Genomic DNA, 110,352 nt, shown 5'->3' on the forward strand with positions numbered 1-110,352 from the left:
AACAAGAGCAGCAAGGTCCCGGCGCTTATCAGCTTGCTCAAGGAACAGGCGTGGCCGCAGGTGCTGGTCTTTATCAGTGCGCGGGATGATGCCGACGGTGTGGCCAGAAAGCTGGCCAAGGCAGGCATCGCTGTGGCTGCCCTCCATGGCGAAAAAGAACAGGCGGTGCGCGAGCAGGCGCTCAGCGATTTCAAAGAGGGCAAAATTCGGGTGCTGGTGGCCACCGACCTGATGGCGCGTGGCATCCATGTGGAGGCGCTGCCGGTGGTGATCAATCTGGATCTGCCCGCCAGCGCCCCTGTCTATGTACACCGCATTGGTCGTACCGCCCGGGCTGGCCGCGAGGGGCAGGCCATCTCGCTGGTTTGTCATGGCGAGAGTGACATGCTGCAAGCTATCCGCACCCTGACCGGCCGCGAGCTGCCGTTGGGCGATCTGGCTGGATTCCCGGTTACCGACCAGCCTGCCAGCGGGGAGGGCAAGCGCCCCCCGCGTGACAAGCAGGCCAATCGCCGTACTCAGGCCAAGCGCAGCGTCAAGCAGTTCAAGGGCAAGCGCTGACCTCAGGGTTTGCCTTGCTCCCGCGCGAAGAAGTCACGACGCCACTGGCTCAATACCTCCTCTTTGTGCTGTTGCCACAGCGCAGGATCCATCTGTTGTTGGCTGGCCGCCAGTTGCTGCTCCAGCTCGGCCAGCTCTCGCTGGTAGCGGCTGCGTTGATCCAGCTGTTGCTGGCGCGCCCCGGCAAACGCCAGCGTGGCTTCAGCCTGCTCTGCGGGCAGGAAGTGGCGGGCCAGGGTGGCCAGCTCCTCATCTCCCCACAGCTGACGAGCTTGCTGCAGGCGGGCATCCGGGTTGAACAGATCCACCGCCAGATCCGGATGATCCGCCGCCCACCGATCCTGCAAACGGGTGAGGGCGGTCATTCGCTCGGCCAGCGGTAACTGCTCGCTCTCCTGCGCCAACTGATCCAGCGCCAGGGCATAGCGCCCCTGTAACCGGATCAGGCTCTCCCCCTCGCTCAGCCACCCGGCCTCTGTTGCTTCCAGATTGCTCACACGCTGCGCCAGCGGCAACTCGCTGTCGCTGATCTCGCTGGCAAGCTGGTTGATCAGTTCATCCGGCATCGCCTGCCAGCTGCTGGGCACTTCTTTGCTTTTGCCATTCATCCCCTCAGCGTTTGGCATGCGGGGAGGCGGGCTCCCCGGTTCTGCTGGCAACTGCACATCGGCCGGAGAAGGCGTCGTCGACCGTTCTGGCGATATCGGAGACGGCTCTTCCTGCCAGCCCAGATTCACCAGCAAAAGGGTCAGGATAGCCAGTGCCAGTATCCCGTAACGGCGAGTCATCGGCTGATCTCTCCCTTGACTGGGAAGTGGTCTGAGAGGTTGCTGGCGGGCCAGAGGCTGCCATCGCTGCTGCGCGGGATCCAGACCGTGTTGAGGTTGTGGCTGGCGCTGCCGTACTCCCGGCTCACTACCAGATAGTCCAGATACTCGACGTTGGCGCCACCGGAGAGTGGGCCACCGGCATAGGGGTTTATCCTGGGATCGAAGGTGGCTTCGGTATAGCCGCCATAGGCGGGTTCATGGGCGTTCAGATTGGCCAGCATGTTGGCGTAGTCATCGGCAAACTTGCGTTTGTTGACATTGAAGTCGCCGCCGTAGATGACGGTGTCCGTGGTCGGGATCTTGAGGCTGGCTGCCAGAGAGCGGATCTGACCGAACTGGATCTGGCGCAGCTTGCGCGCCTCGTCGGTGTCGAAGCTGGCGGTGTGGGTGGCGAACAGGTGCCACGCCTTGCCCCCCTTGATCACCTCGGCGTACATCACCCCCTTGTCGGCGAAGCAGTCGGTGCCGGTGCATTGGGGATAGACCAGCTGGGCCTCCCGCACTATGGGATAGCGGCTGACGATCACCACGCCGCCGTCGTGGACGTTGACCCCGGGCTTGTCGAGCACCTTGGTCTGGTAGGGATACTCTTTTGCCAGCGCCTGCAAAAAGCCCTCGCGGCGGCCATCGAACACCTCTTGCAGCAGCAGGGCGTCATAGCCCTTGAGGTAATCAGGCAGCAAGGTCAATCGCTCGCCGATGCTGGAGGCGATCACCGGCAGTGCCCAGACGTTGTAGCTGGCCACCTTGAGCCTGTGTTCTGCCGGTTCCGGTTGCTCCCGTTTTTGGGGGGGCGTGATCATATAGTGCAGATCGTCGTAGCGGCCGGTGAACTTGGCGGCAAAGGCCAGCTCTTGTGGCCCGGCAACGCGGTGGATCGCTCGATCGTTTTGCCAGCCGGATGCGCCGGTTGGCGTTTCGCCACCGTGCTGCAAGGTGGTGTTCCACCAGGTTCCCTCCATCAGCTGGTTGAGCCGATAGATGTCGCCTGCCGCTGTGGTCACGCGGGTTTCGAACAGATAGCTCTTGCCCGCCTTGACCCCCTCATAGCGATTGAAGCTGAGCACCATGGCGCTCTCCCACGGGCCCAGCTCGGTGCGGTGCTGGCTCCACTGACTGCCGGGTTGCAGCTGGCCGCTGCCGCTTTGGCGGATGTCGATCTGGAGCGGTTCAGGACTGTTGTTGGTGAGATAGACATCGGTATCGGCCAGTGCCAGTTGCGGGAACTGGCTGACCAGCAGCAGGGCGGCATAACTGAGGGTTTTCTGCATCACAGGATCCTTTTGGTTGCAGGGCAATGGAAAGTGACTGTTATGGCGAATGCAGAGGTCAGTTTGTTTACATTTTGGTTACAAGCAAATGAATTGGTTTTGTTTGGAGCTTTGTGGAGGTGTAAAGCGAGCGAGGCAGCACGCTTAAAGAGAGAGGGAAGAGCGAGGGAAGGCGCCCGTGTCAGGCGCCTTCAGGAGTTAGCGGTGGGCCAGCGGGTAGGTGAAGAGCGCCAGATGGGCGAAGTTGAAGGCGAAGTGGATCAGGATGGCCACGGAGAGTCGCCCGCTGAGCTGGAATGCCAGGCCATAGCAGCAGCCTGCCAGGGTCGCAAACAGCGCCAGCAGTGGGCCACCGGGCAGGTGGATGGCTCCGAACAGTAGCGCGGCCACGACTATGCCAATCCAGGAGCGATAACGTTCGGTCAGCGCCTGCTGGATCGCGCCGCGAAACAGCGCCTCTTCTGCCACGCAGGTGAACAGCAGGTTGTTGAGTGCAAACAGCCACCACCAGTGGGGCAGACCCACTTCCGGTTTCAGTGCCCCCAACTGCCAGGCGATGACAAGCAGGGCGCCCAGCGGCAGCGGCAACAGGGCCAGCGGGCGCCAGCGGATTGCGCCCCCCTTGCCCAGCAGCATCGGGCAGGCCAGCAGCAAGCCAAAGAGCAGCAGCGGCTTGTCGAGGTTCAGATACATGTTGAACGGTACGCTGGCAGGGCCTGCCAGCGCCTGATCCAGCACCTTGAGATTGTTGAAGCCGGGGATGAGGTGCAGGGTCAGCGCAATCGCCCAGAGGATCAGCACCACTCTGGCCGCCATCGCCCAGCGGACGGGGAGGGTTGGCGCACGCCACGCCAGCAGTAATCCTGCGACCGAGACCAGCAGGGCGGGTAGCGTCATTCGGTCAAGCCACAGGGCCAGCAGCAGGGAGAGTCCCAGCAGGGCAAAGGCGGGAAGACGTTGGCGGAAGAGGGCAAGCAGCACTGCCAGTGCCAGCGCGCCCCAGATAAATGAGTCGGGAAGGGGTAACATTGGATCTCCTTGAGCGAGGCAGGCGGCAACCTTAACAAGTGGGCGTCAGCAGGACAACCGCGCAGGAGGTGGTCGGATCCCTTCTCTATACTCATCAACAGGGTAAAGGGAGAGCAGCTGATGAAGCACTGTCTGTGGTTGTTGTGTTGTTGGTGTGTCTGGCTGCAGGCCGCGCCCTTGCTGCTGGTGACCGGTGAGTTCACCCCCTATACCGGCAAGGCCCTGCCTGAAGGCGGCGAGAGCACCCGGCTGGTGACGACCCTGCTGCAAGAGGCCGGGTATCGGGAGATCCGGGTCGACTACCTGCCCTGGCCCCGCGGCTATCAGTTGACCCGCAATGGGTTGGTCGCGGCTACCTTCCCCTACGCCTGGACTGCCGAGCGGGCCAAGCTCTTCCACTACAGCGCTCCCATTCATATAGATCGCCTCTCCTGGTTCACCTATCGGGGGAGCGAGGCCATTCAGGCTGGCCGCTGGCAAGGGCTGCGTGTCTGCATTCCGCTGGGGTGGAGCACCAGCCATGCCGACGGGGTGATCAAGCGTTTCGGGCTGGATCTGCAGCGCCCTAAGACACTGGCACAGTGTCTGCAACTGCTGGATCGCAAACGGATCGATCTGCTGCCGATGAACGAGACGGTGACCCGGGATGCCAGCCGTCAGCTGTTTGGCGACCCCTGCCATCTGCAGGCATTGCCCCACTTTCGTCAGAGCGACACTTTTTACCTGATCATTTCACGGCAGTATCCGGAGGCCGCCAACCTGCTTGAGCGCTTCAATCATGCCCTGGCTGCCGCCCGTGCCGATGGTCGCTATGACCAACTGGTCTCCCGAGCCGGAAAGGGGATCGATTGCCGTTGAGAGTGCCTGGGCGGAAAACAAAAAGCCGGAGCAGTGGCTCCGGCTTTCTATTTGCCTTCAGGGGCGATTAGCGGCCTGATTCGGCAATCACGCGGGCGATGATATCGGCGCGCTTGCCGGCTTCCAGTTCGCCCAGGGCGATCAGGCCAGCCTTGAAGATGACGTTCTTCGGCAGGCTGACGTCGTCCAGTGTGGCGATCGCTTCAACGTGCATGCCGTTCAGGCGGCTGGCATCGCGCGGGCTCAGGTTGACCTGGGTGTTCATCACCTGCTTGCCTTTCTTCTTGGCAGGTGCAGCCGCTTTCTTGGTGGATTCCTGTTCTTCGTCTTCCGGCAGTTCGTCATCAAAATCGTAAATAGACATAATCAATCCTGTTGAGTTAGGCAAAAGGGCACATTTGCCCGACATAGTAATCCGACATTGGGTCAATCAGCCCATATCCTCGTTACGGATAAAGGCGCGCCAGGAGGTAAGCACCTGGGCAAAATCTTCCAGCCCGCACATGGCCAGCTGTTCATCATCGTAGTAGGCGAGATCGTCAAGATCCTCACCCAGCTCGATATTGAGGGCGTTGGCTTTCACCTCCGCCTCTTCATGGGTCAGCAGCAGGGAGTAGTCACCGCCGTTGAGCCGGTATTCGACTCGGGTGCGGTTGGAGAGCTGATCAATGATGGAGAAGAGCTCGTCGAGCTTCTCTTCATCCTTGCCAACCTCGTCGATCAGCCACTGACCGATGGCTTCATGGCCCATGGAGAACCGGGCGCGATAGCCACCAAACGGGTCGCGGCGAAATTCATAATCCATAGCACAGTCCAGATCGGAGGGATGGGCCATCACGGGCAGGCGGGTGCAAGCACGCAATTCCTGCTCCATGGCGGGGCACACATCGGGTAAAGTGGCCTATTCTAGCGATCCCCCTCTCGCTTGTCTTGATGATGTGGCATCTTTGCGCCCATGTGCCCTGAATAGGCCCGTGGTGGCGTCGCCAGATCAGCCCCTTGTCCGGAGATGTTATGCAGCTAAACGATAACCTTGCCCGCCAGATCGTCGCACGGGCGATGAAGATCCTGTCGTTCTCGGTCAACGTGATGGACGAACATGGCCTCATCATTGCGTCCGGCAATCCGGAACGGATCCATCAGCGCCACGAAGGGGCCGTGCTGGCGCTCACCGAAAACCGGGTGGTGGAGATCAGCGAAGCGACAGCCTTGCAGCTCAAAGGGGTGCGACCCGGCATCAATTTACCCATCTCCTATCAGGGGGATCTGATCGGAGTGATCGGCATCTCTGGCGATCCGGAGGAAGTTCGTGCTTACGCCGAGCTGGTGCGAATGACGGCAGAGCTGATCCTAGAGCAGGCGGCGCTCACCGAGCAGTTGCAGTGGGACAAGCGCCACAAGGAGGAGCTGGTGTTGCAGCTCATTCGTGGTGAGGGGCGAGTCGATCAATTGCAGCAGGCGGCCCGCTTTCTCGGGCTGGAGTTGGCCCAGCCTAGGGTGGTGGCCGTGCTGGCTCTGGAGGAGGCGGATCCGGCGCGTCTGCGGGAGCTGGTTCATCAGCTGGAGAACCCGGAGCGGGACAATCTGGTCGCCATCAACGGGCTCGACGAGATAGTGGTGCTCAAACCGGCGCAGTTGAGTGAGGGCGTCTGGCAATCGGCGCAGGAGCGCAGCCGGATCAAGCAGTTGCTGGCCCGTATTCCCCACTTCAAGGTGCATATCGCGGTGGGCGATTACTTCGCCGGGATCGACGGGCTGGCGCGCTCTTACCAGACGGCGCGAGATACCCTGCGCCGTGGCATGCGGCAGGCGCCGCGCAAACAGGTCTACTTCTTTGAGGACTACCGTTTGCCAGTTCTGCTGGGCAGTCTGGCGGACTCCTGGCAGGCGGATCAGCTGCGCACACCGCTGCAGAAACTGGCCCGGGAAGATGGCAAGGGGGTGCTGCAGAAGACCCTGCGCCACTATTTCTTGCAGGATTGTGATCTGCATCGCTGTGCCGAAGCCCTGTTCATTCACCCCAATACCCTGCGCTATCGGCTGGGGCGGATAGAGCAGATAACCGGGTTGAATTTCAACAAGTTAGACGACAAATTTTTGCTCTATCTCGGCCTTAATCTCGACTTGTGATTGTAAATTTAGACAAGAAACCACTTTTACATGACGTGATTTTTGGCTATTCAGCCAAAGCATTCTGATTGCAGATCTCCATAATGGCGGCCATTCACTCCCATTGAAGGTGTCCGTCATGATCCCGGTTACAGCCCTTGGCGCCATCGCGGCGCTCTCCATCGCCATCATCCTCATTTTGAAGAAGGTGCCGCCCGCTTACGGCATGATCGTGGGTGCCCTGGCCGGTGGCCTGATTGGCGGTGCCGACCTGACCCAGACCGTCGCCCTGATGATCGGCGGCGCCCAGGGGATCACCACTGCGGTGATGCGGATCCTGGCGGCCGGTGTACTGGCGGGCGTGCTGATCGAATCGGGTGCGGCCACCACTATCGCCGAGACCATCGTCAAGAAGCTGGGTGAAACCCGCGCTTTGCTGGCACTGGCGCTGGCGACTCTGATCCTGACTGCGGTCGGCGTATTCGTGGATGTGGCCGTTATCACGGTCGCCCCCATCGCGCTGGCCATCGCCCGCCGTGCCGACCTCTCCAAGGCGGCCATCCTGCTGGCGATGATCGGCGGCGGCAAGGCGGGCAACGTCATGTCCCCCAATCCCAACGCCATTGCCGCGGCTGATGCCTTCCATCTGCCCCTCACCTCTGTGATGGCGGCGGGCATCATCCCGGGTCTGTTCGGTCTGGTGATGGCCTACTGGCTTGCCAAGCGGCTGAACAACAAGGGCAGCAAGGTTGCTGCTGATGAAGTGGTGAGCTTTGCCGGTGCCAAGTTGCCAGGCTTTGCCGCCGCCATCAGTGCACCGCTGGTCGCCATCCTGCTGCTGGCTCTGCGTCCTGTTGCCGGTATTGTGGTGGATCCGCTGATTGCGCTCCCCCTCGGTGGTCTGGTCGGCGCCCTGATGATGGGTAAATTCAGCAAGGTGAACCAGTTTGCGGTCTCCGGCCTCGCCCGTATGGCGCCGGTTGCCATCATGCTGCTGGGTACCGGTACCCTGGCGGGCATCATTGCCAACTCCGGCCTGAAAGATGTGCTGATCAGCGGCCTGACAGCCTCCGGTCTGCCTTCTTACCTGCTGGCGCCCATCTCAGGTGCTTTGATGTCGCTGGCGACTGCCTCGACCACCGCCGGTACCGTGGTGGCCTCCAACGTATTCAGCTCCACCCTGATTGAACTGGGGATCAGCAGTCTGGCCGGAGCAGCCATGATCCATGCCGGTGCCACCGTGTTTGACCACATGCCCCACGGCTCCTTCTTCCATGCCACCGGTGGCAGCGTCCACATGGGGGTGGGTGAGCGCCTGAAACTTATCCCTTACGAAACTGCAGTCGGTCTGACCATTGCCACTGTCTCCACCCTGATGTTTGGCGTGTTTGGCCTCGCCTAAGGAATTGATATGAAAATTGTTATTGCCCCCGATTCATTCAAGGAGAGTCTGAGCGCCATGGCGGTGGCTGATGCCATCGAGGCTGGTTTCAAACAGGTGTTGCCAAACGCCACCTACGTCAAATTGCCGATGGCCGATGGCGGTGAAGGCACGGTGCAATCGCTGGTGGATGCCACCGGTGGCCGCATCCTGCCGGTCGAAGTGACCGCGCCCCTAGGCAACAAGGTGCAGGGCTTCGTCGGCCTGCTGGGTGATGGCGAGCGCGCCGTCATCGAGATGGCCGCCGCCTCCGGCATCCATCTGGTGGCGCCCGAGCAGCGCAATCCGCTGCTCACCTCCAGCTTCGGCACCGGCGAGCTGATCCTGGCCGCGCTGGAGATGGGGGTGAAGCACCTGATCCTCGGTATCGGCGGCAGCGCCACCAATGACGGCGGTGCCGGTATGATCCAGGCGCTCGGTGGCAAGTTGCTCAAAGCGGATGGTGCGCCTATTGCTCTGGGTGGCGCAGGTCTCAGTGAGCTCGCGACCATCGATCTGAGCAGTCTGGATCCGCGTCTGAGCGATCTGGTTATCGAGGTAGCGTGCGATGTGAACAACCCGCTCTGTGGCCTGAAAGGCGCCTCTGCGGTGTTTGGTCCACAGAAGGGGGCGACTCCAGAGATGGTGGTGCAACTCGATGCCAACCTCGCCCGTTATGCCGACTGCATTGAGCAGGCCCTTGGCAAGCAGGTGAAGGATATTCCGGGGGCGGGCGCTGCCGGTGGCATGGGGGCCGCACTGGTCGGCCTGCTTGGTGCCGAGCTCAAGCCCGGCATCCAGATCGTCATCGAAGCGCTGAAACTGGCCGAGGAAGTGGCCGATGCGGATCTGGTCATCACCGGTGAAGGGCGCATCGACAGCCAGACCATCCATGGCAAGACGCCAATCGGTGTCGCACGTTGCGCCAAGCAGTTCGGCAAGTCGGTGATCGGTATCTCCGGTTGCCTGACCGACGATTGCGGCGTGGTACACGATCACGGGCTGGACGCGGTATTCGCCGTGGTCAACCGCGCCATGTCTCTGCCGGAGGCGCTGGAGAGCGCCAGCACCAATATTCAACTCACTGCGCGCAACGTAGCGGCGCTCTATCAGCTCAAGGGCTGATCCGGTTCGGCCGATGCGCCCCATCGGCTACTCAATATCCCCGTTTGGGGCATCTCCCATCCCGCGAGATGTCTGACTGCCCTGGCACTTATTTGCCGATCCATCGTGATCGGCTCTTTTCTTTCCGTTCCTTTGTCTTGCCACACTTTTGACTCCATGGGTCAGCGCGGTTTTGATAGGCGCACATCTCCCTTTACGGCATAGTGGTCGTACCAAGTACAAGGAGAGACTCATGTTCCTGCTGACCCTGGGGGTTGCGCTGTTTACCCTGATCCATCTCTACCCCTGTTTTGCGGTGGCCCATCGGGCGCGACTGAGAGAACGGCTGGGTGAGAATCGCTACAAGGGGCTCTTCTCCCTGCTGGTGTTTGTCGCCATCGCCTGCATCATCGCCGGTTGGCGCTCGGCCAGCTCGCTGCCGCTCTACTTCCTGCCGGAGTGGGGGCCGATGACCATGACGGTGATGATGCCTTTTGCGCTGATCCTCTTTTTCTCCGGCCAGGGGCCCAACCATCTGCGCCGCTGGCTGGTGCATCCCCAACTGCTCGGTACCCTGCTCTGGGCGGTGGCCCATCTGCTGGTCAACAGCGAGGCGCGATCTCTGGTGCTGTTTGGCGGCATCGGGCTGTGGGCGCTGGTGAGCATGGTCTGGATTTCGGTGCGGGACTGGCAGCGATATCCCCGCCCGGCGGCCAACTGGACGGGCACCGGCATCAGCGTCGGGGCAGGCCTGGCTGCCACCGCGCTGCTGGTGTTCTGGGGCCACGGCTGGCTGACCGGCATTCCCTTGCATTGAGAGTGAACTGCGGCTCTGGTAACCGCGTATGATGGACAAAACAAAAGGAGTCTTGGCGATGAAATGGTTCACTCTGTTGCTGTTATTGGGGGCTGGCGCGGCCTCTGCGGCGTGCCCCGATTATTTCAATGTGGAGATGCGGGAGCTAAACAACTCTCAGCGCCACAACCTCTGTCAGCTGACCGAGGGCAAGGTGGTACTGGTGGTTAATACCGCCTCCTATTGCGGCTACAGCGGCCAGTTCCGCGATCTGGAGCAGCTCTACCAGAGCTACAAGGATAAGGGATTGATTATTCTTGGTTTCCCCTCCAACGACTTCTGGCAGGAGGCGGGCAACGAGACCAAGACCGCCGAGGTGTGTCGCCGCGACTATGGCGTCACCTTCCCGATGTTCAATCGGGTAGCGGTGCGGGGCTCCGATGCTGTGCCACTGTTCAAGGGGTTGGCGGCGGCCGCTGATGGGGATGAGCCGAACTGGAACTTCCACAAGTATCTGGTGGGGCGCGATGGCAAGCTGATCGCCAGCTACGGCGCCAACCAGAATCCGGCTGACGACCCCCTCAAACTGCAGATCACCCGGGCGCTGGGGCTCTGACCCTACCCCTTGGCGGGCGGCTCTGGAATAATGGGCTCCCGCCACTCAATCCGGTTATCTTGTGCTGCAACGTCTTCCTCAAATGGTGATCTTCGATGCGCTGGTGCGCGAGCAGGGGATCTCTGCCGCCGCCCGTCGTCTCGGGGTCTCCAAATCCCATATCAGCAAGCAGCTGGCGCTGCTGGAGACCACCCTTGGCGCCCAGCTGGTACAACGCACCACCCGCCGCTTTGTCCTGACCGAGCTGGGTCAGGAGTATGCCCGTCACTGTCATGCGCTGGTGGCGGTGGCGCAGGAGGCGGACTCCATGATCGCCGAGCGGCGCGGCAAGGTGAGCGGGGTGCTCCATCTCGGGGTGGGCCAATCATTTGGTCGTCTGCACGTCATTCCCCATCTCAAGGCGTTTCAGGATCGCTATCCCGAGCTGGAGCTGGAAGTCTCGCTGTTCGACCACAGAACCAATCTGGTGGATGAAGGGCTGGATCTCTGGCTTACCACCTATGAGGACAAGCCGGAAGGGCTGGTGGGACAGCGGCTGGCCGACATCGGCTTCGTGGTGGCGGCTTCGCCGGATTACCTGCTGAGCCACGGCACGCCGCTTCATCCCAAGGATCTGGCCCAGCACAACTGCATCACTTACCAGAGTCGGGAGCGGCGCTATCACCAGTGGTCGTTTCGCCAGGGCAAGGAGCGCCAGACGGTGCAGGTGGCGGGCAACTATCGGGTGGATATGGCGGAGGCAGTGCGGGATGCGGCACTGGCCGGGCTCGGCATCGCCTATATCGCCAACTACTTGCTGGACAAGGAGTTACAGAGCGGCAAGCTGATCCCGGTGCTGCCAGGGTGGCGACCGAACCAGCAGATGGCGGTACACGCCGTTTATGCCCGGCGTGAACATCTGGATCCCAAGATCCGTCTCTTCATCGATTTCCTCAAGGCCCGCTTTGGCCCCGAACCCTATTGGGAGCAGCGACTGGCCCCCTGGCTCGGGGGTAAATTGTCCGGTGGTGAGGAATGATTGTTTCCATTTAAGAACTCTCGATTTCTCCTGATACTAAAATCGAACCAAATCAGCCAGTTGGCGCAACCGATATCGTGCAAACGTTTTTTCTAACAGGGTTGTAACCAAGCGGACTTGCAGTGACGGGGTGAGAGGCGCAGAATCCGCGCCCATCTTTTGCCCCACCTGATGGAGTCCCTATGATTGCCCTGCTCGGCATCCTGAGTATCCTGGCGCTTGCCGTCATCTGCTCTGATAATCGTCGTCGTATCCCGTTGCGAACAGTTGGCCTTGCCCTCTGCCTGCAAATCATGTTTGCCGGTCTGGTGCTCTGGTTGCCTGCTGGTCAGCACGTGCTGAACGGGGTCAGCGAGAGCGTAAGCAGCGTGATCGGTTATGGTCAGGAGGGGATCGCCTTCCTGTTCGGCGATCTGGCCAAGTTCAAGCTGGGCTTCATCTTTGCCTTCAACGTGTTGCCGGTCATCATCTTCTTCTCCGCGGTGATCGCCATCCTCTACCACATCGGCATCATGCCTCGGGTGATCGCCCTGCTGGGAGGCGGCCTGCAGAAGCTGCTGGGCACCGGCCGTGCCGAGAGTCTTTCCGCGACCGCCAACATCTTCGTTGGCATGGTGGAAGCGCCGCTGGTGGTCAAACCCTACCTCTCCAAGATGTCCGATTCCCAGTTCTTCGCTGTGATGAGCTGTGGTCTCGCCTCCGTCGCCGGTGGCACCCTGGTGGGCTATGCCAGCCTCGGGGTTGAGTTGAAATACCTGATTGCAGCGGCCTTCATGTCGGCCCCTGCCGGTCTGGCGATGGCCAAAATCCTGGTGCCGCCGGGAGCTGAAGAGGTCGATCACCATCAGGATGTCGAGATCCCCCGCGCTACCAACGTGATTGAAGCGGCGGCCGATGGCGCCATGTCTGGCCTCAATATTGCGGTGGCGGTCGGTGCCACCTTGCTGGCCTTCGTTGGGGTGATCGCCATGCTCAATGGCCTGCTCGGCTGGGCTGGTGGTCTGGTGGGGCTGGATCTGAGCTTCCAGATCATTCTGGGCTGGCTGTTTGCCCCCGTCTCCTGGCTGATCGGGGTACCTTGGGATCAGGCGCAAGCTGCTGGCGCTCTGATCGGTACCAAGATCGTGGTCAACGAGTTCGTCGCCTTTATCGGTCTGGTGCAGGATCAGACCCTGAGCGAGTCGAGCAAGGCCATCGTGACCTTCGCCCTGTGCGGCTTTGCCAACATCTCCTCCATGGCGATCCTGATCGGCGGTCTGGGCTCCATGGTGCCGGAGCGCAAATCCTTCATCGCCCGTTACGGCATGCGCGCAATTCTCTCCGGCGTGCTGGCAAACCTGATGAGCGCCTGTCTGGCCGGTCTGTTCCTCGCTCTGTAACCGCTGCGGTACGGGATAGATGCAACAAGGGCGCCCTGATGGCGCCCTTGTCATATGGATAAAATGAAGCCCCGACCTTGTTTGGGGCTTCTTGTTGCTGCTCAGTCGACGTAGAAGGTCTGCTGGAAGCTGAGGTTCTGTTGCTGCCCACCGCCCATGATCTTCAGGGTGAACTGATAGGTATCTTCGTTGCGGTAGGGGAGGGTCGCCAGATAGTAGATGGCATCCCCCTCTTTTACCTCCTGAAAGTTCAGGGTGCGGATGGTGCCGGTCAGGTTCTTGGCCTCACCGGTGATCCCCACGGCTTGCGCCACTTTCTGCTTGTCCTGTACCGCGATATTGATGATGGCGTTGTAGCGGCTGCGCTCCAGTCCATACGCCTTGGCGACCTCGGGGGTGAGGAAGCTGGAGTTGAAGGCGCTGTAGTGCACCAACCAGGGCCCCAGCTCCTTCATCTGTTCTGCCTTGAGCGGCAGGGTCATCAGTAGTGCCAGCAGGCCACTCATCCAGGCTGTTTTCATCTGTCATCCCTCTCATATCTACGGTTGGCGCAGGCCGATTCATTCAGCCTTGCATGTCATTCAGCAGTGTACTCACTTCTTGCGGCAACTGTTTGGGGCTGTCGATGGCGACGGTTTTGTGCCGCCCCAGTTCGCCCCGCACTATGGTGATCTGTCCCTTGGCCACCTTGAACTGCTTGGCCAGAAACTTGATCAGATGGCTGTTGGCCTGGCCATCGACCGGCGGCGCCGTGATGGCCACTTTCAGCTCTTCGCCATGCAATCCGATGATCTGATCCCGACTCGCCTTGGGCTGGATCACCAGATGCAGTACCAGTTCATCCCCTTGTTGCAGGACGGCTGGCATCAAATCATCCACCACAGCTGGCCAAACAGGTCACCCAGCAGGTAGTTGATGGCTTGCAGGCCGATAAAGGCGACCAGCACCGAGAGATCCAGCCCGCCCAGTGCCGGCAGTACGCGGCGGATAGGAGCGAGGAACGGCTCGGTCAGCTGATGCATCACGTATTCGATGGGGTTACGGCCCTGGCTGACCCAGCTCAGGATGGCGCGGATCAGCAGTACCCAGAAGATCATCGAGCCCGCTTTCTTCAGCACGGTCAGCGCGGCAAACAGGCTGATGCTGAGCCAGTCCGCCAGCAGTACGTTCATGCTCTTGAGCAGGGCCAGCTTGAGGAAGGCGACAGCCAGCGCCAGCACCACGGAGGCGAGATCGATGCCGCCAAAGCCAGGGATAACTCGGCGCAGCGGGATCACCAGCGGATTGGTCAGCTTGACCACCATCTGGCTCATCGGGTTGTAGAAGTCGGCGCGGGCCCACTGCAGCCAGACGCGCAGCAGGATCACCATCAGGTAGAGATCGAAAACGGTGTTAATCAGAAAGTAAGCTGTGTTCATCTGGGCTCCTGTTAGAAGAGGGTTTCCATTTCGGTGGCGCGAGCAACGGCCGCCTGCATGGCTTGCGCAGTCAGCGGCATCAGCCCCTGCTGCTGGAATGTCTTGATGGCTTCGGCTGTGGTGCCGCCCTTGCTGGTGACCTGCTCACGCAGGGTTTGCAGCGACAGCTCCGGGTTTTGCTCCACCATGGCGGCTGCGCCCAGCGCGGTTTGCTGCACCAGCAGGCGTGCCTGATCGGGCGAGAAGCCCAGTGCCTCCGCCTCTTCGGCGATCGCCTGCATAAAGAGGAAGAAGTAGGCCGGAGCACTGCCCGCAGCAGCGATGACGCCGTTGATGCCGGACTCCTGCTCCACCCAGAGGGTCTTGCCGACCGCCTGCATCATCAGCTCGGCAAAGTCGCGATCCGCGGCGGCAATATGGTCGGGTGCATAGAGACCGGTCATGCCCAGACCCAGCAGGGCAGGGGTATTGGGCATGGTGCGTATGATGCGGTCATGGCCACCGGCCATCTCGCCAAGGCGCGCCACCTTGATGCCAGCCGCGATGGAGATGAGCAGCTTGCCCTCAAGGGATCCCAGCTCTTCAACCAGTGCTGCCAGCATGCTGGCCATCAGCTGCGGTTTGACCGCCAGCACGATCACCTCGGCGTCGCGGGCCGCCTCGGCATTACTCTGGGTGATGCGAATGCCATGTTCCCTGGCCAGCGCCTCCAGCTTGGGCAGACTGGGGTTGGCAGCAGTGATCTGCCCGGCGGGATAACCCGCCTTGACCAGTCCGGCGATGATGCTTCGGCTCATGTTGCCCGCGCCGATAAAGGCCAGCGTTCTATGCTGCATCAGATGCTCCTGTTGCACATGGGGTCGCGGCGGGGTGGGTGCTGCCTGCACCAACTGACGCCAGAATTCGGTGTTCCATCAAACGCTCCTGTTGATGAAGTCGCGGCAAGAGGCGGATGTATGGGTTATCCGCTGGCCTTGCCTATGAGTAGTCACGGGCACCGAAGATGGCGGTGCCGACCCGCACCATGGTGCTACCGTGGGCGATCGCCAGTTCGAGATCTTCGGTCATCCCCATCGAGAGGGTATCCACCGTGGGGTATTGTCGCGCAAGCTCGGTGAACAGAGTCTGCATACGGGTCATTTGGGCGGCCAGTACGCCCTCGTCGCTGGTGTGTTCGGGAATGGCCATCAGCCCCCGCAGCACCAGTCGCTCACTTTGAGAGACCAGCTCGGCAAGGCGGAAAATCTCTTGTTCCGACGTTCCGGATTTGCTGCTCTCTCCGCTAATATTGATTTGCAGACAAACATTTAGCGGTGCCATTGTAGTTGGGCGCTGGTTGTTGAGGCGGTCGATCAGCTTGTCCCGATCCACGCTCTGCACCCAGTCGAACCGTTCGGCGACCAGTTTGGATTTGTTCGATTGCAAAGGGCCGATAAAGTGCCACTCTATGTCGCTATATTCCGGCTGCTGGCGCAAGGTATCGATCTTGGCCGCTGCTTCCTGGGCGTAGGATTCGCCAAAGCAGCGCTGACCTGCGGCATGGGCGGCCATGATGGCCTCGACAGGTTTGGTCTTGCTCACGGCCAGCAGGCGGATCTGCTGCAGGTTGCGGCTCGCCCGTTCGGCGGCCTGGGCAATACGTTCCTTTACCTGAAACAGGTGCTGGGCAATCTGGTTCATATTTCGTTAGTGATCTTGTGATGGGAGAATGACAAGTCTATGGATATCACAGAGTTATTGGCTTTCAGTGTAAAGCATAAAGCCTCGGATCTACACCTCTCGGCCGGGGTTCCCCCGATGATCAGGGTTGATGGTGAGGTTCGCAAGATCAATTTGCCCGCCCTGGAACACCGGGAAGTGCATGCCCTCATTTACGACATCATGAACGACCATCAGCGCAAGGAGCTGGAGGAGAACTTCGAGGTCGACTTCTCGTTCGAGGTACCCAATCTGGCCCGTTTTCGGGTCAACGCCTTCCAGCAGGCACGCGGCTCGGGCGCGGTATTTCGTACCATCCCCAGCACTGTGCTGAGCCTCGAGGATCTCGATGCGCCGGAGATCTTCCGCAAGATCGCCGAGTTCCCGCGGGGTCTGGTGTTGGTGACCGGCCCGACCGGTTCGGGTAAGTCGACCACCCTGGCGGCCATGGTCAATTACATCAACGAGAACTTCCATCACCATATCCTCACCATCGAGGACCCTATCGAATTCGTCCACGAGAACAAGCGCTGTCTGGTGAACCAGCGGGAAGTTCACCGGGATACCAAGAGCTTCAGCAACGCCCTGCGCTCGGCACTGCGGGAAGACCCGGACATCATTCTGGTGGGCGAGATGCGCGACCTTGAGACCATTCGTTTGGCCATGACGGCCGCCGAAACCGGCCATCTGGTGTTTGGCACTCTGCACACTTCGTCGGCGGCCAAGACCATCGACCGTATCATCGACGTCTTCCCGGGCGCGGAGAAGGACATGGTGCGCTCCATGCTCTCAGAATCCCTGCGGGCGGTCATCTCCCAGACCCTGCTCAAGCGTATTGGCGGTGGCCGGGTGGCGGCTCACGAGATCATGATGGGCATTCCGGCGGTGCGTAACCTGATCCGGGAGGACAAGATTGCCCAGCTCTACTCGGTGATCCAGACCGGGATGACCCACGGCATGCAGACCATGGATCAGAGCCTCAAGCAGCTGGTGAGTCGTGGCGTGGTGGCATCCCTCGATGCCAAGGCCAAGGCTGTTGATCCCAACAGCATTTAAGCGACTCGCACCCAGGGAGGGATAGATGATGAATCTGGATGATCTGCTGAGCGAGCTGGTCGAGCGAAAGGGATCAGATCTGTTTGTGACGGTGGGCTCGCCGCCCACCCTCAAGGTGAATGGCCATCTGGTGTCGCTGGGGGGGGAAGCGCTCGACAAGAAGGGGGCGCTGACGCTGGTCAGGGATACCCTCAGCAGCGATCACTTCGAGCGCTATATCCGCACCAAGGAGGCCAACTACGCGATCTATCGCGAAGCGCTTGGCCGTTTTCGGGTCAGCGCCTTCTGGCAGCAGGAGCTGCCCGGTATGGTGGTGCGGCGTATCGAGACCCGCATTCCCACCTTTGAAGATCTGCAGCTACCCAAAATCCTGCAAGAGGTGGCGATGGCCAAGCGGGGGCTGGTGCTGTTTGTTGGCGCCACCGGGGCGGGTAAATCGACCACCCAGGCGGCGATGATCGGCTATCGCAACCAGCATGCCGATGGTCATATTCTGACGGTGGAAGATCCGGTGGAGTTCGTCCATCAGCATGGTCGCAGTCTGGTGACCCAGCGAGAGGTGGGGATCGACACCGAGTCGTTCGATGTGGCGCTGAAAAGTTCGCTGCGTCAGGCGCCGGACGTGATCCTGATCGGCGAGATCCGGAGTCAGGAGACCATGGAGTTTGCCCTGCAGTTCGCCGAGACTGGACACCTTTGTCTCGCCACTTTGCATGCCAACAATGCCAACCAGGCGCTGGATCGCATCCTCCATCTGGTGCCGCAAGACAAACACCGCCAGTTCCTGTTCGATCTCTCTTTCAACCTCAAGGCCATCGTCGCCCAGCAGCTGGTGCCGAGTATGGATGGCAAGCGGCGCTGCGCTGCGTTCGAGATCCTGCTCAATACCCCGCTCATCACCGACATTATCCGCAAGGGAGAGATGCATCGCCTCAAGGAGGTGATGACCAAATCGACCGAGCTGGGTATGCAGACCTTCGATCAGGCGCTTTTCAGCCTGTTCTGCGCCGGCCAGATTGGCTACAGTGAGGCACTTGCCCACGCCGACTCGGCCAACGACCTGCGACTGCTGATCAAGCTCTCCGGTCGCGAGCGGCTCGGCACCGGCACGCTGGACAATGTGACGCTGGATGAATGAATCATGGGGCCGCTCTGCCGTTCGGCCCCTCGCCATAAAGGAACGTTATGCTGATTGTGGTTTCCCCGGCCAAGACGCTGGATTACGAGTCACCGCTGGTGACACCCCGTTTCACCCAACCCGAGCTGCTGGATCACTCCGCCGAACTGATTAGCCGGGCCCGCCAACTGAGCCCTGACCAGATCGCCACTCTGATGAAGATCAGCGACAAGCTGGCCGGTCTCAATGCCGCCCGTTTTGCCGAGTGGCAGCCAGATTTTACCCCCGCCAACGCCCGTCAGGCGCTGCTGGCTTTCAAGGGGGATGTCTACACCGGTTTGGCGGTAGAGGATTTCAGCGAGGCTGATTTTGACTTCGCTCAGGCACACCTGCGGATGCTCTCCGGCCTCTACGGCGTGCTTCGCCCCCTCGACCTGATGATGCCCTATCGGCTGGAGATGGGGACCAGGCTCGACAATAGCCGCGGCAAGGATCTTTACCAGTTCTGGGGGGAGGTGATCACTCACCATCTCAACGACGCGCTGGCAGCGCAGGGGGATGAAGTGCTGATCAATCTGGCCTCCGACGAGTATTTCAAGTCGGTACGACCCAAGAGCCTGAAAGGGCGGATTGTCACACCGGTGTTCAAGGATGAGAAGAACGGCCAGTTCAAGATCATCAGCTTCTACGCCAAGAAGGCGCGCGGCATGATGGCTCGCCACATCATCAAGCACCGTCTGACCGAGGTGGAGCAGCTGACCGGTTTCAACGCCGAGGGCTACTACTTCGTGCCGGAAGAGTCGGACGCCAATACCCTGATGTTTAAACGCGCCGAAAATTAATTACAAAAAGAGGGAACCAATCTTTCGACCCGCGGGTCTGAATATGTGAATCCTCTGTTGTAAGCACTTTTTATTCGCCGACGTTTGATACGTCGGCTTTTTTATTGCCGTTTTTATTGTCCATCGATTGCCTTCGCCGGGACTATGTGGTTCAGATAGACTCAAGACAGGGAGCGAGTCGTCGTGAGGTGAATATGGAACAGAAAAATGCCATTCGGCAGGTTGCCGTACCTTGGGCTCCGTCCCGCCAGCTACCGCCCGGTCTGGTTGTGGCCGAGCTGCATCAGGATCTCTGGAGCGACTCCCTGACCATCATGCTGGGGCGGGCGCGCAGCATCGATCTGCCCCCACAAATCCTCTGCCGGGTCTATTTTCGTCATATCTACGCCCTGCGGGTTATCGAAGATTGCGATCTGGCCGAGGGGAAGGATAGCCACGCTATCGAAGAGCAGATCCAGCTCATCACCCCATCCCGTTTTGCCAGCTGGTTCCATCAGGAGTCGGACGGCCTGCATCTGGATGAAGATCTGCAGCACTATCGCATCTCGACCTGGGATTATTGCGCCGATGTGCTGACCTCCTCGGCGCCGGAACTGCAGTTCCTGCCCCAGAACGAGTAGCCAGCTGTTACGTCAGAGGCGAAGGATGATCCTTCGCCTCTTGGTTTTTGGGCGGGCGCAGATTTTGTGGCGTTCAGGCCACTCAAGCCGGGTGGCGGCCTGTTGTGTCGGCACAAAAAAAGCGCCTCAGAGGAGGCGCGGGGAAAAAGACAGATTGGAAGCGTCACATGGGTGCTACTTGAATCAGCGAATGAGCCGTGCCATTCAAGTATGGAGCCATCATGCCAAGCTCAATCTGAAGTAGTTCTGAGGCGATTCTTCATTTTCTGTTCATCTTATCAGCAAAGCGTGGCCACTGATTGAAATCCTTTTCATTCTGGTCGCGATATTGCCCCGCCCTCTCCGGGGCGGTCATCGTCTCATGGGGCCAGCTCGAATGTTGTGCCTGCCTGTTCCAGTGCCAGCAACCAGCGCTTGATGGGAATGCCGCCTGCATAGCCGGTCAGCTCGCCGCTGCGTCCGATCACCCGATGGCAGGGCACTATGATGCTCAGCGGATTGCGCCCATTGGCAGCGCCCACAGCCCGCACCGCCTTGGGATTGCCGATAGCCTGGGCAATCTCGAGATAGCTCACGGTCTCGCCATAGGGGATATCGCACAAAGCGTTCCATACCCTTTGCTGGAACGGGGTGCCCTTCGCTGCCATGGGCAGATCGAACTGCTGCAACTTTCCGGCGAAATAGGCGGTGAACTGGGCAAGATAGGGGGCCAGCGCCTTGTCATCCAGTTGCCAGTCAGATTGCGGCATGACTGGTCGTTCCCCGTGCATGAACTCCACGTGGCGCAGTCCATCCTGATCGATGGCGACCAGCAGGGGGCCGCGGGCGCTGTCGCAAAAACTGTATCTCATCGGCTGACAGCCTTTGGGGGCTGGGGGTTGGCTCAGTCCAGAACCGGTTTGCCGCGGGCGGACTTGATATCCCCCTTGCGTTTCTTGGCATCGACCCGTTTGCGCTGGGAGCTGCGGGTCGGCTTGGTGGCATGACGAGCCTTGGGTCGCCAGGCTGCTTTCTTCAGCAACTCCACCAGACGGCTCATCGCCTCCTTGCGGTTCATGTCCTGGCTGCGATGGCTCTCGACCCGGATCAGGATAAAGCCATCGTGTACCCGGCTGTCGCTCAGCTTGTCGAGACCCTCCTTGTAGAGGGGCGTCAGGCTGGGAGAGTTGCGGTAATCGAAGCGCAGCCAGACGGCGGAGTCGGTCTTGTTGACGTGCTGTCCACCGTTGCCCTGTGCCCGCATGGTCTGAAATTGCAGCTCATGCCAGGGAATCGTGACGCTGTTGGAGATAACTAACATGCTGTTTTGCTCTTGTTTGGTGCATACCCGCTGACCGCTGCAGCATGGTGCCTCATTATGGGGCGTGCTGGCCGGTTATGGGGATGTGCCTGACGAATGGCGCCGAAATTAAACTCTATCTATATGAAATAAAACAATAAAAATACTTGGCATAAGAATTGAAACCCGATTCATGACACACCATGGATTGGGAGCAACCAGATGAAGCTGATTAGTGCGATTATCAAACCGTTCAAGTTGGACGATGTCCGCGAGGCTATTGCCAACCTGGGGGTGGAAGGGCTGACCGTGTCCGAGGTCAAGGGATTTGGCCGCCAGAAGGGACACACCGAATTATACCGGGGAGCCGAGTATCAGGTCGACTTCCTGCCCAAGGTGAAGCTGGAGATTGCTACCGCCGATGATAACGTGGAAGGGGTGATCGAGGCGATCTGCAAGGCGGCCTATACCGGCAAGATCGGCGACGGCAAGATTTTTGTCTATGACTTGCTGCAGGCGGTGCGCATCCGCACCGGCGAAAGTGACGACGAGGCGCTGTGATGAACCGCATCCGTGACGTACAGATTTGTTGACCTCCCGATGTCGGGAATTCCCGATGGCGTGAGCGCTTATTGAAGCCTGATCAATATAACGTTTTGCTCAGAAGAGGCCGAATGGGATTCCATCCGGCCCTTTTCATTTATGGGCGATTAAATATGTGATGTGGCGACGGCGAGCTTTCTTGATCCGCTTATAAGATGTATGCAGAATGCAAACGGAAATCGTTATCACTCTGTATAGCTAATCAAGGAATGGATGATGAAAATGAAGATGTTGGCACTGGCTTTCTCTGCGTTGGCTGCTCAGTCGGCATTGGCGGCCGGGGAAGTGAATGTCTACTCCAACCGCCAGGATGAGCTGATCAAGCCCATCATCCAGCAGTTCGAGAAGGAATCTGGCATCAAGGTGAACGTGGTGTTCGCCAAAGAGGGATTGAACGAGCGTCTGGAGCGGGAAGGCAAGCTCTCTCCGGCCGACCTGATGCTGACCGTCGATATCAGCCGTCTGACCGATCTGGTGGACAAGGGGCTGGTGCAGCCGGTGGACAGCAAGATCCTGCAGGAGAACATCCCCGCCATCTATCGTGATCCGGAGAATCGCTGGTTCGCCCTGACCACCCGGGTTCGCGCCATCTACTCCAGCAAGGATCGCCTCGGCAAGCTCGATACCATCAGCTACGAAGATCTGGCCAAACCGGAATTCAAAGGGAAAATCTGCACCCGCAGCGGCAAGCATGAGTACAATGTGGCGCTGGTCTCCTCCATGATTGCCCATCACGGCATGGCCGAGACCAAAACCTGGCTGGAAGGGGTCAAGGCCAACCTGGCGCGCAAGCCGCAGGGCAACGACCGGGATCAGGTCAAGGCGATCAAGGATGGTATCTGTGACGTGTCGCTCGGCAACAGCTACTATCTGGGCGCCATGTTGAAAGATCCGGCGCAGAAGTCCTGGGCGGATGCAGTCTATATCAACTTCCCGAACCAGGCTGACCGCGGTGCCCACGTCAACGTGAGCGGCGTGGCCATGACCAAGTATGCCAAGAACAAGGCCGAGGCCCAGAAGCTGATGGAGTTTCTGGCTGGTGATACCGCCCAGCACATGTATGCGGACGTGAACGCCGAATATCCGGTCAAGGCCGGAGTCGAGCCTTCCGCCATGGTCAAGTCCTGGGGCAGTTTCAAGTCTGACGCACTACCGGTCAGCGATTACGCCAAGCACCGCAAGGACGCCTTGCAGTTGCTGGATGAAGTGAAGTTCGACTTGTAATCAGATGGGGCCAACGGCCCCATCAACATCTGTGGTCTCATGAAAAATTTTGGATGGATGACCGGCAGCTGGGCCATCGCCCTGCTGCTGGGTTTACCGGTTATAGCCCTGCTTTTCTCTGCCTTCTCGGCTGAGGGAGAGCTGTTTCGCCACCTCGCCGACACCGTGCTGCTCGATTATCTGGGCAATACCCTGGGGCTGGTGGTCGGCGTGGTGCTGCTCAGCCTGCTGTTTGGCGTACCCACCGCCTGGCTGGTGGCCATGTGTCAGGTGCCGGGGCGCCGTGCCCTGCAATGGGCCTTGATGCTGCCGATGGCCATGCCCTCCTATATCGTCGCCTACGTCTATACCGACTTGCTCGACTACTCGGGCCCGCTACAGGCCGGGTTGCGAGCACTCTTTGGCTGGAACAGTCCTGCCGATTACTGGTTTCCGGCCATTCGCTCCCTTGGTGGCGCCGCCTGGGTGCTGGCGCTGGTGCTGTTCCCCTATGTCTATCTGCTGACCCGCGCCTCTTTTCTCGAGCAGTCAGTCAGCCTGATCCACTCCAGCCGCCTGCTCGGCTGTACCCCGTGGCAGAGCTTTCGTCGTCTCAGTCTGCCGCTGGCGCGCCCGGCTATCATGGTGGCGGTGTCGCTGGTGGCGATGGAGACGTTGGCCGATTTCGCCACCGTCCACTTCTTTGCCATCAACACCCTGACTACGGCGGTCTATGACACCTGGCTCGGCTATGGCAGTCTGGCCACCGCGGCGAAACTCTCCTGCCTGATGTTGCTAGCTGTGGTGCTGTTGATCGCACTGGAGCGCCGCTCGCGCAGTCGGCAGCAGGTGTTCCAGAAGTCCATGGGCCATGAGCAGCCGCTGCGCTATCCGCTCAAGGGGATTGGCCGTTGGTTGGCCGGTCTCTGGTGCTGGGGGCTGGTGCTGGCCGGTTTCGGCCTGCCGTTCGTCATCCTGCTCGATTACGGGGTGCGCTACTTCGAGTTGTCGTGGACGCCGGAGTTTGTCCGCTTTGCGGGTAACAGTCTGCTCATCTCGGCGCTGACCGCCCTGCTGGCGATGGGGATTGCCCTGCTGCTCGGCTTCTTCCGCCGCCTCGATGGCGGGGTAAAGAGCCTGTTGCCCCTGCGCATCGCCGCCATGGGCTACGCCATGCCGGGCACCGTGCTGGCCATCGGGGTGCTGGTGCCGCTTACCGCCCTCGATTTTGCCATCAACGATATGGCCGAGTGGCTGGGGCGTCAGGGGCCGGGGCTGTTGCTGACCGGTACCATCACCGCCATCGTGTTCGGTTATCTGGTGCGCTTCGTGGCCATCGCCATCGGCTCGGTGGAGAGCAGCATGGGCAAGATCTCCCCCAGTCTCGACATGGCTGCCCGCTCCCTGGGGCAGGGGGATGGCGGCATGCTGCGCCGGGTCCATCTGCCGCTGGTGCGCCGTGGTCTGTTTGCCGGTGCCATGCTGGTATTCATCGAATCCATGAAGGAGCTGCCCGCCGCTTTGCTGCTGCGGCCGTTCAACTTCGATACTCTGGCGACCCACGTCTATCAGTTTGTCTCGGACGAGATGCTGGAGCGCGGCGCGCTGGGGGCTATCGTCATTGTGCTGGTAGGACTGTTGCCGCTGATCTGGGTCAACCGCACTCTGGACAGTCCGGGCCACTGAGTCGCCGTGTCGGTCAATGAAATTGCATGCGGTGTGCTGAACCGAAAGGCAGCGCGCCGCCAGAAACGAGAGGAAGTCAGCCTTGTCCTGTTTGCAGGTTGAAAATGTCAGCTGCCGTTACAACGGCCGCAATGTGCTGGAACAGCTCTCCCTGACGGTGGCAGACAATGAGATCGTCTGCCTGCTGGGAGCCAGTGGCTGCGGCAAAACCACGTTGCTCAAGGCCATCGCAGGGCTGCTGCCGTTGGCAGAGGGCTCTATTCGCCTCGGCGATACCCTGCTCGACGGGCCGGGTGCCAGCGTGCCGCCCGAGGCGCGCAACATCGGCATGATCTTTCAGGATTACGCCCTCTTTCCCCACCTGACGGTGGCCGACAACGTCGGCTTCGGTCTGACCAAACTCGATCGCAGTGCCCGCCAGCAGCAGGTGGATGAGGCGCTGGCGCTGGTCAATCTGCAGGGGCTGGGGGATCGTTATCCGCACCAGCTCTCCGGTGGTCAGCAGCAGCGGGTAGCCATCGCCCGGGCGCTGGTGTGCAAGCCGCGGCTGATGCTGCTGGATGAGCCCTTCTCCAACATCGATACCCAGGTGCGGATGAAGTTGATCCTCGAGATCCGCACCCTGCTCAAGCAGCAGGGGATCGGCGCCATCTTCGTCAGCCACAGCAAGGAGGAGGCGTTCGCCTTCGCCGATCGGCTGGCGCTGTTTCGCGCCGGTCACATCGAGCAGGTGGGCCAGCCTGAGCAGCTCTATCGCCGCCCGCAAAACCGTTTCGTGGCGGAGTTTCTCGGCGGGGTCAACTATCTGGCTGCCGAGGTGGTGGACAGCCACTGCGTGCAGACGGCGCTCGGGGTCATTTGTGGCAGTGAGCCCCATGGCCGGGTGGTGGGCGAGCAGTTGCAGCTGATGCTCAGACCCCAGCAACTGCTGCTGGAGAGCGCCGCAGATGGGGAGCTCAAGGTGGTGGAGCAGCAGTTCCTCGGCCACCACTGCCGGGTGCTGTTCGAGTGTGGCGATCTGCAGCTGGAGGCGAGCATTGGCGAGCCCCTTGATGGGATACGGGCACGGATCAAGGTCGCTCCCCATGGATTGGTGTTGTTTGACCCTTTGCCCTGAACGCGTGATATCGTCGTGAAATCAAAGAACTGGATCCACTCTGGTTTATAATCGCGCAACGCAAATAGCCCGTAACGCTAACGCCTACTCAGGGGAGAGATATATGAAAGCCCAAGCTGGGATCTGCGCAGAGCCGAATCTGCACGCCCTCTATCTGATGTTCAATCGTACCGGCGATGCCGCCGAACTGGTCGGCCGTCTGGCCAAACTGCCCGCCCTGTGGCAGGCGGTTGCTGCCGATTTCCCCGATGCCGGTTTCAGCGGTCTGGTTGCCGTTGGCGCCGATGCCTGGGATGGTCTCTATCCTGCCGCCCGTCCGCCCCAGTTCCGCAGCTTTATGGCGCAATCCGCCAACGGTCAGGAAGCGCCCAACACCCCGTTTGATCTCTTTATTCAGCTGCGCGCCGATCGGGTGGATGTGCTGCACCACGCCGGTCACCGTGTGATGGCACTGCTGGCCGGACTGGTAGAGCTGGCCGAAGAGGTGCGCGGTTTCCGCAACCTGGATTTCCGTGACCTGACCGGTTTCGTTGACGGCACCGAGAACCCGCAGGATGAACACCGTGCCGAAGTGGCGTTGCTGGCCGATGGCGAGTTTGCCGGTGGCTCCTACATTCATGTCCAGCGCTGGGTCCACGCCATGAGCGACTGGGAGAAGCTGGCGCAGAAAGAGCAGGAAGACATTATCGGTCGCACCAAGCCCGACAACATCGAGTATGAGTCTGCTGCCAAGCCGCTGACCGCCCACATCAAGCGAGTCAACCTCAAGACGCCGAAAGGGGAGTCCATGGAGATCCTGCGCCAGAGCATGCCCTGGGGCACCATGACCGAGCAGGGACTCTACTTCATCTCCTGCTGCCGCACTCCGCAGCACTTCAACGCCATGCTGGCCAGCATGTACAAGGGGGAGGGCAGCCACTTCGACCACCTGCTGCGCTTCACCAAGGCGGTGACCGGCGCCGCTTTCTTCGCCCCATCGGAGGGTTTTCTGATGGCGCAGGGCAAATAAGCCCGCCTAACGAAGCTGCAGAAAACAAAAATCCCGGCCTTGGCCGGGATTTTTCGTTCTGGCGTGACCGCGATGACGCGGTAGCGGCCATTACGGCGTCTGTTCGAACAGCTCGAGGGCGGAGAGGTAGAGCTCTTCGATATCGGTATCGCTGGTCGGGGTGATGAAGATGGTGTCATCACCGGCGATGGTGCCGAGGATCCCCTCTGCCTTGCCGAGGGAGTCGAGCAGGCGGGCGATCAGCTGGGCTGCGCCCGGGCTGGTGTGGATCACCACCAGTGCGCCGTTGTGATCGACGTCCAGTACCAGATTCTTGAGCGGGCTGGAGGTGGTGGGCACGCCCAGTTCCACTGGCAGGCAGTAGACCATCTCCATCTTGGCATTACGAGTGCGAACGGCGCCGAAGCGGCTCAGCATGCGCGATACCTTGGACTGGTTGATGTTCTCGAAGCCCAGCTCTTGCAGGGCGGTGACGATTTCTGCCTGGGAGCCAAAGCGCTCTTCTTTCAGCAAGGCTTTAAAGGCCTTGGCCAGTTTTTCTTGCTTGTCGTTGTGTTTCATCTTGGTCTCACGAATGAGGAGGTGTGGCGGCCGGTGCGATACAGGCGGCAGATACGAACAGCGGGGCCATTTTGCATTCATATGCCGTTTTTTGCAAGGAAGCGGCGCTTGTTCTGCATATTGATTCAAAAATGGCTTGCATCAACCTTTATTAGAGATAGAATCGGGATGAAATTTTGAAAACTTATTCAATTGGGCTGTATGGGTATTGAATTAATAGGTATCGAGAAGTCCTGGCACAAGGTGCCGGTTCTGCAACAGGTCAGCTTTCGGGCATCTCCCGGTGAAACCTTGGTGTTGCTGGGCCCGAGCGGTGCTGGCAAGAGTTCCCTGCTACGGATGATGAATCTGCTGGATACCCCGGATGCGGGTGTTCTGCGGATTGGTGAAAGTGAATTTTCTTTCCCGAACTCCCTCTCTGCTGCCGAATTCAACCGCCAGTCCCAACTGCTGCGTCGCAAGGTGGGGATGGTGTTCCAGCAGTACAATCTCTGGCCACATCTCACTGTGATGGAGAATCTGATTGAAGCGCCGGTCAAGGTGCTCGGCATGAGCAAGGAGGCCGCCATCGAGAAGGGGGCCTATCTGCTGGCCCAGCTGCAATTGGCCGACAAGCGCGATGCCTGGCCTGCCCGTCTCTCCGGCGGTCAGCAGCAGCGGGTGGCCATTGCCCGTACCCTGATGATGGACCCGGAAGTGTTGCTGTTTGACGAGCCGACTGCTGCCCTCGATCCCGAGATCACCAAGGAGGTGGCCGAGATCATCCGCAACCTGAGCCAGACCGGCATTACCCAGGTGGTGGTGACCCACGAGGTCGACTTTGCCCGCAAGGTGGCCAGTCAGGTGATTTATCTGGAGAAGGGGCGGATCATCGAATCCGGCACCGCTGCCATTTTCCAATCCCCGCAAACCAGCCGGTTTGCCGAATTCTTGATGCATTGATATTGAATCGATAAGGAAGCTGTCATGAAAAAGAGTCTGTTGTTGGTTGCTGCCATGGGCCTGTTGAGTACCTCCGTCATGGCCAAAGAGATCAAGTTCGCCACCGAGGCCACCTACGCGCCGTTCGAATACCTGGATGACAAGAACGAGTTTCAGGGTTTTGACATCGATCTGGCGCGCGCCATCTGCGAGCAGGCCAAGCTGGAGTGCAGCTTCCACAACCAGGCCTTTGACAGCCTGATCCCCAGCCTCAAATTCCGTCGCTACGATGCCGCCATTGCCGCCATGGACGTAACCCCTGAGCGCTCCGCGCAGGTCGACTTCTCCGACATCTATTACGAGAACTCGGCCGTATTCGTCGCCAAGAAAGGGGCCTTCAAGGGGCCGGAAGAGATGGTCGACAAAACTGTCGGCGTGCAGAACGGTACCTCTCACCAGTCCTATCTGGTGGATAACTGGGTGAGCAAAGGTCTGCTGACCGTGCCTTATGCCAGCTACCAGAGCGCCTTCCTCGACATGATGAATGGCCGTACCGACGGTGTCTTTGCCGATACCGCCGTCGCTGCCGACTGGCTGAAGCAGCACAAGGAGTATGCGGTGGTGGGGGCGCCGGTGACCGATGCCAAGTACTTCGGTACCGGCTTTGGCATCGCGGTCGCCAAGGGCAATCAGGAGCTGCTGACCCAGCTGAACAAGGGGCTGGCCGAGATCAAGGCCAACGGCACCTATCAGAAAATCTTCGACAAATACTTCGCGCAGTAAGCCATGTTGAGCCTGTTGTTGGATGCAGCCTGGATGACCCTCGGGCTGGCCTTGGCATCACTGGTCGGTGGCATGGTATTGGCACTGGCGTTCAGTGCCGCCGAGCTCAGCAAGAAGCGTGCGCTGGTGTGGTCGGTGGCCACCCTGACCACGCTGATCCGTGGCCTGCCCGAGTTGCTGGTGGTGCTGTTCATCTACTTCGGTTCGACCCAGGTGCTGTTCCTCATCACTGGCGAGTATGTGGAGTTCAGTCCGTTCGCCTGTGGCGTGCTGGCGCTCTCCCTGCTGTTCGCCAGCTATGCGACCCAGACCCTGCGGGCGGCGCTCAATGCGGTGCCTTCAGGTCAACGGCTGGCGGCGCTGGCGCTGGGTTTGAGCAAGAGCCACATCTTCTTTCGCATCGTGTTGCCGCAGGCGTGGCGTCACGCCTTGCCGGGCCTTGGCAACCAGTGGCTGGTGTTGCTGAAAGATACCGCGCTGGTGTCGCTTATCGGGGTCAACGAGATGATGCGTCAGGCCCAGATGGCCTCGGCCAGTACCTATGAGCCGTTCACCTGGTATGCCGCCGCCGCCCTCATCTATCTGGCCATCAGTCTGGTGAGCGAGTACGGCCTCGGGCTGGCTGCCCGCTACACCCGCCGCTACGGAGGCTAACTGATGCAAGAGTATCTCGTTACGTTGCTGGGCGGTCTGGTCACCACGCTGGAGCTGACCCTGTTCAGCCTGCTGCTGGGGATTGTGCTGGCGGCCCTGATGACCTGGGTGCTGGAGCTGCGCCTGCCGGTGGCGACCCAGCTGGTGCAGCTGTGGGTGCTGCTCTTTACCGGTACGCCGCTGCTTATCCAGATCTTCCTGATTTACTACGGGCCGGGCCAGTTCGAGTGGCTGAAAGCCAGCCCGCTCTGGCCGCTGCTCAAGCAGCCCTGGTTCTGCGCCGTGCTGGCGCTGGGTCTCAACACGGCGGCCTACTCCACCCGATTGTTCAAGGGGGCGCTCGATGCCATCCCGGCCGGTGAAGTAGAGGCGTGTCGTGCGCTTGGCTTTAACGGCCGCCAGACCTTGTGGATGAAGGTGCGCCACGCCGCCCGTCATCTGGTGCCTGCCTACTCCAACGAGGTGATCCTGGTGCTCAAGGGGAGCTCCCTCGCCAGTACCATCACCATCATGGACATCATGGGGCTGGCGCAGGGGTTGAACGCCCAGACCTACGATACCCTGGCGGTGTTCGGGGTGGCTGGCGGGCTTTATCTGGCGATGAACGGATTGTTAACAATTGGTTTTCGCTGGTGTGAAAAACGGGCGCTGGCATTCCAATCCTGAGACCTTCAAATCTACCTCTTTATGGTAAGGGGAAGTGCAGAAAAACTGTGCTTCTCCTCCAACTTTTTGTATTTCCCTCCAATTTTTGCTCCCGCATGTTTCGTGGCTCACAGAACCCGTGACTGCAACTGTTATCAGATTGTTTTTTATGGGGGGATCCATTAAGGTTGGGCGCACAACAACAAACAACCTTAAACCTACGCTTAAACATGGAGTTGATCATGAAAGTTGCCGTTCTGGGTGCCGCTGGTGGCATCGGTCAAGCCCTCGCTCTGCTGTTGAAAAACCGTCTGCCGGCTGGCTCCGAGCTGAGCCTGTATGACATCGCCCCGGTTACTCCGGGTGTGGCCGTTGACCTCAGTCATATTCCTACCGACGTCGCCATCAAGGGCTTCTGCGGTGAAGATCCGACTCCTGCGCTGGTTGGGGCAGATGTGGTGCTGATCTCCGCCGGTGTGGCACGCAAGCCGGGGATGGATCGCTCCGACCTGTTCAATATCAACGCCGGTATCGTCAAGAATCTGGTCGAGAAGTGCGCGGCCACTTGCCCGAAAGCACTGATCGGCATCATCACCAACCCGGTCAATACCACTGTGGCTATCGCCGCCGAAGTGCTGAAGAAAGCCGGTGTCTATGACAAGCGTCGCCTGTTCGGTGTCACCACCCTGGACGTGATCCGCGCCGAGACCTTTGTGGCCGCCGCCAAAGGGTTGAACATCGACAAGGTACGCGTCAACGTGATCGGTGGTCACAGTGGCGTCACCATCCTGCCGCTGCTCTCCCAGATTGAAGGTGCCTCCTTCACTGCTGAAGAAGTGGCAGCCATGACCAAGCGCATCCAGAATGCCGGTACCGAAGTGGTGGAAGCCAAGGCTGGTGGCGGTTCCGCAACCCTCTCCATGGGTCAGGCGGCTTGCCGTTTTGGTCTCTCCCTCATCAAGGGTCTGCAGGGCGAAGCCAACGTTGTCGAGTGCGCCTACGTGGAAGGCAACGGCGAGCACGCCACCTTCTTCGCACAGCCGGTACTGCTGGGCAAGAATGGCGTCGAAACCGTACTGGATTACGGTAAGCTGAGCGCCTTCGAGCAGGAAGCGATGGAAGGCATGCTGGCTACTCTGAAAGCCGATATCCAGCTGGGTGTCGATTTCGTCAAGTAAGCGGGTCAACCGTGCCAACAAGGGAGCTTCGGCTCCCTTTTGTATTGATGAGATCCGCCCGGCAGGCTAAGGGGATGGGGCTTGGTGCCGATAACAGAGTGCAGCAGGAGATCCTTATGATGAAACCCCTTACCCTTCTCGTTCTTGTCGGTGCATTCACCGCGCCCCTCTATGGTGCCGAGGCGGTATCGGCTGCCGTATCGAGCGATGCGCCTGCAGCAAGTGCATCGGCACCGACCGCAAGCAGTGCTGCGGTGGCAACGGCGCCTGTCTCTGCTGCTACGCCAGCCCCCTCTGAGGCAGTCCCCGTCTTGCTCCCGGCCGAGCCGGTCACGCCCGTTGCCAGCAGTGGTGAGGGGGCCGCGCCGCTGCCAAAACCGGCTGAGCCTGCCGCTGTGGTTGCGCCTCCCGCACCTCTGGCCACAGGCGAGTTGCAGGCGGTGCCGCTCTATCGTCAGGACGAGCTGCTCAACTGGATTGAGCAGGGGCGCCACCTCACTCAGGTGAAGCAGGATCGCTGTCAGCTGACTCAGGATATCGAAGCGCGCGCCTCGGTGATGAAGATCCCGGCCTATCAATTCCTCTGGGGGGATATGCTGGCGTGGGGTGTCTGTACCAAACCCAATGCCGAGATCGGGGTGCAATATATGTGGGAGGCGGCCAATCAGGGGTTGGCGCCGGCGCTGGAGCAGTTGGGCCGCTACTACTGGAAAGGAACTTTGGTGCAGAAGGATCTGGTGCGAGCCGAGACCCTGATGCGCGAGGCGGCCAGCCTCGGTTTTCTGCGGGCCCGCATCGAGTGGGTCGAGATGCTGCTGCAGGGGATGGGCAGTCCGCTCGATTATGAGGACGCCTATCGCTGGCTCCATGGCTCCGTCATAGGTGACAAGGCGCTGCACCAGAAGGCGGCGAGTCTGCTCAACCGTCTTGGCAACCGGATGCCGGCCAACGTGGTGGCCCGCGCCAAGGCGATGCACTGATCCAAAAAAATGACCCACAGGTCTGCACCTGTGGGTCCGGTTCCAGCCGCCGTGCCATGACAGGCCGGAGCCTCCCTCTGTTATATGGCTGCCTGCGCCTTAGAGATCTTGGTGGGGGCCAAAAACTTCGTAATGGAGCTGCCCCGCTGGCACCCCAGCCGCCAGCAGCTGCCGCTTGATCTCTTGCATGAAGCCGACAGGGCCACAGAAGTAGTAGTGGGCCTCTGGCGTGATGCGCTCCTTCACGGCAGTCAGATCCATGGTGCCGGCCAGGTCGTAATCTTCACCCTGTACATCGCTGGCCTCCGGCTCCCGATACCAGACCCGGCTCAGCAAGTTGGGATGCTGGCGGTATTTTAGCTGAATATCCTCCCGGAAGGCGTGTACAGCGCCCTGTTCGCAGGCGTGCAGCCAGGTGATCTCGGCCTGATGAGCACTTTCCAGCAGCTGGTTGAGCATGCTCATCATCGGCGTCACGCCGACACCGGCTGAGAGCAGTACCACCGGGGTCTGGCTGTCGGCTTTCAGGTAGAAATCGCCGGTAGGGGGCATCACCTCGATCTTGTCACCCGCCTGCAGGTGATCGTGCAGCAGATTGGAGACCTGACCCTGCGGTTCACGCTTGACGCTGATGCGGTAGTCCTGCCCGTTGGGGGCATCGGAGAGGGAGTACTGGCGGATCTCCTGATATTCCAGCTCGGGGTGAACCAGCTTGATGCTGAGGTATTGGCCCGGTTTGAAGGCCAACACTGGCTTACCATCTTCCGGTGCCAGCAGGAAGGAGGTGATGAGGGTGCTCTCGGCTCGCTTCTCCTTGATGATGAAGGTGCGGGTTCCTTGCCAGCCACCATCCTGATTGGCCTTCTCCTGATAGATCTCCCGCTCGCGGCCGATGAAGATGTCGGCCAGCACGCCATACGCCTTGCCCCATGCCTCCAGCACCTCGTCGGTGACCGCACTTCCGCCCAATTCTTTGAGCGTGGCCAAGAGATGACTACCTACAATGTGATATTGTTCCGGCTGGATCAGGAATCCGGTATGTTTGTGCGCAATCCGCTCGACCGCACCGGCGAGCGCTCCCAGATTGTCGATATTCTTTGCATACGCGGCGACTGCATTGAACAGGGCCAGTGGCTGGCCGCCACTGCGTTGGTGGGCCAGGTTGAAGATGTCTTTCAGCTCCGGGTTATGGCTGAACATCCGCTGGTAGAAGTGCTGGGTGAGGGCAGGGCCTGCCGATTCGAGCAGCGGAATAGTGCTTTTGATGACGGCAACGGTGGTTTGATCTAGCATAGGGGCCTCGTTCTAATTGAACATATAAAATGTCATTTAATAAGTGGCATCCTAGATGTTTATTTGATTTGAATCAATACTCCACTTTTCGCATCGCGCTAATCAGGTTTTATGAGACTAACCAGTTATACAGATTTTGGATTGAGAGCCCTGCTCTATCTTGCCACCCTGCCGGAAGGGGAGTTGTCGAGCGTTGCCAAGGTATCGGCCCTGTATGGTGTTTCCCGCAACCACATGGTGAAGGTGGTCAATCAGCTGGTGAAGCTGGGCTATCTGCAATCCCAGCGGGGCAAGAATGGCGGTATTCGCATGGCTTGCGATCCCGCCACCATCAATATCGGGCAGGTGATCAGGGCGCTGGAAGGCAATCTGGACGGCATTGACTGCGGCTCGCCCGCTTGCCACATCGTCTCTGTCTGTCTGCTCAAGAGTGCGCTGAAAGAGGCGATGGATGCGTTTCTGGCAGTGATGGACAGCTATACGCTGCAAGACCTGCTGGCCAACCGCGACGAGTTGCAACGGGTGTTTGGCGAGTTGATCCCGACGCTGGTGCTGGAGCCGGATGATGACGATGAGCAATAGAAAAGGGCTGCCACTGGCAGCCCTTTTTCAATCTTGCGAATCCGACTCCGCCCGGTACGATGCCGGCATAATCCGCGCCATCTTGACCATGTTGTTCTCCACATCGAGGATCTCGATAGGATAACCGGCCAGCCGGATCCCAATGTTGGGCTGGGGGATCTCCTCCAGATATTCGAGGATCAGACCGTTGAGGGTACGCGGGCCGTCGATGGGCAGGTGCCAATTCATCTCCTTGTTCAGCTCACGAATATTGGCTGAGCCTTCGACCAGATAAGAACCATCTGACTGGGGGTGGATCTCGTCGCTCGGCGCTGGCGTCATGGAGGTGGTGAAGTCGCCCACTATCTCTTCCAGAATATCGTCCAGAGTGATTAGCCCCTGAATGTCGCCGTATTCGTCGACGATCAGGCCAATTCGCTCCTTGTTGCGCTGGAATTTGGCCAGCTGCACGTTGAGCGGCGTTCCTTCCGGAATGAAGTAGATCTCGTCCACTTCCCGCAACAGGCTCGATTTATTGAACTGGTCCCTGGCTACCAGCCGCAGGGCATCGCGCGCGTGTAAAAAGCCGACAACGTCGTCGATATTGTCGCGATAGAGCAGGATCTTGGTGTGAGCGCAGTGGGCCAGCTGGCGCTGGATGCTCTTCCAGTCATCGTTGATGTCGATGGCGTAGATATCGCTGCGCGGCACCATGATGTCCTCGACCAGCATCTTGTCGAGATCCAGAATGCTCAACAGCATCTCCTGATGACGCTGGGGGATCAGGTTACCCGCCTCATTGACTATGGTGCGCAGCTCCTCGGTGTTGAGGGAGTCATCCTTGTTGGGATTGATCTTCAGCATCTTGAGCAGGCCGCTGGTGATGCCATTGATCAGCCAGACCAGCGGCGAGAGCGGCACCATCAGCCCCTTGAGGATCCAGGAGGCGGGATAGGCGATCTTCTCCGGGAACATGGCAGCCAGGGTCTTGGGGGTCACTTCACCGAATACCAGTACCACCAGGGTCAGGCCGAAGGTGGCGATGGCGACCCCGAGATCACCAAACAGCCGGATACAGACGATGGTGGCGATGGCGGAGGCGAGGATATTGACCAGATTATTGCCGATCAGGATCAGCCCCAGCAGGCGATCGGGGCGGGCGAGCAGTTGTTCGACGCGACGTGCGGCTTTGTGTTTGGTCTGTGCCAGATGCCGCAGTTTGTAGCGGTTGATGGACATCAGGCCGGTTTCGGCACTGGAGAAGAAGGCGGAAAGAAGGATCAAGATAACGAGAACAATCAGTAATGTACTCGTTGAGATGCTGTCCAAAAAGGGCTCCTGTTGGATGGTATGGCTAAAAGAGTATAGGTGTCAGCTCAACAGCACTTCTTTGACGAAGCGACTGCCAAAGTAGGCAAGAGTCAGGATGAAGCTGCCGATCAGACTGAGCGTGATGACTTTGCGGCCGCGCCAGCCATAGGTGTGATGACCCCACAGCAGCAACACGTAGACACACCATGCCAGGATGGAGAGCACTGCCTTGTGAGACTTGCCCTGGGCGAACATATCTTCGAGGAAGAAGAGGCCGGAGGCGATGGAAAGTGTCAGCAGCAGCACCCCTGCAGAGATCAACTGAAACAGCCGTTTTTCCACTGTCATCAGTGGCGGCATGGCTGGCAGGTTGCTGATTTTTCGAGATTTAAGCTGCTTGTCCAGACAGGCGAGCTGCAGCGCAAACAGACAGGCGATCATCAATACCGAGTAGGCCATCAGGGCGAGGCCGATGTGCAGCAACAGCTGGGGATGGGCCTCCAGATGGGTTATGTAGCGACCCGGGATCAAGGCGCTGGCAGCCAGCAACAGGGCCGAGAAGCTGTAGACCACCGGCAGCAGGATCCAGCCGTTGAAGCGGCGGGTCACGCAGGTCATGAAGCAACTTATGATGAGGCTGACCAGCGAGGCAACGTTGAGCATGCTCAGGTTCTGGCCGTAACTCTGCAATACCTCTGAACCGAGGGCGCTGGCGTGGGCGATCAGGGCCAATCCGATACAGGCAAACAGGGAGCGCTGTCCCACCGGCTTGGCGCTCAGTAACAGATGCAGGGAGGCGATGATGGCCAGCAGATAAAACGCCAGGGCCAGAACAGAGATTACGATCATAACCAGGTCGTTGTTGCACAAGCTTTTGAGGGTAAGAGGGGCAGTATACCTTGCACGAGAAGTGCTCGCCAGTTGTGCAACGGCCGATCTGCCCATATATAGGGAGAAGGTCCCTGCTGCTGCGGTGCGGTGAATAATCGTCCTCGCGCCCGCTCTGGGTTATAATGCCCCCAATTTATTACGCCAAGAACCGGAATCCGTCATGTTTGAGAATTTGACTGAACGACTCTCGCGCACCTTGCGCAATGTCAGTGGCCGTGGTCGCCTGACCGAAGACAATATCAAGGAAACCCTGCGCGAAGTCCGCATGGCGCTGCTCGAGGCGGATGTCGCCCTGCCGGTAGTGCGTGATTTCGTGGCGCGTGTCAAAGAGCGCGCAGTCGGGCAGGAAGTAGCCAAATCCCTGAGCCCGGGCCAGGCATTCATCAAGATTGTGCATGGTGAACTGGTCACCGTGATGGGGGAGGCCAACGAACAGCTCAACCTGGCTGCACAGCCGCCTGCGATCATCCTGATGGCCGGTCTGCAGGGGGCCGGTAAGACCACCACAGTTGGCAAACTGGCCAAGCTGCTCAAAGAGCGCAGCAAGAAGAAGGTGCTGGTGGTCAGTGCTGACGTTTATCGCCCAGCAGCGATCAAGCAGCTGGAGACCCTGGCGAGCGACATCGGCGTCGACTTTTTCCCGAGCGATGCCAGCCAGAAGCCGGTCGACATCGCCACCGCAGCCATCGATCAGGCGCGCAAGAAATTCTATGACGTGGTGATCGTCGATACCGCCGGTCGTCTGCACGTCGACAGCGAGATGATGGCCGAGATTCAGGATCTGCATGCCACCATCAAGCCGGTCGAGACCCTGTTCGTGGTGGATGCCATGACAGGTCAGGATGCCGCCAACACCGCCAAGGCGTTCAATGAAGCGCTGCCGCTCACCGGCGTGATCCTCACCAAGGCGGACGGCGATGCCCGTGGTGGTGCTGCGCTGTCGGTGCGCCACATCACCGGCAAGCCGGTCAAGTTTATCGGTATGGGCGAAAAAACCGATGCGCTGGAGCCGTTCCACCCGGATCGTCTTGCCTCCCGCATCCTCGGTATGGGCGATGTGCTCTCTCTTATCGAAGAGGTGGAGCGCAACGTCGACAAGGAGAAAGCCGCCAAGCTGGCCAGCAAGGTCAAGAGTGGCAAGGGCTTCGATCTGGAAGATTTCCGCGAGCAGTTGGCCCAGATGCGCAATATGGGCGGCATGATGGGGATGCTCGACAAGCTGCCCGGCATGTCCGGTCTGCCGGATAACGTCAAAGATCAGATGGATGACAAGCTCACCGTGCGGATGGAGGCGATCATCAGCTCCATGACACCCAAGGAGCGTGCCCATCCCGATCTCATCAAGGGTTCCCGCAAACGCCGTATCGCCGCAGGTTCCGGCATGCAGGTGCAGGATGTGAACAAGCTGCTCAAGCAGTTCACCGAGATGCAGCGCATGATGAAGAAGATGTCCGGCAAGGGAGGCATGCGCAAGATGATGAGCCAGATGAAGAACATGCTGCCCCCCGGTTTCGGCGGCGGTCGCGGCCCGTTCTGATCCGGCCTGCGTGTTGATGGGGGTCTGCTGCGGCAGGCCCCTTTTCATTGCCGCTCTGCGCAAAAAATGGCTGGCTTGGTTGCAATTATTACGAATCCAAGTAGAATTACGCGGCTTATTTTAAGCTAGGGTCCGCGTGTTTGCGGGCCTTGTTCATTAGATGTTAATGAGGACGATATGGTAACCATTCGTTTACAACGTGGTGGCGCGAAAAAGCGTCCGTTCTACCAGGTAGTAGTTTCTGACAGCCGTTGCGCCCGTGACGGTCGCTTCATCGAGCGCGTTGGTTTCTTCAACCCGGTTGCTGCTGGTCAAGCTGAAAAGCTGAACCTGGACCTGGCTCGTATCGAGCATTGGGTTGCTACTGGTGCCGCTGTTTCTGACCGCGTTGCCAAGCTGATCAAAGACGCTAAAAAAGCTGCTTAATCAGCCCAACGGTAAGGAGTTAAGGTGGAAAAACCTGTAGTTCTGGGCACCCTGGGTACCGTTTATGGCATCAAGGGCTGGCTTAAAGTGAACTCCTTCACCGATGTTGCCGAAGCGATTTTCGATTACAACCCCTGGCTGATTAATCAGAACGGGGCGTGGCGTGAAATTCGGGTTTCATCCTGGAAACGTCACAACAAGGGTCTGATCTGCAAACTCGATGGTATCGATGTGCGCGAAGATGCCCTGGCATTGACCAATGTCGAGATTGGCGTACCCGCCGATCTGTTGCCTGCGTTGCCTGAAGGTGAGTTCTACTGGCGTGACCTGATTGGTTGCTCCGTGGTGACCACCAAGGGATACGACCTGGGCAAGGTGACCGAATTGATGGAAACCGGCTCCAACGATGTGTTGGTGGTTGAGGCCAATGTAAAAGATGCCTTTGGTGCAAAGGAGCGGTTGATTCCGTTCCTGGAAGAGCAGGTGATCAAGAATATTGATCTGACTGCTCGAACAATCGAAGTTGATTGGGATCCTGGTTTCTAGTTTCCCGCGCTAACACGGGTGCCGGAGGTTTCTTATGTGGATTGGGGTGATTAGCCTCTTCCCTGAAATGTTCCGAGCCATTACCGAGCACGGGGTAACGGGTCGGGCCGTCAAGAGTGGCCTGCTGCAGATTGAGTGCTGGAACCCCCGGGAGTTTACCCACGATAAACACCGTACGGTCGATGATCGTCCTTATGGTGGTGGGCCCGGCATGTTAATGATGGTTCAGCCGCTGCGTGACGCGATTCATGCAGCCAAGCAAGCAGCGGGAGACGGGGCGAAAGTCATCTATCTCTCTCCTCAGGGACGCAAGCTGACTCAAGCGGGCGTAACCGAGTTGGCGACGAATCAGAAACTGATTCTGGTAGCCGGTCGATACGAAGGTATCGATGAACGCGTGATACAAACCGAAGTCGACGAAGAGTGGTCTATCGGGGATTACGTGTTAAGTGGTGGCGAGTTGCCTGCCATGACCCTGATCGATGCGGTTTCGCGTCTGGTCCCCGGGGTTTTGGGCGATCAGGCCAGTGCCGAGCAAGACTCCTTTACGGATGGCTTGCTGGATCATCCCCACTATACTCGGCCGGAGGTGTTGGATGGATTGGCGGTGCCCGAGGCGCTGACAAGCGGCAATCACGAAGTGATTCGACGCTGGCGTCTTAAGCAGTCGCTCGGACGAACCTGGCAAAGAAGGCCGGAACTTATTAACAACCTAGCTCTGACTGACGAGCAAGAATCACTTCTTGCCGAGTATGTCCGCGAAGTGCGTGACAGCGTTAAGTAGAGTTTTCAGTTTATCCTAGGTAAGGAAAGACAATGAGCAAGATTATTCAGCAGCTTGAACAAGAGCAACTGCGTACCGACATCCCGGCTTTTGCCCAGGGCGACACTGTACGTGTTCAAGTTCGTGTTAAAGAAGGTGGTAAAGAGCGTCTGCAGGCTTTCGAAGGCATCGTTATTGCCAAGCGTAACCGCGGTCTGCACTCTGCTTTCACCGTTCGCAAGATCTCCAACGGCGAAGGTGTTGAGCGTGTATTCCAGACTCACTCTCCGCTGATCCACAGTGTAGAACTGAAGCGTCGTGGTGATGTTCGCCGCGCCAAACTGTACTACCTGCGCAACCTGTCCGGCAAAGCTGCTCGTATCAAAGAGAAGCTCAACTAATTCGATTCGAATTGGTGTCGGTATGTCGGCAAATAGCTCGACAGGTAGTGAAAAGGCTCGCCAATGGCGAGCCTTTTTTGTATCCGTCTATTGGCTATCTGGGAGCCGTTACTGGATGACCCGAACTACCGAGTTGTCTCGCCCGAAGGGGCCTGGCACATAGTCATCCGCTGCCCAGTCATTCTCGTAGAGGGTTTCCCCTGCCGGGGTGATGAGCTGGTAGCAATATTCGAAGTAACCCGGGCCGTCGGTCGGCAGATTGAGGGTGGCTTTGAACTCGCCGCTCTTCATGCGCTTCAGCTCGACCGGTTGCCACTGGGTGAACTCGCCGATCAGCATCACCTGTTCCGCCCCTGCTGCTGCCTCTTTCTCTACGGCAAAGGTCACCTTGACCTCGGGCTTGGACTTTAAAAACTGTTTGATCAGTGGCATGACGCCTCCTTGTCTGTGAGTTAAAAATGGCTCCTGTCTATTTTTATACCACCATATGACAAAGATGTTGATAAGGCAGATCAAGTCGGCAAGGCAAAATAGCGTTGCAGCAAACTGTGGGTAAAGTCGATCTTGAGATAGAAGCCGCGGGGCAGGGTCATGATGGGTTGACCATCGCGGCCGATGGCGCGAGTCAGCGCCTTGTTGTTGGCCGCCTTGGGCCGCAGTTGCATCACCTGGCCGTGGCGTGCGCTGATCTGCTCCACTTCTCCCAGCACTATCATGTCCATTAGCTCCTCCCAGTCCTGACGCAGTAGCCGATCTTCCTCTTCATTCGGGCTCCACATCAGCGGCATGCCGACTCGCCGCTCGCCAACCGGGATCTCGCGACTGCCTTCCACCGGGATCCAGAGCACCCGGGAGAGCTTGTTGCGTACGTTGGACTCCTCCCAGCGCTGGCCGCTGACGCCGATCAGCGGGGCGACGCAGACGAAGGTGGTCTCCAGCGGTTTGCCTTGAGGATCCACGGGGATCGTCTTGAGTTCGATCCCCAGCTCCGGGAAGTCCTGCTCCGGCTTGCTCCCTGCGCTGGCTCCCAGTTGCAGCTCGATCAACTGACCGACCCACCCCTTGTCACGGCGCAGGTCTTTGGGCACCGCAACACCAGCCTCGGCGGCCAGCTGCGCCAGCGTGAAGCCGGCCATGGCATAGGCGCGGCTCAATAACTCCTGCTCGGATTGGGGATTGCTTGGCATAGTTGGCTCCATCTTGCTCGCCATATTCTAACAGGGGAGGATCCCGAGAAGGATCGCTGTTTTTATAACCGATCCTGAGTGGATAAGATCAAATGCAGAGAATTTGGGGGCTATCAGTTCATCATTATGATTTTAAAGGATTTTGTCTGTTTTATCGAGCAGTAAGCCAGGTCTGCTTTGACCTCGAAATAGTTGTCCAAGGGTTTGTGCATGATGTTACACACAGTTATCCACAGAAATCTTGGATAAGTGGATGAAAGTGATTGGAGTCGCTGATATGTTACAAAAAATTGTGAATGCCACCCCATTTTTACAGGGTAAACGGGGTAGATATTGTGCCACTCCTGTGGATAATTTCGCCGCGGTGGATCTTTGAGCAGTTGAACTTGTTCACAATCCGGATCATGGATCTGACTCTTGGGGGAACATGGATCTAGATCCAGTTGTCTTATCTCAAGTTTATAAAAAATAATGATTTTTTATATTTCATGTCGCGTGGTGATACGGAGGGGCACTTTTCGCGTACAGTTAAAAAGTACTGTATATACCCGTTTGCTAACAGCTTTATGCACAGCCTGGGTGGGCAACTTGGGGGCGCGGATCCTTGGATTTGTTTATAAGTATGTTTGAAATCGAAAGTTATTCATGAAACAGGGGATTCACTCCTTGTTTGCTGCCACGGAGTGAATGTGGAACAATCTCCTTATAGATTCAGCCTTTATAAGGTGATCACGTGATTGATGGCGACGGATTTCGTCCCAATGTCGGTATCGTGATCTGTAACCGTGAAGGACAAGTGTTGTGGGCTAAACGCTATGGGCAGCACTCCTGGCAGTTTCCGCAGGGGGGGGTTGATGATGGTGAAACGCCAGAGCAGGCCATGTATCGAGAGCTGTATGAGGAGATTGGCCTCAAGCCCGAAGATGTGACCATCATGGCCACCAGTCGTAACTGGCTAAAGTACCGTTTACCCAAACGTCTTGTCCGCTGGGACAGTTCACCGGTCTGTATTGGCCAAAAACAAAAATGGTTCCTGTTACAGCTGAATTCGGGCAAGGAGTCGCGGATCCAGTTCGGTTGTCATGGCCATCCCGAATTTGACGACTGGCGCTGGGTCAGCTTCTGGTATCCGGTGCGTCAGGTCGTCTCGTTCAAGCGGGAGGTTTACCGCCGGGTCATGAAAGAGTTTGCCCCGCTGGCGATGCCAGTGCCGGTAGTGCAGGTCAACAAGAAGGATGGGCGGCGCAACCGCGCCCGTTAAGGAGCACAGATTAGTTGTTAACGGAACTGAGACGTATCGTCGAGAGCATGGCCGAGGCCAATACCCTCGAGCAGGCCTTGCAGGCATTGGTGAGCCAGACCCGGCACGCCATGGCAGTGGACTGCTGCTCCGTCTATGTCTCGGAACCCGAGGTGCGCCGCTATCGCCTGGCGGCTACCGACGGCTTGGCCCCGTCCGCGGTCGGCAAGGTGACCCTGCCCTACGAGCAGGGTATCGTTGGTCTGGTGGGTCAGCGGGAAGAACTGATCAACCTGGCTGATGCCCCCGCGCACCCCAGTTTCAAATTCCTGCCCGATGTTGCCGAAGAGGCGTTCCGCTCCTTCCTCGGCGCTCCCATCATGCATCAGCGTCAGGTAGTCGGCATTCTGGTGGTGCAGCAGAAGGAGAGCCGCCGCTTCGATGAGGGGGAAGAGTCCTTCATGGTCACCCTGGCGGCCCAGCTGGCGGCGCGGATCGCCCAGGCGCAAGCCAAGGGGTGGTTGCAGAAGACCGACTGGAGCAAGCCGCTGCGTGGTATTGCCGGTGCCAGCGGCATCGCCATGGCCAAGGCTTGGGTGTGGCGGCCCCGGAAGGCGCTCTCGTCCATTACCCCGCGCAAGGATGAAGACCATGCCAGCCAGCTGGCACGGCTGGAGCTGGCGGTTGAGGAGGTGCGGCACGACTTGGAGAGTCTGGCGCTGCGTTTTCGCGAGAGCTACAGCCAGGATTCGGTGGCGATTTTCGATATCTACCTCCATCTGCTGAACGATCCCGGCTACATCAAGCCGATTCGCAACAAGGTGAGCAAGGAGCACTGGACTGCGGTCTCTGCGGTCAAGCTCATCAGTGATCGCTTGATCGAGCAGTTCAAGGGGATGAAGGATCCCTACTTGCAGGAGCGCTCCACCGACGTGAAGGATATTGCCCAGCGGCTGATCAGCCGACTGGTGCAGAATGAACCGGAACATATCTCCATCGGCGAGCCGGTGGTGCTGGTCGCCGACGAGGTGACAGCCACCATTCTGGCGGAAGTGCCCCGCGAGTATCTGACCGGGGTGGTCTCGCTCAAGGGGGGAACTAACTCCCATGCGGCCATTCTGGCCCGCGCCATGGGGGTCGCCGCCATCATGGGGGTCGATCTGCCCCTCGGCGACATCGGCGGTCGCATGCTGGTTGTCGATGGTTACAGCGGCGATCTCTTCATCGAACCCAATCAGGTGATTCTGACTGAGTATCGTCAGCTGCTGAGCGAAGAGCGGGCGCTCGATACCTTGGTGCGCAGTGTCGACAACCTGCCATCCGAAACCGCCGACGGCACCAAGGTCTCCCTGTTGCTCAACGCCGGTCTCAGCGCCGATACCGAGATCTCCCTCAACCAGCTGGCGGACGGGGTCGGTCTCTATCGCACCGAGATCCCCTTTATGCTGCAGGAGAGCTTCCCCTCAGAGTGGGAGCAGACAGCCCGTTATCGCGGCATTCTGGAGACCTACCGCAACCGGCCGGTCTGCATGCGGACGCTGGATGTGGGCGGCGACAAGCCGTTACCCTATTTCCCCATCGTCGAGGAAAACCCCTTCCTTGGCTGGCGGGGGATCCGGATCACCCTGGATCACCCCGAACTGTTTCTGGTGCAGCTCAAGGCGATGCTGCGGGCCAGCGAAGGGCTGGACAATCTGGCCATCATGCTGCCGATGATCAGCAGCGTCAGCGAAATCAAGGCCTCCCGTCGCCTGCTGGATCAGGCGTGGCGGGAAGTGTCGGAAGAGGCAGCCAGCCGTGATGCGGTGATCCGCTACCCCAGCCTCGGGGTGATGATCGAGGTGCCCTCAGCCCTCTTTATCTTGCCGGAGATGGCGCCGCTCATCGATTTCTGGTCGGTGGGCAGTAACGACCTGACCCAGTACCTGCTGGCGGTAGATCGCAACAATTCCCGGGTTGCCAACATCTATGATGCCTTCCATCCTGCGGTGATCCGCGCCCTGCAACAGCTGGTTGATGCCTCCCATCGCTACCAGAAGCCGGTGTCGGTGTGTGGCGAGCTGGCCGGTGATCCGGTAGGTGTATTGCTGCTGCTGGCCATGGGCTATCGCCGCTTCAGTATGAACACCCACAACATCGCCCGGATCAAGTACGTGCTGCGTCAATCCACCCTGAGCGAGTTGACCGAACTGATGGCCGATGGCCTCAAACATGACAATCCCCACGTGCTGCGCGGCCTGTTTGCTCGCTATCTGGAGGAGCATGGTTTGGGCGGTTTGCTGCGAGCCGGTCATAAATCGAAATAGAGTGATTGATAATCATGCCTTGTCCCTGCTGACGAATGATCGGAAAATGCGGCTTTTATTTTGACTGGGGCCGCATATGCAGCACGATGGATATTGGGTTTTCTCGCAGATTGATCCCGTAGCATTCAGTTTGGGACCACTATCGGTACGCTGGTATGGTCTCATGTACCTGTTCGGTTTCGCATTTGCCATGTGGCTTGCCGGCCGTCGCGCCGATGCACCGAACAGCGGCTGGACCCGCAACGAGGTATCGGATCTGCTGTTCTACGGTTTCCTCGGGGTGATCCTCGGTGGCCGTGTCGGTTACGTGCTGTTCTACAACTTCGATCTCTTCCTCGCGGATCCCACCTATCTGTTCAAGATTTGGACCGGCGGTATGTCGTTCCACGGTGGGCTGATCGGGGTGATCACCGCGATGATCTGGTTTGCCCACAAGACCAAGCGCCACTTCTTCACCGTGGCCGATTTTGTGGCACCGCTCATTCCGTTTGGTCTCGGCGTCGGCCGGATCGGCAACTTCCTCAACGGCGAGCTGTGGGGCCGGGTCACCGATGTGCCCTGGGCCATCATCTTCCCGGAGGCCGGCCCCGAGCCGCGTCATCCCTCCCAGCTTTACCAGTTCGCCCTGGAAGGGGTGGTGCTGTTCATCATCCTCAACCTGTTCTGGCGCAAGAATCCGCCGCGCGGCGCCATCTCCGGCATGTTCCTGCTGTTCTACGGCCTGTTCCGCTTCCTGGTGGAGTTTGTGCGCCAGCCGGACAGCCAGCTCGGTCTCTACTTCCAGGAGATCAGCATGGGCCAGATCCTCTCCACCCCGATGATTATCGCCGGTGCCCTGATGATTTGGGCTGCCTACAAGCGTCCGCAGTTGTTCGGTAATGCCATGAAGGAGGCGAAATAATGCGAGCTTATCTCGACCTGATGCAGAAAATTCTCGATGAGGGCACCGTCAAGTCAGACCGTACCGGCACCGGTACTGTCTCCCTGTTCGGCCATCAGATGCGCTTCAATCTGGCGGAGGGGTTCCCGCTGGTGACCACCAAGAAGTGCCACCTGCGCTCCATCATTCACGAGCTGCTCTGGTTCCTCAATGGCGATACCAATACCGCCTATCTGAAGGAAAACGGCGTCAGCATCTGGGATGAGTGGGCCGACGAGAATGGCGATCTGGGGCCGGTTTACGGTGCTCAGTGGCGCTCCTGGCCTGCCGCTGACGGGTCTGTCATCGACCAGATCCAGAAGGCGGTGGATGACATCAAGCACAACCCGGATTCGCGCCGCATCATAGTCTCCGCCTGGAACGTGGGTGAACTTGACAAGATGGCGCTGGCTCCCTGCCACGCCTTCTTCCAGTTCTATGTGGCGGACGGCAAGCTCTCCTGCCAGCTCTACCAGCGCAGTTGCGATGTGTTCCTCGGCCTGCCGTTCAACATCGCCAGCTACGCCCTGCTGACCCACATGATGGCCCAGCAGTGCAATCTGGAAGTGGGTGACTTCGTCTGGACTGGCGGTGATGTGCACCTCTACTCCAACCACATGGAGCAGACAGCTCTGCAGCTCTCCCGCGAGCCGCGCCCGCTGCCGACCCTGGTGATCAAGCGCAAACCTGACTCCATCTTCGACTACAAGTTCGAGGATTTCGAGATCGAGGGTTATGACCCCCATCCCGGCATCAAGGCGCCCGTCGCCATCTGATAGCAAGGCGCCTCAGGGCGCCTTTTTTATGCAGTTAAATAATTGAAAATTCATTTTATTGATTAATAAGACGGTAGCCAGAGACGAGGAAAAACCTGCTTATAGCAGGTATGTTCTATTTTGCCTTCGGTTTTTTCGTTGTATTGAGCAGCAAGAAACGATTTTCCATTGGTTGTTGCAAGGGATAGACTCAAACCAAAGCAATACGGTGGAAAATTTAACCATGAGTGACGTAATCAAAAAGTTCCTGAAGCTGGAGGCCGCCTCCGGAATTATTCTGATCATGGCTGCCATGCTGGCAATGATTTTAGCCAATACCGCGCTGGCTGGCGGGTATCAGGCGTTTCTCGATACGCCGGTGCAGGTGCGCATCGCGGCCCTCGACATTAACAAGCCGCTGCTGCTCTGGATCAACGATGGCTTTATGGCGATCTTCTTCCTGCTGGTTGGTCTGGAAGTGAAGCGTGAAATGCTGGAAGGGGCGCTCTCGACCCGGGTTCAGGCGACTTTCCCGGCTATTGCGGCGGTGGGCGGCATGCTGGCTCCGGCCTTGATCTACGCCTTTTTCAACTATTCGGATGAAGTGGCGCGCGCTGGCTGGGCGATCCCGGCTGCGACCGATATCGCCTTTGCCCTCGGGGTGATGGCGCTGCTTGGCAAGCGGGTGCCGGTGAGCCTGAAAGTATTCCTGCTGGCGCTGGCCATCATGGATGACCTGGGTGTCATCATCATCATCGCGCTCTTCTATACCCAGCAGCTGTCGCTTGAGGCGCTGGCCATCGGTATTCTGGCAACCCTCACTCTGCTTTGGATGAATCGCCGTGGTGAAGACAGGATCAGCTTCTACATGTTGATTGGTCTGGTGCTCTGGGTTGCGGTGCTCAAGTCTGGCGTCCATGCGACCCTGGCGGGTGTAGTGGTGGGCTTTATGGTTCCGCTTAACGGCAAGCGTTACGCCTCGCCGCTCAAGTATCTGGAGCATCAACTGCACCCCTGGAGTGCCTATCTGATCCTGCCGCTGTTTGCCTTTGCCAACGCCGGGGTATCGCTGGAAGGGATTGGTCTCTCCTCCCTGCTGAGTCCGGTGCCTATGGGGATCATGCTGGGGCTGTTTATCGGCAAGCCGCTCGGGGTGTTCACCATCAGCTGGCTGTCGGTCAAGCTGGGCATCGCCCAGTTGCCGCCCGGGGTCAACTTCAAGCAGATTTTTGCGGTCAGCATCCTCTGTGGCATCGGATTCACCATGTCGATGTTTATCGCGTCTCTCGCCTTCGAGCACGGTGGGCTGGATTACGGCAGCTACTCTCGCCTCGGGATCCTGGTGGGTTCCACCATGGCGGCGGTAGTCGGCTATCTGGCCTTGCGCATGGCCCTTCCCAAGGGTGAAGGGGAACAGAGTACGGAGGGACTATGAAGCTGCATACAGGGTTGTTGATGCTGTTGTTGAGCCCCGCGGCATGGGCCGGCGGGCTGGAGGATTGCAAGCAGGACGCCACTTCGGCGAACTGCTCTGCCTATCTCAACGGGGTGGTAGACAGCGCCCTGCTGCTGGGGGACAAGCAGGCCAAGGCGCGCTTTGGCGAAACCTTCTCCGAGCGGGCGTTGAGCAGCCGGGCTGGCGAGATGGTCAAGCGTTCCAACAAGCGTTATTGCGCTGACCGGATGCCGGACAAGGCACGCCTCAAGGCCAGTCTGATGGAGCAGTTTGGCGCGAACAAGGTTGACTCGGTCAGCGACATGTATGACATTCTGGCGGTTGAACTCAGCTGCTACCGGAGTCCGCGTCAAGCGGGAACCCCATCGGATGTCACACCTTAACTACAACCATCTCTACTATTTCTGGATGACTCAGAAGAAGGGCTCCGTTACCCAGGCAGCGGAAGCCCTTTTTTTGACCCCGCAAACCGTCACCGGTCAGATCAAGCTGCTGGAGCAGCGCCTCGGGGGCAAGCTGCTCAAACGCAAGGGGCGCTCTCTTGAGGCGACCGAGCTGGGCCAGCTGGTGTTTCGCTATGCCGACAAGATGTTCAGCCTCTCCTACGAGATGCTTGATATCGTCAACTACCGCAAGGAGAGCCAGATCCTGTTCGACGTCGGCATCGCCGATGCCCTCTCCAAGCGCCTTGCCAGCCGCGTGCTGCTCTCTGTCATCCCCAATGATGGTTCCATCCATCTGCGCTGTTTCGAATCGACCCACGAACTGCTGCTGGAGCAGCTGAGCGAACATAAGCTCGATATGATCCTCTCCGACTGTCCGGTGGACTCCAGCCAGCATGCGGGGCTGCTCTCCAAGCGGTTGGGCGGCTGTGGCGTCAGCTTCTTCTGCAAGGCGCCATTGCCCGAAAAGCCCTTTCCCGCCTGTCTGGAGGAGCGCAAGCTGCTGATACCCGGTCGTCGTACCGCCATGGGGCGTCAGCTGACCCAGTGGTTCGAGCAGCAGGGGGTCTCCCCCAGCATTCTTGGCGAGTTTGATGATGCCGCCTTGATGAAGGCGTTTGGCTTCTTCAATCAGGGCATCTTCATGGCTCCTACTATCTATCGGGAGGAGATCCTTGAGGGGGAGGGGGTGATGCTGATCGGGGAAACCCAGGATCTGATGGAGGAGTATTACGTCATCTTCGCCGAGCGGATGATCCAGCATCCGGCGGTGAAGCGGGTCTGCGAGAGCGATTTTACCTTTCTCTTTTCCGGCCAGGAGAACTTCTCCGCTATCCAGCCGGCCACCCTGTCGTTTTAAAACGACCCGTCACCACGTATCATCGGCGATCAGTGGTAGAGGAGAGATGTGATGCAACTTGAAGAGATGGAAGCCAATGCGAGTAAAGCGGTGGCCTTGCTCAAGGCGCTGGCCAACGAGCGGCGGCTGTTTATTCTGTGCCAGTTGCTGGAGCGCGAACTGTCAGTGGGGGAGCTCAACGAGCGATTGGGATTGAGTCAGTCGGCCTTGTCACAGCATCTTGCGCTGCTGCGGCGGGATGAGCTGGTGACGACGCGTAAAGAGGCCCAGACGGTCTACTATTCACTGCGCAGCCATGAGGTGCGTGAAATGATCAGTTTGCTGCATCGACTTTATTGCAGCGCAGATAAATAAAAAACCGGCACTAAGGCCGGTTTTTTCAGCTTTGATCAGCAGAAGCTGATTAAGCCATAGCTTTGATCTGGGCAGACAGGCGGCTCTTGTGACGAGCAGCTTTGTTCTTGTGGATCAGGCCTTTGGTCGCCATACGATCCATGATCGGCTGAGCAACAGCGAAAGCGGCAGTCGCAGCAGCTTTGTCGCCAGAGGCGATAGCAGCAATGACTTTCTTCAGGTAGGTACGGGTCATGGAACGACGGCTGGCGTTGTGCTGACGGCGTTTTTCTGACTGAAGAGCGCGCTTCTTAGCAGATTTGATGTTAGCCAAGGTAAAACTCCTAAAACTGTCTTAGCGAGTGTATTGAAAAGGCCCGGAAATATGCCCTTCCAACCACATATTGTCAAATGATTTGTGCAAATAAACACCGCCTCCCGGTGGTGTGTCAGTAGGGAGACGGTTAAACTGTCGGCCGATTCTAGCAGCATTCTTTTCATTCTGACAGTTCCAGAGGCCTCGTCTTGAGTAAGAAATTGATCAAATCCGGCATGATAGTGTCCGGAATGACGCTGGCATCCCGCGTAATGGGCTTGGTTCGCGATGTGGTCATCGCAAATCTGCTCGGTGCCGGGGTGGCCGCCGACGTCTTCTTTTTTGCCAATCGCATTCCCAACTTTCTGCGTCGCCTGTTCGCCGAAGGTGCCTTCAACCAGGCCTTTGTTCCCGTGATGACGGAGTACAAGAAAAATGGCGACGAGGGGGAAGTGCGTGAATTGCTGGCGGCGGTTGCGGGCACGCTGGGGGGGATAGTAACTGTGGTCACCCTGCTCGGGGTGCTGGGGTCTGGTGTGCTGACCGCGCTGTTTGGCTGGGGCTGGTTCTGGGACTGGCTGCACGGCGGCCCTGCGGCCGAGAAGTTCGAGCTCGCCAGTCTGATGCTCAAGATCACCTTCCCTTACCTCTGGTTTATCACCTTTACCGCCATGGCGGGGGCCATCCTCAATACCTTCGGCCGCTTTGCGGTCTCGTCGTTTACGCCGGTGTTTCTCAACATCACCATGATTGCGGCGGCCTGGTGGATTGCGCCGCTGATGGACAAACCTGAGATCTCGCTGGCGATTGGTGTCTTTTTGGGCGGTTTGGTGCAGTTTCTGTTCCAGTACCCCTTTTTGCGCCAAATCAACATGCTGGTATGGCCCAAGTGGGGATGGAATCACCCTGGGGTGGTGAAGATCCGCACCCTGATGATCCCCGCCCTGTTCGGGGTATCGGTCAGCCAGATCAACCTGTTGGTCAATACCATGCTGGCTTCTTTCCTCGCGACCGGTGCCATCAGTTACCTCTACTACTCGGATCGCCTGCTGGAGTTCCCCCTCGGGCTGTTTGCGGTGGCCATCAGTACCGTGATCCTGCCTGCGCTGGCGAAAAAGCATGTGGATGCCGATCCGGCGGACTTCTCCCGCACCATGGATTGGGGCGTGCGGATGGTGATGCTGCTCGGCCTGCCCGCCATGATAGGCATTGCGGTGATGCGCGAGCCCATTTTGCGAGTGCTGTTCATGCGCGGCGAGTTCGGCCTGCATGAAGTGAGCATGTCGAGCGCCAGCCTGCTGGCCTCCACTACCGGTCTGCTCTCCCTGATGTTGATCAAGGTGCTGGCACCCGGTTATTACGCCCGTCAGGACACCAAAACGCCGGTGCGGATCGGGGTGATGTCGATGATTGCCAACATGGTTTGCAACCTCATTTTCATCTACCCGCTCGGTTACGTGGGGTTGGCGCTCTCGACCGCCTGCTCGGGCACTCTGAATGCGGCCTTGCTGTTCAAGGGGTTGTACCAGCAGAGCGTCTATCGTCCCTCCCGCCATACTGGCGTGTTCTGCCTCAAGTTGCTGGTTGCCAGCGTGCTGATGGGGGGCGTGCTCGCCTATCTGTCGCCAGATTTGGCCCAGTGGGGCGCATGGAGCATGGGCAAGGCCAGTTTGCAGCTGACCATGCTGCTGTCGCTGGGGGCTGCGGTCTATGCCGTGGTGTTGCTGCTGCTGGGCATTCGGCCGCGTCACCTTAAATCGGGGCAGCAGTAGCCGTGATCCTGCGGCGCCATGGGGATAGTGCCTCATGGCGCAGCAGGGGGCGTGATTGGGCCCGGATAGTTGAAATCAGGCTATGAGGGCTGACCCTGCCTGTTGCCTGATATATAATCCGCCGATTTCCATGGCAGCAACGCACAAGGCACTGATGGAGCTTATTCGCGGCATTCACAATCTCAAGCCCCGTCACCGGGGATGTGTATTAACCATTGGCAACTTTGATGGGGTTCATCAGGGTCACCATGCGGTATTGGCACGTCTCAAGGAGAAAGCGGCCCAGCTGGGATTGCCCGCCTGCGTCATGCTGTTTGAGCCGCAGCCGCTGGAGCTGTTTGCCGGTAGCGAGGCGCCGGCGCGCCTGAGCCGCTTGCGCGAGAAGTATGAAGCGCTCAAGGGTCTGCAGATCGACCGCATGCTCTGCGTGCGCTTCAGCCACCGCTTTGCCGAGCAGGCGGCCTCGACCTTCATCGAGCAGTTGCTGGTGGAGAAGCTCGGGGTGCGCTACCTGGTGGTCGGCGACGATTTTCGCTTCGGCAAGGGGCGGGAAGGGGACTTCCACCTGCTGGAGGAGGCGGGCCATCGCTTCGGCTTCGAGGTGATCAGTACCCAGAGCTTCCAGCTCGAACGGCAGCGGGTCAGCAGCACACTAGTACGTGAGGCCTTGAAAGCGGGCAGGATGGCGGAGGTGGAGCTGATGCTTGGCCGTCCCTACACCATCAGCGGCCGGGTGGCCCACGGCGACAAGCTGGGGCGCACCATAGGTTTTCCCACTGCCAATCTGGCCCTCAAGCGTCAGGTGATCCCGGTCGGTGGCGTGTTTGCGGTGGAAGTGATATGTTCCGGCAAGACCTTCCCCGGTGTAGCCAATGTGGGTGTACGGCCGACCTTGAGCGGTACACAAGCCAGATTGGAAGTACATCTATTTGATTTTTCTGGTGATCTATATGGTCAGCAGGTCAAGGTGCTGCTTCGCCACAAGCTGCGCGAAGAGCAGAAGTTTGCCTCTTTCACTGCCTTGAAAGAGCAGATCGAACGAGATGCCCTGGCGGCCCGAGCCTGGTTCGGGCTGCCACAATTCAATTTACCCAGCACTCTTTTAGAAAAGAAGGGAACCCAGGACTGATGAGCGACTATAAACACACCCTGAATCTTCCGGAAACCGAGTTTCCGATGCGTGGCGATCTGGCCAAGCGCGAACCCAACATGCTGAAACGTTGGTACGATCAGGATCTCTACGGCGCTATTCGCCGCGCCAAAGCGGGCAAGCCTTCTTTCATTCTGCATGATGGCCCCCCCTATGCGAACGGCAACATTCACATCGGTCACTCGGTCAACAAGATCCTCAAAGACATCATCATCAAGTTCAAGGGCCTCTCCGGTTTCGATTCCCCCTATGTGCCGGGTTGGGATTGCCACGGTCTGCCTATCGAACTGAAAGTGGAAGGCATGGTCGGCAAGCCGGGCGAGAAGGTTTCCGCTGCCGAATTCCGCGCCGAGTGCCGCAAATACGCCAAGACCCAGATCGAAGCGCAGAAGACCGACTTCATCCGTCTGGGTGTGCTGGGCGACTGGGAACACCCCTACCTGACCATGGATTTTGGCACCGAAGCCAACATCATCCGCTCCATGGCCAAGATCGTTGAAAACGGCCACCTGCACAAAGGCTCCAAGCCGGTGCACTGGTGTACCGATTGCGGCTCCGCCTTGGCTGAAGCCGAAGTGGAGTACTACGACAAAAACTCCCCCTCCATCGATGTGCGCTTCAAGGCCGTTGACGAGGCCGCCGTTGCCGCCAAGTTTGACTGCGCCGAAGGCCACACCGGCAAAGGCACACTCTCTGCCGTGATCTGGACCACTACCCCGTGGACCCTGCCGGCCAACCGCGCCATCGCCATGCACGCCGATCTGGATTACGCACTGGTGCAGGTTGAAGGTGAGCACCCCGAGCGTCTGATCCTGGCCGCAGAGCTGGTCAAGGATGTGATGGACCGCGCCGGTATCGAGAAATTCCACAATCTGGGCTATGCCAAGGGTGCCGCGCTCGAGCTGCTGCGCTTCAACCACCCCTTCTACAGCTTCGATGTGCCTGTAGTACTGGGTGATCACGTTACCCTGGATGCCGGTACCGGTGCCGTTCACACCGCACCTGGCCACGGTCAGGAAGACTTCGTGGTCGGTCAGAAGTACGGTCTGGAAGTGGCCAACCCGGTTGGCAGCAACGGTGTTTACCTGCCGGATACCGAACTGTTTGCCGGTCAGCATGTGTTCAAGGCCAACGCCTCCGTTATCGAAGTGCTGACCGAGCGCGGCGCCCTGCTGCATCACAAGGTGTTCAACCACTCCTATCCGCACTGCTGGCGTCACAAGACCCCGATCATCTTCCGTGCTACTCCACAGTGGTTCATCAGCATGGAGCAGAAGGGTCTGCGCAAGCGCGCGCTGGAAGAGATCGAGCGCATCGAGAAGGACGGCATTGCCCAGCAAGGCCAGAGCGGCTGGGTACCGGCCTGGGGTAAAAACCGTATTCAGGCGATGGTCGAGAACCGTCCTGACTGGTGTATCTCCCGTCAGCGTACTTGGGGTGTGCCCATCTCCCTGTTCGTCCACAAAGAGACCCAGGAACTGCACCCGGAATCCGTGCGCCTGATGGAAGAGGTGGCCAAGCGGGTCGAGCAGTCCGGCATTCAGGCATGGTGGGATCTGGACAAGGTCGAGCTGCTGGGTGCCGATGCCGACATGTACGACAAGGTGCCTGACACTCTGGATGTCTGGTTTGACTCCGGTTCTACCCACGCCTCCGTGGTCGATGCCCGTCCCGAGTTCAACGGCAAGCCAGCCGACATGTATCTGGAAGGTTCTGACCAGCACCGTGGCTGGTTTATGTCCTCCCTGATGATCGGCGTGGCCATGAAAGACAAGGCTCCCTACAACCAGGTGCTGACTCACGGCTTCACCGTGGATGGTCAGGGTCGCAAGATGTCCAAGTCCATCGGCAACGTGGTCAGCCCGCAAGACGTAATGAACAAGCTGGGTGCCGATATCCTGCGTCTGTGGGTAGCGAGCACTGACTACACCGGCGAGATGACTGTCTCCGACGAGATCCTCAAGCGTTCTGCCGATGCTTATCGTCGTATTCGCAATACTGCCCGCTTCCTGCTGGCCAACCTGAACGGCTTCAATCCGGCGACCGACATGGTGGCACCTGCCGACATGGTGGTGGTGGATCGCTGGGCTGTGGGTCGTGCCAAAGCGGTACAGGCCGAGATCATGGCAGCGTTCGATGAGTACAACTTCCACGGTGTGACACAGAAGCTGATGCAGTTCTGCTCCATCGAGATGGGCTCCTTCTATCTGGACGTCATCAAGGATCGTCAGTACACCGCCAAAGCTGACAGCTTGGCCCGTCGCTCCTGCCAGACCGCCCTCTATCACATCGCCGAGGCCATGGTGCGCTGGATGGCGCCGATCATGAGCTTCACCGCTGATGAAATCTGGGCCCTGCTGCCGGGTGAGCGCGGCGAGTTCGTCTTCACCGAAGAGTGGTACGACGGCCTGTTCGGGCTGGAAGCGGGTGAAACCCTCAACGACGAGTTCTGGGCCGAGATCCTCACCGTGCGCGGTGAAGTGAACAAGGCGCTGGAAGTGGCTCGTGGTGAGAAGCGCATCGGCGGCTCCCTGCAGGCCGAGCTGACCCTGTTCGCCAAGCCGGAGCTGGCTGCACGCCTGAATGCCCTGGCTGATGAGCTGCGCTTCGTGCTGCTCACCTCCAAAGCCAAGGTTGTGGCGGCTGACACTGCGCCGGAAGGCTCTGTGGCGACCGAGCGTGATGACCTGTGGCTGAGCGTGGCCCAGTCTGCTGCCGCCAAGTGCGACCGCTGCTGGCACCATGTAGAAGATGTGGGCACCATCGCGGGTCACGAAGAGATCTGTGGTCGCTGTGTGACCAACGTTGAGGGTGACGGCGAAACTCGTCAATTTGCCTGATGAACATGACTCAACATAAAAGCGGCCTGCGTTGGCTGTGGCTGGCAGTGCTGGCCTTTGTACTGGACCAGGCGAGCAAGCTCGCCGTGGTCAAGTTGCTGCCATTTGGTTACCCGGGGGTGGAGATCACCCCCTTCTTCAATCTGGTTCACGTCTACAACAAGGGTGCCGCATTCAGCTTCCTGGCTGATCAGGGGGGCTGGCAGCGCTGGTTCTTCGCGGTGCTGGCTTTTGCCATTTGTGGATTGCTGATCCACTGGCTACGCAAGCAGTCGGTGGCCCAGCGTTGGAGCGGTATCGCCTACTCACTCATCATCGGCGGCGCCCTCGGCAACGTCTTTGATCGACTGGTGTTGGGCCATGTGGTCGATTTTCTCGACTTCTACTGGCAGCGTGCGCATTGGCCGGCATTCAATCTGGCCGACAGCTTTATCTTTATCGGGGCCGCCATGATTGTGCTGGACGGTTTCCGTGGTGAGAAAAAGGAGCAGGCATGAGCCAGCAGATCACCGCTAACAGCAGCGTGCTGTTCCACTTCTCCATCAAGCTGGAAGATGGTTCGGTGGCCGACAGCACGGCGCTGCACGGCAAACCGGCCCGCCTGCGGATGGGCGATGGCAGCCTGACCCCCACCTTCGAGCAATGCCTGTTGGGGCTGAGCGAAGGGGAGAGCAAGAGTTTTACGCTGGCGCCGGAAGAGGCCTTTGGTCTCTCCAATCCCGACAACATCTACCATCTCGACCGGGCCAAATTTGGCGCCGATGTGGAGCCAAAAGTCGGCACCATCATCCTGTTCGATCAGCCTAACGGCAGCGAGCTGCCGGGCATCATCCGGGCGGTAGCCGGGATGTCGGTGACGGTCGATTTCAACCATCCGCTGGCCGGTCATACCGTCACCTTCGAGGTGGAGATCCTGGGCGTTGATGATGAGGAGAAGGTGCATTAATGGATATTCTGCTCGCTAACCCTCGCGGTTTTTGCGCCGGTGTCGATCGCGCCATCAGTATTGTCGAGAGCGCGCTGGAGAAGTTCGGTGCCCCCATCTATGTCCGCCATGAAGTGGTGCATAACCGGTATGTGGTGAACAAGTTGAAAGATGCGGGCGCTGTCTTCGTCGAGGAGCTGGACGAGGTGCCGGACGACAGCATCGTCATCTTCTCTGCTCACGGCGTGGCCAAGACAGTGCGCGAGATGGCAAAGTCCCGCGCCCTCAAGGTATTTGATGCCACCTGTCCGCTGGTGACCAAGGTTCATATGGAAGTCCATCGAGCCAGCCGCAAGGGCTCCGAGGCGGTGCTCATCGGCCACGCCGGTCACCCCGAGGTGATCGGGACCATGGGGCAGTACGAGAATCGCGAAGGCGGCATGTATCTGGTGGAGACGCCGGAAGATGTCGCCAAGCTCAAGGTGAAGAATCCGGATGACCTTTGCTTTGTCACCCAGACCACCCTGAGCGTGGATGAGACCTCTGACGTCATCGATGCGCTGCGCAAGCACTTCCCCAAGATCCAGGGGCCGCGCAAGGACGATATCTGCTACGCCACCCAGAACCGTCAGGATGCGGTGCGGGAGATAGCAGGGCTGGTGGACGCCATGTTGGTGGTGGGGTCTCGCAACTCCTCCAACTCCAACCGTCTGCGCGAGCTGGCCGAGAAGGTGGGCGCCAGAGCCTATCTTATCGACGATGCGTCGATGATTGAGGCGAGCTGGCTGGAAGGGGTGAAGGCGATCGGCGTCACCGCTGGCGCATCCGCCCCCGAGGTGCTGGTGCAAAACGTGATCGCCCGCCTGCGGGATCTGGGAGGCAAGGTGGTCGCCGAGCATCCTGGCCGTGAAGAGAACGTAGTCTTTGAGGTTCCTCCCGAACTTAGAATAATTTGAGTGCAGCCAGGAAGGCTTAAGAATAAAGTGTGTTGATAATGACGCCGGGTTTGTTCAAGAGACAGGCTCGGCGTTAAACTTATGAAGCAGTCTGTCACCAAGGATGGGATATGATTGGATACTTTCGTGGCTTTTCTCTTATTGAGTTGATGATTGTCATCGCCATCGTGGCGATTCTTGGCACCATCGCTTATCCCGCCTATCAGCAATATGTGCTGACCAGTCATCGTGTCGAAGCCAAGAGCATGCTGCTCAATGCGGCCAATCGGCAAGAAACCTATTTTATGGATTTCAATCAGTATGCATCCTCTGCTGCTGCTCTTGGTATCAGTAGTGCATCTGAGAATGGTCTGTATCAATTATCCATTGCCGTATCAGGCAACACCTACACCTTGTCAGCCAGTGCTGGCGCGACGACAGCCCAAGCCAAAGATACCGATTGCACAGTGTTTTCCATTAATCAGTTGGGCGTCAAAAGTGCTTCTGGTGCAGCTAGCAATAGCTGTTGGGAATAGTCATGGCCATTCATGTTTCATCACATGAGAGGGGATTCAGCCTGTTGGAGGTGATGATCACCGCAGTCATCCTGTCGCTGGGGCTGCTTGGTCTGGTTGCTTTGCAAACCCATTCAAAATTTGCCAGTTATGAAGCTCGCCAGCGCACTATTGCCAGCTGGCTGGCTAACGATATGGTCGAACGAGTACGGATAAATCGCGATAGCTGGACCGCATCCGGTGCAGTGACCGTTAATCTTGCTGCCAACTTGCCACGTCCGACATGCGCCGCCGCAGATGGCACAATCAGCGCGTGCAGTGCTGCAGATTTACGTAACGCCGACCTTCACTACTGGCAACAAGCCCTGCTTGGGGCCAGTGTGTCGGGGGCGGCATCTTCCTTGAATTCACCGATAGGCTGCGTGGTGCGGCGGGCCAATAATGTATTGGCTGTCGGAATATTCTGGGCTGGCAAGCAAGAGATATCTGATGGGGGGGCTGCTGCCGCCGCAGCAACGCTGATCAATGAGTGTCAACTCTCGACAGCAAATAATCTTTCGAGGCGCCAGTTTATTCTGACGACGACTTTATGAATTCTCGCGGTTTCACGCTGGTAGAGTGGCTGGTCGCTATGCTGCTCGGTCTATTTTTGTTGGCGGGGGTATTCACAGTTTTTGTGATGTCTCGCTCCAGCTCTGAAGATGCCTTTGATCAAAGTGAATTACAGGAAAATGGTCGATTGGCCATTCGACTGATTAGCCAGGATATCAAATGGGCTGGCTTTTTTGGAGCTTATACCGGTCAGTCAACGCAAGTTGGCCCCTCTCTGACCCTCAGTGCTGGTAGCATTGTTCCTGCCAGTAGCGATTGTCTGGATGAGCGTTCTGTCGGTAGTTTGCCATCAAATGCTGGTCCCATCAGGGGGCTATGGGTAAGCCGGGTATCAACCACCAAAGGATTGGCTGGATTCGCTTGTATTCTCGCTGCTGATCGGGTGGCAAACTCGGATGTTATCAGTATCAAGCGATTGGTAGGGCGTTCTATACCCGCATCAGAGGGATTGGATACAAACCGCTTTTATATGGCAACCAATAGTCAGGAGGCGAGAGTCATCAAGGGAAGCGAAACCAGACCACTCTTTGGTGCCAATAATGAGAGCCAGATCTGGGAATACCAGCACTACATTTATTACCTGTCACAAGAAGATGGTATTCCTGTTTTACGCAAGCGCTATTTGACCGTCAATGGTGGTTCTTCTCTGATTGGTGGCGCCATGGCGGAAGGGGTTGAACATATGATACTGATGTTCGGTATTGATGATTCAGTGATCCCCGATGGGCATATCGATAGATATCTTTCAGCTGATCAGATGGCTGCTCAGAGTTGGAATGAAGGTCGGGTATTGGGGGTGCGGTTATTTTTATTAATTAGAGCGGCGAAAGAGTCTGCACGTTACAAAAATAATAACACCTATCAACTTGGCAATCTGCCCCCGATAAAAGGCAATGGCGATGGCTATCGCCGCCTATTGCTGGAAAGCAGCATCGCATTGCGTAACCCGCAAATTGTTACTCGGAGTGGCACATGAGATCGTTTCAACAACAGCAAGGGATTGCACTGATAGTCGCACTGGTTATTCTGGTTCCTTTGACTTTGATTGCGGTAGTCGTCATGCAATCCAGTGGTATGAGTCTGAAGATGGCGGGTTCTAGTGCCAGTTTGCAACGGGCAGAGCACGAAGTTGAAGGTACTCTGGAGTCTGCATTGAGCGATACTTCTCTCTCAACACAAATTGCAACGCAGGCAATTGGTGCTTCGGCGGCAATAGGCACTACCACTCCTGCTACTACCCTGACAGTCAATACAGAAAGTGTATGCAAACGAAAATTTGAAGCCAGTAGCCAGAATGTAACACCAGCTTGTCGCTATGCTGACGCCACTACCTCGAGTGCGTATGGCAAAATCAATAGTCAGATGACCTTTACTGCCGGGGTCGAACAGCCCCTGTTAAGTGCCAATTAGGGAGCCAGTAATGAACATAAGGAACTGTTTATTAACAAGCTTGCTGGTATTGTGTAGCGGAATATCCGGCACATCTTTAGCGGTAGGGACTGGCTATTCTGATGATACCGAGTTGTTTATTTATGACTTTGCCAAAGCCGGGGATTTTCGGCCAAAGGTTCTATTTATATTCGATAACTCAGGCAGTATGGGCGAAACAACTTTGCTAGGAAAGGAAGAGTATGACCCTGAATTTCCTTATCCAAGGTTGGCATATGATGATGGGAGTAACAGTTTTCTCTATTACTCAACAAATGGAACTCCCCCTCAAACGTTAGATAGTAACAATACCAGACGGTTTTCAACGAGTAAAAATGCTTGTGCCACATCTCGGGAGCCTCTTAACCAAATTGGACTATTTTCATCTGTCTATTGGAATTATGAGGTATCTGGTTCGGGCAAAAACAGAAAAGGGGAGTGGAAACCATTAAAAAACTATGCATCCAACACAACCAATATAGTGGATTGTCAACAGGATATTTCAGCAAAAAATGTTGATAACAGCGGTTTTACAGGTTCGTATCAGTCTGTCTCTGGAGCAACCAAGGGTTATCCAGTAAATAGGTCTAACAATACTAACATTAGTATTCCATGGGTTGATAGTGCTACACCTGTCGCCCCGAATACGGGTGGGGCAGAAGTGCTGACCATATATACCGCCAACTATTTGCGTTGGTATCATGCACCTTCCACTATTACTACATCGAGACTAAATGTAGCCAAACAGGCGCTGAGGGAGTTGGTTCGCTCTACGCCAGCGGTAGACTTTGGCCTTGCGGTGTTTAACCAAAATGATGGTAACGGCAGTACCAATAAAAATGGTGGTCGTATCATTAGGCACATCATGGGTAATGACGCCATCTTGGCTGGCGGTAAAACCGGCGCTCAGGATCTTATTGATAAATCAAATAGTCTGGCGGCGGAGACATGGACGCCTTTGTGCGAAACCTTGTATGAGGCCTACCGTTATTTTGGCGGGCTTGATATCTACTTTGGTGATGATGATGCGAGTCGCAATCCTCAGCGAGACCCTAATGCCGAAATTCCTACAGCTAATAAGTATAAGTCTCCATATGATAAGTGCTCTAATAATGGCTATGTCATTTATATGACTGATGGTGCTCCAACGTATGATGCTGCTGCGGATAGTTTGGTAGCGGGATTGCTCAATAGCTCAAAAGATCCTAATAAGCCTAGTTATAGTGACACGGTCGGTTATGGGACGGGAAAAGATAAAAGTTACCTTGCTGCACTTGCTGGTTATATGAAAAACAATGATGTCAATACATCTGCTGCTGGTAAGCAGACGGTCACTACCTTTACCGTTGGGTTTGGTGATGATGCAATTAAGGGGGCAGGTGTACTATTGGCTGAAACTGCCCGTCGCGGTGGCGGAAAATATTATCCAGCAACTGATGCTACCCAACTTAACGAAGCGTTAAAGTCATCATTGCTGGCTATTTTGAAAATGAATACCTCGCTGGTCTCTCCCGCCATTGCCACCAATAACTTTGACCGAACTCGCAGCCTTAATAATATCTACTACGCCATGTTTGAACCGGGAGCTGGCCCGCGATGGAAGGGAAATTTGAAAAAGCTGGTGCTGGCACCTGAGAAAGGTTACGTGGTAGACAGTACTCTATATGAAGATGAGAATGGAGAACCTCAGATAGGATTACCTGCGATTTCCAGTGACGGAACAATTCTTGAGTCAGCAAAAACCTATTGGTCATCCACCACTGATGGTAACAAGGTTGCCGAGGGTGGGGTACAGGAGATGCTGGCAGCTAAAACCAATCGCAATCTTTATGTTATTCCTCCTTCCACTAATACATTAACTCCCTTTAGCAAGTCTGCTCTTGAGGGCATTGCTGGCGGGGCGACGCAGCTACGCACCGTCATGAAGCTGGATAGTGCTGATAGCATGGATGACCTGCTTAATTGGACCAAGGGGATTGATGCATTTGATGAGAATCAAGATGGTGATAGAACAGATAATCGGGAGTATATTCTTGGTGACCCGTTGCATTCACGGCCATTAGTGATCAACTACGGTTGTACAAAGTCGACAGGACAGACTACATGTACACCTGACTTGCGCATTGTGATGGGAAGTAATGCCGGCTTCTTGCATATGTTTAAAGACAGCGTCACCACCGTTGATGAAAGCTGGGCGGCCATGCCTTATCAATTTATCGCCAATCAAAAAGCGCTGCGAGAAAACCTGGATTCATCGGTTCATCTATATGGGGTAGATTCATCGCCCACTGTGCTGGTCAATGAGCAAGTCAAAGATGGTCATGTCAAGTCGTCACAAGGTGATAAGGTGTGGTTATTTACCGGGTTGCGTGGCGGTGGCAAGGCCTATTATGCCTTGAATATATCAGACCCCGACTCTCCCACGCTTATGTGGCGACTGGATAAAAACAGCGCCGGTTTCAGCAAACTGGGCGAGACCTGGTCGATCCCCGAGGTTGCGTTTATTCCCGGTTATTACACAGAAACCGCTGGTAAAAAAACCTATAAACCTGTCCTGATATTCTCTGGAGGTTATGATCAGGCCAAGAGCTATTTGGGCCAGGGGGCTGAAGACAGTGAAGGGGTGGGTATTTATATCGTGGATGCTGAGGCCGGCACGCTGTTGTTCAGCTTTACCCCGGATGCGGCCAGTGCAACCAACAAACAAGTTGCAGGCATGGTTTATAGCATGCCTGGCTCTGTCTCCGTGCTGGATAGTGATGGAGATGGTATTTCAGACCGAATCTATGCAGGAGATACCGGTGGCCAGATCTGGCGCATCGACATGAAGGAGACAGAAAAATCCAAATGGACGGCCATCAAATTTGCCAGTTTGGGTAATGCCCATTTAAGTGAGGGTGATAAGAAACTGGCAGACGACCGTCGCTTCTTTACTCAGCCCGTATTGGTGCGCACCATCAATAAAGGTTGGAAGTATGATGGGACAAATTATCTTTACAGCGAGCGTCCGTTTGATGCCGTATTGATAGGCAGTGGTGATAGAAACCGCCCCTCCTCGGAGGCGACAACCCAAAATGTGTATGTGATGCTACGTGACTACAATGTTAATCCAACCTTGTTTGGGGCAACGTCTGAACCAGCGGTGCCATCAAGTATCACACTGAACGATCTCTACGATGTGACCAGCGATCCCTTTACGGGTTTGAATGAAGAGCAGATTGTAAACACCACCAAGGCGTTGACCAGCAAGTTGGGATGGAAATTCTGGCTCAATGAAAGTGGTGAAAAATCAATGGGGGCTGGTTTAGTGTTGCAAGGCAAGCTCTATTTCACCTCCTTCTTGCCTCAGGTACAGGACTTCCAACAATGTACGATTCAATCGATCGGTGCCATGCGCCAATATATGATTGATATGCACTATGGCACTTCTTTCAAATATGTACTGGATAGCAACAATCAGGAAGTTATTCAGCGTTACGTAGAGGTGCAAAATAAGGTTGCTGATGATCTGGTTATTCATGGTGGGGATGATGGCCGGATCAGGATTATAGGTGGTGCTCCGGGCAAGGAGGTCATCCTCAAAGATGATGGGAAGGGAGAGCCTGAGCGCTGTACCGGTGAAGGAGAATGCTCACAAGGTGCGGAAGAGGCAAAAATGGATATGTCTCCCAAGAAAATCTATCTCTATGAAGGAGAACAGGGATGAAACGCATGCTGCTCTGGTGTGTGGGCTTACCCTTGTTGGTTAATGCTCAAACGGAAGACATAAAATGTTATGTCACTCTGGAAGGTGGCGTGCAGATGGTGTTGCAGCAACCGGTTGCTGATACGAGCAAGGCAAATCTGGTCAGGGTATTTAAACAGAAAGGTTATGAGATTGATGGGGTGGTGCATCTTGTCACAGAGGTAATCGAGTGTGTTCCTTTGGCGGCTAACTTTTCGCTGGCTGATGCAAAAAAACAAGATGAAATCCAACCCAGATAACGTTGGTTATTGAGTAGGGTAAAGGGGCTAAGAACAACTCAGCCCCTTTTTTTCGCTTCTGCTTCTGCCGGATGGGGAAACGATGATATCGACTCGGGGTACTTGGTCGATACAAAACCGGAGTGTCATGTTCGTGCCAATCGCAGTGCCATCTGGACTAAATCGCACAAATTGTCGATTGGCCGTCACGGTATGTTTTTCAAGAAAGGGTTCTGTTGCTGATAACAAGATATCGCCACTTGCAATATCGAATTGGCGATCCTGATTGGTGTCGATAAAGACAAGCATGCGCTGGGCGCCGGTTTGATTTGCGAGTACACAGCCTTCTTTTGTGGAGTTTCTGACAGGCATGGCAAGACATGCTGTGACGGGTTGCTGCTGTGTGATGGCTTGCCGTTGGCCGAAGATCAGGTGGTCCTGCAGGTTTCTTGTGTAGATGTCGCTGTCGGTAGATGTCAGCAGATTTGCCAATGACGGCAGTCCCAAGGTCAGCAGGATGGTTGTCAGGCTTGCAGATATTAAGAACTCAAGCAGGGTAAATCCATTTCGTGCCATAGCGTATGAGTCCTTGTTCAAAGGAGACTCTAAGTATAGCTATTGGATTGAAATGGATCCTTTTGTGCTCGTGTGTGCTTCGCGGTAGTTAATGCTGGTCATGGACATACAGCACCACTTGCCTGGCTATGGGCACGCCCGGCAGGCATAACTTCAATCTGAACGCCCTTTTCGCCGCTTACACAGAGTGAAAAGATGACCTCGCTGTCAGACGTAATGGTGCCATCTGGGGTGAAGCGCAGCGCCTGTGCATCTGCAGAAATGGCCAGTTCTGCAGGAAACTCGGGACTTGCCGTCAGAGTTGTTTCGCTGCCATTGAGCTTCTGATCGCTATTAGTATCGATAAAAGCGATCTGCCGGGTCGCTCCATTTTGATTGGCAGTAACGCACTCTTCTACAGAATTATTGATAGTGGTCAGGCAGAGAGTAACCGTTTGCTGGTTAGAGATAGCCTGTTGTCTGGCATAGTTTAAGTGGTTTAGCAGGCTCTTTTCCTGGGTCGCCAAATTATTGCTGCCAAGCAGGTTAGAGAGGGAAGGAATACCAATCCCCAACAGAATGACGCCCAGCGCAATGGCTATCATCAACTCCATCAGGGTAAATCCAGCGTTTTTCATATCTGCGAAGGCCTGTCGTTCCGTGACTATCTACAGCTTATCCTTCTCACTGGTTGCTGTCACACGGTTACGCCTGTCTTGAACTGGCAGATTGCCCCCCTTTTCTTTATCATTCCCCATCATTTTCGAATTCAAGATGCATCGCCATGGCAAAAGCCCTCTCTCTGATGCTTGCCCAGTTGAATCTGACGGTAGGCGCCATCGAAGATAACACTGACAAAGTGCTCGCTGCGGCGGCTCAGGCCGAGCAGCAAGGTGCCGATCTGCTGGTCTGCTCCGAGCTGGCCCTGACCGGTTATCCACCGGAAGATCTGCTGCTGCGCGCCGATCTGATGATGCGGGTCGATGCCGCGTTGGCTCGTGTTGCCAAATGGCAGGGCAACTGTGCCATTTTGGTGGGTCACCCTTGGCGTGAAGGTGAGGCTCTTTATAACGCAGCCTCCCTCTATGAGCGAGGCAAGTTGATTGCCCGTTACTTCAAGCAGGACCTGCCCAACTACGGGGTATTCGACGAGAAGCGCTACTTCACCGCCGCGGCCGAGACTTGTGTGGTTCCCTTCCGTGGTCACAATCTGGGCCTGCTCATCTGCGAAGACCTGTGGCAGCCTGGCCCGGCGCTGGCCGCCAAGGCTGCGGGGGCCGAGCTGCTGCTCACCATCAACGCCTCGCCCTATGATCAGGAAAAACCTTGGATCCGCCGCGAGCTGATGGCCGAGCGCTGCGATCAGACCGGTCTGCCGCTGGTCTACCTCAATCAGGTCTGCGGTCAGGACGAGCTGATTTTCGACGGCTGCTCCAAGGTGTTCAGCAGCCAGGGTGAGTTGACCCACAAGCTGGCTCCGTTTGCCGAAGAGCTGATGCTGGTACGTTTTGCTGATGGCCAGCCAGTGAAGGAGCGGGAGCCCGCTGCGCCGCTGGAGCCGTTGGCCGAGACCTATCAGGCGCTGGTGCTGGCAGTGCGCGACTACGTTACCAAGAACGGTTTCCACGGTGCTGTGCTGGGTCTATCCGGCGGCATCGACTCGGCACTGACGTTGGCCATTGCGGCCGATGCCATCGGTGCCGACAAGGTGCAGGCTGTGATGATGCCGTTCCGCTACACCGCCCAGATGAGCGTGGAGGATGCCAAGGAGCAGGCCGAGCGGATGGGGGTTGAGTTCAACATCATCTCCATCGAGCCGATGTTCGAAGGGTTTATGGCCCAGCTGGCGCCGCTGTTTGAAGGCACCGCTCGTGATACTACCGAAGAGAACCTGCAGGCGCGCTGCCGCGGCGTGCTGCTGATGGCACTCTCCAACAAGCGGCGTCGCATCGTGCTGACCACCGGCAACAAGAGCGAGATGGCGGTCGGTTATGCCACGCTGTACGGTGACATGGCGGGCGGTTTCGATGTGCTGAAAGATGTGCCCAAGACGCTGGTATTCAAGTTGTGCGAATATCGCAACTCGGTCGACTACGTGATCCCACAGCGGGTTATCGACCGTCCTCCTTCAGCGGAGCTGGCACCGGATCAGGTGGATCAGGACAGCCTGCCGCCATACGACATCTTGGATGCCATCCTCAAGCGTTACGTGGAAGAGGATGCCTCGGTCGCCGACATGGTGGCTGAAGGGTTCGAGGAAGCGGTGGTGCGCAAGGTGATCCGCTTGGTGGATCTCAACGAATACAAGCGCCGTCAGGCGGCGGTCGGGCCCCGCATTACGGCTCGCAACTTTGGTAAGGATCGCCGTTACCCCATTACATCCGGGTTCGGCAAACAGAACTGGTAAGGAGTCACCATGAAGAAGATTGAAGCCATCATCAAACCGTTCAAGCTGGACGATGTGCGCGAGGCCCTGGCCGAGATCGGCATCAACGGCATGACCGTATCCGAAGTCAAAGGCTTCGGCCGCCAGAAGGGCCATACCGAGCTCTATCGCGGCGCCGAATATATGGTCGACTTCCTGCCGAAAGTGAAGGTGGAGCTGGTGGTGCAGGATGAGGATCTCGATGCCTGTCTGGAAGCGATCCAGAACACCGCTCGTACTGGCAAGATTGGTGATGGCAAGATCTTCGTCTGCGAGGTGGAGCGTGTCATTCGTATCCGTACCGGCGAAGAGAACGAAGACGCGATCTGACCTTGGCTATCTCTTTACCTGACCAGAGGTGTGAAGCACGGCCTCATTTGATGGGGTGGATGCGTTTTGTGGTCGTGGCCAGCCTGTTGGCGGGCCTGACTGCTTGCAGTACCCGTCCACCGGCTCAGCCGGAGAATCTGTGCCAGATCTTTCGCGAGAAGCCTGACTGGCACAAGGCCGCGCTCAAGATGAACGAGAAGTGGGGGACGCCTATCCACGTGATCATGGCCATGATGTATCAGGAGTCCTCGTACGTACATGATGCCCAGCCGCCGATGCAGTATTTCCTCTTCATCCCGACCGGGCGGGCCAGTTCGGCTTATGGTTATGCTCAGGTCAAAGATGAAACCTGGGCTGATTACCAGCGGGAAACCGGCAACAGCTGGAGTGACCGTGATGACTTTGCCGACGCCATCGATTTTATGGGTTGGTACACTAACAAAGCTCAGCGGCTCAATGGCACCTCCAAGTGGGATGCCTATGGCCAGTACCTCAACTATCACGAAGGGTGGGGTGGCTACCGGCGTGGCAGCTATCGCAGCAAGGGGTGGTTGATGAAGACCTCTCGCAAGGTGGAAGCTCGCGCCCAGCGCTACGGCGCCCAGTACCGTCAATGCAAGGATCAGCTCTCCCGCGGGGGCTGGTTCTGGTAACCAAATCAGGAGTCAGAAATGCCGTTATTGGACAGTTTTACCGTTGACCACACCCGTATGGAAGCGCCAGCGGTGCGTGTGGCCAAGACCATGCAGACCCCGAACAAGGACACCATTACCGTGTTCGACCTGCGTTTCTGCGTACCGAATCAGGAGATCCTCTCCGAGCGCGGTATCCATACGCTGGAGCACCTGTTCGCCGGTTTTATGCGTGATCACCTGAACGGCAATGGTGTGGAGATCATCGATATCTCCCCCATGGGTTGCCGTACCGGTTTCTACATGAGCCTGATCGGTGCGCCTGACGAAGCCCGTGTTGGCGCAGCCTGGCAGGCAGCCATGAGCGATGTGCTGACCGTGCAGGATCAGGCCAAGATCCCCGAGCTGAACGAGTATCAGTGCGGCACCTACAGCATGCATTCGCTGGAAGAGGCGCACGCCATCGCCCGTCATGTGCTGGAGCGCGGTATCGGCGTCAACCACAACGATGAGTTGGCTCTGCCGGAAGAGAAACTGAAGAGTCTGTGAGGCTGATGAGCTATCGCTCATCTGATAACCTCTTCAGGGAATCTTAAAAGAGCCGGTCAGCCATGCTGACCGGCTCTTTTTTATCTCGCCCGACCGCCATAGTGGAGATGGCTTGCTCACCTTGCCGACTCTGATTAGGATGGTTTTTGAACCGAATCCGTTGGCGGAGGTGTGACGATGAAAGGGATATTGCTGCGTTGGCTGGCCCGTTACGACGCGTGGTGCGAGGAGTGGGGGCTCACCCAGGAGAACCGGCGCTGCTGCACGCCGGTTCGTTATGATGATGATTCAACCAAAAAGCGAGCTTGCGCAGAAGAGGCTGAGCTCAATCAAAATTGCGGGTCACGGCACCGGTAACACTGTTGTACTCGAAGCCGAGGCCGTTTAGATAATCCGAGCTGGTTTGGAAGCGGTTGATTGAGTCGCGCAGGATATAGCGGCAGTTAAGATGCTCTTCGCCATTCGCATCAATCGCTCCTGTGGAGACAACATCAGTTAAGTAATCCGCTTTACTATCAATCACCGGGCCAAAATGTACCGCTTCTACGCTGTAGTCGCTATCCATCATGTCTTCAAACAGAAAGCGGCAATCAGCTCCGCTGCTAACGGATATGTAATCGGACTGGCCTGTTATATACATTTCATCCAGTCCTTTTTGACCTTGGTCTTCATCAGAACCAACAGGCCAGCCATACATATTGATATCCATATTTTTCACGCCAAAGCTGCTCAGATTGTAGAGCGCGATCGCTTGTCCCTGAACTTTGACAGCCCAGCCTGCATGAGCCAGCTGAACTGCACTGGCAAAGCTGCCTGCGGTCGCCGAGACCGTGCTTTTCAGGGCATCATCCTTGATATTGATAAAGCGGGGCAGGGCGGTGACGGCCAGGATCCCCAGCACTATGATCACCAGCACCAGTTCAATCAGGGTAAAGCCGTTGTTTCTGTTGTTCATCATGTTCAATGACCCATTTAAATACCGCAAACAGGTGTAAGTGATATGCAGCTGATAGATACCCATTGCCATCTCGACTTTCCGGTGTTCGACCAGGACAGGGAGGCACTGCTGGCCCGTAGTCGGGCATTGGGGGTGACGGAGTATATCATTCCTGCCATCGCAGAAGATAACTGGACTCGTGTGATGGCACTGGCAGATCAGCATGACGGCCTCTTTTATGGTCTGGGCGTTCATCCTTGGTATGCCGGTGAACAGCGGGAGGGGGTGATGGAGCGGTTGCGAACGCTGGTAATGAACCAGCCTGCCGGGCTGGTGGCCATAGGCGAGTGTGGGCTGGACCTCCGTTCTCACGTGCCGCAGGAGGGGCAGCTTGCGCTGTTTGAGGCTCAGATCCGGCTGGCTGCAGATGCCGGGCTCCCCCTGATGATCCACTCGGTGCGCGCCAATGACACTGTGGCCAAGCTTTTGCGCCGCTTCAAGCCGCCTCGTGGCGGGGTGATCCATGCTTTCAGCGGTTCGTTGCAGCAGGCGGAGGCCTTCTGGCAACTGGGCTTTCGACTCGGGGTGGGCGGGGTAATCAGTTTTGAACGGGCGAACAAGACGCGAGAGGTATTTCGGGCCATGCCGCTCGAGGCCCTGGTGCTGGAAACCGATTCGCCCGATATGCCCTTACAAGGTGAGCAAGGCACCCGGAATACCCCGGAAGCGCTGCCGAAAATAGCGGAAATATTGATGACCTTGCGGGAGGAATCATCGGTGGATGTTACCAAGGTGTTATTTGAAACTGCCCGGCATATTTTCCATCACGACCAATAGCCATGAAACAAATTCGCAACACCTGATTTAGTTGTCAGGAAAAAAAATGAGCGTAAAAATCGTTTGCTGTCTAATTTTGTGACACTTGGACATTTTGATAACGATAAAATGTGACCAGCATTCTATTTTATCGGACTTTAATTAGTATAATGCGCTCCCCTTGATTAGTTGGGTTTGATAACAACTCGCTAACAAGCCAGGTGCTACTAGAGGAAGATAATAATGAATTTGTTCATGGGTCTGGTAGGGATGGCGACGCTCGTCCTTATCGCGGTGCTGTTCTCCAGCAATCGCAAGGCAATCAACGTGCGTACCGTTGTCGGTGCGTTCGCAATTCAAGCCGGTCTGGGGGCGTTTGTTCTCTATGTTCCGGTTGGTCGCGATATCCTGGTCGGCGTGTCCGACGCGGTATCCAGCGTGATCAGCTACGGCCAGAACGGGATCGACTTCCTGTTTGGCGGTCTGGTCAGCAACAAGATGTTTGAAGTGTTCGGTGGCGGCGGCTTTGTCTTTGCCTTCCGTGTTCTGCCGGTCATCATCTTCTTCTCTTCCCTGATTGCAGTGCTCTACTACCTGGGCATCATGCAGATGGTCATCAAGTTGCTGGGCGGCGGTCTGCAGAAAGTACTGGGTACTTCCCGCACCGAATCCCTGTCTGCAACTGCCAACATCTTCGTCGGTCAGACCGAAGCGCCGCTGGTGGTTCGTCCTTACATCGCCAAGATGACTGACTCCGAGCTGTTCGCCGTCATGTGTGGTGGTCTGGCTTCAGTTGCCGGTTCCGTACTGGCCGGTTACGCCTCCATGGGCGTGAAGATGGAGTACCTGATCGCTGCCTCCTTCATGGCTGCACCGGGTGGTCTGCTGTTCGCCAAGCTGCTGGTTCCCGAAACCGAGACCCCGAACTACGACGAAAGTTCTGCCGATGCCGAGCTGGATGACAAGCCTGCCAACGTCATTGACGCTGCAGCTGCTGGCGCCTCTGCCGGTATGCAACTGGCCCTGAACGTCGGCGCCATGCTGCTGGCCTTCATCGGTCTGATCGCCATGATCAACGGCATCTTCTCCGGTGTGGGTGGCTGGTTCGGTTATCCGCAACTCTCTCTGGAACTGCTGCTGGGCTGGATCTTCTCCCCGCTGGCCTTCCTGATCGGTGTGCCCTGGAATGAAGCAGTGGTTGCCGGTTCCTTCATCGGTCAGAAGCTGGTAGTGAACGAGTTCGTGGCTTACCTGAACTTCGCTCCGTACCTGAAAGACGAAGTGCTGATCAACGGTGTGGCCATGTCCGATCACACCAAGGCGATCATCTCCTTCGCGCTGTGTGGTTTTGCCAACCTCTCCTCTGTTGCCATCCTGCTGGGTGGTCTGGGGTCCATGGCGCCGAACCGCCGCGGCACCATTGCACGCTTTGGTCTGAAAGCCGTACTTGCAGGCTCTCTGTCCAACCTGATGTCTGCAACCATCGCAGGCTTCTTCCTGGCACTGTCCGGCATGTAATCGCCGCCTGACTGACAGGGTATAAACACGAACGCCACGGCATCTGCCGTGGCGTTCGCGTATGGAGCGGTGACAACCGTTTTCCTATCTAAACTAATAATAAAATGAGTCAAATCGGAGGTTATATGAATGAAGTGCTACTGGCGATGGTGGCCGGCTTTATAGTTGGTTTGTTGTTTTCTTTCCTCAAATTGCCGATCCCGGCGCCTCCCGTTTTGTCCGGGGTAATGGGGATCGTCGGGGTCTATCTGGGGGGATTGGCCTACTCCTGGATCCTGACCCGTTTCTTTTCGTAAGGCTTTTTTAGACCTGGATTTGCCAGATGTGAGGTACCTCTGAAATTGGCAAATCCGGCTTGCAAACAGGGGGTATCTCGGCTGAAATAGGCGTTGCCAGCAGGGTGCTGGCAATGACTAATACTCGATGAAATCGGGTGTTGGCGGTCAAATGGAATTGATTGGGAAGTCGGGTCAGATGTTGTCGGCCTTTCTCAAGTCTTCATGGAACCAAGTCCGCACTTTTGTAAGAAAGTGACAGGGCTCTTGCCTTATTTACAGTCGCAGTGCCTGCAGGGTGTTTTGAATAGCATCCCGATAGTGCCGGTGCCTTCGCACTGTAATTCCATTCCCGTATAGCTGGGGATTACTGCCTGTGCATCCATCGCTGGATGGTATGGTGGTGCCCGGTTATCTGGATTAAATCGAGACTTTGGAGAACAGAATGACTGATCTGAAAGTGGCCGCTCAGCGTGCCCTGAACCTGATGGACCTGACCACCCTGAACGATGACGACACCGATCAGAAGGTGATCGACCTGTGCCATAAGGCCAAGTCACCGGCTGGCCTGACTGCCGCCGTCTGCATCTACCCCCGTTTTATCCCTATCGCTCGCAAGACCCTGCGTGAGATCGGCGCTGCCGACGTACGCATTGCGACCGTGACCAACTTCCCGCACGGCAACGACGACATCGAGATCGCCGTGGCCGAGACCCGTGCCGCTGTCGCCTACGGTGCTGATGAAGTGGACGTGGTGTTCCCGTACCGCGCCTTCATGGCTGGCAATGAACAGATCGGTTTTGATCTGGTCAAAGCCTGTAAAGAGGCCTGCGGTGCCAACGTGCTGCTGAAAGTGATCATCGAAACCGGCGAGCTGAAAGAAGAGGCGCTGATCCGTCGCGCTTCCGAGATCTGTATCGATGCCGGTGCCGACTTCATCAAGACCTCCACCGGCAAGGTGCCGGTCAATGCGACCCCGGAAGCGGCACGTATCATGATGGAAGTGATCAAGGCCAAGAATCCGAAAGTCGGCTTCAAGCCTGCCGGTGGCGTGAAAGATGCCGCCGTTGCCGGTCAGTATCTGGCCATGGCCGAAGAGATCCTCGGCAACGACTGGGTATCTGCCCGTACCTTCCGCTTTGGTGCATCCAGCCTGCTGGCCAGTCTGCTGGCCACTCTGGGGCATGGCGACAAGCCGGCCAACACCAGCGGTTACTAATAGGTTGATGAGAGGGCGGACTGCTGTCCGCCCTGTTAGCCCCCACCATGCGGTGTGCGGGCAAGGATTCAGGCTTGTGTAACGCCAGCAATGGCGGAGGGAATGAAAGATGTTTTTGCCTCAAGAAATTATTCGCAAGAAGCGCAACGGTGAAGCGCTCAGTACCCAAGAAATTCAATTCTTCGTTCAGGGCATTACCAACAACACCATCGGTGAGGGGCAGATTGCCGCGCTGGCGATGGCGGTCTACTTCAAAGACATGACCATGGATGAGCGGGTTGCCCTGACCTGCGCCATGCGCGACTCCGGCATGGTGCTGACCTGGGATCACCTCAATCTGGGTGGCCCGATTGTCGACAAACACTCCACCGGTGGTGTGGGTGATGTTGTCTCCCTGATGCTTGGCCCGATGGTCGCCGCCTGCGGCGGTTTCGTGCCGATGATCTCCGGCCGTGGCCTGGGCCACACCGGCGGCACCCTCGACAAACTGGATGCCATTCCCGGCTACCAGACCTCGGTCGACAACGACCGTTTCCTGAAAGTGGTGAAAGAGGCGGGTGTCGCCATCATCGGCCAGACCGGCGATCTGGCCCCCGCTGACAAGCGTATCTATGCAGTACGGGACATCACCGCCACCGTTGAATCCATCGCGATGATCACCGGCTCCATCCTCTCCAAGAAGCTCGCCTCCGGGCTGGAAGCGCTGGTGATGGATGTGAAAGTGGGCTCCGGCGCCTTTATGCCGACTTTTGAAGCCTCCGAAGAGCTGGCCAAGAGCATTGTGGCCGTGGCCAACGGTGCCGGTTGCCGCACCTCTGCGCTTTTGACCGATATGAACCAGGTGCTGGCCTCCAGCGCCGGTAACGCGGTGGAAGTACGTGAAGCGGTGCGTTACCTGACCGGTGAATACCGCAACCCGCGGATCCACGAAGTGACCATGGCGCTGTGCGCCGAGATGCTGATCTCCGCCGGTCTTGCCAGCGACGAGCGCGATGCCCGCACCAAGCTGCAGGCGGTGCTGGATAACGGCAAGGCGGCCGAGATCTTCGGTCGCATGGTGACTGGTCTCGGTGGCCCGGCCGATTTCATGGAGCGTTACGACGCTTACCTGCCCAAAGCCGCCATCGTGCGCCCGGTCTTCGCGGCCAACAGCGGTTTCGTGACCGCCATGGATACCCGCGAGCTGGGGCTGGCCGTGGTAGCGATGGGCGGTGGTCGCCGCGCTGCCGGTGACAAACTTGATTATGCGGTCGGTCTGACCGACTTTATCCGCCTGGGTCAAAGTGTTGATGCTGACAAGCCGATCGCGATGATCCACGCTCAGACTGAAGAGCAATATGCTCAGGCTGCCAGCATGGTGCAGGCGGCTGTCCGGATTGGTGGCGAGCGGCCGGAGGCACTGCCTGAAGTGTACCGCCGTATCACCCTGGCCGATTTGTAACAAGGGGAAGACCCATGAAACGTACCTTTATTCTGATGATGGACTCTTTTGGTATTGGCGCAGCTGCCGACGCCGAGAAGTTCGGAGATGTGGGCGCCAACACCCTTGGCCATATCGCCAAGGCGTGTGCGGCAGGTGACATTGAAGGCCGTGGTGCCCTCAATCTGCCCAACCTCAACAAGCTGGGTCTGGGCCACGCTTGCGAGCAGGCCTCCGGCTACTTCCCGGAAGGGCTGAAGAAAGATATCGATGTGGTCGGTGCCTACGGCTTTGCTCAGGAGCTCTCCTCCGGCAAGGATACCCCGTCCGGTCACTGGGAGATCGCCGGTGTACCCGTGCTGTTCGAGTGGGGCTACTTCAAGGATCACCACAACAGCTTCCCGCAGGAGCTGCTGGACGCCATCGTCGAGAAGGCTGGTCTGCCTGGCTATCTGGGCAACTGCCACGCTTCCGGTACCCAGGTGCTGGACGATCTGGGCGAAGAGCACATGAAGACCGGCAAGCCGATCCTCTACACCTCTGCCGACTCCGTGTTCCAGATTGCCTGCCACGAAGAGACCTACGGCCTCGAGAAGCTCTATGAGCTGTGCCACATCGTGCGCGAGTTGCTGGAGCCCTACAACATCGGCCGCGTGATTGCGCGTCCGTTCGTAGGTACTGGCAAGGGCAACTTCAAGCGTACCGGCAACCGTCACGACTACTCAGTGCTGCCGCCGGCGCCGACCGTGCTGGATTACATGAAAGATGCGGGCGGTCAGGTGGTCTCCATCGGCAAGATTGCCGACATCTATGCCCAGCAGGGCATCACCAAGCAGGTGAAAGGGACCGGTCTGACCGAGCTGTGGGATCGCACGCTGGAAGAGGTGAAAGCGGCCGGTGACAACACCATCGTCTTCACCAACTTTGTGGACTTCGACTCCTCCTACGGCCACCGCCGTGATGTTGCCGGTTATGCCGGTGCGCTGGAGTATTTCGATTCCCGCCTGCCGGAGCTGTTTGATCTGCTGCAAGATGGCGACGTGGTGGTGCTGACTGCCGACCACGGCTGCGACCCGACCTGGGGGGGTACCGACCACACCCGCGAATACATTCCGGTGCTGTTCTTCGGCAAGCCGGTCAAGGCCGGCTCCGTCGGTCGTCGCGAGACCTTTGCCGATATCGGCCAGAGCATCGCGGCTTACCATGGCCTGCCGAAACTGGCGTACGGTACCAGCTTCCTGTAATTTACCCGCCCGCCACTTCGGCGGCGGGCAATTTATAAAACAATAAAACTCAACCTAGTGTGAAGGAATCAAGAGAATGGCAACTCCTCATATCAATGCGAAAGATGGCGCCTTTGCTGATACCGTGCTGATGCCGGGCGACCCCCTGCGCGCCAAGTACATCGCTGAAACTTTCCTGGAGAATGTCGAGCAGATCTGCGACGTGCGCAACATGTTCGGTTTCACCGGTACCTACAAGGGCCGTCGTATCTCCGTCATGGGTCACGGCATGGGTATTCCGTCCTGCTCCATCTACGCAAAAGAGCTGATCACCGATTACGGTGTGAAGACCCTGATCCGCGTGGGCTCCTGTGGTGCTGTGCGTGAAGACGTGAAACTGCGTGACGTGGTGATCGGTATGGGTGCCTGCACCGATTCCAAAGTAAACCGTCTGCGCTTCAAGGATCACGACTTCGCTGCCATCGCCGACTTCGACCTGGTTGCCAATGCGGTACAGGCCGCCAAGAACAAGGGCGTTGCCGTGCGCGTCGGTAACATCTTCTCCGCCGACCTGTTCTACACTCCGGACCCCTCCATGTTCGACGTCATGGAAAAATACGGCATCCTGGGTGTCGAGATGGAAGCCGCCGGTATCTACGGCGTGGCCGCAGAGTACGGTGCCAAGGCACTGACCATCTGCACCGTTTCCGACCATATCCGTACCGGTGAGCAGACCACCTCTGAAGAGCGTCAGCTGACCTTCAACGACATGATCGAAATCGCACTGGATTCCGTCCTGCTGGGCGACAAGTAATTCCTTTGCGAATAAGAAACGGCGGCCTTCTGGCCGCCGTTTTTGTATCTGCTCACTGGTCGTGTCATCAGTTTTCCGGAGGTGGCGCGGGGGGCGTACTCTTTTTCTTGTGCTTGCGCACCCGCATGTAGTTGCGGCGCACGCCGTAGGAGATGAGCACCCCGGCCAGCAGGGCGACCAGCAGCATCAGCCGCTGTTTCTCCTGCACCACCTTGAGCCGGGTGTCCTTGTCTGCCAGCATCTGCTGCTCTTCCAGGGTGATTCGCAGGAAGCCGATGGTCTGCTCGCCATCCCGGATCTCCTGCACGAACTGGATCCGCCCCTTGCCCTGCTCCGGCAGTGACTTGTTATCGCTGCCGATGGGCAGCAGGCTCTCCAGCGGCACCGCCTGCTCCGATTGGGCGAGGGGAATGCCGCGTCCATCGTAGAGGGTGGCATCGAGGATCTCCGGCTCCGCCGCCAGATCCCGCGCCAGCCGCTCCAGTTCGCTGCTCTTCTCCTCCTTGATCCAGCGTTTCATGTCGCGGGCAGCATAGGCGACCAGCGCCTGTGCCCGGTTGCGCGCTTCGCTGTGCAGCGAGGCCTGGCTTTCACCCTGCATATGAATGAGCACACCGAGCACCCAGCATCCGAGCAGGATACCGGCACCCAGGCTGAGAACACGTTTGATGGGAAGATGACGCTGCAAGCGTGAGACCTCTGGTAACAAGGAGTGGCGGGATCTTGGCGCTTGCCTGTACAAAAAGCAATACGCTACTCTGGGCCAGCACTGTTAACCCCCTGATCACCAAGGAAGGCGTATCCCTTATGTTGTTGTCCCGGCTCCCCCCTCTGTTATCCGATTGGCCCGCGTTGTTGTCCGGCTCACCCTGTTGGCAGCTCCACGCAGATGCGTTGCAACCGACAGAGACTCCGCAGGCTGGCGGCTGGTTGGTGCTGTTTGGCAAGGGGCTGGGCGCATCCCATCTGGCGTGTCTGTCACCTTTGTTGGCTGCACAGGGGTTGGCGGCCACCCTCTATCCTCCCTCCGAGGTGGCGGGCGTGCCGTTGCTGCTGCTTGGCTGCGATCGCTTCTCTGCCGAGCTGGTGGCCGAGCTCAAGAGCGGTGAGTGGGAGATCGATCTCTGCCATCTGCCCGCGCTACCGACCCTGAAGGAGCCCGGCCTGCTGGTGATGGACATGGACTCCACCGCGATCCGCATCGAGTGCATCGACGAGATTGCCCGGCTTGCCGGGGTTGGCGAGCAGGTGGCGGCAGTGACGGCCGCAGCCATGCAGGGCCAGCTGGAGTTTTCCGACAGCCTGCGCAATAGGGTGGCCCTGCTGGCAGGGGCGCCGGTCACCATTCTCGACGAGGTGGCGGCATGGATGCCCTGGATGCCGGGCTTGCAGCTGATGGTCGATACCCTCAAAGGGGCGGGTTGGAAGGTGGCCATTGCCTCCGGCGGTTTTACCCGTTTTGCTGGCCAGTTGCAGCGGGAGCTGGGGCTCGATGCCATCTTCGCCAACGAGCTGGCGGTGGAGGGGGGCCAGCTGACCGGCAAGGTGAGCGGGCGTATCGTCGATGCCAGCGTCAAGGCCGAGGTGTTGCAGCAGCTGGCGGCCGAATATGTCATTGCACCCGCCCAGACCGTGGCCATCGGCGATGGTGCCAACGATCTCAAGATGATGGGGGTCGCGGGTCTTGGCATCGCCATTCACGCCAAGCCGCTGGTGCGGGCGCAGGCGGCGGCTACCCTCAATCATCACGATCTGGAGGGGGTGATCTGCCTGCTGGCGGCGCGGGCCTGCAGCGAGCAACGTTGGGACCAGCGCTGACAGTGTTTCAAGGAGGAAACCAATAAAAATGGAATTGTTGCAGCAGTCTCAGTTTATCCCCTGTGGTGGCCATCAATTGCATGTTCGCCACATCAAACCCCGGGTCGCCGTGCATGGCGAGCCGATCCTGATGGTGCACGGCGCCATCGAGAACGGCCGGATTTTCTATACCGAATCGGGCAAGGGGCTGGCCTGCTTTCTGGCCCGCCACGGCTATCAGGTTTATGTGGCTGATTTGCGGGGGCGGGGGCTCAGTACTCCTGCCATCGCCGAGCAGGCAGAGCACGGCCAGCATGAGCTGATTACCGAGGATCTGCCCGCCCTGCACCGCTGGATTGCCGAGCGTCACCAAGGCTTCAAGGTGCACTGGGTGGCTCACTCCTGGGGCGGCGTCATCATGGCCTCGACTCTGGTGCGCTTTCCCGAACTGGCGGAGCAGGTGGCCAGCCTGCTCTTCTTCGGTACCAAACGCGGCGTGTCGGTGCACAATCCCGAGCGCTGGCTGAAGGTGGATCTGATCTGGAATCGGTTGGCCCCTTGGCTGGCCCGCCGCCGTGGTTTTCTGGCGGCTCGCACTCTGAAGATCGGTGCTGACGACGAGCCGCTGCGCTATCTGCAGGAGACCATCCCCTGGGTCAAGTGCGGCCCCTGGCAGGATCCTCACGACGGTTTTGCCTATGACGAGGCGGCGGCAAGGGTCAGCTGGCCACCGCTCTGGATGATCTCGGCCAAAGCGGACAAGGTGCTGGGTCACCCGACCGATGTGCGCCGTTTCAGCGACGAGATGGGTTCGGCCACGCGTCACACCCGATTGGGGCGGGACAACGGCAACCGCCTCGATTATGACCACATCAATATGCTGACTGCCCCGCAGGCGCAGGAGGATCACTTTCCCCAGATCCTCGACTGGCTGCTCAACCCGCAGGCGGCATGACAAAAAAACAGGGCGCCTCGAGCGCCCTGTTTCATTTCTGTCTATTTCTGGATCATCAGTTCAGCGGCGGCGTGATGCCAAAGCGGAACAGGGTTGCCTGGGTGGTATCGGTCAGTTCTCCTACCCCCACCACGCTCCAGAGCTCCTCTTCCAGCTTGCGCGCCTTGTGGATGGCGAACTTGGCGATGTAGTCCAGCTCGTTGGCGATGAAGTTGGTGTCGGGCCGTCCGGTACGGGAGATGCCGACCAGCACCGAGTAGAACTCCCCCTGTTGCTGCGCCAGCTCGATGAACTGACGCTTCTCTTTGACATTGGCAAAGCTGCTGGCTAGTCGGCTGCTGAAGATGGGTAGGCCGGCCTTGGTCTGGATGCTGGCGATATAGACCTCGTCTTCTCTCGGTTTGTCCTCCCGCTCGATGGCACGCAGCGGGTTCATCAGCAGCTCCTTGAGCAACTCCCCCTGAAACAGCGGGTAGAGGTTCTCCTGCTCCGGTAGCTCGGCACAGGCTTGCAGCAGCCGCTGCAGACTGCGCGGTTGCAGGGATTTGCCGATGGAGGCCGGTTTGGGCGCGCCTTTCAGCTTGTTGACGTAGACCGGTGAGTTGAACAGGTGGTGGGTATAGATGTTGCGAAGGGCCCGCGCCAGCCCGCGATAGCGGCGCTGCTCCTGCGCCGCCTTGAGCTTGTTCTGGTTGCTCTCGATCAGCAGGCTGAAGAACTGGCGGCCGGTATGGCGATCCGAATCCCCTTCGATGCAGAGGTGCAGCACGGTGCGGGTCATGTTGAGGCTGACCAGCCGGTAGGAGAGGCGCTGCAGGTCCATGCTCTTGGAGAGCTCCTGCAGGCGGGGCAGGGCGATGGTCACCACATCGTTTTTCTCGCCGATAAAGGCATCTTCCAGCTCGATTTGCAGGCCGTGAGTCGAGATGTCGCGGGTCCAGCCGATCCAGGATTTGCCGTTGTGATGGATGGCGACCGCCGTCTTGTGGATGTAGCGCGACTCCTTGCGCAGCTGAACATAGTGCAGGGTCTCGATCTCGAACGGGGCAACCCCCTGCTCGTGACCAAAGCGTTGCAGCTCGTTGGCGTTGTTGCTGACCCCTTCCTGATGGAACTCTTCCCGCTGGGATTCCAGGCCGATCTCCTGCAGCAGGCCGCAGTAGCCGATCTGCTTGAGCCGCTCGAGCAGCAGGATATCTTGCAACTGCGGGTTGTCCTGCCCTTGCAGTTGCCCCACATCCGCTTCGACCAGATCGCACGCCTCCAGCGTGAACTTGTAGACTCGCCAGCTGGGGCGGCGGGAGCCTACCTGGAAGAAGAGGGCGGTGAGGCCACTCTGGCGCAGCTCCTCGGCGGTGGCGGAGAAGAAGTAGATGTGGCTGCGCACCGTGTGGGTAAAGCAGTAGATGATGGTCTCGGTGGTGGTGCCGGGGGCCGGGCAGAGCCGTTTCATCCGCTCTGCGCTGAAAAGCCCCGCGAGGGCATCGCGGTTTTTTTCATCGCGCCAATACTCCAGCAGGTGCTGGTTGTTCTCGGTACGCAGGGCAATCTCGAGATTGGGGCTGTCGCCGGTGCCGAAGAAGAGCGGCATGCCGGTCATCCGCGGCAGGTAGAACTGCTCATACCCCTTGATGATGGCGGCGGAGAGCAGATAGTCGACACTGACCCGATAGCGGATCTTGTTGGCGTCGATAAAGTCGCTGAGGAAGGCATCAAAGGCGGGCTGTTCGCCGGAGCGCACCAGCCGCAGCCAGTATTTCCCCTCTTTGCTCTCTTCGCCAAGGATCTGATAGCCGACAGGCTGGTGCAGCACCGGATTAGGGGTGTCCCGCTCCAGTCCGGTAAAGAAGACCTCCACCTGGGCGCCGGTGTGATAGTTCGGCAGATAGGGAACCGAGACCCGCATGCCACCCAGCGAGAGATCGGAACTCTTGGCGAACAGCTTCTCACCATCCTGAAACTTGATCAGCACCGGCGAGCTGAAGTGCATCCGCTCCTGACGGCGGCCGTAGTAGCTGGCAAAGGCAATGGTGTTGACATCATATTGCCGGAAGGGGCTGGCCGGTGGAGACAGCTGACCATCCACGCGGGCGTTGTGGTGCTGTTTTTGCCACTGTTGCAGCGCCTCGTAGACACCGAGGGTATAGATATCGCGGTAGAGATAGCACTGGGACTGGAACAGGGCAATCGCATCGGCGGGCATGAAGTGAGTGATGCCGTCGAACTCATGCACCAGGCACTCATCCTCCAGCTCATCGCGCATGTCGATGACCCTGCGGCAGGGGGAGCACTTGCGCTTGAGCTCCATCTTGATCAGAAAACGGCTGTTGCTGTTTTCCTCCTGAGTCATGCGGTTGAAGATCTCCTCGAAATCTTTCTCCCGCAGCAAGGGGACGAGTTGTTCAATCAGATGTTGCTGGTGTTCTGAATCCATTTGTTCCTGCCACGGAAAGTCACTTTTCCGATTCTGGGTTTGATCTGTCGGTCGCAAACAAGTATATCAAGCAGGAATTCATCCTGTCCCCGAGTTATCAATGGCCAAAAATAAAACTGCTTATGTTTGTTCCGAATGTGGTGCCGACTTCACACGCTGGCAAGGTCAATGCAGCGAGTGCAAGGAGTGGAATACCATTACCGAGGTGCGCCTCGGTTCGGTGAGCCCCGCAGGCAAGAGTGCCCGTTACACCGGTTATGCCGGCGCGGTCGGCAGTCAGGTACAGACACTGGCAGAGATCGCCACCACCGAAATTCCCCGTTTTACCTCAGGTTTCAAGGAGCTGGATCGGGTGCTTGGTGGCGGTGTGGTACCCGGCTCGGCCATTTTGATCGGCGGCAACCCGGGGGCGGGCAAGTCGACCCTGCTGCTGCAGACCATGTGTGGTCTCGCTGAGCGGATGAAAACCCTCTATGTCACCGGCGAGGAGTCGCTCCAGCAAGTCGCGATGCGGGCCAACCGCCTTGGGCTTCCCACCGACAAGCTGCGGATGCTCTCCGAGACCAGCGTCGAGCAGATCTGCCTGATTGCCCAGCAGGAGCAGCCGCAGATCATGGTGATTGACTCCATTCAGGTGATGCATGTGGCGGATGTGCAATCGTCCCCCGGTTCAGTCTCTCAGGTCCGCGAAGCGGCTGCGTTGCTGACCCGCTACGCCAAGCAGAATCATGTGGCCATCTTCATGGTGGGTCATGTGACCAAGGATGGCAGTCTGGCGGGCCCCAAGGTGCTGGAGCACTGCATCGACTGCTCTGTGCTGCTCGATGGTGGCCATGACTCCCGTTTTCGTACCCTGCGCTCCCACAAGAACCGCTTTGGTGCGGTCAACGAGCTGGGGGTTTTTGCCATGACCGAGCAGGGGATGCGCGAGGTGAGCAACCCCTCCGCCATCTTCCTCAGCCGGGGGCAGGAGCAGGCGCCCGGTTCCATCGTCATGGTGATCTGGGAGGGCACCCGGCCGCTGCTGGTGGAGTTGCAGGCGCTGGTGGACTACTCCCAGCTTTCCAACCCGCGCCGGGTAGCGGTGGGGATGGATCACAACCGGCTCGCCATGTTGCTGGCGGTGCTGCACCGTCACGGCGGGTTGCAGATGGCGGATCAGGATGTCTTCATCAACGTGGTTGGCGGGGTCAAGGTCGAGGAGACCAGTGCGGATCTGGCGCTGCTGCTGGCGATGGTCTCTAGCTTCCGGGACCAAGCGCTGCCCAAGGATCTGGTGGTGTTCGGCGAAGTGGGCCTTTCCGGTGAAATTCGCCCGGTGCCGTCCGGCCAGGAGCGTTTGCAGGAGGCGGCCAAGCACGGTTTTCGTCGTGCCATCGTGCCGCACGCCAATGCCCCCAAGCACCCCATCGAAGGGATGGAAGTGGTACCGGTCAAGAAGCTGTCTGAGGCACTCGAGGCGCTGTAATCCCTCAGCATTGCAATCGAGACAACAGCACAACGGAAAAAGAGCGCCTCGGCGCTCTTTTTTATGGGCAGGAACCTGCCATCAGGGCTGGCTGTGTTCCAGATGTTCGCTCAGCAGTTGTTCCAGCTCGCGGTGGAGCAGCTCTTCGTCGCCGACGTTGAGCTCGATCATCCGCTTGAGATGGGTGGCGCTGTCGATATCGATGTGGTGGCAGTAGAAACCCAGCTTCTTGCTGGCTTCGTGGGTCAGCTCGACCTGCATTTTTATCTCGATATCGCTACCGCTCAGGATAAAGCTGAGCTGGTACTCCTTGTTGTCACGGCTCTCCCAGTCGTCGGGGCGGATCAGCAGTGCCCCTTGCAAGGAGACATCGACAAGCTGGGTCTGCCACTTCTGTTCCCCCTGGGTGAGTTCTGCCATGGTCAAGTAGAGGATCCGTGCAAAACGGCGGCGCTCAGACATGCTCATCTCCTGTATGCAATAAGTGTGGACGCTAGGGTCATTGCTCTGAGTGTAATCCACCTTGGTTGCCAGTATCTTGAACTTGCTCCGAAAATGGCATTCAGGCTTGCTGGGTACTTAAGGATTCCACCACATGAAGCGCCTTGACCAGGCGGTCCTCCTGTTTGAACCGCTCTTCCAGAACCGGACCCAACTCGTTGAGATCATCATCCAGTAGCAGCAATTGGGCCTCGTCGGCATCACTGTATTTGTCGTTGAACTCGAGGGCGAATTCAGTGCTGTTACGAATATGGGGGTAGATGCGCTTGGCCAGCTCCAGTGTTTCGCCGCTGGCTTGCTCGAAGGCGGTGACGACGTGGTGGTAGATTTCGAAATGGCCTGCACTGACATAGTCGACCAAGCGGTCGCAAAACTGATGCAGCTCTTCTGTTTTGGGCAGGCTGCGTTGCTTGGTCCGCGCCGGAGTGAGGCCTGCCAGCTGCATGTATCCGACCAGCAACGCTTGCCTTGCATCCAGCCAGTCGTCGATAGCCTTATGCTTGCCTGCCAGCGCCTGCTTGGTCTGTTCCAGTTTCGTCAACATAATCCCTATCCCTCCGTGGGGCAAAGGCTGGCCGATTGTTCGGTATTCCGAGCCGTTTGAGCAGTGACACAACCTATAACTAGGGAAAATCTGGGCAAGCGTCAATAGCCATGGGGGGATAATGTTAAGTGGCGAAGAAATAGTCAGCGGATTGTGTCTGCGTGCTAGCAGGTTTCAGGCCTGCTCACGGTTTTTCGCGTGTGGAATGTGACTATTTCCGCAGATCTTGATGAAAACCCCAGCGTTTGACGCGTTCGGCTCGATAAAGGCTTTGCCTGTGCGTTTTTTTTTGCATAGAGTGACCCAGCGCTAAATGCCCGATCATAAAGGAAATGTTATGAACAAAGCTCAACTTGTCGATGCGATTGCCGCCAAAGCAGATCTGAGCAAAGCTCAGGCCAAAGTGGCTCTGGAAGAGATCATCAATGGTATTACCCAGAGCTTGAAAGAAGGCGATGCTGTGCAACTGGTCGGTTTTGGCACCTTCAAGGTCACCCACCGCGCAGGCCGCACCGGTCGTAACCCGCAAACTGGTAAAGAGATCCAGATTGCTGCTGCCAACGTGCCTTCATTCGTGGCTGGCAAGGCTCTGAAAGACGCCGTCAAGTAAGTCCGAAAGTCTGTTTTGTCCAATGCCAGTCAGCTTGCTGACTGGCATTGTTTTTATGGGATTCTCCCATCCTTCCTAGTTAGTCCTTCCTGACTTTTCCTTCTGTCGGCCTCGTTGCGGCTGAGGCCTTATGCCGTCTGCGGGTTGGATGGCAGCGGCCAGATCCGCTCATAGGCCCAGGTAAAGACCATGATGTAGACGAGGTAGAAGGCGACGAAACCAAGATCCAGCATCAGGGCGTCCCACACTCCCAAATCGAGCCAGAAGATGACGCAAGGGAGGGAGAGCATCATAAAGCTCGCCTCATAGCCAAATGCGTGCAGGAAGCGGTCCAGTGGTCGCTTGTTGGTGCGCCCGCACAGTTTGAGCAACCCCTTGTCGAACAACAGATTCCAGCCGTAGGTCCAGGCAGTGGCGACGATGGAGAAGAAGATGGCCAGCGAACCGACCTCGGCGACGCCCTGACCGAACAGCTGACTGATCAGCGGTGCGACCAGTGCCAGCCCGATGCCTTCGTAGAGAACCAGATAACGAAGTCGATCCGGGGTGGTGCGTAGTTGGGTACTACTCATGGGTGATGTGTCTCCTGTGGGAGGCGCATTCTAATCAGGGAGTGTTTAAAAGAGAAGCATCGGTCCGTCATGATTGGCGTTGAGGGGCATGATGATGCCCCCTCATTTGCGATACTTCTCTATTGCCAATTTGGGCGTTAGCCCTGAGTGGTCAAGTCTGCGACTCAGGCGCCGGTTGGCGTGATCCGGGTCAGCATGGCAAAGCCCTCTTCCACTTGGGTGAGCTCTACCTTGACCTCCCCCAACTCGGCGAGCGAGGCAACATGGGTGCCACCACAGGGAATGGTCACCTCTTTGCCTTCCAGGATGCAGTGCCAGTAACGGGAATCGATGATCGCCTCGCCAGCGCGGCTACGGCGGATCTCGCCTCCGGCTGCGATCCAGTCGGCCAGTTGCTGGTTGACCTTCTCTTCAATCAACGCCAGATCTGCTAGCAGCGCCTCGCTGTTGACCCCCTTCTTGCGCAGGCTCTTGCCGATGCGGTACTGCTCCCGTGATCCGCAAGGCTCGACCCGCGAGCTTTGAATAGCAAGACGATCGAAGTCGGGCTGGCCCAGTGCATCGCGCTCGCTTACCTCCTTGCGCCAGTAGGGGATGAGTACCCGGTTGAGGGCCATCGCGGCCAGATGGCAGCCGCTATGGCCCAGACTCAGGGCGTGGCGGGCAGCGCTATCTACTTGCAATTCGACCTGGCTGCCAACGGCCAGTGCGTGGTCACCGGTCAATGGATGGACCACCACGAAACGCCACCCCTCTGCGCTCCGCTTGACCGGAATCGCAGTATCGACAAACAGCTCGCCATCCGGGCTGATAGCCCCCATCCGGCAGGGGCCAATGGCGGCTTCGCCCCCTTCCCAGCGAGCATGTCCCACATCCCCCGGCTGATCGGGCCAGAGGTGGCTCTGGGGATGAAAGGGGGTGAGGTCGGTGACCAGCAGCGTGGTGTCACCGCGCTGGCAGCAGACCACGCTGGCCTGCTCCTGATGATGGCCCAGTACGAAGCTGGCTCGGGTATGTTCCATGGCAAGGCTCCCGCAACGATAAATGAGAAAAGAAAGCGGCAGCATACGACAAAGTGCGAAGAGGCTCATTAACCAGAGTTAATGAGCCCCTCTTCTCGGTTTGACGGTTCGCTAGATCATGGCGACCAGCAGATAGGCGTTGAGCCCGATCACCAGCGCAACGATAAGGCGGCCGATGGCTTGTGTGACCGGATGGTTACGATGTTGCCCCATCAGTGCCCGATCGCCGGTCAGCATCAACAGCGGGATCAGGGCCAGCGCGATGCCAAAGCTCAGGATCACCTGACTCAACACCAGAATTTCGGTGGTGTTGAGCCCCATGGCGATTACCACGAAGGCGGGAGCCATGGTGATGGCGCGTCGCAGCCAGAGCGGGATGGTAAAGCGGACAAAGCCCTGCATCACCACTTGCCCGGCCAGGGTGCCCACCACGGTAGAGCTGATGCCGGAGGCGACCAGCGAGAGGCCAAACAGGGTGGCGGCAGCCTGACCCAGCAGCGGAGTGAGGGTCTGGTAGGCGGATTCCAGCTCCGCTACCTGCTGGTGGCCCGAGCTGTGGAACGCGGCGGCCGCCATCGCCATCATCGCCAGATTGACGAAACCGGCGATGGTCATGGCAATCGCCACATCGACCCGGGTGGTGTGCAGCCGCTGGCTGACCGAGCCCTGATCCTGCGTGTGCTGGGTCAGTGCCGAGTGCAGATAGATAACGTGGGGCATCACGGTGGCACCGAGCACACCGGCGGCCAGATAGACGGCATCGCTGTTGGGCAGACCGGGGAAGAGGGCGCCCTCCAGCAGGCTGGGTAGATGAGGGCGGGAGAAGATCAGCTCGACGATGTAGGCCGCCGCGACAAACAGCAACAGGCCACCGACCACGAACTCCAGCGGTTTCTGGCCACGGGATTGCAACATCAGGATCCCCCAGGTCACTACGGCGGTGATACAGGCTCCTTCAAGCAAGGTCACGCCAAGCAGCAGCTTGAAGCCGACTGCGGCGCCGATAAATTCGGCGAGATCGGTGGCCATGGCGATGATCTCTGCCTGCACCCAGTAGGCCCAGACCGCCGGTTTTGGCAGTCGGTCGCGGATGTGCTCCGCCAGATTCTTGCCGGTGACGATACCGAGTTTGGCCGAGAGGGTTTGCACCAGCATGGCCATCAGGTTGGCCCATACCACTACCCAGAGCAGTTGGTAGCCAAAGGTAGAGCCCGCCTGAATATTGGTGGCGAAGTTGCCCGGGTCGATATAGCCGATGGCGGCGATAAAGGCAGGCCCGAGCAGGGTCAGTTTGAATTTGCGGGCTGGAATCGTAGTCGTTAGTGCGGGTTGCATGGCATCACCCTCCATAAGGATATGGAGAGAGAATAGATCTAAATGATAATTGTTATCAATTGTTGTTTCTGATGATTTCCATCGGGAAAAACATTTAAGGCGGTCAGTTGCAGTGAGGGATGTGATTTCGTACAATACGCCGCCCTAGAAAAGCAGCGACTAAACACCTTTATGTTCCTTGCCTCCGAGGTCTGGCTGCACCTGGGCGGAGGCTGAATTAATCCGTAAGGAGCTAAAATGCGTCATTACGAAATCGTCTTCATGGTTCATCCGGACCAGAGCGAGCAAGTTCCCGGCATGATCGAGCGTTACACCGGCGCCATCACCACCTCCGGTGGTACCATTCATCGCCTGGAAGATTGGGGCCGTCGTCAGCTGGCTTACCCGATCGACAAACTGCACAAAGCTCACTACGTTCTGATGAACGTAGAAGCAGAGCAAGCCGTTATCGATGAGCTGGAAACCAACTTCCGCTTCAACGATGCCGTTATCCGCAACATGATCATGCGCACCAAGCACGCCGTGACTGAAGTTTCTCCGATGGCCAAGGCCAAAGAAGAGCGCTTCACCCGTCGTGACGACGAGCGCCGCGAAGAAGCTACTGAAGCTGCTTCCGAAGAGTAATTCTGGATCACTGACTAGAGGATAAAGGCCATGGCACGTTATTTCCGTCGTCGTAAGTTCTGCCGCTTCACCGCCGAGAACGTTACCGAGATCGACTACAAAGATATCGTTACTCTGAAAAACTACATCACTGAATCTGGCAAGATCGTACCGAGCCGTATCACCGGTACCCGCGCCAAGTATCAGCGTCAGCTGGCACGCGCCATCAAGCGTGCTCGTTACCTGGCTCTGCTGCCGTACACCGATCTGCACAACAAGTAAGAATCGGCCCGGCACTTAAGCCTAACTCAACGAAATTTATAGAGGAAAGGTAATGCAAGTTATCCTGCTCGACAAAATCGCCAAACTGGGCGGTCTGGGTGACCAAGTTTCCGTGAAATCTGGTTATGCCCGTAACTACCTGATCCCGCAAGGCAAAGCTGTTATGGCCACCAAGGCCAACATCGAAGCTTTCGGTGCTCGTCGCGCTGAGCTGGAAGCCAAACTGGCTGCCAACAAAGCTGCTGCTGAAGAGCGTGCTGCCAAGCTGGCCGAACTGGCTACCGTGGTTATCGCTTCCAAGTCTGGCGACGAAGGCAAGCTGTTCGGTTCCATCGGTACTCGTGACGTGGCTGAAGCCATCACTGCTGCCGGCGTAGCCGTTGCCAAGAGCGAAGTCCGCATGGGCAACGTTCTGCGTAACACCGGTGACTACGAAGTTGCTGTTCAGCTGCACGCTGACGTTAAAGCAACCGTACAGATCCAGGTTGTTGCCCTGTAATAGCGATTCGCTTTTGCAGAGAAAACCCGCGCTTTTGCGCGGGTTTTTTATTTTCCGGCCCGGGGGTAGAGTGAAGGTCTGTTCCACTGGAGGAGATCCCTATGGCTTGGGTAGAAGGTCGCGTCATCGAACGCATCGAATGGACACCCACCCTTTTCTCCCTGCGGGTAGCGGCCGAGCTGGCTCCCTACAAGGCAGGCCAATTCACCAAGCTGGCCCTCGAGCAGGGCGATCGCCGCATTCAGCGCGCCTACTCCTTCGTCAATCCCCCCTCTTCGCCATACCACGAGTTCTATCTGGTCGAGATCCCGAGCGGTGAGCTGACTCCGTCCCTCGGCTCGCTGCAAGCAGGCGATACCCTGCTGGTGCAATCCCAGGCCACCGGCTTTCTGACGCTGGATGAGGTGCCCGCCGGGCGCGATCTCTGGTTGCTCTCGACCGGCACTGCCATCGGCCCCTTCCTCTCCATGCTGGCCGATGGGGAAGCCTTCAACCGTTTCGAGAATTTGGTGCTGGTGCATGGGGTACGTAAAGGCGAGGAGCTGAGCTATCAGGATTTGATGGCCAGCTTTGCCGAGCAATATGGCGCGCGCTTTCGCTATGTCCCCTTTGTCAGCCGCGAGCCCTGGCCCGATGCAATGGCAGGGCGGATCCCGGCGGCGATTGCCAATGGTCAGTTGCAGGATCAAGTGGGGTTGGAGTTCTCACCCGAGCTGAGTCAGGTGCTGATCTGCGGCAATCCGGAGATGGTGAAAGAGACCCAGCAGACCTTGCTGGCGCTGGGGTTGGCCAAGAATCTGCGGCGGGCGCCGGGCAATATCAGTGCGGAGAATTATTGGTAAACAATCAGCACAGGGGCGCCAGGCCCCTGTTGCATCAGGAGAGGGCGTTCAGTTCTTCTTGCCATTGCCCTTGTTTTTATCTTTCCGTTTGTCGTGACCTTGCCCGGGGTTATTGCCGCTGTGGATGCTGCGGTTGTAGTGATCCCGGTACTTGCCATCCATCTTGTCGCAGTTGAGTTTGATCCTGCTGTCGCCAATGCCAAGATCCAGGCAGTTGTCCTGCCACCAGTCGTACTCTTTGTCATCCCAATCGAGATTGATCTTGATGTCATCACCGGAGATCTTGATGCCATCGCTATTTTTGCTTGGCGGCGCCGCAACCGCGATGCCATGCGCCATCAGCAGGGAGAGCCACAGGGCGCCACGCTGGATAACAGGGTTGTGTTTGGCTTGGGTCATCGCAAGGGTACTCCTGTCGTTATTGGCCACTCTGCGAGTTGGCAGGGATCTGGTTGGTTTGCGGTGGCTGGTTGCGGTTCTCTTCATCTTCCAGATTGAATTTGACCGCCCTGCAGTCGGCCGGGGCGGTTTCGCCGACCCCCAAGTCGAGGCAGTCGTTCTGGGTCCAGCCGAACTGCTTGTCATCCCAGTCCAGGTTGAATTTAAGCTCATCGACGGAGAATTCGGAGCCACTGCTCTCTTGATATTGCTGTGTCGCTGCGGCGCTGCCGGTAACCAGAAGAAGGGAGAGTAGCAAAGTGGTCTTACTGTTCATGATGGCCTCGGATAATTGCAACGGTGGATGAGTGTACAGACCGGAGCTGAACCCGGGCGGAACTGTTCCCCATCTCACTACATGATCAAGTCAGGGAGGGATTGTATCGCTTTTCTGCTGCCGATTTGTCCGTTTTGGTCGCACTCTGGGCAGCTGGTTGCCAATCTGAAGGAATTCAGTCATTTGCCCTTCTCTGGGCGAGTCTGGCGACTATAATCGGCAGCCAACTTTTCCTGCACAGCACACCCCTTCATCATGACCACACAGGACTCATCTACATTGCGCTACCCCAAGGGGTGGTTTGCTCTGACGACGGTATACAGTTTCACCGGGTTGGCCATTCTGGCTTCCATTATCTTTTCCCTGCTGCTGTTCCTCTCCATCGATGACAACCCGCTGATGAAGTGGCTGTTCGGCGGCTTGGCCATCATCTTCGAATTGGGCAAGTTTTACGTCTGGTACGAGTACGGCGAGCGCAAGGCGCGGCGGGATCTGAGTGGTGCCTTCTGGTCGCTGCTGTTTTACAGCGTGCTGGCGGCCATCTCCATCGGCGGCAGTATCGGTGGCATCAACAGCGCCACCAACACGGTGCTGAGCCAGCAGGCGCGCCACGAGCGGGAGCTGGCCCGTTTCGACGAGCAGATCGCCAGCATCGAGCGGCAGATCCAGCTCAACGAGGAGGCGGCCCGCAAATACATCGAGCTGGAGCGTATCTCTAGCGGCGTCTCCTCGTTGCAGCACGCCAACACCAAGCTGCGTTTGCAGCAGGATGAGCTGCGTCAGCAGCGCGATGCCAAGCCGGTCAACGAACAATCCTCCATGTTGGGGCTGATGAGCAGTCTGGCGGACGGGGTGGGGATGAGCATCAGTCAGGTGCAGTTCCTGCTGGTCTGCTTCCTCTCGGTGCTGCTCGACGTGTTCGGCGCCTTCTTCGTCAGCCTGATCGGCGAGGAGAACCGCTTTCGCCGGATGTGGCGCTGGCAGCAGGAGCAAGCTCGCAGAGAGGCGCAGGAGGCGTTGGCGATGGCGGCGCAGCCCGAGCCCATCATGCCCCCCGAGCCCGCCCCCGAAGTGCTGGCGCAGGTGCGCGGTGCGCTGGTGAGCGGTGAGCTCAAGTGCAGCAAGCGCTCGGTGGCACAGGCGCTGTCACTCTCGCTGGAGGAGGTGGATCGGGTGTTCCACCATCTGCTGTCGCAAGGGGTGCTGGGGCAGGGGAGCAATCGACACTACTACCTCAATCCGGCGCTGGAGCAGCAACCCGGATAGTGAGAAGGCCACCGAAACTCGGTGGCCTTTTTCGTTATCGAGTGGCTGTTGCACTCAGTGAGTCAGCACCATCATCAGGCTGAGGAAGGCGGCCAGTCCGCCACCGATGCCGATGATCCAGTAAAACCCCTTGGCCCCCTGTTTGAGCGGGATGCGGAAGTAGAGCAGAAATGCCCACCACCCCAGTGCCAGCAACAGAGGAATAAGAAACATTCGAGCCATGGTGCCCTCGCTGTTATTCTGTTGACCCTTGATCAATCAACAGGATGGATTGTGCAATGACGCAACTACAGATTACCGCATTCGGTGACCCCTCGGTACTCAAGCTCAACCCTTCCCTCGATAAGGTGCCTGCCGATGGCGAAGTGCGGGTGCGCATCTGCTTTGCGGGGGTGAACCCCATCGATGCCAAAACCCGTGCCGGTCTTGGCTGGGCGGCGGCCCAGAACAAGGACAAGCTGCCCTGGACACCGGGTTATGACATCTCCGGCGTGGTAGAGAAAGTGGGCCCCGGCGTAACCTCGCTGGTCGAGGGGGATCGGGTGTGCGGCATGGTCGGTTTTCCTCTTACCGCCGGTGGCTACGGGGAGTCTGTGGTGGCAAGCGAGAGCGAGCTGGTCAAACTCGACGGGGTGAGCCTGCAGCAGGGGGCGGCGCTGCCGCTGGCCGGTCTCACCGCCTGGCAGGGGCTGCTTGAGCACGGCGGCCTCCAAAGCGGTCAGCGGGTATTGATCCTCGCCGGTGCCGGTGGTGTCGGCCATCTTGCGGTGCAGTTTGCCAGCGCCTATGGCGCCGAGGTGGTGGCTACTGCCAGCCCGGACAACCATGGCTTCCTGCATGCTCTGGGGGCGCGCTGGATGGTGGATTACCATGATGCGAACTGGTCGGCACGGGTGGTGGCAGAGGCCGGTCAGGTCGATCTGGTGCTGGATCTGGTGGGCGACGAAAGCGGCAAGGCGGCGCTCGCCTGTGTCAAGTCGGATGGCCGCCTGGTGACTGTGCCCACTATTACCGCCCAGCAGATCAAGGATGCTGGTGCAGCGGCGGGTATCGAGGTGGTCGGCATGCTGGTTCACCCTGACCAGAAGCAGCTGGGTCAGATGTTGATGCTGCTGCGTCAGGGGGAGGTAAAGGTCACCCTAGCCGGTGAATTCCCCCTGGCCGAGGGGGCGCTGGCCCATCAGGCCATCGAAGGGGGCCATGTGCGCGGCAAGCTGCTGCTGCGGATGCCTGCGGCCGACGGTTATCCCGGATGAGCGAGATGATGGAGATGGGGCTGGGGTGGCTCTTTTTAAGTGCATTCACCTCTGCCACCCTGCTGCCCGGTAGCTCCGAAGTGCTGCTGGGGGCCATGGCGGCCAAGGGGGAGTGGAGCATGGCGAGCCTGCTGCTGTGGGCGACGCTGGGCAATACCCTCGGCTCCATGACCACCTGGTGGCTCGGCTGGCTCGCCACCTTCAAGAAAAAACCGGAAGATTTTCAAGGCCGTGGGGAACAAAAAGCCTTAGGCTGGCTCAAACAACATGGTCACTGGTGTCTGCTGCTTGCCTGGACGCCGGTGGTCGGTGATGGTCTCTGTCTGTTGGCCGGTTGGCTGCGCCTCTCCTTCTGGCGCTCTCTCATTCTGATCGGGCTCGGCAAATTGTTCCGTTATGCCCTGGTTTTTCTGCTGGCCAGTCACATTTTCTAGCCTGTTTTTGTCACTCACGAGGTTACCGTGAACAAAGTCATACCTTTAACGATTCTGCTGGGCTTCACCCTGCCGGTGCTGGCGGCACCGACCCTGATCGCCGAACAGGGCAAGGAGGAGGGCAAGCTCGCCATCCCCTACCAGATGTACAAGCTGGACAACGGCCTGACCGTGATCCTGGCCCCCGACCGCTCCGATCCGCTGGTGCACCTCGATGTGACCTATCACGTCGGTTCATCCCGCGAGACGGTCGGCAAGTCCGGTTTCGCCCATTTCTTCGAGCACATGATGTTCCAGGGCTCGAAACACGTCGGTGATCAGGAGCATATGCGGATCATCAACGAGGCCGGTGGCGACATGAACGGCACCACCAACAAGGACCGCACCAACTACTACGAGACCGTGCCTGCCAACCAGCTGGAAAAAGTGCTCTGGCTGGAGGCGGATCGGATGGGCTTCCTACTCGATGCGGTGAGCCAGAAGAAGTTCGAGATCCAGCGCGCCACTGTCAAGAACGAGCGGGCCCAGCGGGTCGATAACCAGCCGTACGGGCTGGTGAGCGAGAAGGTGGGGGAGGCGCTCTATCCGCGTACTCACCCCTACTCCTGGCAGCCTATCGGTTACGTGGAAGATCTCGACCGGGTCGATGTGAACGACCTCAAGCAGTTCTTCCTGCGTTGGTATGGCCCCAACAACGCCACCCTGACTCTGGGCGGCGACTTTGACAGCAAGCAGGCTCTCGAGTGGATCGAGAAGTACTTCGGCTCCATCCCGCGCGGCCCGGACGTGGCCGAGCCGACGCCAAAGCCGGTGACTCTGCCCGAGACCCGTTACGTGACGCTGCAGGACAAGGTGCACCTGCCGCTGCTCTATATCAGCTACCCCACCGTATCCCTTGGTGACCCGCAGGAGCCTGCGCTCGACATGTTTGCCGACGTACTCGGCGGTTCCGCCAGCTCCATGCTCTACCAGTCGCTGGTGAAAACCGGCAAGGCGATCGATGTGGAGGCGTCCCACTACTGCGAAGAGCTGGCCTGTACCCTCACCGTCTACGCCTATCCCAATCCGTCGCAGGATGGCAGCCTCAAGACCCTCAAGGGGGAGGTGGACAAGGTGATCGGCGAGTTTGCCCAGCGCGGCCTCAAGCCGGAAGATCTGGAGAAGGCGATCGCCAAGTACCGTGCCTCCGCCATCTGGGGTCTGGACAGCGTCTCCGGCAAGGTGAGCCAGCTCGCCATGGGTCAGGTGTTTGCCCAGGATCCCAACTATGTGTTCAAGACGCTGGATGCCATCGGCAAGGTGACACCTGAGCAGGTGAAGGCCGCCTACGACAAGTTCATCGCCGGCAAGCCTGCGGTGGTGCTGAGCGTGGTGCCCAAGGGCAAGACCGAGTGGCAGGTTGCCACCCCGAACTTTACCCCCGCCAAGCGCGAGCTGCCGGATTACAGCAAGCATGACGAAGCGCTGGCCGAACGACCGGTAAAAGACAATTTCGATCGCAGCGTGCAGCCCAAGGCGAGTGAGGCGGTGAGCGTCAAGGTGCCCGCCATCTGGCACGGCAAGCTCGACAAGAACATCGAGATCATCGGTACCAAGAGTGACGAGATCCCCGCGGTCTCCATCATGATCGCCCTGCCGGGCGGCATTCGTGCCGAAGATAAGGGGCAGCTTGGACTGGCCAATCTGACCGCCGCCATGATGGGGCAGGGCACGGTGCGCCTGACCGAGGCTCAGCTGAGCGATGAGCTGCAAAAGCTGGGTTCAAGCATTGATGTCTCCAGCGCCCAGTACAACAACCTCATCACCGTCAGCTCGCTGGCGGATAAGTTGCCCCAGACCCTGGCGCTGGTGCGCGAGGTGCTGGAGCGCCCTGGCATGCGGGAGGCGGACTTCGAGCGGGTCAAGGCGCAGCTGCTGCAAGGGATGCAACAGGCCCAGCAACAGCCCGAGTGGCTGGCCGGGCAGGCGTTCCGCGAGCTGGTCTACGGCAAGCAGAACCGCCTCGGGCAACCTACCGACGGGGTAGCGGCCGATGTGGCCAAGCTGACCCTGGCGGACGTGAAGCACTTCTATCAGGCCTACTACAACCCCACTAACGCCAAAGTGGTGGTGGTCGGTGATGTGGGCCAGAAGCAGATCGAGGAGCAACTTGGCTTCCTGACCGAGTGGAAGGGGGCCACGCCGACTCTGGGGGATCTCAAGCTCAATGGTGAGCAGGCCAAGCCTGGCATCTATCTGGTCGACAAACCGGGGGCGCCCCAGTCGGTGATCCGCATCGGTCGTCGCGCCATGCCGTTCGATACCACGGGGGATTACTTCACCGCCGGGCTGATGAACTTCAATCTGGGTGGCAACTTCAACAGCCGCATCAACCTCAACCTGCGGGAAGACAAGGGTTACACCTACGGCGCCAGCTCGGGTTTCTCCGCCAACCGCGAGGTGGGCACCTTCGCCACCGGCGCCAATGTGCGGGCCGATGCGACTGTGGATGCCATCCGCCAGTTCCTCAAGGAGATGGACAACTACCGCAAGAGCGGCCCGACCCCGGTGGAGCTGGCCTATATGCGCAGCGCGGTCTCCCAGCAGGATGCCCTCTCTTACGAGACCTTGGGCCAGAAGGCGGGCTTCCTGCTGCAGATGGTGATGTATGACCTGAAACCGGACTATGTGCAGGCCCAGAACAACCTGATCAAAACGGTGTCGCCCGAGGCGCTGAAGGCCAGTGCGGCCCGTTGGCTCAATCCGGCCGACATGGTGATCGTGGTGGTGGGAGACAAGCAAAAGCTTGAAAAACCCCTGAAGGAGCTTCATCTTCCCATCTATCCGCTGCAGTTGCCGTAACTGACGCTTTATAAAAATCAAGAGCCGCCCCGGATGGGGCGGCCTCACATGAGCCGTGAATATGACTACAACAAGCTTGTCGCTCACCGAGTTGCTGAATGCGTTGGGATCACCGGAGCGCCTCACCGCGCTCAAGGGGATCCGGCGCGGGATCGAACGTGAATGCCTGCGCATCACGCCGGATGGCCGACTCGCCCAGAGTGACCATCCCCGGGTGCTGGGCTCGGCCCTGACCCATCCCAATATCACCACCGACTACTCGGAGAGCCTGCTGGAGTTCATCACCCCGGCCACTGACTCCATCGACAGCCTGATGGAGCAGCTCGGCGACATCCATCACCATGTGATTCAGCATCTGGGTGACGAGCGGATTTGGCCGCTCTCCATGCCCTGCTTCGTCGGCGGGGAAGAGAGCATCCGGCTGGCCCAGTACGGCAGCTCCAACATCGGCCGGATGAAGACCCTCTACCGTCAGGGTTTGAAGAACCGCTACGGCAGCCTGATGCAGGTGATCGCCGGGGTGCACTTCAACTTCTCCATGCCCGACAGCTTCTGGAGCGAGTGGCAGGATCTGGTGTGCGAAGGGTGCTGCAGCCAGCGCTTTATCTCCGATAAATACATGGGGCTTATTCGCAACGTCTACCGCTTCGGCTGGCTGGTGCCCTATCTGTTTGGCGCCTCCCCGGCCATCTGCGAATCCTTCCTCAAAGGGCGCAAGAGCAACCTGCCGTTCGAGAAGACCGGCAAGGGTACCCTTTATCTGCCTTACGCCACCGCGCTGCGTCTCTCCGATCTCGGCTATACCAACAGCGCCCAGGCTGGGCTCAAGATCAGTCACGACAATCTGCCGGCCTATGTCAGCAGCCTGCGCCGCGCCATCAACACCCACAATCCTGACTTTGCCAAAATCGGGGTCAAGGTGGATGGGGAGTATCGTCAGCTCAACGACAACGTGTTGCAGCTGGAGAATGAGCTCTACGCCCCGATCCGCCCCAAGCGCACCCCGCGCAGCGGCGAGAAGCCCTCGGATGCGCTGGATCAGCGCGGCATCGAATACATCGAGCTGCGCACCGTGGACGTCAACCCCTTCACCCCGCTCGGCATCGATGCCGACCAGATCCGCTTCTTCGATCTGTTCCTGGTCTGGTGCCTGCTGCGCCCCTCTCCGGTGCTGAGTGACGAGGAGATTGCCCGCAACCGCCGCAACCAGAACAAGGTGGTGCTGGAAGGACGTCGTCCCGGCCTGACGCTTGAAGATGAGCAGGGCAATGCCATTGGCCTCAAAGAGTACGGCCTCAAACTGTTTGACGAGCTGGCTCAGGTGGCCGATCTGCTGGATCGCTGCTGTGGCCGCAACCGCTACCGCGAGACGCTGGCGATGCACCGCGAGAAGCTGCTCAACCCCGAGCTCACCTACTCCGCCCGCATGCTCAAGGAGCTGCTGGAGAGCGGCAAGGACAACGGCTGCTACGGTGACAAGCTGGCGACCCGCTATCGCGAGGAGCTGCTGGCAGGGGAGCTGCAGTACTGGGATGAGGCCTACTTTGCCGGTGAGGCGAAGGATTCGCTGGCCAAGCAGCGTGAACGCGAGCGCAGCGATAGCCTGTCGTTCGATGACTTCCTGGCCGACTACTTCGGTACCAGTACCACCACGGCCTGAAGGCGGGTTCGTTCCGACCAAAGTGCCAACAAAAAGCCGCTCGAGTGAGCGGCTTTTTTATTTCTCTGAACCTGAGCGATATCAGACGTGGTTATACATGGCCTCGATTTCGCTCTGGTATTTTGCCTCGATGATCTTGCGGCGCAGCTTCATGGTGGGGGTCAGCTCACCCAGCTCCATGGAGAAGGCGCTCGGCAGCAGGGTGAACTTCTTCACCTGCTCGAACTTGGCCAGCTCTTTTTGCAGATCGGCGATGCGGGCTTCGAAGAACTCCATCACCCGGGAGTGGCGCAGCAGCTCGGTCTTGCACTGGTACTGCAGGTTGATGGAGCGGGCGTACTCCTCCAGCGACTCGAAGCAGGGGACGATCAGCGCCGAGACGAAGTGGCGGGCATCGGCGACGATGGCGATCTGCTCGATAAAGCGATCCTTGCCGATGGTTCCTTCCACCAGTTGCGGAGCCACGTACTTGCCGTTGGAGGTCTTCATCAGCTCCTTGAGGCGCTCGGTGAAGTAGATATTGCCTTGGCTGTCGAGCTCACCGGCATCGCCAGTACGCAGGAAGCCATCTTCGGTCATCACTTCGGCGGTGGCGTCCGGCTTGTTGTAGTAGCCGCGCATTACGGTGGGGGAACGCACCAGCAGTTCGTTGTTCTCACCCAGCTTCACCTCGATGCCGTTCAGTGCCGTGCCAATGGAGCCGAGTTTGAACTGGCTGTCTTCGTAGCAGCAGACGGTGGCGGTGGTCTCGGTCATGCCGTAGCCGTACTTGAGATTGAGCCCCATCGCCTGGAAGAAGAGGTTCACATCGTCGGCCAGGCGGGCGCCCGCCACCGGCAGGAAGCGGGTGCGGCCGCCGAAGCGGGCGCGCAGCTTGCGAAACACCAGTCGCTCGGCGAGCCAGAGCTGGCCGTAGAGCTGCGGGGAAGCGGACTTGCCCGCCTGACGGGTGGCAACCATCTGTTTGCCGACCCGAGTCGCCCAGCCAAACAGGGCGCGGCGCAGAGCCGGAGCCTGAGCGACTTTGGCCTGGATCATGGCATAGGCCTTCTCGTAGAGGCGCGGCACGGCGCACATTACGGTCGGCTGCACCTCGCCAATCACATCCATCACCTTCTGCGGATCGCGGATATAGACGTTCTCGGCACCGCAGTAGAGCACGTAGTAGCTCCATGCCCGCTCGAACACGTGGCTGAGCGGCAGCATGCAGAGCGACACATCCTGCTCGTTCAGATCGAGGCGGCTGTTGTGCATCTCGAAACAGGCGGCGATGTTGCTGAAGTCGAGCATCACTCCCTTGGGCTCGCCTGTGGTGCCGGAGGTGTAGATCAGGGTCAGCAGATCATCCATCCGGTACTGGGTTTCCCGTACTCGCAGTTCCTGCTCGCTGGGCTGATGGTTGCCGGAGACCAGAAATGTCTGGAAGTGACTCGCCTGCTCGCAGCCGCGCAGATTGACGTTGCCATCGAGGGCGATGAGCTGGCGGATCTCGCCGCTTTCAATCAGTTGCAGCGCCTGATCGAACTGAGGTTGCTCGCCAACGAACAGCACCTTGATGCCGGCATCTTTGACGATGTAGCGCAGCTGATCGAGTGTGCTGGTGGGGTAGATAGGGACGCTGACGCCGCGGGCGGCAAGGATGCCGAGATCGGCCTGGGTCCACTCCGGCATGTTGCGGGCATAGATGCCGACCATTTCGGTTGGCTGGTGGCCGGCACGGATCAGTGCCTGTGCGCAGTAGTCCATGGCCTGGCCCAGAGTACGCCAGCCGATGGCGCGCCACTGGCCATCTTGCTGAACCCGCAGGGCAGCCTTGTTGCCAAGCTGGGCAATACGTTCACGCATCAGTCGAACCAGATGAAGCTTCGGCATCAGTTAAACATCCTTTAATTACAGTTGTACGCCCGCGAGGGCACTAAAAATCGGGCTAGAGTTTAAACTCCAACATTACGGCTTACAAGTGTTCGCTGTTTGTCTTGGATCACAAAGAGCGCAAATAGCTCTCCCTTTGCGCAGACTGGCCGATACTGCTAGGAGGCAGAGAGAGGGTTAACGATATGAATCTGTGGGTGAAAGGGGCGTTGGCCGCGGTCGGGCTGATGGTGGTGGGGGGCGCTGCGTTTTGGTTCTTTGCCGGAACGTCATCACAGGGGCCCGCCAATCCCTGGTATCAGGGGGCCGAGGGGTATCAGCAGGCGCAGCAACAGGCGCTGGCGTTGGGCTATCCGCTGCTCTATGTGCTGGAGACCCCCAAGTGCCGCCGCTGCGGCGATCTGGAGAAGAAATTCTGGCAGAGCAAGGAGATGGCTGGTCCGCTTGCCCGGCTGGTGAAGGTGCGGCTCAACCCGGGCAAGGGGGATGGCAGCGAGCAGATCCTGCGCCGCTTTCCCAAAGTCGCCACGCCGCCCGGCATCTATATCCAGCAGCCGGGACAGCCTCTCAGGCCCATCAAAATAGTGGTGGATATCGACCAGATCTGGATGCCGGGAAAAACCTGGCAGCGTGGCTTCTATATGCCGCTCTCCGGTGCCGGATTCGAGGCGGTGGTACATACCACCCTGGCCTTGCAGGATCCCGCACTGGACAACGCCCCCCTCGATTGAGGGGGACAAAAGGCATGGGCGCGACGAACAGGCTGGATCAGCCGAAATCGAACAGTCGCGACATCAACACCGCATCTTCCCTGTCATTGCCGGTGCCGTAGTAGTCGGTGCGGCGGCAATACTCGGCAAAACCGGCGCTCTCGTAGAGGTTGATGGCGGTCCGGTTACCGGCTCGTACCTCGAGAAACCAGGCCTCTGCCCCGGCTTGCTTGCTGCGCGCCAGATAGGCCTGCAACAGCGCTCGTCCCAACCCCTTGCCCTGAAACGCCGGATGCACGCAGATGTTCATCAGCGAGCTGTCACCGGCCACCAGATCCGAGATATAGAAGCCCGCCGGGCGACCATCGACCAGCATCAAACCGTTGAGATAGCGAGGACCGAAGCAGGAGAGCAAGTTGGCCTCACTCCACGGCTCCTTGTGAGCGGCTTGCTCGATGGGGTAGACAAGGTCGAAATCGCTCTCGAGCAGGGGACGAAACTCAGGCATGGGGGCTCCGGATGGCAAGATGTTGGGCACAGGGGTTGGCAGAGGCGGCATTTGTAAAATCAGGTAAAAAGAGCAGCATCACAGTGGGACTTGGCGGCATGATGCAGGATCACGCCGCGTTGGCCGCAAGGTGTTGGCGCAGCTGTTGCCACAGGGCGCGCTTTTGCGCGGCGCTGGGGGTGAGCGGGCAGATCAGCGCATTTGGCCGCGCGGGGTTGGCCTCCGTCAGCCAGAGCAGAGGGGAGGCGCCCGCCGTTTGCAGATCGGCAGGCGGCAGCTCGCTGAGCAGTGAGACCTCGTCGGGGGTCATGCCGAGCAACTGGCAGATATCCGCCAGCAGCGTGGTGGCAGGCAGCTGCGGCGCCAGAAGCCAGAGTTTGCCGCTGGGCAGCGGAGCGCTGGTGGCCGGTGCCGTCTGGTCTGGCTGCACCGCATCTTGCGCAAGCTCGGGAGCGGGTGCTGCGCCCAGCAATGCCGGACGACGCAGTTGCCAGCTTTGAATGCCCATGCGGGCCAACATGCTCTGACGAACGGGATCTTGCATTTGAGGCGACTCACTCTTGATCTGCATTGGGGAAAATTGTGTTGCGAAGGGTACACTCGAACCGCTTTTGCTGCACCCTTTGCAACGCATCATCTGGTGCATGCGGGCATTGTGCTCATCACGACACTGGCCATGCATGGGCGCAGCACGTTGCCGATACGGTATCGCACTGCCCTTGCGTTTTTCCCTGCCAGAGGCGGGTATTGTGCGGCAAGAGATACCAGAATAAACATCATAACAAGACAAAACCCAAGGTCGAGCAAATGGATATCGCGCCTTGGGGCTAACATCATCCCAGCTTCGGAACACTCTCTATGTCGTCTTTAGCTCAAGCCCAGAATCCTGCGCGTCTTATTCCCATCCAGGAGCGATTGCCCCGGCTGCTGGCCGCCCTCGGTGAGGGACTCTACGAACGGCAGGATGCCTTGCGCCTCGGTCTGCTGGCTGCCCTCAGCGGTGAGAGTGTCTTCTTGCTGGGGCCACCCGGTATTGCCAAGAGCCTGATCGCCCGCCGCCTCAAGCTGGCCTTTCACGACGCCCGCCACTTTGAATACCTGATGACCCGTTTCAGTACGCCGGAGGAGGTGTTTGGCCCCCTCTCCATTCAGGCGCTGAAAGAGGATGGTAAATACCTGCGCCTCACCACAGGTTATCTGCCGGAGGCCGAAGTGGTGTTCCTCGACGAGATCTGGAAGGCAGGCCCCGCCATCCTCAACACCCTGCTCACCGCCATCAACGAGCGGCAGTTTCGCAACGGCGACAGCCAGCACCCCATCCCGATGCGCTTGCTGGTGACTGCCTCCAACGAGCTGCCGGCGCAGGACAGCGGGTTGGAAGCGCTCTACGACCGGATGCTGGTGCGGATCTGGATGGATCGGGTGCAGGAGAAAGCCAACTTTCAATCCATGCTGGCCAGCGATGGCCACGCCCACCAGAATCTGCCGGAATCCCTGCAGATCCGGGGGGATGAGTATGAGCAGTGGCAGAGCCAGATTGAACAGGTGCGCCTGCCGGATGCCTGTTTCGAGCTTATCTATCAGCTGCGCCAGCAGCTCGACAGCCAGCTGGCCCATCGCTGCTATGTGTCGGATCGCCGCTGGAAGAAGGCGGTACGGCTCATCAAGGCGAGTGCCTTCTTCAATGGCCGCGATGAGGTCGCACCGGTAGATCTGCTGCTGTTCAAGGATTGTCTCTGGCATGACGAGGAGTCCCGCACTGCCCTGCTGGAGATGATGACCGAATTCTCCCGTCTCTACGGCTATCAGCAACTGGCGATGACCCGTCAGCTACTCGCCCTTCGGGATCAGTTCAAACAGCTCAAACAGAGCGTGGCCCAGCGCCTGTGCACAAAGGCCCGCCAACGCAAGCAGTGGTTTGGCCGGCGGGCCCGGGGTATCGAGATCCCGCTTGCCAATGCCAGACCCTTTGGCAAGCAGGTGCATTTCCATCTACTCACTCCGGCGCCGCTGGATGGCAGCGATCCCGAGCGTCTCACCCGCACCCTGGTGTTCGATCGCACCTTGCTCTCCCACTGGCGCCCCACCGGTGAGGCGCTGGTGGGTTATGAGTTTGGCAACCCGAAAGAGGGCCATTACGAGCTGGTACTGGACGATGAGCTGCGGCTGCAGGTGCTCGATATCCAGCGCCAGCAGATCCCGCTGGTTTTGATGGAGCGCAACGCCATCCCCGAGGTGGTGCTGGCGCCCTGGTTGCAGTCGCTCGACGAGCTGCTGGTTCAGGTCGGCAAGGTGATGCAGGAGCTTAAACAGCAGCGCAGCCTGTTCGAGCGTCACCAGCAACACCTCTTTATCGCCCAGCGCTGGCTGCAGCAGGTGGAAGACAGCTTCTTTGTGCTGAACCGGGATCTCGAACTGCTGCGCAACGAGCTGACCCAGTGGCGCGAGCGGTTGCCAAGGCTGGACGAGTAAGGAGCGCTCATGCTTGAGATCGGCATGCTGGATCTGGGCCTTCTCATGGGAGAGGGTGAGCTGGCGGGAGAGGTGGTGGCGTTGCTGGCGGCCTCGCCCAAGATTTCCGAATTTATCAAACGCTCCCCGCTACAGGGCAAGCTGCTGAAAAAGCGCCTGCAGAGCTGGGGCGAGCAGCTTGGCGAGGAGATCCGTCACAAGCCGGTGCCGGTGGCGCTGGAGCAGGAGTACCTGCTCTATCAGGCGCATCGGCAACTGCCGATGACCGAGCTGATTGGTCGCCTGCCCGGCTTGCTGGAGTCGCTGGAGCAGTACAGCCCCTTCGCCGGTGAGGCCAGATCCTTGGTGCGTCAGCTGACGGCCCACCCTACCGAGGGGCTGCGCCAGCTCTTTATCGACAAGTGGCGCGCCAGTCTGGTGGGGAGCCTGCTGCAACTGCAGCAGCAGATCGCCGAAGCGGAGCGGGAGAAGCAACGTCAGGAGATTGAAGATCAGCTGCTGGCGAGCCGCACCCTGGCCGATGCCCTCGATCCCAACCAGATCTCCGCCGGTGGTCTTTGGGATCTGGCGCAGGGGCACTGGCACAAGCGCAGTCTGGTGCTGGTCAAGCAGTATGCCCGCATGTTGCAGCGCGAGCCTTTGCTGGCGGAGATTGCCGGCCTGCTCGGGCGCAGCGAGCGGGATCGGCGGGCGCAGGAGCAACCTGTGCCGCCGGTTCAGGTGCTGGAGCTGGAGCCAGCCCCCAGCGACGATGTGCCGGACGATCTGGTAGGCATCCATCAGGCGAACGATCTGATGAGGTTACTGCCAAGTGAAGCTGTGATGCTGGGGCTGCCGGAGCTGGAGCTGGAGTTCTATCGCCGCTATCTGGAGCGGCGTCTGCTCAGCTACCAGTCACGTGGCACCTTGCCGCGTCAGCGCATCATGCTGCGCACCCCGGAGCAGGGTGGGCAGCAGTTGCAGCAACGGGGCCCCTTTATCGTCTGCGTCGATACCTCCGGCTCTATGGGGGGATATCCCGAGGAGTGTGCCAAGGCGCTGTTTCTGGCGCTGCTCAAGGTGGCGATGGATGAGAAGCGCGGCTGCTACCTGATGCTCTTCTCCACCGAGGTGGCGACCCTCGAGATCACCGCGGATACCGGTCTGGACAAGGCGGAGCGCTTTCTCTCCATGAGTTTTCACGGCGGTACCGATCTGGTGCCTTGTCTGGAGAAGGCGCTGGCCAAGCTCGATGATCCCGCCTTTGCCAAGGCGGATGTACTGGTCATCTCCGACTTTATCGCCCAGAGCCTGCCTCATCCCCTGCTCGATCAGATGAACCGCTATCGCCAGCGCCAGACCCGTTTTCACGCCGTCGCCATGTCCCGCCACGCCAAGCAGGCGCTGCTGCGGGTATTTGACAACAGCTGGCTGCTCGATTGTGGCCTGCGCGGTCGGCTGCTGCGGCGCTGGCAGCATCACTAGTGACCGGGAGGGGGCAACCCCTCTTGAGTTGTTATCCCGCCCCAATTTTTCGCTGTGCGTCCCCGCTTTTATTCCAACGCGATGATATCGCAGTAAAATGTGACTAGCCTGCCATTCGGGCTCTCTGTCCAGGTGATAGCCTTTACAACTATTGTTACAGGGCAAAAGATGATGATTTTCCGGCATCGGCTTGCCCGATGATCTTTCCCATTGATCCGGAGTGTGTATGAGCCGACTTGCCTTGCTGCTGTTGCTGGCGGTGTTCGGGCTGGCTGCCAAACCCTTGTCCCCCGAGCAGTTGGAAAATGAACTGGGAGGGATGGAGCGGGTCTATCAGCCGATCGAGTTGCTGCGGGAGCGCCTTGCCCGTTTGCAGCGGGACGGCAACGCCTATCCGCCGTCGCAGCAGATGCGGATCAGTCGCCTGGCTTGCTGGGCCCAATCGGCCGATGACATGCAGGAGTCCCGTACCGCCATCGCCAATGCGGAGCGGATGCTGGCCATTGCGCGCGAGCAGGGTGATGACGCCGCCGTGGCGGAGCTGACGATTTGCCGCGGCTGGTTCAATCAGCTGCTCGGCGAGGTAGCGAAGGCTCGTCACGATTACGATGAGGGGCTGCGGCTGGCAAGAGAGGCCGCCTTGCCGAAGCTGGAGGCGCTGGCGCTGGCCCGCCGGGGGGCCATGCTGTCGTTTCAGGGGGTCTCAGGCCAGGGGCTGATGGATCTCACCAAGGCGCACAATATCTATGAGCAGCTGGGGTTGCCCACCTGGTATCACCAGGCGCAGCTCGAGATTGCAGCCACATTTCGTCGTATGGGCCTCTATGCCGAAGCGCTCGCCACCCTCAACCGGTTGAGCGAACACTTTGCCAGAAGTCACGACGGGTTTGGCTCGGCAAGGCTAAGTGATCAATTGGCTATGGTCTATCTGCAGACCGGGCGTTATCAGGATGCGCTGGGCGAGCTTGAACGCAGTGCGGCCTTTTATAATCAGCCTCAATATCTGATTGAGCATGCCGAACGCATGGTGATGCAGGCCGAGGCTCTGCTCGGGCTGGATCGCCCCGCTGATGCGGGACACTTGCTGGCACAAGCGGCGAAGGTGCTCTCTCCCGATGTTGACCCCATCCTCCATGCGCATCTCGAGCTGGTGCGGGCGAGGTTGAGAGTCGAAGAGCAGGAACCTGTGCCAGCCTTGCGTGCGCTTGAGAAGATTGAGCCGATCTTGAAGGTGGAAGGGCACGTACGCTTTTTGCTCGAGCTCTACTGGGTACGCAGTCGGGCGCTCGAGTTGCAAGGCGATTATCCGGCGGCGCTGGCCGCATTGCGGGAGCATCTGGTGCAGGAGCAGCGGCTCGATCAGCTGTTACGGGAACAGAGCACGGCCTGGGTTCGCGGCGAGTTCGAGCTGGCCCGTCAGGAGGGGGAGAACGAGCGACTGCGAGTCGAGCAGCAGTTGCAGCAGCAGGAGCTGGAGCAGGTCAAGGAGCGTCGGTTCTGGCTGCTGGTGGTGATGGTGCTCTGCGGGGTACTGGCGCTGCTGACGATGGGGTGGCTGCTGGATCGCAACCGTCGGATGCGTCGTCTGGCCTTTACCGATGAGCTGACCGGCATCAACAACCGCCGTCGGGTGCTGCGGCAGGGCAGCGATATGTTGGCGCAGGCTCGCAGGCAGGGCTCGCCATTTTGTCTGCTGGTGTTCGATATCGATCACTTCAAGCGGATCAACGATACCCTGGGCCATCATCAAGGAGACAGGGTGCTGCAATGGGTCTCTCGAGCGGCAGATCGTCAGCTGCGGCACCAGGATCAGTTGGGGCGTACCGGCGGAGAGGAGTTCTTGATCCTGCTGCCGGATACCAGTCTTGAAGAAGCGTGCCGGGTGGCTGAGCGGATCCGTCACTCGGTCGCCAACCGGGCGCTGCCCGGCATGTCGTACCCGGTAACCATCAGTATCGGATGTGCCTCTCTGCGAGACGATGATCAGGAGCTGGCGGCCCTGATCCAGCGTGCCGACAATGCGCTGTATCGTGCGAAAGAGGCGGGGCGCAACCGGGTGGAAACAGATAACTGACGGGCTGGGTATTGTCATTCACCAGGGTGTCATCGCTATTCGGGAGCACACTGATACGGCGATGATGCTCGTCCCCTGCGCTCGTTCTTGCCTGCGATGACAGATTGGCAAGCGCGAGCGCAGAAGACCGTCAGAAGGGCGTTATGCCCAGGCGCTGCCGCCATTGAGGTGAAGCACCTCACCATTCATGTTGTTATTGCTCATCAGGAATAGCGCGGCCTGCGCATAATCCTCTCCCTCTCCCAAGCGTTTCAACGGCAGGCTTTGTGCCACGGCAGCCACTTTTTGTGGGTCATTGCCCAGCGCTTTAAGCAACATGGGAGTACGCATGGGGCCCGGGTTGATGACGTTGATCCGACGGGGGGTCAGCTCAGTCACCAGACTGTGAGCCAGCGTTTCAACCGCGCCAGCTGCAACGGCAGGGAGTGCCTTACCCAGTTGTGGGCGGCGCGTCACCATCCCGGACGTGAGCAGGATGGAGCCGCGTTCGGACAGTTTGGGTGCTGCGGCGCGGATCGCATGAACACTTCCCCAGAAGCGGCTGTCCATGTTGATTTTCAAATCCTCGATGGCAGCGGTGAGAAAGCTGCCTGGTCGCATGACGGCGGCGGTGATGACGAGATGATCCAGCGAATCCAGCTGGTTGAAAAAGTGATTGACGGAGTCGACGTCGAGAATATCCAGTTGATGGCCACTGGCACTTGGGCCCAGTTCAGCCAGTGCAGTGGCAAGCTGCTCACGGCTGGAACCGCCGATAATGACCTTGGCGCCTTGCTCGACCGCTTGTTTGGCGGTGGCCAGGCCAAGACCCGAGGTACCACCGATAATGACGATCTGTTGATTGTGCAGGGTGGAATGTTTCATGTAATGACCTCTCCATTATGTAGATACGATTTACATATTTGTAGCTGGATAGGGAAAGTCCAAGTATGAAAATTTATCAAGAGTGGTTGTTGCTGGCATGGGGAGGGGGCCAAGTCCACGTGGTCCGGATGCTGCCATCCGATTCGGAGCGTTTGATTTTCTGTTCAGTTGGAACCTGTGTAACGGCTGGGCGGCCAAATTATCATCTCTTGTCGGGCTGGGTATTTTTCACTCGCGCGGGTATAATGTCGCGCAATTTTGCTTTGACTCAGGCGAGAAGACCCATGTAACGCAACCCTCCTCCCTCTCTCCACCAGGTTGGCAAAACGCCAGCTGGCGTGGCTTTCGTTGCGTATACATGTGCCGTGAGCGGCATTCCGGATTTATTCCCACGGTGGCTGATGCCACCGCTCAATAGAAGAACGTTGAATTATGTCAGCTGAATTTCTGAGTGAAGTCTCCAAGAGACGCACTTTTGCGATCATTTCGCACCCGGATGCGGGTAAAACCACCATCACTGAAAAAGTCCTGCTGTTCGGACAGGCCATTCAGCGCGCCGGTACCGTCAAGGGCCGTGGCTCGGGCCAGCATGCCAAATCCGACTGGATGGAGATGGAGAAGCAGCGTGGTATCTCCATCACCACCTCGGTGATGCAGTTCCCCTATGCCGATTGTCTGGTCAACCTGCTCGATACCCCGGGTCACGAGGACTTCTCTGAAGATACCTACCGTACCCTGACGGCGGTCGACTGCTGCCTGATGGTCATCGATGCCGCCAAGGGTGTTGAAGACCGGACCCGCAAGCTGATGGAAGTCACCCGTCTGCGTGATACCCCCATCCTCACCTTCATGAACAAGCTGGACCGCGAAGTGCGCGATCCGATGGAAGTGATGGACGAGGTGGAGCGTGAGCTGAAGATCATGTGCGCCCCCATCACCTGGCCTATCGGCTGCGGTAAATCCTTCAAGGGTGTCTATCACCTCTACAAGGATGAGACCTATCTCTATCAGAGCGGTCAGGGCCACACCATCCAGGAGAAGCGGGTGGTCAAGGGGCTGAACAACCCGGATCTGGATGCCGCCGTCGGCGAAGATCTGGCCCGGCAGCTGCGTGACGAGCTGGAGCTGGTGCAGGGCGCCTCTCCCGAGTTCGATCACGATGCCTTTATCGCTGGCGAGATGACTCCGGTCTTCTTCGGTACCGCGCTCGGTAACTTCGGTGTTGACCACATGCTGGATGGCCTGACTGACTGGGCGCCGTCTCCCATGCCGCGCAAGGCCGAGAGCCGCGAAGTGGTAGCGACCGAGGAGAAGTTCTCCGGCTTCGTGTTCAAGATCCAGGCAAACATGGACCCGAAACACCGCGACCGCATCGCCTTTATGCGTATCGTATCAGGCACCTACAGCAAGGGCATGAAGATGCGCCACGTGCGTATCGGCAAGGATGTGAACATCTCCGACGCCGTGACCTTTATGGCCGGTGACCGTGAGCAGGCGGAAGACGCCTTCGCCGGCGACATCATCGGTCTGCACAACCACGGCACCATCCAGATCGGCGACACCTTCACCCAGGGTGAAGATCTCAAGTTCACCGGTATCCCGAACTTTGCACCGGAACTGTTCCGCCGCATCCGCCTGCGCGATCCGCTCAAGCAGAAGCAGCTGCTCAAGGGGCTGGTCCAGCTCTCTGAAGAGGGGGCGGTGCAGGTGTTCCGTCCGCTGATCAGCAACGATCTCATCGTCGGTGCGGTCGGTGTGCTGCAGTTTGACGTGGTGGTTTCGCGCCTCAAGAGCGAGTACAACGTCGAGGCCATCTACGAGGCGGTCAACGTCTCCACCGCCCGCTGGGTGGAAGGGACCGACGTCAAGAAGTTCGAAGAGTTCAAGCGCAAGAACGAGGTCAACCTGGCCCTCGATGGCGGTGACAACCTCACCTACATCGCACCGACCATGGTCAACCTGCGCCTGGCTCAGGAGCGTCACCCGGACGTCGAG

The 110,352-nt window shown here is 58.4% G+C and carries 116 protein-coding genes (2 of these 116 cut by a window edge); 80 read left to right on the plus strand and 36 right to left on the minus strand.

Annotated elements, in window-relative coordinates; genetic code table 11:
* A protein-coding gene (locus tag AB5Y67_RS17555; protein ID WP_325793996.1) for a DEAD/DEAH box helicase crosses the window boundary here: on the plus strand, positions 1-561 show its 3' end. 660 nt of this gene lie to the left of the window's left edge; only the last 561 of its 1,221 coding nucleotides appear in the window; the start codon falls outside the window, past its left edge; it ends in the stop codon at positions 559-561.
* A 2-nt stretch (positions 562-563) separates the two neighbouring features.
* On the opposite strand, the gene AB5Y67_RS17560 is transcribed toward AB5Y67_RS17555, so the two are convergent.
* The 3 genes from AB5Y67_RS17560 to AB5Y67_RS17570 form a co-directional block, all read right to left on the minus strand.
* Positions 564-1,349, minus strand: coding sequence for a hypothetical protein (locus tag AB5Y67_RS17560; RefSeq protein ID WP_199427888.1), 786 nt, complete (start codon positions 1,347-1,349; stop codon positions 564-566).
* A complete protein-coding gene (locus tag AB5Y67_RS17565; protein ID WP_199427887.1) occupies positions 1,346-2,662 on the minus strand; it encodes a sphingomyelin phosphodiesterase in 1,317 nt (438 codons plus the stop codon). The genes AB5Y67_RS17560 and AB5Y67_RS17565 overlap by 4 nt, the downstream gene beginning before the upstream one ends.
* A gap of 198 nt (positions 2,663-2,860) precedes the next feature.
* Positions 2,861-3,691 (minus strand): CPBP family intramembrane glutamic endopeptidase, encoded by an 831-nt coding sequence (locus AB5Y67_RS17570; protein WP_150390225.1) that lies wholly within the window; start codon positions 3,689-3,691, stop codon positions 2,861-2,863.
* 120 nt (positions 3,692-3,811) lie between these two features.
* On the opposite strand from AB5Y67_RS17570, the gene AB5Y67_RS17575 reads away from it, so the two are divergent.
* The gene (locus AB5Y67_RS17575; protein ID WP_150390226.1) at positions 3,812-4,549 is read left to right on the plus strand and encodes an ABC transporter substrate-binding protein; all 738 of its coding nucleotides are present in this window, start codon (positions 3,812-3,814) and stop codon (positions 4,547-4,549) included.
* 67 nt (positions 4,550-4,616) lie between these two features.
* On the opposite strand, the gene AB5Y67_RS17580 is transcribed toward AB5Y67_RS17575, so the two are convergent.
* Together AB5Y67_RS17580 and AB5Y67_RS17585 are read right to left on the minus strand one after the other, a co-directional pair.
* Positions 4,617-4,913, minus strand: coding sequence for a hypothetical protein (locus AB5Y67_RS17580; protein ID WP_005348860.1), 297 nt, complete (start codon positions 4,911-4,913; stop codon positions 4,617-4,619).
* Positions 4,914-4,979: 66 nt separating this feature from the next.
* Positions 4,980-5,354: a YacL family protein gene (locus AB5Y67_RS17585; RefSeq protein WP_026034971.1), complete on the minus strand. Its 375-nt coding sequence runs from the start codon at positions 5,352-5,354 to the stop codon at positions 4,980-4,982.
* A gap of 209 nt (positions 5,355-5,563) precedes the next feature.
* Between AB5Y67_RS17585 and AB5Y67_RS17590 the strand changes: the two genes are divergently transcribed.
* The 7 genes from AB5Y67_RS17590 to AB5Y67_RS17620 all read left to right on the plus strand — a co-directional run bounded on the left by AB5Y67_RS17590 (position 5,564) and on the right by AB5Y67_RS17620 (position 12,991).
* Positions 5,564-6,679: a sugar diacid recognition domain-containing protein gene (locus AB5Y67_RS17590; protein ID WP_194495288.1), complete on the plus strand. Its 1,116-nt coding sequence runs from the start codon at positions 5,564-5,566 to the stop codon at positions 6,677-6,679.
* A gap of 118 nt (positions 6,680-6,797) precedes the next feature.
* Positions 6,798-8,060: a GntP family permease gene (locus tag AB5Y67_RS17595; protein ID WP_005340326.1), complete on the plus strand. Its 1,263-nt coding sequence runs from the start codon at positions 6,798-6,800 to the stop codon at positions 8,058-8,060.
* Between the two features lie 9 nt (positions 8,061-8,069).
* Positions 8,070-9,203: a glycerate kinase gene (locus AB5Y67_RS17600; RefSeq protein ID WP_150390228.1), complete on the plus strand. Its 1,134-nt coding sequence runs from the start codon at positions 8,070-8,072 to the stop codon at positions 9,201-9,203.
* 232 nt (positions 9,204-9,435) lie between these two features.
* A complete protein-coding gene (locus AB5Y67_RS17605) occupies positions 9,436-9,999 on the plus strand; it encodes an NnrU family protein (protein ID WP_042084306.1) in 564 nt (187 codons plus the stop codon).
* Between the two features lie 58 nt (positions 10,000-10,057).
* Entirely contained in the window at positions 10,058-10,594 is a 537-nt protein-coding gene (locus AB5Y67_RS17610; protein WP_076495785.1) for a glutathione peroxidase, read from the plus strand.
* Positions 10,595-10,676: 82 nt separating this feature from the next.
* A complete protein-coding gene (locus tag AB5Y67_RS17615; RefSeq protein WP_005340335.1) occupies positions 10,677-11,612 on the plus strand; it encodes a LysR family transcriptional regulator in 936 nt (311 codons plus the stop codon).
* 182 nt (positions 11,613-11,794) lie between these two features.
* Positions 11,795-12,991, plus strand: a complete 1,197-nt coding sequence (locus tag AB5Y67_RS17620) for a NupC/NupG family nucleoside CNT transporter (protein ID WP_005348874.1) — start codon at positions 11,795-11,797, stop codon at positions 12,989-12,991.
* A 101-nt stretch (positions 12,992-13,092) separates the two neighbouring features.
* On the opposite strand, the gene AB5Y67_RS17625 is transcribed toward AB5Y67_RS17620, so the two are convergent.
* The 5 genes from AB5Y67_RS17625 to AB5Y67_RS17645 form a co-directional block, all read right to left on the minus strand.
* Entirely contained in the window at positions 13,093-13,512 is a 420-nt protein-coding gene (locus AB5Y67_RS17625) for a DUF4426 domain-containing protein (protein WP_150390230.1), read from the minus strand.
* Between the two features lie 43 nt (positions 13,513-13,555).
* Complete coding sequence (gene yggU / locus AB5Y67_RS17630) at positions 13,556-13,858, minus strand: DUF167 family protein YggU (protein WP_064338820.1); 303 nt, start codon at positions 13,856-13,858, stop codon at positions 13,556-13,558.
* A complete protein-coding gene (locus AB5Y67_RS17635; protein ID WP_005340343.1) occupies positions 13,858-14,409 on the minus strand; it encodes a YggT family protein in 552 nt (183 codons plus the stop codon). The genes yggU and AB5Y67_RS17635 overlap by 1 nt, the downstream gene beginning before the upstream one ends.
* Positions 14,410-14,420: 11 nt before the next feature.
* Positions 14,421-15,245 (minus strand): pyrroline-5-carboxylate reductase, encoded by an 825-nt coding sequence (proC, locus tag AB5Y67_RS17640; RefSeq protein ID WP_064338819.1) that lies wholly within the window; start codon positions 15,243-15,245, stop codon positions 14,421-14,423.
* Between the two features lie 142 nt (positions 15,246-15,387).
* Complete coding sequence (locus tag AB5Y67_RS17645; protein ID WP_058057968.1) at positions 15,388-16,089, minus strand: YggS family pyridoxal phosphate-dependent enzyme; 702 nt, start codon at positions 16,087-16,089, stop codon at positions 15,388-15,390.
* Between the two features lie 39 nt (positions 16,090-16,128).
* Between AB5Y67_RS17645 and tapT the strand changes: the two genes are divergently transcribed.
* The 4 genes from tapT (at position 16,129) to AB5Y67_RS17665 (ending at position 19,742) form a co-directional block, all read left to right on the plus strand.
* Positions 16,129-17,163 carry a type IVa pilus ATPase TapT gene (tapT, locus tag AB5Y67_RS17650; RefSeq protein WP_005340354.1) on the plus strand — a complete coding sequence of 345 codons (1,035 nt, stop codon included), beginning with the start codon at positions 16,129-16,131 and terminating at the stop codon, positions 17,161-17,163.
* Positions 17,164-17,191: 28 nt separating this feature from the next.
* On the plus strand, positions 17,192-18,301 hold the full coding sequence (gene tapU, locus AB5Y67_RS17655) for a type IVa pilus ATPase TapU (RefSeq protein ID WP_005340356.1): 1,110 nt from the start codon (positions 17,192-17,194) through the stop codon (positions 18,299-18,301).
* 47 nt (positions 18,302-18,348) lie between these two features.
* Positions 18,349-19,122: a peroxide stress protein YaaA gene (yaaA, locus tag AB5Y67_RS17660; RefSeq protein ID WP_064338818.1), complete on the plus strand. Its 774-nt coding sequence runs from the start codon at positions 18,349-18,351 to the stop codon at positions 19,120-19,122.
* 194 nt (positions 19,123-19,316) lie between these two features.
* Entirely contained in the window at positions 19,317-19,742 is a 426-nt protein-coding gene (locus AB5Y67_RS17665) for a hypothetical protein (protein WP_040098961.1), read from the plus strand.
* A gap of 359 nt (positions 19,743-20,101) precedes the next feature.
* Here the strand turns inward: AB5Y67_RS17665 and AB5Y67_RS17670 are convergent, their stop codons facing one another.
* Together AB5Y67_RS17670 and arfB are read right to left on the minus strand one after the other, a co-directional pair.
* The gene (locus AB5Y67_RS17670; RefSeq protein ID WP_199427884.1) at positions 20,102-20,593 is read right to left on the minus strand and encodes a methylated-DNA--[protein]-cysteine S-methyltransferase; all 492 of its coding nucleotides are present in this window, start codon (positions 20,591-20,593) and stop codon (positions 20,102-20,104) included.
* A 32-nt stretch (positions 20,594-20,625) separates the two neighbouring features.
* Positions 20,626-21,042 (minus strand): alternative ribosome rescue aminoacyl-tRNA hydrolase ArfB, encoded by a 417-nt coding sequence (gene arfB, locus AB5Y67_RS17675; RefSeq protein WP_021230947.1) that lies wholly within the window; start codon positions 21,040-21,042, stop codon positions 20,626-20,628.
* A gap of 201 nt (positions 21,043-21,243) precedes the next feature.
* Here arfB and glnK point away from each other — a divergent pair, with 201 nt between their 5' ends.
* The 5 genes from glnK to AB5Y67_RS17700 all read left to right on the plus strand — a co-directional run bounded on the left by glnK (position 21,244) and on the right by AB5Y67_RS17700 (position 26,639).
* Positions 21,244-21,582, plus strand: coding sequence for a P-II family nitrogen regulator (gene glnK, locus AB5Y67_RS17680; protein WP_005341406.1), 339 nt, complete (start codon positions 21,244-21,246; stop codon positions 21,580-21,582).
* A 258-nt stretch (positions 21,583-21,840) separates the two neighbouring features.
* On the plus strand, positions 21,841-22,848 hold the full coding sequence (locus tag AB5Y67_RS17685; protein WP_005340374.1) for a Fe(3+) ABC transporter substrate-binding protein: 1,008 nt from the start codon (positions 21,841-21,843) through the stop codon (positions 22,846-22,848).
* Positions 22,849-22,887: 39 nt separating this feature from the next.
* Positions 22,888-24,513: an iron ABC transporter permease gene (locus AB5Y67_RS17690; RefSeq protein ID WP_064338816.1), complete on the plus strand. Its 1,626-nt coding sequence runs from the start codon at positions 22,888-22,890 to the stop codon at positions 24,511-24,513.
* Positions 24,514-24,595: 82 nt separating this feature from the next.
* On the plus strand, positions 24,596-25,630 hold the full coding sequence (locus tag AB5Y67_RS17695) for an ABC transporter ATP-binding protein (RefSeq protein WP_150390232.1): 1,035 nt from the start codon (positions 24,596-24,598) through the stop codon (positions 25,628-25,630).
* Positions 25,631-25,733: 103 nt separating this feature from the next.
* Positions 25,734-26,639, plus strand: coding sequence for a Dyp-type peroxidase (locus AB5Y67_RS17700; RefSeq protein WP_136502300.1), 906 nt, complete (start codon positions 25,734-25,736; stop codon positions 26,637-26,639).
* A gap of 90 nt (positions 26,640-26,729) precedes the next feature.
* Here the strand turns inward: AB5Y67_RS17700 and argR are convergent, their stop codons facing one another.
* Positions 26,730-27,200 (minus strand): transcriptional regulator ArgR, encoded by a 471-nt coding sequence (gene argR / locus AB5Y67_RS17705; RefSeq protein WP_005340378.1) that lies wholly within the window; start codon positions 27,198-27,200, stop codon positions 26,730-26,732.
* Between the two features lie 201 nt (positions 27,201-27,401).
* Between argR and AB5Y67_RS17710 the strand changes: the two genes are divergently transcribed.
* The 6 genes from AB5Y67_RS17710 (at position 27,402) to AB5Y67_RS17735 (ending at position 32,361) form a co-directional block, all read left to right on the plus strand.
* The gene (locus AB5Y67_RS17710; protein ID WP_068977371.1) at positions 27,402-28,142 is read left to right on the plus strand and encodes an ATP-binding cassette domain-containing protein; all 741 of its coding nucleotides are present in this window, start codon (positions 27,402-27,404) and stop codon (positions 28,140-28,142) included.
* A 24-nt stretch (positions 28,143-28,166) separates the two neighbouring features.
* The gene (locus AB5Y67_RS17715; RefSeq protein WP_019445594.1) at positions 28,167-28,904 is read left to right on the plus strand and encodes a transporter substrate-binding domain-containing protein; all 738 of its coding nucleotides are present in this window, start codon (positions 28,167-28,169) and stop codon (positions 28,902-28,904) included.
* 3 nt (positions 28,905-28,907) lie between these two features.
* Positions 28,908-29,558 (plus strand): arginine ABC transporter permease ArtQ, encoded by a 651-nt coding sequence (gene artQ / locus AB5Y67_RS17720; protein WP_139476837.1) that lies wholly within the window; start codon positions 28,908-28,910, stop codon positions 29,556-29,558.
* Between the two features lie 3 nt (positions 29,559-29,561).
* Positions 29,562-30,224: an arginine ABC transporter permease ArtM gene (gene artM / locus AB5Y67_RS17725; RefSeq protein WP_005348902.1), complete on the plus strand. Its 663-nt coding sequence runs from the start codon at positions 29,562-29,564 to the stop codon at positions 30,222-30,224.
* 221 nt (positions 30,225-30,445) lie between these two features.
* Positions 30,446-31,381 (plus strand): malate dehydrogenase, encoded by a 936-nt coding sequence (gene mdh, locus AB5Y67_RS17730; protein WP_005340384.1) that lies wholly within the window; start codon positions 30,446-30,448, stop codon positions 31,379-31,381.
* A gap of 395 nt (positions 31,382-31,776) precedes the next feature.
* On the plus strand, positions 31,777-32,361 hold the full coding sequence (locus AB5Y67_RS17735; protein ID WP_150390591.1) for a tetratricopeptide repeat protein: 585 nt from the start codon (positions 31,777-31,779) through the stop codon (positions 32,359-32,361).
* A 99-nt stretch (positions 32,362-32,460) separates the two neighbouring features.
* On the opposite strand, the gene hmpA is transcribed toward AB5Y67_RS17735, so the two are convergent.
* Positions 32,461-33,654: an NO-inducible flavohemoprotein gene (gene hmpA / locus AB5Y67_RS17740; protein ID WP_150390234.1), complete on the minus strand. Its 1,194-nt coding sequence runs from the start codon at positions 33,652-33,654 to the stop codon at positions 32,461-32,463.
* A 111-nt stretch (positions 33,655-33,765) separates the two neighbouring features.
* Here hmpA and AB5Y67_RS17745 point away from each other — a divergent pair, with 111 nt between their 5' ends.
* On the plus strand, positions 33,766-34,236 hold the full coding sequence (locus AB5Y67_RS17745; protein WP_058057978.1) for an Rrf2 family transcriptional regulator: 471 nt from the start codon (positions 33,766-33,768) through the stop codon (positions 34,234-34,236).
* A gap of 27 nt (positions 34,237-34,263) precedes the next feature.
* Here AB5Y67_RS17745 and AB5Y67_RS17750 read toward each other — a convergent pair whose 3' ends face one another.
* On the minus strand, positions 34,264-35,544 hold the full coding sequence (locus AB5Y67_RS17750) for an HlyC/CorC family transporter (protein ID WP_005348906.1): 1,281 nt from the start codon (positions 35,542-35,544) through the stop codon (positions 34,264-34,266).
* Positions 35,545-35,586: 42 nt separating this feature from the next.
* On the minus strand, positions 35,587-36,375 hold the full coding sequence (ccsA, locus tag AB5Y67_RS17755) for an inner membrane protein YpjD (RefSeq protein ID WP_005340390.1): 789 nt from the start codon (positions 36,373-36,375) through the stop codon (positions 35,587-35,589).
* A 202-nt stretch (positions 36,376-36,577) separates the two neighbouring features.
* Here ccsA and ffh point away from each other — a divergent pair, with 202 nt between their 5' ends.
* The 5 genes from ffh (at position 36,578) to rplS (ending at position 40,090) form a co-directional block, all read left to right on the plus strand.
* Positions 36,578-37,954, plus strand: a complete 1,377-nt coding sequence (ffh, locus tag AB5Y67_RS17760; protein WP_064338811.1) for a signal recognition particle protein — start codon at positions 36,578-36,580, stop codon at positions 37,952-37,954.
* 177 nt (positions 37,955-38,131) lie between these two features.
* Positions 38,132-38,380 (plus strand): 30S ribosomal protein S16, encoded by a 249-nt coding sequence (gene rpsP / locus AB5Y67_RS17765; RefSeq protein ID WP_005340392.1) that lies wholly within the window; start codon positions 38,132-38,134, stop codon positions 38,378-38,380.
* Between the two features lie 24 nt (positions 38,381-38,404).
* A complete protein-coding gene (gene rimM, locus AB5Y67_RS17770) occupies positions 38,405-38,926 on the plus strand; it encodes a ribosome maturation factor RimM (protein WP_005340394.1) in 522 nt (173 codons plus the stop codon).
* Between the two features lie 34 nt (positions 38,927-38,960).
* Positions 38,961-39,710, plus strand: coding sequence for a tRNA (guanosine(37)-N1)-methyltransferase TrmD (trmD, locus tag AB5Y67_RS17775; protein WP_005340400.1), 750 nt, complete (start codon positions 38,961-38,963; stop codon positions 39,708-39,710).
* Positions 39,711-39,742: 32 nt separating this feature from the next.
* Positions 39,743-40,090: a 50S ribosomal protein L19 gene (rplS, locus tag AB5Y67_RS17780; RefSeq protein ID WP_005313505.1), complete on the plus strand. Its 348-nt coding sequence runs from the start codon at positions 39,743-39,745 to the stop codon at positions 40,088-40,090.
* 108 nt (positions 40,091-40,198) lie between these two features.
* Here the strand turns inward: rplS and AB5Y67_RS17785 are convergent, their stop codons facing one another.
* Positions 40,199-40,522 (minus strand): isoamylase early set domain-containing protein, encoded by a 324-nt coding sequence (locus AB5Y67_RS17785; RefSeq protein ID WP_005348910.1) that lies wholly within the window; start codon positions 40,520-40,522, stop codon positions 40,199-40,201.
* Between the two features lie 80 nt (positions 40,523-40,602).
* Positions 40,603-41,277, minus strand: coding sequence for a DNA mismatch repair endonuclease MutH (gene mutH, locus AB5Y67_RS17790; protein ID WP_042084339.1), 675 nt, complete (start codon positions 41,275-41,277; stop codon positions 40,603-40,605).
* A 733-nt stretch (positions 41,278-42,010) separates the two neighbouring features.
* On the opposite strand from mutH, the gene rppH reads away from it, so the two are divergent.
* The 8 genes from rppH to AB5Y67_RS17830 all read left to right on the plus strand — a co-directional run bounded on the left by rppH (position 42,011) and on the right by AB5Y67_RS17830 (position 49,609).
* Positions 42,011-42,538, plus strand: coding sequence for an RNA pyrophosphohydrolase (rppH, locus tag AB5Y67_RS17795; protein WP_005357996.1), 528 nt, complete (start codon positions 42,011-42,013; stop codon positions 42,536-42,538).
* A gap of 14 nt (positions 42,539-42,552) precedes the next feature.
* Positions 42,553-44,823 (plus strand): phosphoenolpyruvate--protein phosphotransferase, encoded by a 2,271-nt coding sequence (gene ptsP, locus AB5Y67_RS17800; protein WP_150390235.1) that lies wholly within the window; start codon positions 42,553-42,555, stop codon positions 44,821-44,823.
* A 76-nt stretch (positions 44,824-44,899) separates the two neighbouring features.
* A complete protein-coding gene (gene lgt / locus AB5Y67_RS17805) occupies positions 44,900-45,724 on the plus strand; it encodes a prolipoprotein diacylglyceryl transferase (RefSeq protein WP_041201849.1) in 825 nt (274 codons plus the stop codon).
* A complete protein-coding gene (thyA, locus tag AB5Y67_RS17810) occupies positions 45,724-46,518 on the plus strand; it encodes a thymidylate synthase (RefSeq protein ID WP_005340427.1) in 795 nt (264 codons plus the stop codon). Before lgt ends, thyA begins: the two co-directional genes overlap by 1 nt.
* Positions 46,519-46,741: 223 nt before the next feature.
* Positions 46,742-47,932 (plus strand): Na+/H+ antiporter NhaA, encoded by a 1,191-nt coding sequence (nhaA, locus tag AB5Y67_RS17815; RefSeq protein WP_150390236.1) that lies wholly within the window; start codon positions 46,742-46,744, stop codon positions 47,930-47,932.
* Positions 47,929-48,336, plus strand: a complete 408-nt coding sequence (locus AB5Y67_RS17820; RefSeq protein WP_005348920.1) for a hypothetical protein — start codon at positions 47,929-47,931, stop codon at positions 48,334-48,336. Before nhaA ends, AB5Y67_RS17820 begins: the two co-directional genes overlap by 4 nt.
* A complete protein-coding gene (gene nhaR, locus AB5Y67_RS17825) occupies positions 48,323-49,255 on the plus strand; it encodes a transcriptional activator NhaR (RefSeq protein WP_005340434.1) in 933 nt (310 codons plus the stop codon). The genes AB5Y67_RS17820 and nhaR overlap by 14 nt, the downstream gene beginning before the upstream one ends.
* 51 nt (positions 49,256-49,306) lie before the next feature.
* Positions 49,307-49,609, plus strand: coding sequence for a metalloregulator ArsR/SmtB family transcription factor (locus AB5Y67_RS17830; RefSeq protein ID WP_013724128.1), 303 nt, complete (start codon positions 49,307-49,309; stop codon positions 49,607-49,609).
* 49 nt (positions 49,610-49,658) lie between these two features.
* On the opposite strand, the gene rpsT is transcribed toward AB5Y67_RS17830, so the two are convergent.
* Positions 49,659-49,922 (minus strand): 30S ribosomal protein S20, encoded by a 264-nt coding sequence (gene rpsT, locus AB5Y67_RS17835; protein ID WP_005308808.1) that lies wholly within the window; start codon positions 49,920-49,922, stop codon positions 49,659-49,661.
* A gap of 191 nt (positions 49,923-50,113) precedes the next feature.
* Between rpsT and murJ the strand changes: the two genes are divergently transcribed.
* From murJ to tapY2, 12 genes are all read left to right on the plus strand, one after another.
* Positions 50,114-51,676, plus strand: a complete 1,563-nt coding sequence (murJ, locus tag AB5Y67_RS17840; protein WP_005348927.1) for a murein biosynthesis integral membrane protein MurJ — start codon at positions 50,114-50,116, stop codon at positions 51,674-51,676.
* A gap of 154 nt (positions 51,677-51,830) precedes the next feature.
* Positions 51,831-52,805, plus strand: a complete 975-nt coding sequence (gene ribF, locus AB5Y67_RS17845; RefSeq protein ID WP_108613522.1) for a bifunctional riboflavin kinase/FAD synthetase — start codon at positions 51,831-51,833, stop codon at positions 52,803-52,805.
* Positions 52,805-55,666 carry an isoleucine--tRNA ligase gene (gene ileS / locus AB5Y67_RS17850; protein WP_199427877.1) on the plus strand — a complete coding sequence of 954 codons (2,862 nt, stop codon included), beginning with the start codon at positions 52,805-52,807 and terminating at the stop codon, positions 55,664-55,666. Before ribF ends, ileS begins: the two co-directional genes overlap by 1 nt.
* Entirely contained in the window at positions 55,666-56,163 is a 498-nt protein-coding gene (gene lspA, locus AB5Y67_RS17855) for a signal peptidase II (protein ID WP_019445577.1), read from the plus strand. The genes ileS and lspA overlap by 1 nt, the downstream gene beginning before the upstream one ends.
* On the plus strand, positions 56,160-56,612 hold the full coding sequence (fkpB, locus tag AB5Y67_RS17860; protein WP_005341354.1) for an FKBP-type peptidyl-prolyl cis-trans isomerase: 453 nt from the start codon (positions 56,160-56,162) through the stop codon (positions 56,610-56,612). Before lspA ends, fkpB begins: the two co-directional genes overlap by 4 nt.
* Positions 56,612-57,547, plus strand: a complete 936-nt coding sequence (gene ispH, locus AB5Y67_RS17865; protein ID WP_064338807.1) for a 4-hydroxy-3-methylbut-2-enyl diphosphate reductase — start codon at positions 56,612-56,614, stop codon at positions 57,545-57,547. The genes fkpB and ispH overlap by 1 nt, the downstream gene beginning before the upstream one ends.
* Before the next feature lie 110 nt (positions 57,548-57,657).
* On the plus strand, positions 57,658-58,062 hold the full coding sequence (locus AB5Y67_RS17870) for a type IV pilin protein (protein WP_019445575.1): 405 nt from the start codon (positions 57,658-57,660) through the stop codon (positions 58,060-58,062).
* A 2-nt stretch (positions 58,063-58,064) separates the two neighbouring features.
* Positions 58,065-58,634, plus strand: a complete 570-nt coding sequence (gene pilV, locus AB5Y67_RS17875; RefSeq protein ID WP_005348939.1) for a type IV pilus modification protein PilV — start codon at positions 58,065-58,067, stop codon at positions 58,632-58,634.
* Positions 58,631-59,629 carry a PilW family protein gene (locus AB5Y67_RS17880; protein ID WP_199427876.1) on the plus strand — a complete coding sequence of 333 codons (999 nt, stop codon included), beginning with the start codon at positions 58,631-58,633 and terminating at the stop codon, positions 59,627-59,629. The genes pilV and AB5Y67_RS17880 overlap by 4 nt, the downstream gene beginning before the upstream one ends.
* The gene (gene tppD, locus AB5Y67_RS17885) at positions 59,626-60,063 is read left to right on the plus strand and encodes a type IVa pilus pseudopilin TppD (RefSeq protein WP_150390242.1); all 438 of its coding nucleotides are present in this window, start codon (positions 59,626-59,628) and stop codon (positions 60,061-60,063) included. Before AB5Y67_RS17880 ends, tppD begins: the two co-directional genes overlap by 4 nt.
* 10 nt (positions 60,064-60,073) lie before the next feature.
* On the plus strand, positions 60,074-63,787 hold the full coding sequence (locus AB5Y67_RS17890) for a pilus assembly protein (protein WP_199415376.1): 3,714 nt from the start codon (positions 60,074-60,076) through the stop codon (positions 63,785-63,787).
* Positions 63,784-64,065, plus strand: a complete 282-nt coding sequence (gene tapY2 / locus AB5Y67_RS17895; protein WP_150390244.1) for a type IVa secretion system protein TapY2 — start codon at positions 63,784-63,786, stop codon at positions 64,063-64,065. The genes AB5Y67_RS17890 and tapY2 overlap by 4 nt, the downstream gene beginning before the upstream one ends.
* A gap of 27 nt (positions 64,066-64,092) precedes the next feature.
* Here tapY2 and AB5Y67_RS17900 read toward each other — a convergent pair whose 3' ends face one another.
* Both AB5Y67_RS17900 and AB5Y67_RS17905 read right to left on the minus strand, forming a co-directional pair.
* Positions 64,093-64,620 (minus strand): GspH/FimT family protein, encoded by a 528-nt coding sequence (locus tag AB5Y67_RS17900; protein ID WP_150390245.1) that lies wholly within the window; start codon positions 64,618-64,620, stop codon positions 64,093-64,095.
* Between the two features lie 98 nt (positions 64,621-64,718).
* A complete protein-coding gene (locus tag AB5Y67_RS17905; protein ID WP_108612714.1) occupies positions 64,719-65,237 on the minus strand; it encodes a GspH/FimT family pseudopilin in 519 nt (172 codons plus the stop codon).
* A 146-nt stretch (positions 65,238-65,383) separates the two neighbouring features.
* On the opposite strand from AB5Y67_RS17905, the gene AB5Y67_RS17910 reads away from it, so the two are divergent.
* From AB5Y67_RS17910 to AB5Y67_RS17930, 5 genes are all read left to right on the plus strand, one after another.
* Positions 65,384-67,006 carry an NAD+ synthase gene (locus AB5Y67_RS17910; protein ID WP_150390246.1) on the plus strand — a complete coding sequence of 541 codons (1,623 nt, stop codon included), beginning with the start codon at positions 65,384-65,386 and terminating at the stop codon, positions 67,004-67,006.
* A 9-nt stretch (positions 67,007-67,015) separates the two neighbouring features.
* Positions 67,016-67,354 carry a nitrogen regulatory protein P-II gene (gene glnB / locus AB5Y67_RS17915; protein ID WP_005308848.1) on the plus strand — a complete coding sequence of 113 codons (339 nt, stop codon included), beginning with the start codon at positions 67,016-67,018 and terminating at the stop codon, positions 67,352-67,354.
* Positions 67,355-67,413: 59 nt separating this feature from the next.
* Positions 67,414-68,007, plus strand: a complete 594-nt coding sequence (locus AB5Y67_RS17920) for a hypothetical protein (protein WP_320628426.1) — start codon at positions 67,414-67,416, stop codon at positions 68,005-68,007.
* Between the two features lie 18 nt (positions 68,008-68,025).
* Entirely contained in the window at positions 68,026-68,535 is a 510-nt protein-coding gene (gene luxS, locus AB5Y67_RS17925; RefSeq protein WP_005340462.1) for an S-ribosylhomocysteine lyase, read from the plus strand.
* Between the two features lie 177 nt (positions 68,536-68,712).
* Positions 68,713-68,892 (plus strand): DUF5363 family protein, encoded by a 180-nt coding sequence (locus AB5Y67_RS17930; protein ID WP_098972189.1) that lies wholly within the window; start codon positions 68,713-68,715, stop codon positions 68,890-68,892.
* On the opposite strand, the gene AB5Y67_RS17935 is transcribed toward AB5Y67_RS17930, so the two are convergent.
* Positions 68,861-69,493 carry a type II secretion system protein gene (locus tag AB5Y67_RS17935; protein ID WP_150390592.1) on the minus strand — a complete coding sequence of 211 codons (633 nt, stop codon included), beginning with the start codon at positions 69,491-69,493 and terminating at the stop codon, positions 68,861-68,863. The genes AB5Y67_RS17930 and AB5Y67_RS17935 overlap by 32 nt on opposite strands.
* A gap of 42 nt (positions 69,494-69,535) precedes the next feature.
* Between AB5Y67_RS17935 and AB5Y67_RS17940 the strand changes: the two genes are divergently transcribed.
* From AB5Y67_RS17940 to deoD, 7 genes are all read left to right on the plus strand, one after another.
* Positions 69,536-70,309 (plus strand): TatD family hydrolase, encoded by a 774-nt coding sequence (locus AB5Y67_RS17940; protein ID WP_199427875.1) that lies wholly within the window; start codon positions 69,536-69,538, stop codon positions 70,307-70,309.
* 222 nt (positions 70,310-70,531) lie between these two features.
* Positions 70,532-71,806 (plus strand): NupC/NupG family nucleoside CNT transporter, encoded by a 1,275-nt coding sequence (locus AB5Y67_RS17945; protein WP_005340466.1) that lies wholly within the window; start codon positions 70,532-70,534, stop codon positions 71,804-71,806.
* Positions 71,807-71,931: 125 nt separating this feature from the next.
* Positions 71,932-72,102 carry a XapX domain-containing protein gene (locus AB5Y67_RS17950; protein ID WP_005340467.1) on the plus strand — a complete coding sequence of 57 codons (171 nt, stop codon included), beginning with the start codon at positions 71,932-71,934 and terminating at the stop codon, positions 72,100-72,102.
* Positions 72,103-72,526: 424 nt separating this feature from the next.
* A complete protein-coding gene (gene deoC / locus AB5Y67_RS17955) occupies positions 72,527-73,300 on the plus strand; it encodes a deoxyribose-phosphate aldolase (RefSeq protein WP_005340468.1) in 774 nt (257 codons plus the stop codon).
* 109 nt (positions 73,301-73,409) lie between these two features.
* Complete coding sequence (gene deoA / locus AB5Y67_RS17960) at positions 73,410-74,741, plus strand: thymidine phosphorylase (RefSeq protein ID WP_005358033.1); 1,332 nt, start codon at positions 73,410-73,412, stop codon at positions 74,739-74,741.
* Between the two features lie 14 nt (positions 74,742-74,755).
* A complete protein-coding gene (locus AB5Y67_RS17965; RefSeq protein WP_199427874.1) occupies positions 74,756-75,964 on the plus strand; it encodes a phosphopentomutase in 1,209 nt (402 codons plus the stop codon).
* 76 nt (positions 75,965-76,040) lie between these two features.
* Positions 76,041-76,757, plus strand: a complete 717-nt coding sequence (deoD, locus tag AB5Y67_RS17970) for a purine-nucleoside phosphorylase (RefSeq protein WP_005340471.1) — start codon at positions 76,041-76,043, stop codon at positions 76,755-76,757.
* Between the two features lie 67 nt (positions 76,758-76,824).
* Here deoD and AB5Y67_RS17975 read toward each other — a convergent pair whose 3' ends face one another.
* Positions 76,825-77,445 (minus strand): YtjB family periplasmic protein, encoded by a 621-nt coding sequence (locus AB5Y67_RS17975; RefSeq protein WP_005348965.1) that lies wholly within the window; start codon positions 77,443-77,445, stop codon positions 76,825-76,827.
* A 119-nt stretch (positions 77,446-77,564) separates the two neighbouring features.
* On the opposite strand from AB5Y67_RS17975, the gene serB reads away from it, so the two are divergent.
* Both serB and AB5Y67_RS17985 read left to right on the plus strand, forming a co-directional pair.
* Entirely contained in the window at positions 77,565-78,575 is a 1,011-nt protein-coding gene (serB, locus tag AB5Y67_RS17980; protein WP_199427873.1) for a phosphoserine phosphatase SerB, read from the plus strand.
* 28 nt (positions 78,576-78,603) lie between these two features.
* Positions 78,604-79,509: an alpha/beta fold hydrolase gene (locus AB5Y67_RS17985; protein ID WP_199427872.1), complete on the plus strand. Its 906-nt coding sequence runs from the start codon at positions 78,604-78,606 to the stop codon at positions 79,507-79,509.
* Between the two features lie 55 nt (positions 79,510-79,564).
* On the opposite strand, the gene AB5Y67_RS17990 is transcribed toward AB5Y67_RS17985, so the two are convergent.
* Positions 79,565-81,943, minus strand: coding sequence for a PilZ domain-containing protein (locus AB5Y67_RS17990; RefSeq protein ID WP_019445559.1), 2,379 nt, complete (start codon positions 81,941-81,943; stop codon positions 79,565-79,567).
* Between the two features lie 100 nt (positions 81,944-82,043).
* Between AB5Y67_RS17990 and radA the strand changes: the two genes are divergently transcribed.
* On the plus strand, positions 82,044-83,411 hold the full coding sequence (radA, locus tag AB5Y67_RS17995; protein WP_005340481.1) for a DNA repair protein RadA: 1,368 nt from the start codon (positions 82,044-82,046) through the stop codon (positions 83,409-83,411).
* Between the two features lie 81 nt (positions 83,412-83,492).
* Here the strand turns inward: radA and AB5Y67_RS18000 are convergent, their stop codons facing one another.
* Positions 83,493-83,873, minus strand: a complete 381-nt coding sequence (locus tag AB5Y67_RS18000) for a PilZ domain-containing protein (RefSeq protein WP_005340482.1) — start codon at positions 83,871-83,873, stop codon at positions 83,493-83,495.
* A 100-nt stretch (positions 83,874-83,973) separates the two neighbouring features.
* On the minus strand, positions 83,974-84,456 hold the full coding sequence (locus AB5Y67_RS18005; RefSeq protein WP_005348975.1) for an Rsd/AlgQ family anti-sigma factor: 483 nt from the start codon (positions 84,454-84,456) through the stop codon (positions 83,974-83,976).
* A 337-nt stretch (positions 84,457-84,793) separates the two neighbouring features.
* On the opposite strand from AB5Y67_RS18005, the gene hupA reads away from it, so the two are divergent.
* A complete protein-coding gene (gene hupA, locus AB5Y67_RS18010; protein WP_005340484.1) occupies positions 84,794-85,066 on the plus strand; it encodes a nucleoid-associated protein HU-alpha in 273 nt (90 codons plus the stop codon).
* A gap of 128 nt (positions 85,067-85,194) precedes the next feature.
* Here the strand turns inward: hupA and AB5Y67_RS18015 are convergent, their stop codons facing one another.
* From AB5Y67_RS18015 to AB5Y67_RS18025, 3 genes are all read right to left on the minus strand, one after another.
* Entirely contained in the window at positions 85,195-85,638 is a 444-nt protein-coding gene (locus tag AB5Y67_RS18015; RefSeq protein WP_139494914.1) for a PACE efflux transporter, read from the minus strand.
* A gap of 164 nt (positions 85,639-85,802) precedes the next feature.
* Positions 85,803-86,660 (minus strand): hypothetical protein, encoded by an 858-nt coding sequence (locus AB5Y67_RS18020; protein WP_199427871.1) that lies wholly within the window; start codon positions 86,658-86,660, stop codon positions 85,803-85,805.
* A 111-nt stretch (positions 86,661-86,771) separates the two neighbouring features.
* Entirely contained in the window at positions 86,772-87,995 is a 1,224-nt protein-coding gene (locus tag AB5Y67_RS18025; RefSeq protein ID WP_005358049.1) for an Nramp family divalent metal transporter, read from the minus strand.
* Positions 87,996-88,232: 237 nt separating this feature from the next.
* On the opposite strand from AB5Y67_RS18025, the gene rpsF reads away from it, so the two are divergent.
* The 4 genes from rpsF (at position 88,233) to AB5Y67_RS18045 (ending at position 90,221) form a co-directional block, all read left to right on the plus strand.
* The gene (rpsF, locus tag AB5Y67_RS18030; RefSeq protein ID WP_005308887.1) at positions 88,233-88,619 is read left to right on the plus strand and encodes a 30S ribosomal protein S6; all 387 of its coding nucleotides are present in this window, start codon (positions 88,233-88,235) and stop codon (positions 88,617-88,619) included.
* A 30-nt stretch (positions 88,620-88,649) separates the two neighbouring features.
* Positions 88,650-88,880 (plus strand): 30S ribosomal protein S18, encoded by a 231-nt coding sequence (gene rpsR, locus AB5Y67_RS18035; protein WP_005308890.1) that lies wholly within the window; start codon positions 88,650-88,652, stop codon positions 88,878-88,880.
* Between the two features lie 52 nt (positions 88,881-88,932).
* Positions 88,933-89,379 carry a 50S ribosomal protein L9 gene (rplI, locus tag AB5Y67_RS18040; protein ID WP_005340490.1) on the plus strand — a complete coding sequence of 149 codons (447 nt, stop codon included), beginning with the start codon at positions 88,933-88,935 and terminating at the stop codon, positions 89,377-89,379.
* A 101-nt stretch (positions 89,380-89,480) separates the two neighbouring features.
* Positions 89,481-90,221 carry a ferredoxin--NADP reductase gene (locus tag AB5Y67_RS18045; protein ID WP_199427870.1) on the plus strand — a complete coding sequence of 247 codons (741 nt, stop codon included), beginning with the start codon at positions 89,481-89,483 and terminating at the stop codon, positions 90,219-90,221.
* 48 nt (positions 90,222-90,269) lie between these two features.
* On the opposite strand, the gene AB5Y67_RS18050 is transcribed toward AB5Y67_RS18045, so the two are convergent.
* Together AB5Y67_RS18050 and AB5Y67_RS18055 are read right to left on the minus strand one after the other, a co-directional pair.
* Positions 90,270-90,620, minus strand: a complete 351-nt coding sequence (locus AB5Y67_RS18050) for a hypothetical protein (protein WP_199427869.1) — start codon at positions 90,618-90,620, stop codon at positions 90,270-90,272.
* 19 nt (positions 90,621-90,639) lie between these two features.
* On the minus strand, positions 90,640-90,936 hold the full coding sequence (locus tag AB5Y67_RS18055) for a hypothetical protein (protein ID WP_021229026.1): 297 nt from the start codon (positions 90,934-90,936) through the stop codon (positions 90,640-90,642).
* 255 nt (positions 90,937-91,191) lie between these two features.
* Here AB5Y67_RS18055 and AB5Y67_RS18060 point away from each other — a divergent pair, with 255 nt between their 5' ends.
* Positions 91,192-92,202 carry a hypothetical protein gene (locus AB5Y67_RS18060; protein WP_047437177.1) on the plus strand — a complete coding sequence of 337 codons (1,011 nt, stop codon included), beginning with the start codon at positions 91,192-91,194 and terminating at the stop codon, positions 92,200-92,202.
* A 54-nt stretch (positions 92,203-92,256) separates the two neighbouring features.
* Here the strand turns inward: AB5Y67_RS18060 and AB5Y67_RS18065 are convergent, their stop codons facing one another.
* On the minus strand, positions 92,257-92,424 hold the full coding sequence (locus AB5Y67_RS18065) for a hypothetical protein (protein ID WP_005308905.1): 168 nt from the start codon (positions 92,422-92,424) through the stop codon (positions 92,257-92,259).
* Between the two features lie 56 nt (positions 92,425-92,480).
* On the opposite strand from AB5Y67_RS18065, the gene AB5Y67_RS18070 reads away from it, so the two are divergent.
* The 4 genes from AB5Y67_RS18070 to gshA all read left to right on the plus strand — a co-directional run bounded on the left by AB5Y67_RS18070 (position 92,481) and on the right by gshA (position 98,393).
* The gene (locus tag AB5Y67_RS18070) at positions 92,481-93,458 is read left to right on the plus strand and encodes an NADP-dependent oxidoreductase (RefSeq protein WP_199427868.1); all 978 of its coding nucleotides are present in this window, start codon (positions 92,481-92,483) and stop codon (positions 93,456-93,458) included.
* Complete coding sequence (locus AB5Y67_RS18075) at positions 93,455-93,892, plus strand: YqaA family protein (protein ID WP_005348990.1); 438 nt, start codon at positions 93,455-93,457, stop codon at positions 93,890-93,892. The genes AB5Y67_RS18070 and AB5Y67_RS18075 overlap by 4 nt, the downstream gene beginning before the upstream one ends.
* A 27-nt stretch (positions 93,893-93,919) precedes the next feature.
* The gene (locus tag AB5Y67_RS18080; RefSeq protein WP_325794003.1) at positions 93,920-96,733 is read left to right on the plus strand and encodes a pitrilysin family protein; all 2,814 of its coding nucleotides are present in this window, start codon (positions 93,920-93,922) and stop codon (positions 96,731-96,733) included.
* Between the two features lie 61 nt (positions 96,734-96,794).
* Positions 96,795-98,393: a glutamate--cysteine ligase gene (gene gshA / locus AB5Y67_RS18085; RefSeq protein ID WP_325794004.1), complete on the plus strand. Its 1,599-nt coding sequence runs from the start codon at positions 96,795-96,797 to the stop codon at positions 98,391-98,393.
* 81 nt (positions 98,394-98,474) lie between these two features.
* On the opposite strand, the gene AB5Y67_RS18090 is transcribed toward gshA, so the two are convergent.
* A complete protein-coding gene (locus AB5Y67_RS18090) occupies positions 98,475-100,265 on the minus strand; it encodes a long-chain fatty acid--CoA ligase (protein WP_325794005.1) in 1,791 nt (596 codons plus the stop codon).
* 185 nt (positions 100,266-100,450) lie between these two features.
* Here AB5Y67_RS18090 and AB5Y67_RS18095 point away from each other — a divergent pair, with 185 nt between their 5' ends.
* Entirely contained in the window at positions 100,451-100,996 is a 546-nt protein-coding gene (locus tag AB5Y67_RS18095; protein ID WP_005340504.1) for a hypothetical protein, read from the plus strand.
* A gap of 37 nt (positions 100,997-101,033) precedes the next feature.
* On the opposite strand, the gene rimI is transcribed toward AB5Y67_RS18095, so the two are convergent.
* Positions 101,034-101,483 carry a ribosomal protein S18-alanine N-acetyltransferase gene (rimI, locus tag AB5Y67_RS18100; RefSeq protein ID WP_325794006.1) on the minus strand — a complete coding sequence of 150 codons (450 nt, stop codon included), beginning with the start codon at positions 101,481-101,483 and terminating at the stop codon, positions 101,034-101,036.
* 109 nt (positions 101,484-101,592) lie between these two features.
* Complete coding sequence (locus tag AB5Y67_RS18105) at positions 101,593-102,027, minus strand: DNA polymerase III subunit psi (RefSeq protein ID WP_325794007.1); 435 nt, start codon at positions 102,025-102,027, stop codon at positions 101,593-101,595.
* A gap of 314 nt (positions 102,028-102,341) precedes the next feature.
* Here AB5Y67_RS18105 and AB5Y67_RS18110 point away from each other — a divergent pair, with 314 nt between their 5' ends.
* The 3 genes from AB5Y67_RS18110 to AB5Y67_RS18120 all read left to right on the plus strand — a co-directional run bounded on the left by AB5Y67_RS18110 (position 102,342) and on the right by AB5Y67_RS18120 (position 107,493).
* Complete coding sequence (locus tag AB5Y67_RS18110) at positions 102,342-103,955, plus strand: ATPase RavA domain-containing protein (protein ID WP_150390264.1); 1,614 nt, start codon at positions 102,342-102,344, stop codon at positions 103,953-103,955.
* A gap of 9 nt (positions 103,956-103,964) precedes the next feature.
* Complete coding sequence (gene viaA / locus AB5Y67_RS18115) at positions 103,965-105,419, plus strand: ATPase RavA stimulator ViaA (RefSeq protein ID WP_058056766.1); 1,455 nt, start codon at positions 103,965-103,967, stop codon at positions 105,417-105,419.
* A gap of 226 nt (positions 105,420-105,645) precedes the next feature.
* Positions 105,646-107,493, plus strand: a complete 1,848-nt coding sequence (locus tag AB5Y67_RS18120) for a diguanylate cyclase (RefSeq protein WP_368208057.1) — start codon at positions 105,646-105,648, stop codon at positions 107,491-107,493.
* 141 nt (positions 107,494-107,634) lie between these two features.
* Here AB5Y67_RS18120 and AB5Y67_RS18125 read toward each other — a convergent pair whose 3' ends face one another.
* A complete protein-coding gene (locus AB5Y67_RS18125) occupies positions 107,635-108,357 on the minus strand; it encodes an SDR family oxidoreductase (protein ID WP_199416359.1) in 723 nt (240 codons plus the stop codon).
* A 429-nt stretch (positions 108,358-108,786) separates the two neighbouring features.
* On the opposite strand from AB5Y67_RS18125, the gene prfC reads away from it, so the two are divergent.
* A protein-coding gene (gene prfC, locus AB5Y67_RS18130; protein ID WP_085942070.1) for a peptide chain release factor 3 crosses the window boundary here: on the plus strand, positions 108,787-110,352 show its 5' portion. 24 nt of this gene lie beyond the right edge of the window; 1,566 of the gene's 1,590 nt are visible here — the first part of the coding sequence; its start codon is at positions 108,787-108,789; its stop codon lies off the right edge, out of view.

Origin of the sequence: Aeromonas sp. s12, assembly GCF_040907925.1 — a bacterium.
GTDB lineage: Bacteria > Pseudomonadota > Gammaproteobacteria > Enterobacterales > Aeromonadaceae > Aeromonas > Aeromonas veronii.

Coding starts and splice junctions, on each gene's coding strand:
- AB5Y67_RS17560 (WP_199427888.1), bottom strand. CDS start 1,349: ATGACTCGCCGTTACGGGATACTGGCACTGGCTATCCTGACCCTTTTG.
- AB5Y67_RS17565 (WP_199427887.1), bottom strand. CDS start 2,662: ATGCAGAAAACCCTCAGTTATGCCGCCCTGCTGCTGGTCAGCCAGTTC.
- AB5Y67_RS17570 (WP_150390225.1), bottom strand. CDS start 3,691: ATGTTACCCCTTCCCGACTCATTTATCTGGGGCGCGCTGGCACTGGCA.
- AB5Y67_RS17575 (WP_150390226.1), top strand. CDS start 3,812: ATGAAGCACTGTCTGTGGTTGTTGTGTTGTTGGTGTGTCTGGCTGCAG.
- AB5Y67_RS17580 (WP_005348860.1), bottom strand. CDS start 4,913: ATGTCTATTTACGATTTTGATGACGAACTGCCGGAAGACGAAGAACAG.
- AB5Y67_RS17585 (WP_026034971.1), bottom strand. CDS start 5,354: ATGGATTATGAATTTCGCCGCGACCCGTTTGGTGGCTATCGCGCCCGG.
- AB5Y67_RS17590 (WP_194495288.1), top strand. CDS start 5,564: ATGCAGCTAAACGATAACCTTGCCCGCCAGATCGTCGCACGGGCGATG.
- AB5Y67_RS17595 (WP_005340326.1), top strand. CDS start 6,798: ATGATCCCGGTTACAGCCCTTGGCGCCATCGCGGCGCTCTCCATCGCC.
- AB5Y67_RS17600 (WP_150390228.1), top strand. CDS start 8,070: ATGAAAATTGTTATTGCCCCCGATTCATTCAAGGAGAGTCTGAGCGCC.
- AB5Y67_RS17605 (WP_042084306.1), top strand. CDS start 9,436: ATGTTCCTGCTGACCCTGGGGGTTGCGCTGTTTACCCTGATCCATCTC.
- AB5Y67_RS17610 (WP_076495785.1), top strand. CDS start 10,058: ATGAAATGGTTCACTCTGTTGCTGTTATTGGGGGCTGGCGCGGCCTCT.
- AB5Y67_RS17615 (WP_005340335.1), top strand. CDS start 10,677: ATGGTGATCTTCGATGCGCTGGTGCGCGAGCAGGGGATCTCTGCCGCC.
- AB5Y67_RS17620 (WP_005348874.1), top strand. CDS start 11,795: ATGATTGCCCTGCTCGGCATCCTGAGTATCCTGGCGCTTGCCGTCATC.
- AB5Y67_RS17625 (WP_150390230.1), bottom strand. CDS start 13,512: ATGAAAACAGCCTGGATGAGTGGCCTGCTGGCACTACTGATGACCCTG.
- yggU (WP_064338820.1), bottom strand. CDS start 13,858: ATGCCAGCCGTCCTGCAACAAGGGGATGAACTGGTACTGCATCTGGTG.
- AB5Y67_RS17635 (WP_005340343.1), bottom strand. CDS start 14,409: ATGAACACAGCTTACTTTCTGATTAACACCGTTTTCGATCTCTACCTG.
- proC (WP_064338819.1), bottom strand. CDS start 15,245: ATGCAGCATAGAACGCTGGCCTTTATCGGCGCGGGCAACATGAGCCGA.
- AB5Y67_RS17645 (WP_058057968.1), bottom strand. CDS start 16,089: ATGAACCAGATTGCCCAGCACCTGTTTCAGGTAAAGGAACGTATTGCC.
- tapT (WP_005340354.1), top strand. CDS start 16,129: ATGGATATCACAGAGTTATTGGCTTTCAGTGTAAAGCATAAAGCCTCG.
- tapU (WP_005340356.1), top strand. CDS start 17,192: ATGAATCTGGATGATCTGCTGAGCGAGCTGGTCGAGCGAAAGGGATCA.
- yaaA (WP_064338818.1), top strand. CDS start 18,349: ATGCTGATTGTGGTTTCCCCGGCCAAGACGCTGGATTACGAGTCACCG.
- AB5Y67_RS17665 (WP_040098961.1), top strand. CDS start 19,317: ATGGAACAGAAAAATGCCATTCGGCAGGTTGCCGTACCTTGGGCTCCG.
- AB5Y67_RS17670 (WP_199427884.1), bottom strand. CDS start 20,593: ATGAGATACAGTTTTTGCGACAGCGCCCGCGGCCCCCTGCTGGTCGCC.
- arfB (WP_021230947.1), bottom strand. CDS start 21,042: ATGTTAGTTATCTCCAACAGCGTCACGATTCCCTGGCATGAGCTGCAA.
- glnK (WP_005341406.1), top strand. CDS start 21,244: ATGAAGCTGATTAGTGCGATTATCAAACCGTTCAAGTTGGACGATGTC.
- AB5Y67_RS17685 (WP_005340374.1), top strand. CDS start 21,841: ATGAAAATGAAGATGTTGGCACTGGCTTTCTCTGCGTTGGCTGCTCAG.
- AB5Y67_RS17690 (WP_064338816.1), top strand. CDS start 22,888: ATGAAAAATTTTGGATGGATGACCGGCAGCTGGGCCATCGCCCTGCTG.
- AB5Y67_RS17700 (WP_136502300.1), top strand. CDS start 25,734: ATGAAAGCCCAAGCTGGGATCTGCGCAGAGCCGAATCTGCACGCCCTC.
- argR (WP_005340378.1), bottom strand. CDS start 27,200: ATGAAACACAACGACAAGCAAGAAAAACTGGCCAAGGCCTTTAAAGCC.
- AB5Y67_RS17710 (WP_068977371.1), top strand. CDS start 27,402: ATGGGTATTGAATTAATAGGTATCGAGAAGTCCTGGCACAAGGTGCCG.
- AB5Y67_RS17715 (WP_019445594.1), top strand. CDS start 28,167: ATGAAAAAGAGTCTGTTGTTGGTTGCTGCCATGGGCCTGTTGAGTACC.
- artQ (WP_139476837.1), top strand. CDS start 28,908: ATGTTGAGCCTGTTGTTGGATGCAGCCTGGATGACCCTCGGGCTGGCC.
- artM (WP_005348902.1), top strand. CDS start 29,562: ATGCAAGAGTATCTCGTTACGTTGCTGGGCGGTCTGGTCACCACGCTG.
- mdh (WP_005340384.1), top strand. CDS start 30,446: ATGAAAGTTGCCGTTCTGGGTGCCGCTGGTGGCATCGGTCAAGCCCTC.
- hmpA (WP_150390234.1), bottom strand. CDS start 33,654: ATGCTAGATCAAACCACCGTTGCCGTCATCAAAAGCACTATTCCGCTG.
- AB5Y67_RS17745 (WP_058057978.1), top strand. CDS start 33,766: ATGAGACTAACCAGTTATACAGATTTTGGATTGAGAGCCCTGCTCTAT.
- ccsA (WP_005340390.1), bottom strand. CDS start 36,375: ATGATCGTAATCTCTGTTCTGGCCCTGGCGTTTTATCTGCTGGCCATC.
- ffh (WP_064338811.1), top strand. CDS start 36,578: ATGTTTGAGAATTTGACTGAACGACTCTCGCGCACCTTGCGCAATGTC.
- rpsP (WP_005340392.1), top strand. CDS start 38,132: ATGGTAACCATTCGTTTACAACGTGGTGGCGCGAAAAAGCGTCCGTTC.
- trmD (WP_005340400.1), top strand. CDS start 38,961: ATGTGGATTGGGGTGATTAGCCTCTTCCCTGAAATGTTCCGAGCCATT.
- rplS (WP_005313505.1), top strand. CDS start 39,743: ATGAGCAAGATTATTCAGCAGCTTGAACAAGAGCAACTGCGTACCGAC.
- AB5Y67_RS17785 (WP_005348910.1), bottom strand. CDS start 40,522: ATGCCACTGATCAAACAGTTTTTAAAGTCCAAGCCCGAGGTCAAGGTG.
- mutH (WP_042084339.1), bottom strand. CDS start 41,277: ATGCCAAGCAATCCCCAATCCGAGCAGGAGTTATTGAGCCGCGCCTAT.
- lgt (WP_041201849.1), top strand. CDS start 44,900: ATGCAGCACGATGGATATTGGGTTTTCTCGCAGATTGATCCCGTAGCA.
- thyA (WP_005340427.1), top strand. CDS start 45,724: ATGCGAGCTTATCTCGACCTGATGCAGAAAATTCTCGATGAGGGCACC.
- nhaA (WP_150390236.1), top strand. CDS start 46,742: ATGAGTGACGTAATCAAAAAGTTCCTGAAGCTGGAGGCCGCCTCCGGA.
- AB5Y67_RS17820 (WP_005348920.1), top strand. CDS start 47,929: ATGAAGCTGCATACAGGGTTGTTGATGCTGTTGTTGAGCCCCGCGGCA.
- nhaR (WP_005340434.1), top strand. CDS start 48,323: ATGTCACACCTTAACTACAACCATCTCTACTATTTCTGGATGACTCAG.
- AB5Y67_RS17830 (WP_013724128.1), top strand. CDS start 49,307: ATGCAACTTGAAGAGATGGAAGCCAATGCGAGTAAAGCGGTGGCCTTG.
- ribF (WP_108613522.1), top strand. CDS start 51,831: ATGGAGCTTATTCGCGGCATTCACAATCTCAAGCCCCGTCACCGGGGA.
- ileS (WP_199427877.1), top strand. CDS start 52,805: ATGAGCGACTATAAACACACCCTGAATCTTCCGGAAACCGAGTTTCCG.
- lspA (WP_019445577.1), top strand. CDS start 55,666: ATGAACATGACTCAACATAAAAGCGGCCTGCGTTGGCTGTGGCTGGCA.
- fkpB (WP_005341354.1), top strand. CDS start 56,160: ATGAGCCAGCAGATCACCGCTAACAGCAGCGTGCTGTTCCACTTCTCC.
- ispH (WP_064338807.1), top strand. CDS start 56,612: ATGGATATTCTGCTCGCTAACCCTCGCGGTTTTTGCGCCGGTGTCGAT.
- AB5Y67_RS17870 (WP_019445575.1), top strand. CDS start 57,658: ATGATTGGATACTTTCGTGGCTTTTCTCTTATTGAGTTGATGATTGTC.
- pilV (WP_005348939.1), top strand. CDS start 58,065: ATGGCCATTCATGTTTCATCACATGAGAGGGGATTCAGCCTGTTGGAG.
- AB5Y67_RS17880 (WP_199427876.1), top strand. CDS start 58,631: ATGAATTCTCGCGGTTTCACGCTGGTAGAGTGGCTGGTCGCTATGCTG.
- tppD (WP_150390242.1), top strand. CDS start 59,626: ATGAGATCGTTTCAACAACAGCAAGGGATTGCACTGATAGTCGCACTG.
- AB5Y67_RS17890 (WP_199415376.1), top strand. CDS start 60,074: ATGAACATAAGGAACTGTTTATTAACAAGCTTGCTGGTATTGTGTAGC.
- tapY2 (WP_150390244.1), top strand. CDS start 63,784: ATGAAACGCATGCTGCTCTGGTGTGTGGGCTTACCCTTGTTGGTTAAT.
- AB5Y67_RS17900 (WP_150390245.1), bottom strand. CDS start 64,620: ATGGCACGAAATGGATTTACCCTGCTTGAGTTCTTAATATCTGCAAGC.
- AB5Y67_RS17905 (WP_108612714.1), bottom strand. CDS start 65,237: ATGAAAAACGCTGGATTTACCCTGATGGAGTTGATGATAGCCATTGCG.
- AB5Y67_RS17910 (WP_150390246.1), top strand. CDS start 65,384: ATGGCAAAAGCCCTCTCTCTGATGCTTGCCCAGTTGAATCTGACGGTA.
- glnB (WP_005308848.1), top strand. CDS start 67,016: ATGAAGAAGATTGAAGCCATCATCAAACCGTTCAAGCTGGACGATGTG.
- AB5Y67_RS17920 (WP_320628426.1), top strand. CDS start 67,414: ATGCGTTTTGTGGTCGTGGCCAGCCTGTTGGCGGGCCTGACTGCTTGC.
- luxS (WP_005340462.1), top strand. CDS start 68,026: ATGCCGTTATTGGACAGTTTTACCGTTGACCACACCCGTATGGAAGCG.
- AB5Y67_RS17930 (WP_098972189.1), top strand. CDS start 68,713: ATGAAAGGGATATTGCTGCGTTGGCTGGCCCGTTACGACGCGTGGTGC.
- AB5Y67_RS17935 (WP_150390592.1), bottom strand. CDS start 69,493: ATGATGAACAACAGAAACAACGGCTTTACCCTGATTGAACTGGTGCTG.
- AB5Y67_RS17940 (WP_199427875.1), top strand. CDS start 69,536: ATGCAGCTGATAGATACCCATTGCCATCTCGACTTTCCGGTGTTCGAC.
- AB5Y67_RS17945 (WP_005340466.1), top strand. CDS start 70,532: ATGAATTTGTTCATGGGTCTGGTAGGGATGGCGACGCTCGTCCTTATC.
- AB5Y67_RS17950 (WP_005340467.1), top strand. CDS start 71,932: ATGAATGAAGTGCTACTGGCGATGGTGGCCGGCTTTATAGTTGGTTTG.
- deoC (WP_005340468.1), top strand. CDS start 72,527: ATGACTGATCTGAAAGTGGCCGCTCAGCGTGCCCTGAACCTGATGGAC.
- deoA (WP_005358033.1), top strand. CDS start 73,410: ATGTTTTTGCCTCAAGAAATTATTCGCAAGAAGCGCAACGGTGAAGCG.
- AB5Y67_RS17965 (WP_199427874.1), top strand. CDS start 74,756: ATGAAACGTACCTTTATTCTGATGATGGACTCTTTTGGTATTGGCGCA.
- deoD (WP_005340471.1), top strand. CDS start 76,041: ATGGCAACTCCTCATATCAATGCGAAAGATGGCGCCTTTGCTGATACC.
- serB (WP_199427873.1), top strand. CDS start 77,565: ATGTTGTTGTCCCGGCTCCCCCCTCTGTTATCCGATTGGCCCGCGTTG.
- AB5Y67_RS17985 (WP_199427872.1), top strand. CDS start 78,604: ATGGAATTGTTGCAGCAGTCTCAGTTTATCCCCTGTGGTGGCCATCAA.
- AB5Y67_RS17990 (WP_019445559.1), bottom strand. CDS start 81,943: ATGGATTCAGAACACCAGCAACATCTGATTGAACAACTCGTCCCCTTG.
- radA (WP_005340481.1), top strand. CDS start 82,044: ATGGCCAAAAATAAAACTGCTTATGTTTGTTCCGAATGTGGTGCCGAC.
- AB5Y67_RS18000 (WP_005340482.1), bottom strand. CDS start 83,873: ATGTCTGAGCGCCGCCGTTTTGCACGGATCCTCTACTTGACCATGGCA.
- AB5Y67_RS18005 (WP_005348975.1), bottom strand. CDS start 84,456: ATGTTGACGAAACTGGAACAGACCAAGCAGGCGCTGGCAGGCAAGCAT.
- hupA (WP_005340484.1), top strand. CDS start 84,794: ATGAACAAAGCTCAACTTGTCGATGCGATTGCCGCCAAAGCAGATCTG.
- AB5Y67_RS18015 (WP_139494914.1), bottom strand. CDS start 85,638: ATGAGTAGTACCCAACTACGCACCACCCCGGATCGACTTCGTTATCTG.
- AB5Y67_RS18020 (WP_199427871.1), bottom strand. CDS start 86,660: ATGGAACATACCCGAGCCAGCTTCGTACTGGGCCATCATCAGGAGCAG.
- AB5Y67_RS18025 (WP_005358049.1), bottom strand. CDS start 87,995: ATGCAACCCGCACTAACGACTACGATTCCAGCCCGCAAATTCAAACTG.
- rpsF (WP_005308887.1), top strand. CDS start 88,233: ATGCGTCATTACGAAATCGTCTTCATGGTTCATCCGGACCAGAGCGAG.
- rpsR (WP_005308890.1), top strand. CDS start 88,650: ATGGCACGTTATTTCCGTCGTCGTAAGTTCTGCCGCTTCACCGCCGAG.
- rplI (WP_005340490.1), top strand. CDS start 88,933: ATGCAAGTTATCCTGCTCGACAAAATCGCCAAACTGGGCGGTCTGGGT.
- AB5Y67_RS18045 (WP_199427870.1), top strand. CDS start 89,481: ATGGCTTGGGTAGAAGGTCGCGTCATCGAACGCATCGAATGGACACCC.
- AB5Y67_RS18050 (WP_199427869.1), bottom strand. CDS start 90,620: ATGACCCAAGCCAAACACAACCCTGTTATCCAGCGTGGCGCCCTGTGG.
- AB5Y67_RS18055 (WP_021229026.1), bottom strand. CDS start 90,936: ATGAACAGTAAGACCACTTTGCTACTCTCCCTTCTTCTGGTTACCGGC.
- AB5Y67_RS18060 (WP_047437177.1), top strand. CDS start 91,192: ATGACCACACAGGACTCATCTACATTGCGCTACCCCAAGGGGTGGTTT.
- AB5Y67_RS18065 (WP_005308905.1), bottom strand. CDS start 92,424: ATGGCTCGAATGTTTCTTATTCCTCTGTTGCTGGCACTGGGGTGGTGG.
- AB5Y67_RS18070 (WP_199427868.1), top strand. CDS start 92,481: ATGACGCAACTACAGATTACCGCATTCGGTGACCCCTCGGTACTCAAG.
- AB5Y67_RS18075 (WP_005348990.1), top strand. CDS start 93,455: ATGAGCGAGATGATGGAGATGGGGCTGGGGTGGCTCTTTTTAAGTGCA.
- gshA (WP_325794004.1), top strand. CDS start 96,795: ATGACTACAACAAGCTTGTCGCTCACCGAGTTGCTGAATGCGTTGGGA.
- AB5Y67_RS18090 (WP_325794005.1), bottom strand. CDS start 100,265: ATGCCGAAGCTTCATCTGGTTCGACTGATGCGTGAACGTATTGCCCAG.
- AB5Y67_RS18095 (WP_005340504.1), top strand. CDS start 100,451: ATGAATCTGTGGGTGAAAGGGGCGTTGGCCGCGGTCGGGCTGATGGTG.
- rimI (WP_325794006.1), bottom strand. CDS start 101,483: ATGCCTGAGTTTCGTCCCCTGCTCGAGAGCGATTTCGACCTTGTCTAC.
- AB5Y67_RS18105 (WP_325794007.1), bottom strand. CDS start 102,027: ATGCAAGATCCCGTTCGTCAGAGCATGTTGGCCCGCATGGGCATTCAA.
- AB5Y67_RS18110 (WP_150390264.1), top strand. CDS start 102,342: ATGTCGTCTTTAGCTCAAGCCCAGAATCCTGCGCGTCTTATTCCCATC.
- viaA (WP_058056766.1), top strand. CDS start 103,965: ATGCTTGAGATCGGCATGCTGGATCTGGGCCTTCTCATGGGAGAGGGT.
- AB5Y67_RS18120 (WP_368208057.1), top strand. CDS start 105,646: ATGAGCCGACTTGCCTTGCTGCTGTTGCTGGCGGTGTTCGGGCTGGCT.
- AB5Y67_RS18125 (WP_199416359.1), bottom strand. CDS start 108,357: ATGAAACATTCCACCCTGCACAATCAACAGATCGTCATTATCGGTGGT.